At 41.5% G+C, this 115,343-nt stretch carries 96 protein-coding genes (1 of these 96 cut by a window edge); 49 read left to right on the forward strand and 47 right to left on the reverse strand.

Features of this window, described 5'->3' with window-relative positions; genetic code table 11:
* Positions 1 to 632, reverse strand: the 5' portion of a protein-coding gene (locus P2G54_RS07675; RefSeq protein WP_275869839.1) for a membrane dipeptidase. The gene continues 991 nt to the left of window position 1, outside the view; the window shows 632 of its 1,623 coding nt (coding positions 1–632); the start codon lies at positions 630 to 632; its stop codon lies off the left edge, out of view.
* A 3-nt stretch (positions 633 to 635) separates the two neighbouring features.
* Positions 636 to 1,697: an alpha/beta hydrolase gene (locus P2G54_RS07680; RefSeq protein WP_275869840.1), complete on the reverse strand. Its 1,062-nt coding sequence runs from the start codon at positions 1,695 to 1,697 to the stop codon at positions 636 to 638.
* A gap of 238 nt (positions 1,698 to 1,935) precedes the next feature.
* Here P2G54_RS07680 and P2G54_RS07685 point away from each other — a divergent pair, with 238 nt between their 5' ends.
* Positions 1,936 to 2,955: an alkaline phosphatase D family protein gene (locus P2G54_RS07685; RefSeq protein ID WP_275869841.1), complete on the forward strand. Its 1,020-nt coding sequence runs from the start codon at positions 1,936 to 1,938 to the stop codon at positions 2,953 to 2,955.
* 41 nt (positions 2,956 to 2,996) lie between these two features.
* Here the strand turns inward: P2G54_RS07685 and ggt are convergent, their stop codons facing one another.
* The 3 genes from ggt to P2G54_RS07700 are packed head-to-tail and all read right to left on the reverse strand — an operon-like array spanning position 2,997 to position 7,437.
* Positions 2,997 to 4,706, reverse strand: coding sequence for a gamma-glutamyltransferase (gene ggt, locus P2G54_RS07690; RefSeq protein WP_275869842.1), 1,710 nt, complete (start codon positions 4,704 to 4,706; stop codon positions 2,997 to 2,999).
* A gap of 1 nt (position 4,707) precedes the next feature.
* The gene (locus P2G54_RS07695) at positions 4,708 to 7,074 is read right to left on the reverse strand and encodes a prolyl oligopeptidase family serine peptidase (protein ID WP_275869843.1); all 2,367 of its coding nucleotides are present in this window, start codon (positions 7,072 to 7,074) and stop codon (positions 4,708 to 4,710) included.
* 27 nt (positions 7,075 to 7,101) lie between these two features.
* Complete coding sequence (locus P2G54_RS07700) at positions 7,102 to 7,437, reverse strand: Hpt domain-containing protein (RefSeq protein WP_275869844.1); 336 nt, start codon at positions 7,435 to 7,437, stop codon at positions 7,102 to 7,104.
* A gap of 331 nt (positions 7,438 to 7,768) precedes the next feature.
* Between P2G54_RS07700 and P2G54_RS07705 the strand changes: the two genes are divergently transcribed.
* Both P2G54_RS07705 and P2G54_RS07710 read left to right on the forward strand, forming a co-directional pair.
* A complete protein-coding gene (locus P2G54_RS07705; RefSeq protein WP_275869845.1) occupies positions 7,769 to 8,227 on the forward strand; it encodes a DUF2452 domain-containing protein in 459 nt (152 codons plus the stop codon).
* Between the two features lie 2 nt (positions 8,228 to 8,229).
* The gene (locus P2G54_RS07710) at positions 8,230 to 8,877 is read left to right on the forward strand and encodes a hypothetical protein (RefSeq protein ID WP_275869847.1); all 648 of its coding nucleotides are present in this window, start codon (positions 8,230 to 8,232) and stop codon (positions 8,875 to 8,877) included.
* Positions 8,878 to 8,912: 35 nt separating this feature from the next.
* Here the strand turns inward: P2G54_RS07710 and P2G54_RS07715 are convergent, their stop codons facing one another.
* Positions 8,913 to 9,530 (reverse strand): deoxynucleoside kinase, encoded by a 618-nt coding sequence (locus tag P2G54_RS07715; protein ID WP_275869849.1) that lies wholly within the window; start codon positions 9,528 to 9,530, stop codon positions 8,913 to 8,915.
* Positions 9,531 to 9,547: 17 nt separating this feature from the next.
* The gene (locus P2G54_RS07720; protein WP_275869851.1) at positions 9,548 to 10,438 is read right to left on the reverse strand and encodes a 3-hydroxybutyryl-CoA dehydrogenase; all 891 of its coding nucleotides are present in this window, start codon (positions 10,436 to 10,438) and stop codon (positions 9,548 to 9,550) included.
* Between the two features lie 179 nt (positions 10,439 to 10,617).
* Here P2G54_RS07720 and P2G54_RS07725 point away from each other — a divergent pair, with 179 nt between their 5' ends.
* Positions 10,618 to 11,451: a S1-like domain-containing RNA-binding protein gene (locus P2G54_RS07725; RefSeq protein ID WP_275870683.1), complete on the forward strand. Its 834-nt coding sequence runs from the start codon at positions 10,618 to 10,620 to the stop codon at positions 11,449 to 11,451.
* Here P2G54_RS07725 and P2G54_RS07730 read toward each other — a convergent pair.
* Complete coding sequence (locus tag P2G54_RS07730) at positions 11,448 to 11,807, reverse strand: ArsC/Spx/MgsR family protein (RefSeq protein ID WP_275869854.1); 360 nt, start codon at positions 11,805 to 11,807, stop codon at positions 11,448 to 11,450. The genes P2G54_RS07725 and P2G54_RS07730 overlap by 4 nt on opposite strands.
* A 255-nt stretch (positions 11,808 to 12,062) precedes the next feature.
* Here P2G54_RS07730 and P2G54_RS07735 point away from each other — a divergent pair, with 255 nt between their 5' ends.
* Both P2G54_RS07735 and P2G54_RS07740 read left to right on the forward strand, forming a co-directional pair.
* Positions 12,063 to 12,404 carry a YkgJ family cysteine cluster protein gene (locus tag P2G54_RS07735; protein WP_345795470.1) on the forward strand — a complete coding sequence of 114 codons (342 nt, stop codon included), beginning with the start codon at positions 12,063 to 12,065 and terminating at the stop codon, positions 12,402 to 12,404.
* A gap of 45 nt (positions 12,405 to 12,449) precedes the next feature.
* Positions 12,450 to 13,382 (forward strand): ROK family protein, encoded by a 933-nt coding sequence (locus P2G54_RS07740; RefSeq protein WP_275870687.1) that lies wholly within the window; start codon positions 12,450 to 12,452, stop codon positions 13,380 to 13,382.
* Here the strand turns inward: P2G54_RS07740 and P2G54_RS07745 are convergent.
* Positions 13,363 to 13,749 (reverse strand): hypothetical protein, encoded by a 387-nt coding sequence (locus P2G54_RS07745; protein WP_275869856.1) that lies wholly within the window; start codon positions 13,747 to 13,749, stop codon positions 13,363 to 13,365. The genes P2G54_RS07740 and P2G54_RS07745 overlap by 20 nt on opposite strands.
* Before the next feature lie 275 nt (positions 13,750 to 14,024).
* On the opposite strand from P2G54_RS07745, the gene P2G54_RS07750 reads away from it, so the two are divergent.
* The 4 genes from P2G54_RS07750 to P2G54_RS07765 are packed head-to-tail and all read left to right on the forward strand — an operon-like array spanning position 14,025 to position 19,827.
* On the forward strand, positions 14,025 to 14,519 hold the full coding sequence (locus P2G54_RS07750) for a DNA topoisomerase IV (protein ID WP_275869858.1): 495 nt from the start codon (positions 14,025 to 14,027) through the stop codon (positions 14,517 to 14,519).
* A 12-nt stretch (positions 14,520 to 14,531) separates the two neighbouring features.
* Positions 14,532 to 16,427 (forward strand): DNA topoisomerase IV subunit B, encoded by a 1,896-nt coding sequence (locus P2G54_RS07755; protein WP_275869859.1) that lies wholly within the window; start codon positions 14,532 to 14,534, stop codon positions 16,425 to 16,427.
* A 59-nt stretch (positions 16,428 to 16,486) separates the two neighbouring features.
* Entirely contained in the window at positions 16,487 to 19,108 is a 2,622-nt protein-coding gene (locus P2G54_RS07760) for a DNA gyrase/topoisomerase IV subunit A (RefSeq protein WP_275869861.1), read from the forward strand.
* Positions 19,109 to 19,125: 17 nt separating this feature from the next.
* Positions 19,126 to 19,827: an RNA methyltransferase gene (locus P2G54_RS07765; protein WP_275869863.1), complete on the forward strand. Its 702-nt coding sequence runs from the start codon at positions 19,126 to 19,128 to the stop codon at positions 19,825 to 19,827.
* A gap of 41 nt (positions 19,828 to 19,868) precedes the next feature.
* On the opposite strand, the gene P2G54_RS07770 is transcribed toward P2G54_RS07765, so the two are convergent.
* Together P2G54_RS07770 and pckA are read right to left on the reverse strand one after the other, a co-directional pair.
* Positions 19,869 to 20,306, reverse strand: a complete 438-nt coding sequence (locus tag P2G54_RS07770; RefSeq protein WP_275869865.1) for a peptidylprolyl isomerase — start codon at positions 20,304 to 20,306, stop codon at positions 19,869 to 19,871.
* A 243-nt stretch (positions 20,307 to 20,549) separates the two neighbouring features.
* Positions 20,550 to 22,151 carry a phosphoenolpyruvate carboxykinase (ATP) gene (gene pckA / locus P2G54_RS07775; RefSeq protein WP_275869866.1) on the reverse strand — a complete coding sequence of 534 codons (1,602 nt, stop codon included), beginning with the start codon at positions 22,149 to 22,151 and terminating at the stop codon, positions 20,550 to 20,552.
* A 281-nt stretch (positions 22,152 to 22,432) separates the two neighbouring features.
* Between pckA and P2G54_RS07780 the strand changes: the two genes are divergently transcribed.
* Complete coding sequence (locus tag P2G54_RS07780) at positions 22,433 to 23,992, forward strand: peptide MFS transporter (RefSeq protein WP_275869867.1); 1,560 nt, start codon at positions 22,433 to 22,435, stop codon at positions 23,990 to 23,992.
* A gap of 41 nt (positions 23,993 to 24,033) precedes the next feature.
* On the opposite strand, the gene P2G54_RS07785 is transcribed toward P2G54_RS07780, so the two are convergent.
* Entirely contained in the window at positions 24,034 to 24,729 is a 696-nt protein-coding gene (locus P2G54_RS07785) for a TetR/AcrR family transcriptional regulator (protein ID WP_275869868.1), read from the reverse strand.
* 142 nt (positions 24,730 to 24,871) lie between these two features.
* Positions 24,872 to 26,164 (reverse strand): tyrosine--tRNA ligase, encoded by a 1,293-nt coding sequence (tyrS, locus tag P2G54_RS07790; RefSeq protein ID WP_275869869.1) that lies wholly within the window; start codon positions 26,162 to 26,164, stop codon positions 24,872 to 24,874.
* A 173-nt stretch (positions 26,165 to 26,337) separates the two neighbouring features.
* Here tyrS and P2G54_RS07795 point away from each other — a divergent pair, with 173 nt between their 5' ends.
* Positions 26,338 to 29,568 (forward strand): S41 family peptidase, encoded by a 3,231-nt coding sequence (locus P2G54_RS07795; RefSeq protein WP_275869870.1) that lies wholly within the window; start codon positions 26,338 to 26,340, stop codon positions 29,566 to 29,568.
* Positions 29,569 to 29,631: 63 nt separating this feature from the next.
* Here P2G54_RS07795 and P2G54_RS07800 read toward each other — a convergent pair whose 3' ends face one another.
* Together P2G54_RS07800 and P2G54_RS07805 are read right to left on the reverse strand one after the other, a co-directional pair.
* Complete coding sequence (locus P2G54_RS07800; RefSeq protein ID WP_275869871.1) at positions 29,632 to 29,961, reverse strand: BlaI/MecI/CopY family transcriptional regulator; 330 nt, start codon at positions 29,959 to 29,961, stop codon at positions 29,632 to 29,634.
* Positions 29,962 to 30,126: 165 nt separating this feature from the next.
* Positions 30,127 to 30,876, reverse strand: coding sequence for an acyl-CoA desaturase (locus tag P2G54_RS07805; RefSeq protein WP_275869872.1), 750 nt, complete (start codon positions 30,874 to 30,876; stop codon positions 30,127 to 30,129).
* Positions 30,877 to 31,021: 145 nt separating this feature from the next.
* Here P2G54_RS07805 and P2G54_RS07810 point away from each other — a divergent pair, with 145 nt between their 5' ends.
* The gene (locus P2G54_RS07810; RefSeq protein WP_275869874.1) at positions 31,022 to 31,387 is read left to right on the forward strand and encodes a phage holin family protein; all 366 of its coding nucleotides are present in this window, start codon (positions 31,022 to 31,024) and stop codon (positions 31,385 to 31,387) included.
* On the opposite strand, the gene P2G54_RS07815 is transcribed toward P2G54_RS07810, so the two are convergent.
* A complete protein-coding gene (locus P2G54_RS07815; protein WP_275869876.1) occupies positions 31,376 to 31,810 on the reverse strand; it encodes an ATP-binding protein in 435 nt (144 codons plus the stop codon). The genes P2G54_RS07810 and P2G54_RS07815 overlap by 12 nt on opposite strands.
* 98 nt (positions 31,811 to 31,908) lie before the next feature.
* On the opposite strand from P2G54_RS07815, the gene P2G54_RS07820 reads away from it, so the two are divergent.
* From P2G54_RS07820 to P2G54_RS07840, 5 genes are all read left to right on the forward strand, one after another.
* The gene (locus P2G54_RS07820) at positions 31,909 to 32,466 is read left to right on the forward strand and encodes a hypothetical protein (protein ID WP_275869878.1); all 558 of its coding nucleotides are present in this window, start codon (positions 31,909 to 31,911) and stop codon (positions 32,464 to 32,466) included.
* Between the two features lie 57 nt (positions 32,467 to 32,523).
* Complete coding sequence (locus tag P2G54_RS07825) at positions 32,524 to 33,426, forward strand: histone deacetylase (protein ID WP_275869880.1); 903 nt, start codon at positions 32,524 to 32,526, stop codon at positions 33,424 to 33,426.
* Positions 33,427 to 33,521: 95 nt separating this feature from the next.
* Positions 33,522 to 34,121: an OmpH family outer membrane protein gene (locus P2G54_RS07830; protein ID WP_275869882.1), complete on the forward strand. Its 600-nt coding sequence runs from the start codon at positions 33,522 to 33,524 to the stop codon at positions 34,119 to 34,121.
* A gap of 95 nt (positions 34,122 to 34,216) precedes the next feature.
* A complete protein-coding gene (locus P2G54_RS07835) occupies positions 34,217 to 35,188 on the forward strand; it encodes a deoxyhypusine synthase family protein (protein ID WP_275869884.1) in 972 nt (323 codons plus the stop codon).
* 2 nt (positions 35,189 to 35,190) lie between these two features.
* On the forward strand, positions 35,191 to 36,786 hold the full coding sequence (locus P2G54_RS07840; RefSeq protein WP_275869886.1) for an OmpA family protein: 1,596 nt from the start codon (positions 35,191 to 35,193) through the stop codon (positions 36,784 to 36,786).
* A 94-nt stretch (positions 36,787 to 36,880) separates the two neighbouring features.
* Here P2G54_RS07840 and P2G54_RS07845 read toward each other — a convergent pair whose 3' ends face one another.
* Positions 36,881 to 38,341 carry a Gfo/Idh/MocA family oxidoreductase gene (locus P2G54_RS07845; RefSeq protein WP_275869888.1) on the reverse strand — a complete coding sequence of 487 codons (1,461 nt, stop codon included), beginning with the start codon at positions 38,339 to 38,341 and terminating at the stop codon, positions 36,881 to 36,883.
* A 220-nt stretch (positions 38,342 to 38,561) separates the two neighbouring features.
* On the opposite strand from P2G54_RS07845, the gene P2G54_RS07850 reads away from it, so the two are divergent.
* From P2G54_RS07850 to P2G54_RS07860, 3 genes are all read left to right on the forward strand, one after another.
* Positions 38,562 to 40,160: a beta-N-acetylhexosaminidase gene (locus tag P2G54_RS07850; protein WP_275869890.1), complete on the forward strand. Its 1,599-nt coding sequence runs from the start codon at positions 38,562 to 38,564 to the stop codon at positions 40,158 to 40,160.
* 172 nt (positions 40,161 to 40,332) lie between these two features.
* Entirely contained in the window at positions 40,333 to 41,688 is a 1,356-nt protein-coding gene (locus P2G54_RS07855) for an alanine/glycine:cation symporter family protein (RefSeq protein WP_275869892.1), read from the forward strand.
* Positions 41,685 to 42,800, forward strand: coding sequence for a glycerate kinase (locus P2G54_RS07860; RefSeq protein WP_275869894.1), 1,116 nt, complete (start codon positions 41,685 to 41,687; stop codon positions 42,798 to 42,800). Before P2G54_RS07855 ends, P2G54_RS07860 begins: the two co-directional genes overlap by 4 nt.
* On the opposite strand, the gene P2G54_RS07865 is transcribed toward P2G54_RS07860, so the two are convergent.
* From P2G54_RS07865 to P2G54_RS07890, 6 genes are all read right to left on the reverse strand, one after another.
* Entirely contained in the window at positions 42,797 to 43,228 is a 432-nt protein-coding gene (locus P2G54_RS07865; protein ID WP_275869896.1) for a DUF6526 family protein, read from the reverse strand. The two genes, P2G54_RS07860 and P2G54_RS07865, sit on opposite strands and share 4 nt — an antisense overlap.
* Positions 43,229 to 43,283: 55 nt before the next feature.
* Positions 43,284 to 43,433 carry a hypothetical protein gene (locus tag P2G54_RS07870; protein WP_275870694.1) on the reverse strand — a complete coding sequence of 50 codons (150 nt, stop codon included), beginning with the start codon at positions 43,431 to 43,433 and terminating at the stop codon, positions 43,284 to 43,286.
* A gap of 82 nt (positions 43,434 to 43,515) precedes the next feature.
* Positions 43,516 to 43,707 (reverse strand): hypothetical protein, encoded by a 192-nt coding sequence (locus tag P2G54_RS07875; protein ID WP_275869898.1) that lies wholly within the window; start codon positions 43,705 to 43,707, stop codon positions 43,516 to 43,518.
* Between the two features lie 292 nt (positions 43,708 to 43,999).
* Positions 44,000 to 44,356 (reverse strand): response regulator, encoded by a 357-nt coding sequence (locus tag P2G54_RS07880; RefSeq protein ID WP_275869900.1) that lies wholly within the window; start codon positions 44,354 to 44,356, stop codon positions 44,000 to 44,002.
* A gap of 106 nt (positions 44,357 to 44,462) precedes the next feature.
* A complete protein-coding gene (locus tag P2G54_RS07885) occupies positions 44,463 to 44,786 on the reverse strand; it encodes a DUF962 domain-containing protein (protein WP_345795466.1) in 324 nt (107 codons plus the stop codon).
* Positions 44,783 to 45,358, reverse strand: coding sequence for a DUF4136 domain-containing protein (locus P2G54_RS07890; RefSeq protein ID WP_275869905.1), 576 nt, complete (start codon positions 45,356 to 45,358; stop codon positions 44,783 to 44,785). Before P2G54_RS07890 ends, P2G54_RS07885 begins: the two co-directional genes overlap by 4 nt.
* Before the next feature lie 136 nt (positions 45,359 to 45,494).
* Between P2G54_RS07890 and P2G54_RS07895 the strand changes: the two genes are divergently transcribed.
* Positions 45,495 to 45,977: a dCMP deaminase family protein gene (locus P2G54_RS07895; protein WP_275869907.1), complete on the forward strand. Its 483-nt coding sequence runs from the start codon at positions 45,495 to 45,497 to the stop codon at positions 45,975 to 45,977.
* Here the strand turns inward: P2G54_RS07895 and murB are convergent.
* Positions 45,974 to 46,987 carry a UDP-N-acetylmuramate dehydrogenase gene (gene murB / locus P2G54_RS07900; protein WP_275869909.1) on the reverse strand — a complete coding sequence of 338 codons (1,014 nt, stop codon included), beginning with the start codon at positions 46,985 to 46,987 and terminating at the stop codon, positions 45,974 to 45,976. The genes P2G54_RS07895 and murB overlap by 4 nt on opposite strands.
* Before the next feature lie 73 nt (positions 46,988 to 47,060).
* Here murB and P2G54_RS07905 point away from each other — a divergent pair, with 73 nt between their 5' ends.
* Positions 47,061 to 48,005, forward strand: a complete 945-nt coding sequence (locus P2G54_RS07905; RefSeq protein ID WP_275869911.1) for a succinylglutamate desuccinylase/aspartoacylase family protein — start codon at positions 47,061 to 47,063, stop codon at positions 48,003 to 48,005.
* 44 nt (positions 48,006 to 48,049) lie between these two features.
* Here the strand turns inward: P2G54_RS07905 and P2G54_RS07910 are convergent, their stop codons facing one another.
* Positions 48,050 to 49,780, reverse strand: coding sequence for a phospho-sugar mutase (locus P2G54_RS07910; protein ID WP_275869913.1), 1,731 nt, complete (start codon positions 49,778 to 49,780; stop codon positions 48,050 to 48,052).
* 174 nt (positions 49,781 to 49,954) lie between these two features.
* Between P2G54_RS07910 and P2G54_RS07915 the strand changes: the two genes are divergently transcribed.
* Positions 49,955 to 52,756, forward strand: coding sequence for a glycoside hydrolase family 2 TIM barrel-domain containing protein (locus P2G54_RS07915; protein ID WP_275869915.1), 2,802 nt, complete (start codon positions 49,955 to 49,957; stop codon positions 52,754 to 52,756).
* A 23-nt stretch (positions 52,757 to 52,779) separates the two neighbouring features.
* Complete coding sequence (locus tag P2G54_RS07920) at positions 52,780 to 54,603, forward strand: sugar-binding domain-containing protein (protein WP_275869917.1); 1,824 nt, start codon at positions 52,780 to 52,782, stop codon at positions 54,601 to 54,603.
* Positions 54,604 to 54,702: 99 nt separating this feature from the next.
* Here the strand turns inward: P2G54_RS07920 and P2G54_RS07925 are convergent, their stop codons facing one another.
* From P2G54_RS07925 to P2G54_RS07940, 4 genes are all read right to left on the reverse strand, one after another.
* On the reverse strand, positions 54,703 to 56,445 hold the full coding sequence (locus P2G54_RS07925; protein ID WP_275869919.1) for a hypothetical protein: 1,743 nt from the start codon (positions 56,443 to 56,445) through the stop codon (positions 54,703 to 54,705).
* Between the two features lie 341 nt (positions 56,446 to 56,786).
* Positions 56,787 to 57,881, reverse strand: coding sequence for a 4-hydroxyphenylpyruvate dioxygenase (gene hppD / locus P2G54_RS07930; protein ID WP_275869921.1), 1,095 nt, complete (start codon positions 57,879 to 57,881; stop codon positions 56,787 to 56,789).
* A gap of 76 nt (positions 57,882 to 57,957) precedes the next feature.
* The gene (locus P2G54_RS07935) at positions 57,958 to 58,965 is read right to left on the reverse strand and encodes a 1-acyl-sn-glycerol-3-phosphate acyltransferase (protein ID WP_275869923.1); all 1,008 of its coding nucleotides are present in this window, start codon (positions 58,963 to 58,965) and stop codon (positions 57,958 to 57,960) included.
* Positions 58,962 to 59,864 (reverse strand): bile acid:sodium symporter family protein, encoded by a 903-nt coding sequence (locus tag P2G54_RS07940; RefSeq protein ID WP_275869925.1) that lies wholly within the window; start codon positions 59,862 to 59,864, stop codon positions 58,962 to 58,964. Before P2G54_RS07940 ends, P2G54_RS07935 begins: the two co-directional genes overlap by 4 nt.
* Before the next feature lie 277 nt (positions 59,865 to 60,141).
* Between P2G54_RS07940 and P2G54_RS07945 the strand changes: the two genes are divergently transcribed.
* Positions 60,142 to 60,894 carry a glucose 1-dehydrogenase gene (locus tag P2G54_RS07945; RefSeq protein WP_275869927.1) on the forward strand — a complete coding sequence of 251 codons (753 nt, stop codon included), beginning with the start codon at positions 60,142 to 60,144 and terminating at the stop codon, positions 60,892 to 60,894.
* A gap of 47 nt (positions 60,895 to 60,941) precedes the next feature.
* Here the strand turns inward: P2G54_RS07945 and P2G54_RS07950 are convergent, their stop codons facing one another.
* The 7 genes from P2G54_RS07950 to P2G54_RS07980 form a co-directional block, all read right to left on the reverse strand.
* A complete protein-coding gene (locus tag P2G54_RS07950; protein WP_275869929.1) occupies positions 60,942 to 61,961 on the reverse strand; it encodes an amidohydrolase family protein in 1,020 nt (339 codons plus the stop codon).
* 211 nt (positions 61,962 to 62,172) lie between these two features.
* Positions 62,173 to 63,612, reverse strand: coding sequence for a TolC family protein (locus P2G54_RS07955; protein WP_275869931.1), 1,440 nt, complete (start codon positions 63,610 to 63,612; stop codon positions 62,173 to 62,175).
* Complete coding sequence (locus tag P2G54_RS07960) at positions 63,609 to 66,776, reverse strand: efflux RND transporter permease subunit (RefSeq protein WP_275869933.1); 3,168 nt, start codon at positions 66,774 to 66,776, stop codon at positions 63,609 to 63,611. The genes P2G54_RS07955 and P2G54_RS07960 overlap by 4 nt, the downstream gene beginning before the upstream one ends.
* Positions 66,777 to 66,803: 27 nt before the next feature.
* The gene (locus P2G54_RS07965; RefSeq protein WP_275869934.1) at positions 66,804 to 67,991 is read right to left on the reverse strand and encodes an efflux RND transporter periplasmic adaptor subunit; all 1,188 of its coding nucleotides are present in this window, start codon (positions 67,989 to 67,991) and stop codon (positions 66,804 to 66,806) included.
* Between the two features lie 56 nt (positions 67,992 to 68,047).
* A complete protein-coding gene (locus P2G54_RS07970) occupies positions 68,048 to 68,386 on the reverse strand; it encodes a hypothetical protein (protein ID WP_275869936.1) in 339 nt (112 codons plus the stop codon).
* 307 nt (positions 68,387 to 68,693) lie between these two features.
* Complete coding sequence (locus tag P2G54_RS07975) at positions 68,694 to 69,683, reverse strand: alpha/beta fold hydrolase (RefSeq protein ID WP_275869938.1); 990 nt, start codon at positions 69,681 to 69,683, stop codon at positions 68,694 to 68,696.
* Positions 69,680 to 70,231, reverse strand: coding sequence for a hypothetical protein (locus P2G54_RS07980; protein ID WP_275869939.1), 552 nt, complete (start codon positions 70,229 to 70,231; stop codon positions 69,680 to 69,682). Before P2G54_RS07980 ends, P2G54_RS07975 begins: the two co-directional genes overlap by 4 nt.
* A 416-nt stretch (positions 70,232 to 70,647) precedes the next feature.
* Between P2G54_RS07980 and P2G54_RS07985 the strand changes: the two genes are divergently transcribed.
* The 4 genes from P2G54_RS07985 (at position 70,648) to P2G54_RS08000 (ending at position 73,311) form a co-directional block, all read left to right on the forward strand.
* The gene (locus P2G54_RS07985; protein ID WP_275869940.1) at positions 70,648 to 71,088 is read left to right on the forward strand and encodes a hypothetical protein; all 441 of its coding nucleotides are present in this window, start codon (positions 70,648 to 70,650) and stop codon (positions 71,086 to 71,088) included.
* Positions 71,089 to 71,171: 83 nt separating this feature from the next.
* Positions 71,172 to 71,597, forward strand: a complete 426-nt coding sequence (locus tag P2G54_RS07990; protein ID WP_275869942.1) for a hypothetical protein — start codon at positions 71,172 to 71,174, stop codon at positions 71,595 to 71,597.
* A gap of 87 nt (positions 71,598 to 71,684) precedes the next feature.
* Positions 71,685 to 72,080 carry a hypothetical protein gene (locus tag P2G54_RS07995; protein WP_275869944.1) on the forward strand — a complete coding sequence of 132 codons (396 nt, stop codon included), beginning with the start codon at positions 71,685 to 71,687 and terminating at the stop codon, positions 72,078 to 72,080.
* A gap of 247 nt (positions 72,081 to 72,327) precedes the next feature.
* Entirely contained in the window at positions 72,328 to 73,311 is a 984-nt protein-coding gene (locus tag P2G54_RS08000) for a fasciclin domain-containing protein (RefSeq protein WP_275869945.1), read from the forward strand.
* Between the two features lie 288 nt (positions 73,312 to 73,599).
* Here the strand turns inward: P2G54_RS08000 and P2G54_RS08005 are convergent, their stop codons facing one another.
* Together P2G54_RS08005 and P2G54_RS08010 are read right to left on the reverse strand one after the other, a co-directional pair.
* Positions 73,600 to 74,787: a histidinol-phosphatase gene (locus tag P2G54_RS08005; protein WP_275869947.1), complete on the reverse strand. Its 1,188-nt coding sequence runs from the start codon at positions 74,785 to 74,787 to the stop codon at positions 73,600 to 73,602.
* A gap of 524 nt (positions 74,788 to 75,311) precedes the next feature.
* A complete protein-coding gene (locus tag P2G54_RS08010) occupies positions 75,312 to 75,599 on the reverse strand; it encodes a hypothetical protein (RefSeq protein ID WP_275869948.1) in 288 nt (95 codons plus the stop codon).
* A gap of 922 nt (positions 75,600 to 76,521) precedes the next feature.
* Between P2G54_RS08010 and P2G54_RS08015 the strand changes: the two genes are divergently transcribed.
* The 3 genes from P2G54_RS08015 to P2G54_RS08025 all read left to right on the forward strand — a co-directional run bounded on the left by P2G54_RS08015 (position 76,522) and on the right by P2G54_RS08025 (position 78,230).
* Complete coding sequence (locus P2G54_RS08015) at positions 76,522 to 76,971, forward strand: GNAT family N-acetyltransferase (protein WP_275869950.1); 450 nt, start codon at positions 76,522 to 76,524, stop codon at positions 76,969 to 76,971.
* A gap of 288 nt (positions 76,972 to 77,259) precedes the next feature.
* Positions 77,260 to 77,532 (forward strand): hypothetical protein, encoded by a 273-nt coding sequence (locus P2G54_RS08020; protein ID WP_275869952.1) that lies wholly within the window; start codon positions 77,260 to 77,262, stop codon positions 77,530 to 77,532.
* Positions 77,533 to 77,780: 248 nt separating this feature from the next.
* Positions 77,781 to 78,230, forward strand: coding sequence for a GNAT family N-acetyltransferase (locus tag P2G54_RS08025; protein ID WP_275869954.1), 450 nt, complete (start codon positions 77,781 to 77,783; stop codon positions 78,228 to 78,230).
* 1,350 nt (positions 78,231 to 79,580) lie between these two features.
* On the opposite strand, the gene P2G54_RS08030 is transcribed toward P2G54_RS08025, so the two are convergent.
* The gene (locus P2G54_RS08030; RefSeq protein ID WP_275869955.1) at positions 79,581 to 80,366 is read right to left on the reverse strand and encodes a DUF2490 domain-containing protein; all 786 of its coding nucleotides are present in this window, start codon (positions 80,364 to 80,366) and stop codon (positions 79,581 to 79,583) included.
* A 783-nt stretch (positions 80,367 to 81,149) separates the two neighbouring features.
* Between P2G54_RS08030 and P2G54_RS08035 the strand changes: the two genes are divergently transcribed.
* The 4 genes from P2G54_RS08035 (at position 81,150) to P2G54_RS08050 (ending at position 85,141) form a co-directional block, all read left to right on the forward strand.
* Complete coding sequence (locus tag P2G54_RS08035; protein ID WP_275869957.1) at positions 81,150 to 81,620, forward strand: hypothetical protein; 471 nt, start codon at positions 81,150 to 81,152, stop codon at positions 81,618 to 81,620.
* Between the two features lie 531 nt (positions 81,621 to 82,151).
* Positions 82,152 to 82,616, forward strand: a complete 465-nt coding sequence (locus P2G54_RS08040) for a very short patch repair endonuclease (RefSeq protein WP_275869959.1) — start codon at positions 82,152 to 82,154, stop codon at positions 82,614 to 82,616.
* Between the two features lie 118 nt (positions 82,617 to 82,734).
* The gene (dcm, locus tag P2G54_RS08045) at positions 82,735 to 83,955 is read left to right on the forward strand and encodes a DNA (cytosine-5-)-methyltransferase (RefSeq protein WP_275869960.1); all 1,221 of its coding nucleotides are present in this window, start codon (positions 82,735 to 82,737) and stop codon (positions 83,953 to 83,955) included.
* A complete protein-coding gene (locus P2G54_RS08050) occupies positions 83,936 to 85,141 on the forward strand; it encodes a type II restriction endonuclease (protein ID WP_275869962.1) in 1,206 nt (401 codons plus the stop codon). The genes dcm and P2G54_RS08050 overlap by 20 nt, the downstream gene beginning before the upstream one ends.
* A gap of 12 nt (positions 85,142 to 85,153) precedes the next feature.
* On the opposite strand, the gene smc is transcribed toward P2G54_RS08050, so the two are convergent.
* The gene (gene smc, locus P2G54_RS08055; protein WP_275869964.1) at positions 85,154 to 88,693 is read right to left on the reverse strand and encodes a chromosome segregation protein SMC; all 3,540 of its coding nucleotides are present in this window, start codon (positions 88,691 to 88,693) and stop codon (positions 85,154 to 85,156) included.
* A gap of 139 nt (positions 88,694 to 88,832) precedes the next feature.
* Between smc and P2G54_RS08060 the strand changes: the two genes are divergently transcribed.
* Complete coding sequence (locus P2G54_RS08060) at positions 88,833 to 89,336, forward strand: hypothetical protein (protein WP_275869965.1); 504 nt, start codon at positions 88,833 to 88,835, stop codon at positions 89,334 to 89,336.
* A gap of 305 nt (positions 89,337 to 89,641) precedes the next feature.
* Positions 89,642 to 90,553: a WYL domain-containing protein gene (locus tag P2G54_RS08065; RefSeq protein WP_275869967.1), complete on the forward strand. Its 912-nt coding sequence runs from the start codon at positions 89,642 to 89,644 to the stop codon at positions 90,551 to 90,553.
* A 48-nt stretch (positions 90,554 to 90,601) separates the two neighbouring features.
* Here the strand turns inward: P2G54_RS08065 and P2G54_RS08070 are convergent, their stop codons facing one another.
* The 5 genes from P2G54_RS08070 to P2G54_RS08090 form a co-directional block, all read right to left on the reverse strand.
* Positions 90,602 to 92,698 carry a M28 family peptidase gene (locus P2G54_RS08070; protein WP_275869969.1) on the reverse strand — a complete coding sequence of 699 codons (2,097 nt, stop codon included), beginning with the start codon at positions 92,696 to 92,698 and terminating at the stop codon, positions 90,602 to 90,604.
* A gap of 3 nt (positions 92,699 to 92,701) precedes the next feature.
* Positions 92,702 to 93,865: a C40 family peptidase gene (locus tag P2G54_RS08075; protein WP_275869971.1), complete on the reverse strand. Its 1,164-nt coding sequence runs from the start codon at positions 93,863 to 93,865 to the stop codon at positions 92,702 to 92,704.
* Between the two features lie 85 nt (positions 93,866 to 93,950).
* On the reverse strand, positions 93,951 to 95,252 hold the full coding sequence (locus tag P2G54_RS08080; protein ID WP_275869972.1) for an amidohydrolase family protein: 1,302 nt from the start codon (positions 95,250 to 95,252) through the stop codon (positions 93,951 to 93,953).
* A 21-nt stretch (positions 95,253 to 95,273) separates the two neighbouring features.
* The gene (locus P2G54_RS08085; RefSeq protein WP_275869974.1) at positions 95,274 to 96,656 is read right to left on the reverse strand and encodes an amidohydrolase family protein; all 1,383 of its coding nucleotides are present in this window, start codon (positions 96,654 to 96,656) and stop codon (positions 95,274 to 95,276) included.
* 4 nt (positions 96,657 to 96,660) lie between these two features.
* A complete protein-coding gene (locus P2G54_RS08090; RefSeq protein ID WP_275869976.1) occupies positions 96,661 to 98,352 on the reverse strand; it encodes an amidohydrolase family protein in 1,692 nt (563 codons plus the stop codon).
* A 251-nt stretch (positions 98,353 to 98,603) separates the two neighbouring features.
* On the opposite strand from P2G54_RS08090, the gene P2G54_RS08095 reads away from it, so the two are divergent.
* From P2G54_RS08095 to P2G54_RS08115, 5 genes are read left to right on the forward strand one after another with little or no spacing between them, the layout of a single operon-like run.
* Complete coding sequence (locus tag P2G54_RS08095; protein ID WP_275869977.1) at positions 98,604 to 98,963, forward strand: response regulator transcription factor; 360 nt, start codon at positions 98,604 to 98,606, stop codon at positions 98,961 to 98,963.
* A gap of 4 nt (positions 98,964 to 98,967) precedes the next feature.
* A complete protein-coding gene (locus tag P2G54_RS08100; RefSeq protein WP_275869979.1) occupies positions 98,968 to 100,536 on the forward strand; it encodes a hypothetical protein in 1,569 nt (522 codons plus the stop codon).
* Positions 100,529 to 101,992 carry a glycosyltransferase gene (locus P2G54_RS08105; protein WP_275869980.1) on the forward strand — a complete coding sequence of 488 codons (1,464 nt, stop codon included), beginning with the start codon at positions 100,529 to 100,531 and terminating at the stop codon, positions 101,990 to 101,992. The genes P2G54_RS08100 and P2G54_RS08105 overlap by 8 nt, the downstream gene beginning before the upstream one ends.
* Positions 101,989 to 103,221: a YaiO family outer membrane beta-barrel protein gene (locus tag P2G54_RS08110; RefSeq protein ID WP_275869982.1), complete on the forward strand. Its 1,233-nt coding sequence runs from the start codon at positions 101,989 to 101,991 to the stop codon at positions 103,219 to 103,221. The genes P2G54_RS08105 and P2G54_RS08110 overlap by 4 nt, the downstream gene beginning before the upstream one ends.
* A 9-nt stretch (positions 103,222 to 103,230) precedes the next feature.
* Positions 103,231 to 104,391: a hypothetical protein gene (locus tag P2G54_RS08115; RefSeq protein WP_275869983.1), complete on the forward strand. Its 1,161-nt coding sequence runs from the start codon at positions 103,231 to 103,233 to the stop codon at positions 104,389 to 104,391.
* Positions 104,392 to 104,395: 4 nt separating this feature from the next.
* On the opposite strand, the gene P2G54_RS08120 is transcribed toward P2G54_RS08115, so the two are convergent.
* Complete coding sequence (locus P2G54_RS08120) at positions 104,396 to 106,336, reverse strand: sulfatase-like hydrolase/transferase (protein ID WP_275869985.1); 1,941 nt, start codon at positions 106,334 to 106,336, stop codon at positions 104,396 to 104,398.
* Between the two features lie 150 nt (positions 106,337 to 106,486).
* Here P2G54_RS08120 and P2G54_RS08125 point away from each other — a divergent pair, with 150 nt between their 5' ends.
* The 4 genes from P2G54_RS08125 (at position 106,487) to rfbB (ending at position 110,471) form a co-directional block, all read left to right on the forward strand.
* On the forward strand, positions 106,487 to 107,035 hold the full coding sequence (locus P2G54_RS08125) for a methyltransferase (protein ID WP_275869987.1): 549 nt from the start codon (positions 106,487 to 106,489) through the stop codon (positions 107,033 to 107,035).
* 132 nt (positions 107,036 to 107,167) lie between these two features.
* Positions 107,168 to 108,334 carry a glycosyltransferase family 4 protein gene (locus P2G54_RS08130; protein ID WP_275869988.1) on the forward strand — a complete coding sequence of 389 codons (1,167 nt, stop codon included), beginning with the start codon at positions 107,168 to 107,170 and terminating at the stop codon, positions 108,332 to 108,334.
* 30 nt (positions 108,335 to 108,364) lie between these two features.
* On the forward strand, positions 108,365 to 109,417 hold the full coding sequence (locus P2G54_RS08135) for an NAD-dependent epimerase (RefSeq protein WP_275869990.1): 1,053 nt from the start codon (positions 108,365 to 108,367) through the stop codon (positions 109,415 to 109,417).
* A gap of 1 nt (position 109,418) precedes the next feature.
* On the forward strand, positions 109,419 to 110,471 hold the full coding sequence (gene rfbB / locus P2G54_RS08140) for a dTDP-glucose 4,6-dehydratase (RefSeq protein ID WP_275869991.1): 1,053 nt from the start codon (positions 109,419 to 109,421) through the stop codon (positions 110,469 to 110,471).
* A 34-nt stretch (positions 110,472 to 110,505) separates the two neighbouring features.
* On the opposite strand, the gene P2G54_RS08145 is transcribed toward rfbB, so the two are convergent.
* Complete coding sequence (locus P2G54_RS08145; RefSeq protein WP_275869993.1) at positions 110,506 to 114,384, reverse strand: two-component regulator propeller domain-containing protein; 3,879 nt, start codon at positions 114,382 to 114,384, stop codon at positions 110,506 to 110,508.
* 307 nt (positions 114,385 to 114,691) lie between these two features.
* Here P2G54_RS08145 and P2G54_RS08150 point away from each other — a divergent pair, with 307 nt between their 5' ends.
* Positions 114,692 to 115,270: a hypothetical protein gene (locus tag P2G54_RS08150; RefSeq protein ID WP_275869995.1), complete on the forward strand. Its 579-nt coding sequence runs from the start codon at positions 114,692 to 114,694 to the stop codon at positions 115,268 to 115,270.
* The last annotated feature ends 73 nt before the right edge of the window (positions 115,271 to 115,343 follow it).

Raw genomic sequence — 115,343 nt, forward strand, 5'->3', positions numbered from 1 at the left:
GTGATTTCATTTGGGTTTGTCAGGGAATTTTCTAGCTCCTGTTTTGTTTTTGGAATTCGATAGGAAGAGTTGGTAGCCAAGTATTCCTTTGGATATTGGCGGGCTCTTTTCAGTTCAGCCCGTTTTCTCCCAAGTAAATTTCCGGGAAGATAGATTTCATTTTTTGGAATGACTTTTCCCGAATCCATGGAAACAAACTCAAATTCCCTGTTCAAGGATTCCCAATAATCATAATCGGAAGACTGGACATAATCCACCATCCGATCCGGAATTTTCATATAGGCTACCTGAATAAAGTCCCGTAGTGGCAATTTGTGGGAGGTTGCGAATGCTATCAGGAATTTGTACCATTTGTCCTCGCCAATTTGTGGTTTCATTCCCTTCACAAAATCCCGTTCGAGTGGATACATGGAATTGAAAGTCAGTCTTAGATTTGAATTCCAGCATTTTACCAGATCGATTTGGGAATAGGAAGCCCCCATTTTTCCAGCCTCATGGTTCTTTTTGTTAGAAGCAATGACAGTCCAAGGACTAAACTCCCCCTTTCGCTCGAATTTTTTCCTTTTTTCCTGCATCTGGAAATGCGCACGCATATGGTTGTGGCAATGAAGATCTGAGAATTTCCTAGCCATGACCTAAATAGAAAAAATGGAACTGTTGCCTTTGCAAACCTGGATAATGTCTTCCACAACCGAAGGGGAGTTGGTATAATACCAATGGTGGACGGTGTCATGCAAAAGTCCGTCATCGTCCTCAATGTAGGTGACATCACATTGGTAAATGTCATCCGCAAGATTGACGGAGTTTTTGGCTCCCCATCTTCCCAGTCTGTTAAAGGCATTTTTGGTTAATTCGGAAATACCCAGAGCTTGATCCTTGTTGTTGTAATAAATATGGACCCGCTCCCCAAAATCGATCAGTTTGTAAAGGGGGTTGGGTTTTTCCATGGCATAATAATCGATGTCTGCCCCCACTAAAAGAATCTCCCCAAAAATTGAACTGACTTCTATCCCGATATCATTCACACCTTTGACCATGTTTTCCAAAACGCGGTTGCCCATACTATGGCACATAAGATGAATCTTCTGGTTGCACATGGGTTTTCTTTCCTGTACGAATTTCTTTTTGAAAAATTCCCGAAGGGATGCCATGGATCGAGCCAGGGCAAAGCCAGACTGCATGGCATCATAAGCATCTGATCTGTATTTCAAGAGTTTTTTCTTGGCTGGCCAGGTAAACAGGACGATGTGCTTAATCGTGGAATGTTCAGGTTCTACATATTTTTTATTCAACTCTGCCAAAGTCTGGAGGGCTGTTTCAAGATCAGATTTAAACCCGTGGACAAAAACCAGTATGTCTTCCTGAATAATAACTCCTTCTTTGTTTTTTCTTTGTTTTACCCCTGAATTATAGAGTTCCTCAAAAACCTTTGTGGAGGGGAAGACAGACTTGTTTACCTCTTTGTCATCGGCATATTTCTCCAGAGTAGCCTCGGCGACTTCAGAAAAAATATTGATTTTAAAGTCCTTCAGTTTCCTTGCCTTTTTGGGGTCAAATGAAACCGTACCATATCGTAGGTTGTGACGAGCCTCTTCATCTCCGTCTTTTCGCATGAATTCTTTTTCATTTACTGAAATGTAATTGCTGCTTTTACGGGACGTGACCTCTCTGTTTGTGATGATGAAATGTGTTACCATAAAATGTAAGTTTAAAATGTAAACAGGTACTGTTGAGTTGCACCTTTTAAAATTTAAAGAGTACTAAAATCCGGTGCATCAATAATGAAAACTCCTTTAATATTGGAAATTATCTTGTCTAAATCAATTATAAATATTTGAAATTGAAGCTTTTGTATATTTTTTAGGGATAGTTTTCATTATTGAATTAGAATGATTGAATTTTGAACTCAATATTGAATAACGATTAATGACACCTATGAAAAGACAACTTTCTATTTTTCTCTTTGCCTCCATTTTGGCTTTTGCAAGCTCTTGCCAAAAGAAGGAAGCGGAAGTTTTCTCAACTCCCATCGAGACTATTGCATTCGGATCCTGCAACAGACAAAATCTCCCTCAGCCCTTATGGAGACCTATCATTGAAGACCATCCTGATTTATGGGTTTGGATGGGTGATAATATTTATGGGGATTCACCGATAATGGATACCCTGAAAGCAAAGTATGACTTACAAAACCAAGTGCTTGATTATCAGGAACTGAAAAAATCCACTCCCATAATAGGTATATGGGATGATCACGATTATGGCATAAATGACGGGGGAAAACAATTTGCCCAGAAAGAAGCATCGAAGCAACTCATGTTAGATTTTTTAGGTGTTCCAGAGGATGCTCCAGAGCGGAAGAGGGAAGGAGCTTATTCTTCCCATTTGTTTGGTCAGGGTGAAAATCTAGTCAAAGTCCTGCTCTTGGATGCGCGTTATTTTAGGGATACTCTTGAGCGGATCGACCGAGTTTATCAAACCAATGAAACTGGGCAAGTTTTAGGAGAGACTCAGTGGAAATGGCTGGAGGAAGAGTTAAAAAACAGTCCGGCAAAGGTGCACCTTATTGTCTCCGGAATTCAGATGCTTCCTGTAGAGCATGCTTATGAGAAATGGGCTAATTTTCCCAAAGAGAGGGAACGCTTGTTGAACCTAATTTCTAAATCAGGTGCAGGAACTCCAATTTTGCTTAGTGGAGACCGACATATAGCGGAAATCATGAAGTTACAAGATGAGCGATTCCCCCAGGGTTTGTTTGAAATTACCTCAAGTGGCTTGACCCATACTTGGGGTTCGATTTCAGAGGAACCCAATCAATTTAGAATTGGGGAGTTAATTGCCAAGCTTAATTATGGATTGGCCAAATTCGATTGGGAAAAGGAAGAAGTTCTCTTTGAGATCAAGGGAGAAAATGGAAATGTTTACGCGACACAGAAAATCCCATTTACCAAATAAAAAAAGAAAGGACTCTGAATTTCTCAGAGTCCTTTCTTTTTTTAGAAACCGACTGCAGCATCATCTCCGCGGGGGTCAGCTCCGCCTTCAAGTTTGCCATCAGGTAGTACCAAAATGGCATCCACTTTTCCAATGATAGGATTATTGTTCTCCAGAATGATATATCCTTTTGCTTTTAGGTTTTCAATCAAAGTGCTGTCAAAAGAATCCGGTTCGAAACTTACCAGATCAGGTAGCCACTGATGGTGGAATCGGGCAGCTTCTACGGCCTCTTGCATGCTCATGCCAAATTCGTGAACATTGAGAATAGTCTGAACAACTGAAGTAATAATTGTCGACCCACCCGGGGTGCCCACTACCATCCAAAGTTTCCCCTCTTTTTCCACCAAAGTTGGAGTCATTGAGCTCAGCATTCGTTTACCGGGTGCAATGCTGTTTGCTTCTGCTCCAACCAATCCGAACATATTGGGTTCTCCAGGTTTGGAACTGAAATCATCCATTTCATTATTCATGAAAAAGCCTAATTCATCGATAAACACTTTGGATCCATACCCTCCATTCAAGGTTGTGGTAATGGAAATAGCATTGCCATCAGCGTCCACAATGGAATAATGGGTGGTCTCCATACTTTCCGAAAAAGCGATTTCTCCTTTTGCGATGTCTTCGGATTTGGTGGCTTTTTCAAAACTGAAATTTTCCATCCTCGATCTCAGGTAATCAGAATCGAGTAAGTCTGCCACAGGAATTTTTACAAAGTCAGGATCGCCCAGATAATAATTTCGATCCGCATAGGCTCTGCGCTCTGCTTCAGCTAGGATTTGAATATGTTCCGGAGAATGATGGCCGTAGCCCTTTAAATCAAATGGCTCGATCATTTTAAAAATCTGCCCGATGGTAATTCCTCCTGAACTTGGAGGTGACATGGAAATGATTTTCAGGTCCTTATAATCAAAGACAATCGGGTCTCTCCAAACAGCATCATAGGAAGCTAAGTCTTCTTCAGTAATGATCCCTCCAATTTTCTGCATATGGGCTGCCATTATTTTGGCAGTTTCTCCCTTGTAAAATTCGTCCCTTCCATTTTTTGCTATTCTTTCAAGGGTTTGTGCCAAAACAGGGATTTTTAAAGTGTCGCCTGCTTTGATTTCCTGGGCAAAGAAGGTTTCCTCTCCATTGACTTCAATAAATGTCTCCCGAAGTCTTTGTAGTCTTTCTGCCTGTCTTTCTGTTATGACAAACCCTTTTTGGGCAAGTTCGATAACTGGCTGCAGGATTTCTTCCGGTGAAAGCTTTCCGAATTTTTCCTGTGCTTTGAAGATTCCAGCAATGGTTCCCGGTACTCCGGAAGCCAAAGCTCCTTTAGTACTCAATCCGGGGATCACATTTCCGTTTTCATCGAGGTACATGTTCTTTTCTGCGGCAAGAGGTGCCTTTTCTCGGTAATCTATGGAACCGACACTTCCATCCGCTAACCTGTAAACTGCGAATCCTCCGCCTCCCAAATTTCCAGCGAAAGGATAGGTTACGGCCAAAGCCATTTCTGTGGCCATCATTGCATCAAAAGCATTGCCTCCTTTTTGGATGATTTCCAAACCAATTGCTGAGGCTTCCTGCCTAGCGGAAACCACCATTGCTTTTTCCGCAATCAGTCCGGTTTTAGAGGTTGTTGTTTCTGTTTTTTTACAGGAAAAGAAAACAGAAACCAAGGCTAGACTTGCCCAGAGTTTAAGGTTGATTTTACGCGTTTTCATATTATTTATTCAGGAGGGTGGAATTAAACAGTTTTAATATTCGCTTGTATTCATCAGTCCAAGAGCTGGGCTCAACGAAGCCGTGATCTTCTACAGGATAAATGGCCATTTCCCAGTTGTCTTTTTCCAGTTCAATCAGACGTTGAGAAAGTCTCACCACATCCTGAAAGTGAACATTTACATCTACCATACCATGAGCCATTAGGAGATTTCCTTTGAGACCTTCCGCAAAATAAATAGGAGAGGAGCGTCTGTAGGCAATTGGATCTTCTTCGGGTGTATTGAGGATATTTGAGGTGTATCCGTGATTGTAATGGGCCCAATCAGTCACAGATCTTAAAGCTGCGCCTGATTTGAATACATCCGGTTGTGTGAATAAAGCCATTAGAGTAATAAAACCTCCATAGCTTCCTCCATAAATGCCGATCCGTCCTGCATCAATTCCATGTGTATTGACTAGGTATTTGGCTCCATCTACTTGGTCTGACAGATCTTTTCCTCCCATATGGCGATAAATGCCGGTTCTCCAATCTCTTCCATATCCTGCTGAAGCACGATAGTCAATATCCAGAACAGTATAGCCTAAGTCGGTCAACAGATTGTGGAACATGTATTCCCGGAAATAGGTACTCCACCATTTATGCACGTTCTGTAAGTAACCAGCCCCATGTACAAAAATTATTGCAGCACCATTTTTCTTCTCAGGGCTAGGGGCATAAATCCGTGCAGGGACCATGGCTCCATCTTCCGCCTTGAATCTTACTATTTCCGGGTCTCTCCAGGAATATGCCTTAAATTCTTCACTTTGTCCTGAAGTAAGTTGTTTGGCTTCCGCACCTGCTTTATTGGCCTGTAGGTATAATTCTGTTGGTTTGTTGCTGTAGGAATGTAAAATTGCTAGGTGCTTTTCATCTGGAGACAGTTCAACCTGATTATTGCCGGGCATGGAGGTTAATTTCTCCATTTTTCCTCCCATCAAGGGCATTCTGTAAAAATGCCGCTCACCTGGATCTACTTCTGATGTAGTCAGGTACCAATGTTTTTGATCTTTAGAAATAAAGGGGTCGAATACTTCAAAATCACCTGAAGTCAGGGCTTTTTTATCTCCCGTATTTACATCCAAAAGGTATAAATGGGAATACCCGCTTTCCTCCGATTGGAAGTAGATGTGCTGATTGTCGGGAAGCCACCCGAGAGTTCCTCCCGAAAAAGTCCAGCCAATTCCAGGACCTGCGATCCAAGCCTCATCACGTTGGCGGTCCAGGTTTTTTAGATTGCCTGTGGCAAGGTCGACCTGCAATATCCATCGGTCTTTATTGTCAAAAGACCTTGCCTGAATAATGGCTTTACTACCATCCGGAGAAAATACAGGTCCAAATAATGCCAGTTTTCGGTTTACTTCCTCCCAGTTCTTTTCAGGATAATCCTTGGTATAGTCCGGCAAGTCTTTTAACCCGGGGATGTTTTCGGTACTTATAAAATAGACCGTGTCCCGCTGCAAATCATAAATTCCAATTTCGGAGGTTGTTGGTTCGGTTCCTACTTTTGGTCTGGCATTCAAATCCTCAGTATATCCTGATGCCGCCACATAATCTGGAACCTTTGTGTTTTTGTTGGGTGAGGTTTTATAAAAAGAGAATGTGGCATAATGTCCGTCTGGAGAGAGCTGAAGGTTTACTGGATTTTTCCCTTCGGTATAATAAACAAAGTCTTTGTTTTTAGGCTCAGCTATGGATTCTCTATAGGCTTTTCTCTGGCTGGCAGCATCTTCACGCTCCCTGACCACCTGAAGAAGATGAAGATTCTCCTCTTTCAAAAATCCTGCATCTTTCTCGGTTGATTTTTCAGGGTTTTTTGGGGCATTCCCGGTAGAAATTGCCGTGACCCGTTTTACGGCTCCTGATTCCGTATCAAGGATAAAAATATTGTTGTCACTGATAAAAGAGATCAATTTTGGGTCTGCCAAAAAGCTGGGATTACTGATTCGTTGATGCCAGTCCAAGAGTTCGGTTATTTTTCCTGTCCGCAGGTTTTCAAGAAGTATTTTTTGTTGGTTTAGAAATACTCGGAGTGTTTTTTCCGAATTGAAATCTGCTTCGGCTCTTCTGAGTTGTTTTTCCTCAGGCCAACTTACTTTTAGGATTTCTGAAGACCCAAGGATGATCTTATACAGGGAATCGGCAGGATCTCTGTCTTGATTATATTGGAAATAAATAGTTTTGCTGTCCTGACTCCATTGGGTTTGTGAAGGGAAAACTCCCATCCACATAGGATCGCGCATGATATATTCTACAGACAAAGGGGATTGAGCCTGAATCTCCCGAAATGATGCCAATAGGAGAATCAGCAAAAGGGTTTTTTGCTTCATGGGATTTTGAAGTATGAAAGGCGAAATTTAAGAAAGGGACTTGAGAAACTGATGCAGCTCGCTTTCAATAATATTCAGATGCTCTTGAAGTTTTGCATTGAGTTCCTTGGATTGTTCTAGGTTTGCCTCTATGTCTTCCAGGATTTTCCGGGTTTTTAAGGCACCGATATAGCTCATACTTGGCTTTGCCTTATGGCACCTTTTTTTAATGGTTGAATAATCCCCTTGCTCATAAAAGTGATTAAGTTCTTTCAAATCATGGATGTTTGTTGACAAAATGATTTGAATCATTTCAATAATCATCTCCGGGTCATCGTCCCCGAAATATTGATGAATTGCTTGTTCACTGATGATTTTATACATAGAGGTTGGGTGAAAAAAGGATAAGGGACAAAAAATCCATATCCTGATTGTTTTCTTAAAAATAAAAACATTTTTCAAAAAACTATATTTCTCTCATACGAGTTTCCAGAATATAGAAAGAACTGGAAAAGTATTGACTCAATTTCTAATTTTGTTGGAGTTAAAGGAAAAGGACAAAGGCTATGCAAAAGAATAAAAAGATATTTCTGATTCTGTTTGTGATCTTTATGCTGATTATGCTTTGGATTGGTTACGATATATCCCAGCGCACAACTTTTCCGGGTTCCAAAGGAAATTTGAAAGAGCGGATTTCAAATGAAGGGGAAGTACAATGACAGGTAAGAAAATAGATGTAGACCGGCTCGATTTGGAGCGAATGAAAGATAAGACGGCTGAAAACCCCGGAACACTTCCCTATGCCCATCATTCTGGAAGTTCAGTGATCAGGCCGGAAGACAAAGGTAAAATCACCGGCAGGGCCGTGGCTTCCATGCATTCCCAAACCGATATGCAAATGGCCCAGATTTATGAGCAAATGCGTTTGTTGGCAGATCAGGCCAACAAAATCAAAGCACGAGTGGAGGTTTCGGAACGTATCTACCAAGCGTCTATTTCCTTTGAACCTTTGATCAACCATATCTACTACCTGTACCAGAAGAAAGACGGTAGTGATTTTCTTAGTATGATTGCTCCTGAGGAATGGGGCAGAAAACGGGATTTCTCAGCATTTGTGGCTGAAGTAAAATTATTGGCAGACCACACTTGGGAGATTCTCCGTTCAAATAATTGACAATGCATAATTTATTGATTCGAAACCTTCTTGACATCATTAAGGAAGGAGAAGTGTTTTTTGAAGATGATTTTCAATTGGAAATCAACCCCAATTTTCTGGATGAAAAGGGGAAAAGCTGGCTAAAGGAAATATTTGAGGACTTAGGTGGAGTAGGTGATTTACCCCTTTTGGAAAGGCTGAAGTTTGATTTTAAAATAAACAGGCATCTTTTTATTTATGACTCTGAACTTCATTTCAATCGGTACAGATTGATCACATTGCGATCTGAATTGTATGAAAATCTATCCTTTCCTTTTTTTGAAAGCCACAAACGACTTTGTCGTAATTACGAAAAAGACTGCTTGAAATCAGGGCTACAACAAAGAATCTGGGATGGACCGCCAGTTGCAAAAAGTTGGTTTGGGCAGGCGTCTGAGCCTGGGGATTTTTCCGGTTTTGGGGCCTCTGGATGGAAACTGACTGCTTACAATGATGCTCAAATTGATCTTCAAAGCAGGATTCACGGATACAAATTGGTTCGTTTATCCCCCTATGAAACTTTGATGACAGGAGGTTCGCTGAAGCGATTGGATCAACTTTTAATCAATCCTAAGGAGGACATGCGAAAGGTGATTCTAAGTTGGTTTATCAGGAAATTAGGACAATAAAAAAAGAGGAAGCTAAATGCTTCCTCTTTTGAGTTTTAGGCAAAAAGGCCAAACATTTCCCGTTCGATCTTTTCAACAATGAAGGAAAAATCCTCAGGCCTTTCCACAAAGTCAAGCTCATTCACATCAATGATCAAGAGCTTTCCCTCCTTATAATTACCAATCCATTCCTCATAATGCGAATTGAGGTTTTTCAGGTAATCGATTCGCATGGCTGTTTCATAGGTTCTGCCTCTTTTTTCGATTTGTCCGACCAATTTGGGGATATCCGCTTTGAGATAAATCAGTAAGTCAGGGGCCTTTACGTGGGCAATCATGCTCTCAAAGAGATTCCTATAATTGTAATAATCCCGTTCAGTCAAAAGCTTACTTTTGTAGAGGTTGGCGGCGAAAATATACGCGTCTTCGTAGATCGTTCGGTCCTGAATCGTTGGATTCTTACTTTCCTGGATCTTCTTTATTTGATTGAAACGTGAATTGAGAAAATATACCTGCAGGTGAAATGCCCAGCGTTTCATATCCTCATAGAAATCTGGTAAGTAGGGGTTGTTGTCTACAGATTCAAACTCCGCCTTCCAGCCATAGTGTTTTGCAAGTTTCTCGGTGAGCGTAGTTTTCCCGCTACCGATATTTCCGGATACTGCTAAATGCATAGTGTACTGTTGTTCTCTTATTTTTTAAATCTTGGAGCGAGGACCAATTCCTTGCTTCCGGGAGTATAGTGATAAAAGCCTTCACCGGTTTTCACTCCTTTATGGCCGGCCTCAACCATGTTTACCAATAGGGGACAGGGTGCATACTTTGGATTTCCAAATCCGTCATGTAATACCCTCAAGATGGAAAGACATACGTCCAATCCAATGAAGTCTGCCAATTGCAGGGGTCCCATGGGATGGGCCATTCCCAATTTCATGACCGTATCAATCTCTTCAACTCCAGCCACACCTTCATATAGGCTGAATATGGCTTCATTGATCATTGGCATCAATATCCTGTTAGCAACAAAGCCAGGGTAATCATTGACTTCTACTGGTACTTTGTTCAGTTTTTTGGAAAGTTCCATGATCAGATTTGTCACTTCATCTGAAGTAGCATATCCACGGATCACTTCTACCAATTTCATAACAGGAACTGGGTTCATAAAGTGCATTCCTATGACTTGAGTTGGTCTTTGGGTGGCTGATGCGATCTTGGTAATGGAAATCGAAGAAGTATTAGAAGCCAGAATTGCAGATTTTGGAGTAAACTCATCCAACTGTCTGAACAGATCCAGTTTGATGTTCATATTTTCAGTAGCAGCTTCGACTACAAGGTCCGCATTTTCAACACCCGACTTCAGGTCCGTAAAACCCGCAATATTAGAAATCGCGGCTTCTTTCTCTTCCTCTGTTATCAGGCCTTTACTTACCTGGCGGTCCAGGTTTTTCTGAATGGTCGCAAAGGCTTTGTCCAGAAATTCCTGTTTAATATCGATTAGGGAAACTTTGTAGCCATGTTGGGCAAAAACATGGGCAATGCCGTTTCCCATGGTGCCGGAACCTATTACTGAGATGTTTTTCATAAGAGTCTGGTTTTTAAAAGCGTAGTATTTGGGTTTATGAGCCTACAAGAAAGACTGTTTTTTTATGGACCTAAAACTAATTCCAAGGTAAAGGAATTCCAATTTTTCAGGCTTCCATTCCTGAATTGTATGTAATGAAAGCTTTCCTAAGATTCTGGATTAATGCCTACCTTTACCTCATGAAAGAATTAGGGCTAATCAGCAAACTTCCAATTAGAAGGTTTACAGAATACGGTGCATACTTGGGATTGGAATCCGGCGAAGAGGTATTGATGCCAAAAGCTTATTTGAATGGGGATGAGGAGGAAGGAAGCGAAGTTGAAGTTTTCGTTTATACCGACAGTGAGGACAGACCTGTAGCTGTTACCCAAAGACCTTTAATTCTCTTGGATGAATTTGCGGTTTTGGAAGCCAAGGAAGTGACCCCATTTGGTGCATTTATGGATTGGGGGCTACCTAAAGATCTTTTTGTGCCAAATGCTGAAATGGCAAAGCCCATGGAGGCCGGACAAAAATACCTGATCAGATTATGCGTGGACTATAGATCCAACCGCCTAATTGGTGTCAGTAAGTACAAGGATTTCATTTATCCAGCTCCAAAGGATTATGAAAGGGGAAATGAAGTGGAGGGATTGGTTTTTGAAAAGACTGACTTGGGTTATAAGGTATTATTAGAGGATAGATACGAAGGTCTGATATATGCAAATGAGGTCTTTCAGCCTCTTTCAATTGGGGAACGGAAAAAACTCTTTGTCAAGAAGAGGAGAGATGATGGCAAAATAGATTTACAGCTTTTGCCTATAGGAAGAGCTAAATATGATGAGGGTTCGGAAAAAATACTGTCCATTCTGAAAGAAAAGTCTTTTTTGCCCCTTCATGACAAATCTGATCCAGAAGAGATCCAGAGGGTGCTGGGAATGAGCAAAAAGCACTTCAAACAGTGCATTGGGCAACTGTACAAGGCCAGGGAGATCCTGATTTTACCAGATGGGATAAGCCTGATTACTGACTAATCGAACTTAAGTACATCGGAAGGAGTGTTGCATAAAATAGCCTTATCATGGTAGATCACGATGGGTGCTTTTACCAGATAAGGATATTTGACAAGAATCTCCAACCAACCTGCATCATCAAAATCCTTTCCCGCTATGAATTCCTGATAATCAGGATGGGCGCGGTTCAAAAGATCTTTAGCATGCATATCAAGTTTGAGCAGTATTGATTCCCATTGGGTTTCGGTGATATCCTCTTTGCAAATATCAATCTGATTGACGTAATCAGCGATTGAACTTGCATAGGCCAGTGCTTTTTTATCCACAGGCTGAGCTGCGCAGTGGTAAAAGAAAAGTTCGGAAGGATGCGTCTTCATTATTCCAGTTGTTTAGTATCATTTAAATTACGAAAAATCCCAGCTTAGGTAAAGCGGAATTACCTGATTTAAGTCAGTTTCGAAAATATCATTTTACGTATATTGGAAATAAATTTAGAAAATTTCATAAAGGAGAGTAAATCGGAATATTCTTCTAATAAAAAACTAAAAGAACGTCTGAGAAAGGTCAAGCCAAAGGTCCTTGACGAACAGTTCGAGACACTTCATGATTCTGTTTTTCAGGAATTGGATTGTTTGTCCTGTGCCAATTGCTGCAAAACCACCAGTCCGATTTTTTTGCAGACGGATATAGATCGTTTAGCTAAGGTTTTTCGAATGAAATCAAGTGAATTCATGGACGAATATCTCTACAGGGATGAAGAGGGGGACTTTGTATTAAAGGAGGCGCCTTGTCCTTTTTTGGGTACGGACAATAAATGTCTGGTATATGAAAGTCGACCTAAAGCCTGTCGGGAATATCCCCATACAAACAGAAAAAATATCCACGGCATTTTGGGGTTAACCCTTAAAAACAGCCTAGTTTGCCCTGCAGTTTTCAAAATTTTCCAGCAGATTGGAAAAGATTATAGGAAGTAAGGCATTTTTTTGGCTTTTTTGAGTATCAAACCTATGAATAACATGATAGAAAATACTGATACCCACTTTTTGGGCGTCGACGTGGGGGGAACCCACCTTAAAATTGGCCTTATCGATAAGGATGGGACCATGCTTGATTTTGAAAAAGAGGAAACGACGCCTTTTCGTGATCATCCGGAAGGTTTTGGAACAGCCTTTATTGAGGGTTTGGATAAATACCTCAAAAAATACCCGCAAGTCGAAAAGATCGGAATTGGATTGCCGGGCTTGATCAGCAAGGACAGAACAACAACTTTGGAAATTCCAGCGATTCCAAGCCTGAATGGTTTTGATTTAAAAGGTGGTTTGGAAGCTAAATACCCTCACCATGATTTTTTCTTGGAAAATGATGCAGCAGCTGCAGCTATAGGGGAGTTTTACTTTGGTCAAGGGGATCCATCCGAAAATTTCTTGTTTATCACTATGGGAACGGGAATTGGAAGTGCCTTGATTTTAGATGGGCAAGTATTCAAAGGTTCCCGTGGAAATGCCATGGAAATGGGACATATGCTATCTGATGGAAATTCCAGGCTGGAGACCTTGATAGGAAGAAAAGGTATTCTGGATATCATGGACCGGATGATTAAGGCTTATCCTGAAAAGGCCGGGGATTTATTGAAAAATGAGCTGGGTATCCATTTATTGGTAGATACAGCCAGGGCTGGAAATGAGGTTTCTTTGATGGTTTTTGAGGAAGTGGCAACTACCCTAGGAAAGGCGATTGTATCAGCCATCCGAATTCTAGACGTGACAGAAATTTATTTCGGAGGAGGAATTTCGGCAGGTTTGGAGTTTATGTCTCCGGTAATGGAGCGAACCATCAGACAATACCTAACTCAGTACTATAATAAAGATCTTAAGCTTAAAAAAGCCACACTTGAAAACAACGCGGGTACACTAGGTGCAGCTGCGCTTTGTTTTATGGGTTCAGGTCTGTGATCGTCACTTCTGAAACCCGGCTTAAAGCATTCATTCGAAAAAGAACCTTGAGGGGTTCTTTTTCTATTTTTACTCCTTCACAATCCTTGCTCGGTTCCAAAAAGTAAAAGAAGAAACTCTGGCTTTTGTCTACTAATTCGACCCGGTCCGGTCTTCCAAAAGTTTTGATCAGGGCCTGATTGTCTGCACCAAGGAAATTATTCTTGATCCTCTCGAACTCATCTTTATCCTGCAATCTCAAACCTTTGCAACCGTACCTGTCATTTTTCCAGTTTTCAATATTGATGGTTCCGGTCTCCAGTTTTCCGGAGCAAGAAGAAAGAAAAGCAAGTAGAGTCAGGGAAACAATTAATGCTATTTTCTGCATGTCAGTTTTTTCAGATTGGGATATTTTTTAATTCCGTTCGGCAATTGGAAACAGCCTGCACAGGTAATTGGTTTGCTGTGCAAAGTAAGTACAGATATACGAATGCGGCTTCATCAAGTGATTGAAATTTCAAAGATTTATAAGTTCTCTGATTCTCATCATTTTGGATGTAAATCCACAATTGGAGACAGTTTTTGTCAAAGATTGAACTTGGAATTGCCCGGTTCTGTTTGCTTAAATCCTTTATATTAGCGCAATTAATTACCCCCTTCGATATGTATTATAGATTTGGAAAAGCCTTTTATTTTCTCAGTGTCGCATTCTTCGTTTTTTTATTGCTTTATTTCTACTCTGCGTTGCCGGATTCGGTAGCGTATCAGTTTGATGAAGAAGGCTTTGCAGTCTCCAGTTTGAGCCGAAGTGGCTTTTTTTATGGGATGGTCCTTGTGTTTTTGTTAATCAATGCTGTGGTACTTTTCCCGCCTAAAATGCTGGAAACCAAATCCCACAGAAGGTTGCATAGGATTTTTCCACTTGGTGACATTTTCAGAGATTATTTTCTGACATGGTTTTATTCATTTGGAGGCGTGGTAAATTTGAGTTTGTCCCTTTTGGTTTTTTATATTCATTCCATCAATAATCAGGAAGAAATCAGATCCTACGATCTGGATTTTGTTTTCTATTTGGTACCATTTTTCCTGATTGTCTGGATTGTAGTACTTTTCTTGCTCTTTGCAGGAAAAGCCAGACAGTTGAAAAGTCAGGGATAAGAAATAAGAATTATGGCAGAAGCAGTAAAATATACAGAAGACAGTATCAAGTCCCTTGATTGGAGGGAACATATCCGATTGCGTCCCGGTATGTATATCGGCAAACTCGGGGATGGAAGTGCACAGGATGATGGGATATATGTATTGGTAAAAGAAGTTCTGGATAATTCCATAGATGAGCACATGATGGGATTTGGCAGAACCATCGATGTGAAGATTTCCGAACATAGAGTGGAGGTTCGTGACTACGGTAGAGGGATTCCTCTGGGTAAAGTCATAGACTGCGTTTCCAAAATTAATACAGGAGGGAAGTATGATTCCGGGGCATTTCAGAAGTCTGTGGGATTGAACGGGGTAGGTACAAAGGCAGTAAACGCTCTTTCGGATTACTTCAAAGTTCAGTCTTTTAGAGATGGGGAATCTAAAACGGCAGAATTCGAAAAAGGAATTCTTTTGTCAGATAATAAAATTGAAAAAAGTACCGAACGTAACGGTACCAAGGTGACTTTTTCTCCAGATGCCAGTATTTTCAAGAATTACCATTTTATTCCCGAATACCTTGAAAACCAAATCTGGAATTATGCCTATTTGAATGCAGGGCTTACTATAAATTACAACGGCAAGAAATATTTTTCTGACAAAGGGCTCTATGATTTGCTTGCTAATAAGGTTGATGAGGAAAGTATTCGCTATCCAATTATACACTTAAAAGGTAACGATATAGAAATAGCATTAACTCATAGCAACCAATATGGCGAGGAATATTACTCCTTTGTCAATGGGCAATATACCACTCAAGGTGGAACTCACCTGGCTGCATTCCGAGAAGCTTTAGTAAAGACCGTCCGGGAGTTTTTCAAAAAAGATTACGATGCTTCAGATATCCGTCAAAGTGTTGTTGCGGCTATAGCAGTAAGAGTTCAAGAACCTGTTTTTGAATCCCAAACCAAAACCAAACTTGGATCCCAGTCCGTGGGTCCAGACGGTCCAACGCTAAGGACTTTTGTCAATGATTTCATCAAAACCGAACTGGATAATTATCTCCATAAGAATCCGGCTGTAGCAGATGCTTTGTTGAAGCGGATTCTTCAGTCTGAGCGGGAAAGAAAGGAAATTTCAGGAATCAAAAAGCTGGCTAATGAGCGAGCGAAAAAAGCCAATCTTCATAACAAGAAATTGAGGGATTGTAGAATTCATTACGATGATTCAAAGGCTAATGAAGACGCAAAAAACAACACCATGCTGTTCATCACAGAAGGAGATTCGGCTTCTGGTTCCATCACCAAATCCAGGGATGTGCAAACGCAAGCAGTATTTTCACTTCGTGGTAAGCCGTTGAACTGCTTTGGTATGACCAAAAAAGTGGTCTATGAGAACGAAGAATTTAACCTTCTCCAACATGCCCTGAATATTGAGGATGGAATTGAAAACTTGAGATATAGGAAAATTGTCATTGCAACCGATGCGGATGTGGATGGGATGCATATCCGTCTTTTGATTATGACTTATTTCTTGCAGTTTTTTCCAGATTTGGTAAAAAATGGGCATCTGTTTATTCTGGACACACCTCTGTTTCGGGTAAGGAATAAAAAGGAGACAATTTATTGCTATACCGATGAAGAACGGCAGCGTGCAATTCACAAACTGGGAAATAAACCTGAAATCACTCGATTCAAAGGTTTAGGAGAAATCTCCCCTGAGGAATTTGGGAATTTCATCGGGGAGGATATCCGATTGGATCCCATTATTCTCAACAAGGAAACCAAAATTTCCGATCTGTTGAACTTCTATATGGGTAAGAATACTCCAGATCGCCAAAGTTTCATCATTGATAACCTAAGGATTGAAAAGGATTTGGCCCTGGATGATCCTAAAAGCGTGAAGGAAGAGGAAAGCGAGGCGGCTTAATAGATTGAACCCATTCATTAATTTTTGGCCTTTTTGTAGCCAAAATTCTGAGTTTTAAAATGAGCGATATTACGAATACTAATTTGGGAGGTCAGGACGAAAGTCTTCATGATTCGGTGCCTGTAACCGGAATGTATAAAGATTGGTTCTTGGATTATGCCTCCTATGTGATTTTGGAGCGTGCTGTTCCTGCCATAGAAGACGGGTTGAAGCCGGTTCAGAGGCGAATCCTTCACGCCATGAAGGAAATGGATGATGGACGCTTCAATAAAGTTGCGAATATCATAGGGCAATCCATGCAATATCACCCCCACGGTGATGCTTCAATCGGTGATGCCATTGTAAATCTTGGACAAAAAGACCTTTTGATTGAAACCCAGGGAAACTGGGGTGATGTACGTACCGGAGATAGGGCTGCAGCTTCCAGATACATTGAGGCGCGTTTGTCCAAGTTTGCACTTGAAGTTGTATTTAATCCTCAGACTACTGAATGGCAGCTTTCTTATGATGGGAGAAAGCGTGAACCAGTAACCCTTCCTGTCAAATTCCCACTTTTGCTAGCTCAGGGGGTAGAAGGAATCGCGGTGGGACTTTCTACCAAGATTCTTCCGCACAACTTCATCGAATTACTGGAAGGCTCCATTGAAATCCTAAAAGGCAATAAAACGAACATTCTCCCTGATTTTAACTTGGGTGGATTGGCAGACTTTTCAGAGTACAATGAAGGACTTCGAGGTGGGAAAGTAAAGGTTCGCGCAAAAATTGAAGAAGAGGATAGTAAGACTTTATTAATCAAGGAAATACCGTATGGTACTACGACGGATTCTTTAATCGATTCCATTCTAAAAGCGAATGACAAAGGAAAGATTAAAATCAAAAAAGTTGTAGATAATACCGCCAAGGATGTAGAAATTCAGGTGCATCTGGCTGCTGGAGTTTCTCCGGATGTGACCATTGATGCGCTCTATGCTTTTACGGACTGTGAGGTTTCCATCTCGCCAAATGCCTGTGTGATTGTGGATGAAAAGCCGGTCTTTATGTCGGTGAATCAGATCCTGGAATACAACACCAAGCAAACCAAAGCCCTTCTGAAAAGAGAACTCGAAATCCGAAAGGCTGAGTTGATGGAGAAGTTGTTGTTCTCATCCCTGGAAAAAATCTTTATAGAAAATAAGATCTACCGGGATATAGAAGAATGTACCACTTGGGAAGGTGTATTGGAAGCGATAGATAAGGGCTTGGACCCCTATAAGCCTGATTTTTATAGAGAAATCACCCAAGAGGATTTGGTCAGACTGACAGAGATCAGAATTAAGCGGATTTCAAAATTCGATGCCTTCAAAGCAGATGAGTTGATGAAGCGCTTGCAAGAGGAGCTTAAAGAGGTCAATTACAATCTCAAGCACCTGACCGAATTTGCAATCAAGTATTTTGAGAATCTTTTGAACAAGTATGGCAAGGGACGCGAGCGAAAGACAGAAATTCGTGCCTTTGATACCATTCAGGCCACTGTGGTTGCTGCCAATAATGCCAAGTTGTATGTAAACCGTACGGATGGATTTGTTGGCTACGGGCTAAAGAAAGATGAATTTGTCTGTGACTGTTCTGACTTGGATGACATCATCGTAATCCGTAAAGACGGGGTATGCATGGTGTCCAAAATCCAGGAGAAAAACTTCATGGGTAAGGACATCCTTTACGTTGGAGTGTTCCGGAAAGGGGATGAAAGGATGGTTTACAACCTGATATACCTTGACGGGACTTCAGGGAGAGCGATGGTGAAGCGTTTCCAGGTGTTGGGAGTCACCAGAGATAAAGAATACGACTTAACAAAAGGAACAAAGGGTTCTAAAGTGTTGTATTTGACTGCAAATTCGAACGGGGAAGCCGAAATAGTGACAGTCTATTTGACCCAGGGAGCAAAGGCAAGAGTTAAGGTTTTTGATTTTGACTTTGCTACCATTGAAATCAAGGGCAGAGGCGCCGGAGGAAATATTCTGACCAAATATCCAATTCGAAAAATCCAGCTTAAAATGGAAGGTGCATCCACTTTGGGAGGACTTGACATTTACTACGACCCGGTTGTAGGGAGACTCAATACGGATCAAAGAGGCAAGCTGATCGGGAATTTCTTTGGAGAAGATAGAATTTTGGTGTGCTATAAATCTGGTGATTATGAGTTGACCAATTTTGAATTAACCAATCGATATGAGCCGAGTGATGTGCTTTTTATTGAGAAGTTTGATCCTGAAAAAGTTATCTCTGCGGTCTATTACGATGGTGTAGGCAAAAACTTCATAGTGAAGCGTTTCCTGATAGAGACTACTACGATGAATAAGAAGTTCAACTTTATCACCGATCATAGACAATCTTATTTGAAGCTTATATCTACGGAAAAACAACCACAGGTGATCGCGACAGTGTTGAAAGGAAAGACAGAGGAAGAGGTTGAGTATGATCTGGATATGTTGGTGGATGTGAAAGGATGGAAAGCCATTGGCAACAAATTGAGCACTCATCCAATCAAAGAACTGAAATTGATTGAGCCGGTATTGAAAAAAGAGGAAGCCAAAAATGAGGAGTCTGAATCAACTTCCGGCAATGAGGATGAACTCGAAATAGGCAGTACTATAGACCTCTCACCCAAAAATGAGGATGATGAGCAATTGGGACTGTTTTGATTCAAAAGTTCATATCAATGGATAAAGGGGAGGAAAATCTCAACCAAGGGTTATTGGATTATTTGGGACAGTACATCACCGACCATAAAAAAAACGTGATGGAGGAGGTACTGAAGAATAGAACCCGATTTCTGACCGTGGTCTTGGAGGATATTTTCAAACCCCATAATGCCAGTGCTGTGCTTCGAACCTGCGATTGTTTTGGCCTGCAGGATGTCCATGTAATCGAGAAAACCAATACTTATAAAATCAATCCTTACGTAACTCGAGGAGCATCCCAATGGGTTGATTTGCATAAGTTTTACAACGAGGAAGGTTCGGCGGTTCAGGATTGTTTCAATACTTTGAGGGAAAAGGGTTATAAGATCATGGCGACAAGTCCTGATCCGAGTTCAATTTCAATTTACGATTTGGAGCCCGATCAGAAGTTGGCTTTGGTTTTTGGAAATGAACATGAGGGAGTAAGCGATGAAGTAAAGCAGAATGCAGATGGGCTAGTTCATATTCCCATGTTGGGTTTTACCGAGAGTTTCAATATTTCTGTCTCAGCCTCTATTTTCCTGTATGATTTGATCCATAAGGCCCAGGCATATAAGCATTTGGATTTTTATTTAAGCGACGAAGAAAAACAAGAGCTTCGACTACAATGGTATAGGAGTGTGGTGAAAAATTCGGACATCCATGAAAAAGCCTATTTACAATCCATCAGGAAATTGTAGTACGTATATAAATGAAAAATCCCCTCAAGGAGGGGATTTTTTTATGATTCATGGATTACAATTTTTTCTATTTTGTCACCTTGTCTTATGGCGTCAATTACATCCAAGCCTTCGGTTACTTTTCCAAAACAGGTGTGTCTTCTGTCCAAATGTGCGGTATTATCCCTACTATGGCAGATGAAAAACTGGGAACCTCCGGTATTTCTTCCTGCATGGGCCATGGATAAAACCCCGCGGTCATGGTACTGAAATTCCCCATCCAGTTCACAGTCAATTTTGTAACCTGGTCCTCCGGTGCCATTTCCGATTGGACATCCGCCTTGGATCACGAAATTTGGAATAACCCGATGGAAAGTGAGTCCATCATAAAATCCTTTTTCTGCAAGGTCAATAAAATTCTGGACTGTCTTTGGAGCATCTTTTTCATAAAACTCCACTTTCATGGTTCCTTTTTCAGTGATGATTTCTGCGCTTTTCATGCGAATCTATTGGTATATTTTCCTTCTATTCTTTAAACTCGGACAAAAATAAGAGTTGGGGTGGATTTCCCATCCTTTAATTCAAATTGTTTTTATTGAAATTTATTTATAAAATTTTAAACTAATAAAAGGCATTTCATTAGTTTATTAATTTAAAACCGGAAAAATTAAGACTTTAAAGTAAAGGAGTGCAAAAAAGCCTGCTTAAAAACAGGCTTTTCAATTTAGTTAATAAGCTCCAAATCAAATCCTTGGGGCTCCTGCCAATAAGTCATCGGAAGCAAATTCCTTAAACTGTTCGAAGTTTTCAATAAAGGCTTGGGCAAGTTCTTTTGCCTTTTTATCATAAGCATCAGGATCCGCCCATGTATTCCTTGCGTTGAGAATCTCGGAGGGAACAATTGGGCAGCTTTGTGGAACCTTGAATCCGAAAACGGGATGTTCTTGATATTCTACATCATCCAGAGCACCTTCTAGGGCAGCGGAAATCATCGCGCGGGTATATACCAGTTTCATCCTTGAACCTCTTCCAAAAGGACCGCCTGTCCATCCAGTGTTGATGAGCCACACATTGGTGTCGTATTTCTCCATTTTCTCCCCAAATAAAGTGGCGTAGGCCGTAGGGTGTAAGGGAAGAAATGCTGCCCCAAAACATGCTGAAAAGGTAAGCTTAGGTTCAGTAACCCCCATTTCTGTTCCTGCAACTTTTGCAGTATATCCGGAAATAAAATGGTACATGGCTTGGCTCTTGTCCAGTTTTGATATCGGAGGCATCACTCCGAATGCATCCGCAGTCAAAAAGAAAATATTTCTAGGAATGCCTCCTGTTGAAGGCTCCATTACATTTGGGATGAAATGGATCGGGTAGGCCGTTCGGGTGTTTTCGGTTACTGATTTGTTCGAAAAGTCCACCTCCCTGCTTTCAGGTTTGAATCGAGTATTTTCAACTATGGACCCAAATCGGATGGCATCCCAGATTTCTGGTTCTTTTTCTCTGCTTAGATCAATTACCTTGGCGTAACAGCCCCCTTCGAAATTGAAAACCCCTTTTTCAGTCCAGGCATGTTCGTCATCTCCGATCAGCCTTCTTTTAGGATCTGCTGAAAGAGTGGTTTTCCCAGTGCCGGAAAGCCCGAAAAATATGGCCGTATCCTCATCTTTACCCACATTGGCAGAGCAGTGCATGGAAAGGATATTTTTCTCATGAGGAAGGATGAAATTCAAAACCGAAAAGATTCCTTTTTTCATTTCTCCGGCATAACCGGTTCCACCAATCAGGATCATTCGTTTGCTGAGATTTAGGATAGCAAAATTTGAATTTTTGGTACCATCTATTTCTGGGTCAGCTTGAAATTCAGGAGCGCAAATAATAGTGAAATCATGCTGGAAACTTTCTAATTCCTTGGAGTCAGGTCTTAGAAACATGTTGTTGCAGAATAAATTATGCCAAGCCCAGGTATTAATGATCCGAAGGTTCAGGCGGTGATCGGAGTCGGCACCGGCATAAGCATCTCTAATAAAAAGGTCTTTATCAGACAGGAAATGCTTCATTTTTTCGAGCAAGCCGTCAAACTTGTCTTCATCAAAAGGAATGTTAATGTCTCCCCACCAGACACTTTTTGCGGTTTTTTCATCTCGCACGATGTAACGGTCTTTAGGGGATCTTCCGGTAAATTTTCCTGTATCGGCCATCAAAGCCCCAGTTGAAGTAAGAACTGCTTCATTTCTAGCTAAAGCATGTTCGACTAATTCGGCTGGGGCTAGATTGCGATAGACTTTTCCACTTGTCTGCAAGTCAGAAAAAGCCATAGGAGAGGTCTGGTTGTCCAGAACAAAATCCTGCATAAATATTGGGTTTACAAACTGAAAATTGTCTGATCAAAATTAAGTAAAAGCACCAAATTGAAAATGAAAAATCTTTAAAATTTCTTCATTCAATCGATTACGAAGAAAAAACAGGGTATTATTTGGAATTTGAGTTCTAGGTTCAGATTTTACCAAAATTGGTGATTTAAAAAAGAGCCATCTCCAAGGAAGTAAAGCAGTTTCATCATAAAGCTCTTTGGAAAGAAACAGGAAATTGGTTTATCATTGTAAAATCGTATTAACCCAAATCAAACTATCTATTGGAAACTCCAAATAACCCTGAATTTGAAGGGCCAACCATTTTCGGCCATCCGAAAGGCTTGATGACATTGTTTTTCACAGAGATGTGGGAACGTTTCAGCTATTACGGAATGCGAGCTTTGCTCATCTTATTTATGACCACAGCAATCACCGATGGTGGTCTCGGCTTTGACGACCAGACCTCCGGAGCAATTTATGGTTTATATACCATGGGGGTGTATCTATTGGCGTTGCCGGGAGGCTGGCTTGCTGACAGACTCTTTGGTTTAAAAAAATCTGTCTGGTATGGAGGAATAATAATTGCCTTGGGTCATTTTACCATGGCATTACCAGGGATCTTTAATTACGGTTCAGATTATGCTTCTAAGGCTTCTCTAACTCCTTTGGATACCAATTCCTTTTTTCTTGGCTTGATCCTGATTGTTTTAGGGACTGGTCTCCTAAAGCCAAATATTAGTTCGATTGTCGGCCAGCTTTATCCTGCGGGTAGTTCAAAAAGGGATGCAGGCTTTTCTATTTTCTATATGGGGATCAACTTGGGTGCTTTGATTGCTCCCATAGCTTGTTCTACACTTGCTGCATATGACTGGCATCTTGGCTTTGGATTGGCAGGATTGGGGATGGTTTTTGGCCTAATCCAATACAAATTGAGTGGTAGTACGCTAGATGGTTATGGTGATGCTCCTGAAGCAGTTGGTGATAAAGAAATATCCCAGCGGAAAAAGCTCAAGTCTACGGTTGCCTGGATTGGAATCCTATTAGCTGTATTTGTTGCTATTCTATTTACTGGTATTGTTCCTTTTAATGTGTTTGCTATTGCAGGGGCATCCGGTTCAATTATAGCCTTGGTAGCATTTGGCTACTTAGGGTATGTGATCCTGTTTGGAGGACTTAATAAATCCGACAAAAACAAGGTAGGAGTAATTGCTATTCTCTTCTTTTTCTCGGCCATGTTCTGGTCTGGCTTTGAGCAAGCAGGCTCGACTTTGAATTTGTTTGCAGAAAGATTTACTGACCGAAGCGTTCTTGGATTTGAAATCCCTACTGGTTATTTCCAGTCCATCAATTCCATGTTCATTATCATATTTGCTCCAATTTTTGGAGGATTGTGGGTTTGGTTGGGTAGAAGAAATCTCGAACCAAGCTCTCCTTTGAAATTTACCTTTGGTTTGCTTCTTCTGGGACTTGGGTTTTTCGTAATGTATTTCGCCGCCAAGATCGCCGCATCTGGAGATTTGGCCGCCCCAACATGGCTGATTTTAACCTATATGTTCCATACATTCGGTGAGCTGAGCCTTTCGCCTGTTGGATTGAGTTTGGTGACCAAATTGGCTCCTAAAGGATATGGTGGACAAATGATGGGGATCTGGTTCCTTTCTGTGTCTCTCGGTAATCTTCTTGCCGGTTTGATTGCCGGTGAAGCCAGTGGGGGAACAGAGGAAGCTCTGGCCCAAATGCCGGATCAGTATATGATGATCGTCTACACAGTTATCGGTTCTGCTGTGGTACTCTTCCTGCTCCGGCCAATGATCCGAAGGATGATGGGGAATGTCCACTAAAAAAAAGAGGCTCGAATCATTTTCGAGCCTCTTTTTTCTTTTTAGAATAAGCTTGTCTGAACGGTTGTCGGGCGACTTGCCTGAATGGTTCCTTTGAGCATTTCCTGCATGAGTTTTAGGAAACCTGGCTGCCAGTTATCTTGATGGATTTTAATTTCCTTGCCTTCATAGCCAATAGGTCCTCTCATTTTTTCATAGCCTATAATCATTGACCAAATGGTATAAAAGGTAATCTCAGGCTGTAATTCTGGTCGGATACTTCCGTCTTTAATTCCTTGGCTGACCATCATTATTCCGATTTTGGCAGGTTCGTGATGGATCTCCAGCAGTTTAAGAAAATGATTACTTTCCAGGATCAGGGGATTGATGTAGTTCCGGGTTTCTGGATCATTGTACTTTTTCATCAGATCCAAAAAATTGATAATGGAATCGTAAAGGACCTGATTGTTTCTCGCAAATTCAGTAATCCTGACAACCAATTCAGAAAGCATTTCCAAACCGGACTTTCCTTTGGATCGGTATATATCCCTGAACTCTTCTTTGAATTGATCAAAGGCCTTTTTGGTTAATGCCATGAATAGGTCTTCCTTATTCTTGAAATAAAAATAACTGAGACCTTTACTGATTCCAGCTTGTTTGGCCACATCCTCCATTCTTGTCGCTTGAAAGCCTTTTGATGTGAAAAGAGAAATCGCCGAATCCAGTATGAGCTTTTCCTTATTTTTTTCTCCTGCCATGGTATTTGGGTAATTTTTTAAAAGTCCTTCAAAGATATTAAACTCGGGTCAAAAACAGACTCAAGTCTATTTTAAAATCACTGTTTTGTAAAAAAAAAGGCTTCAAATTACTCTGAAGCCTCTTTTTCGAATTTCATTCTACTTAAACCACTTCAACGATGAAGTAATTTTTCTTTCCTTTTTGAACCAGTAGATACTTGTCTTGAAGCAGGGAGAAATTCAATTCTGAATTCGGGTCAGAAATCTTCTCTTTGTTGATACTGACTCCTCCACCTTGGATCATTTTTCTTGCTTCTCCTTTTGAGGAAAAGACAACACCTTGGGTCGCTTCTCCGAAAAGATCCAGCACATTGCTGATATTGGAGAATTCACCTTTGGAGATTTTCACCTGAGGAACTCCCTCAAATACTTGTAGAAAGGTGCGTTCGTCTAGAGTAGCCAAATCTTCGGTTGAAGATTTTCCAAATAAAATTTCGGAAGCCTTCAAGGCCATTTCATAATCTGACAGACTATGAACCATGATGGTCACTTCTTTTGCTAATTCTCTCTGCAGCTTTCTAAGATGCGGAGCTTCTGCATGTTCTTTTTCCAAACCTTCTATGGTTTCTTTATCCAAAACAGTGAAGATTCGGATGTACTTAGAAGCATCTTCATCTGAGACATTCAGCCAAAACTGATAAAAAGCATAAGGGGAAGTTTTTTCCGGATCCAACCAAACCGATCCACTTTCGGTTTTACCGAATTTGCTTCCATCAGCTTTGGTTATCAAAGGTACAGTCAATGCATAGGCACTGCCTCCACCCATTCGACGGATCAGTTCAGTACCTGTTACAATGTTTCCCCATTGGTCGGAGCCTCCCAACTGAACAGTACAGTTTTTATTTTTCCAGAGGTAGTAGAAATCATAGCCTTGGATCAATTGGTATGAAAACTCCGTAAAAGAAAGTCCATTGCCTTCTTCAAGTCGTCGCTTCACACTATCCTTTGCCATCATGTAATTGACGGTAATGTGCTTTCCTACTTCCCGAATAAAATCCAAGAAGCCAAATTTTGACATCCAGTCATAGTTATTGACCAATTCGGCTTTATTGGTTGTACTCCCTGAGAAATCCAGGAATTTTGAAAGCTGGTTTTTAATGCATTGGATGTTGTGATCCAGGGTAGCCTTATCCAATAGATTACGTTCGGCAGACTTGAAAGAAGGATCTCCGATCATTCCTGTAGCTCCACCCACCAAAGCAAATGGTTTATGGCCTGCACGCTGGAAGTGCAGCAAAGTCATCACGCCAACCAAATGTCCAATATGTAGGGAATCGGCTGTTGGATCAAATCCAAGATATGCCGAAGCCATTCCTTTGTTAAGGTGTTCTTCTATTTCGGGTGTCATATCCTGGAGCATTCCTCTCCAGCGTAATTCTGCTATAAATGAATTCATGGTTTTATTAATAATTCGAGGCGCAAATATAGCCTAGCAAAGTACAGGAATGAAGAAATCAGACAAGCGATTCCTTATTAATTTACCATTTACCAACTATGGAAACCTTCTGTTTATTGCTTTCCAATGGACTTTGGGAATATATTTACCTTTCAGCAACAAACAGGAATAGTATGAAATTAAAAATGCGAGTAATCCCCCTGATTCTGTTTTTATTGATTTCAGGGCATGGATTTGGTCAAAGTGCCCCCAATTGGATGCGGTACCCGTCAATTTCTCCGGACGGAAAAACCATAGTTTTTACTTATAAAGGGGACCTTTATACCGTGCCTAGTACAGGGGGGGATGCTAAACAAATCACTTTTCATGAAGCGCATGACTACAAGGCCATTTGGAGTCCGGATGGAAGTAAAATTGCCTTTGCATCAGACAGGTATGGAAACTTCGATATTTTCATCATGGAAGCTGAGGGAGGCCCGGCTACCCGCCTGACATATCACAGCAATGATGAGTCTCCCTATGAATTTTCCAATGATGGAAATAAAGTCATATTTGGTGCTGTAAGAATGGATATTGCTGCTCATAGGCAATATCCGACAGGATACCAGCCAGAGCTGTACAGTGTTCCTGCAAATGGTGGGAGAGTAGATCAGGTGTGGACCATACCGGCAGAAAATGTCTTCTCGAATTCGGATGGGAGTAAAATGCTCTATCACGATAAAAAAGGCGGAGAAAATGAATGGAGGAAACACCATGAATCAGGGGTAGCGAGAGATATCTGGATTTTTGACAGAGCCAGCAATAGCCATAAGATGTTGACTTCTTTTTATGGGGAAGACAGGAATCCTGTTTTTTCTCCTGATGAATCTGAGGTGTTTTACCTGAGTGAAGCGAGTGGAAGTTTTAATGTGTTTTCTCTTTCATTGGCTGATCCGAGTCAAACCACTGCCTTGACTCATTATGACAAATTTCCGGTACGTTTTTTAAGTATTTCTAAAGACGGCCTGTTGTCTTTTGGCTATGATGGCGAACTCTATACCTTAAGAAAAGGAGAGGACCCTAAAAAATTGGATATAAGTTTAAGAACCCAGTCTATTGCCAATTCTGATAACTTCATAGAAATCAACGGTGGGGTAAGGGAAATGTCCATTTCCCCAAATGGAAAGGAAATAGCTTTTATTGCTAGGGGAGAGGTATTCGTCACTTCAGTTGATGGTTCTCTTACCAAAAGAATCACCAACACACCAGAGCAAGAACGATTCGTTGAATTTGCTCCGGATGGTAAATCTGTGATTTATTCCAGTGAAAGGGAGGGTAAATGGAAGATTTTCCAGGCCAAAAAACTCAGAGATGAAGAGCCCTTTTTCTTTGCCTCTACATTGCTGGAAGAAACACCTCTGTTGAGTCTTGAGACTGATGTGTACCTTCCCAAGTTTTCTCCGGATGGTAAAAAACTTGCTTATATAGAAGGTAGGAGAACTTTAAAGGTTTTAAATCTTGCGGACCAGAGTACCGTTACACTTATGACTCCAGAGGAATTGTTTCATATGAGTGATGGTGACCAATATTTTACCTGGAGTCCTGATAGCAAATGGCTATTGGCAACTTACCGACCCACCATGGTCAATTCCGAAGTGGTGTTGTTGGATGCCAGTGGTAAGGAGAAAATGAGAAAGATCACTCAAAGTGGCTATAGTGATGATAGACCTGTTTGGGTAAACCAAGGCAAACAGATGCTTTGGTTTTCCAATAGGGACGGACTAAAAAGTTATGCTACAAGTGGAAGGAGTGAAGACGATGTCTATATGTTGTTTTTTGAAAAGGCTGCTTGGGATAAGTTCAGGTTAACTAAGGAGGAGTTTGATCTTCTAAAGGAAATAGAGGAGTCCGGCAAAAAAGAAGAGGGCAAAAAAGATGAAAAGAAGGAGGATAAGGACAAAGTAATCGAGCCTATCAAGTTTGATTGGGATGGAATAGAAGATAGAAAAGCCAGATTGACCATTCATTCTAGTTTACTTGGTGATGCGGTATTGAGCAAGGATGGTGAAAAATTGTATTACCTGGCTCGCTTTGAAAAAGGCCTGAACCTTTGGAGTACCAATCTTCGAACCAAAGAAACCAAACAAGAGATAAGCTTAAATGCAAATTCTGGAAGATTGGCTTGGGATAAGGATCAGAAAAATCTGTTTCTGCTAAGTGATGGAAATATCTCTAAAATCAATCCAGAATCCATGAAGCGTGAGTCGATTAAAATTGCCGGAGAAATGAGTTTTGATCGAGAGGCGGAAGTGGCTCATTTATTTGAACATGTTTGGCTGCGGACTAAAGGTATTTTCTACACTCCAACTATGCACGGAATTGATTGGGATCGGATAAAGGTCGATTATGCCAAATACCTGCCACATATTGGAAATAACTATGAGTTTTCTGAACTGCTTTCCGAAATGATCGGGGAGTTGAATGTTTCTCATGCCGGAGCACGCTATTCCCGAAGTATTCCATTGGCTGATGCTACTGCTTCCCTTGGGATTTTTTGGGACTATGGATATCAGGGGAATGGATTGAAAATAGATGAGATTATATCTGGCGGTCCTTTGGACAAAGCCGATTTGGATATAAAAAGTGGGATGATCATAGAAAAGATTGATGGAGAGCTAATTGACCCATCCCTGGATTTTGCAAAACTATTGAACCGAAAGGAAGGAAAGTTCACCCTACTTGAGGTTATGGACCCCAAAACCAATACCAGAAAACAAGTCACCATAAAGCCTATATCCTTGACTGAAGAAAATAGACTTCTCTATAAAAGATGGGTAAAGCAAAACCAAGCTGAAGTAGAAAAGCTCAGTGGGGGAAAATTGGGCTATGTTCATATTCCGGGTATGAGTGATGGTCCATACAGAAATGTCTTTGAGGAAATGATGGGGAAATATCATGACATGGAAGGAGTGATCGTGGATACAAGATTCAATGGAGGAGGAGATCTGGTTGCGGATTTGGCTATGTTTTTTACTGGAGAGCGTTTTTTGACCTATGCAACTGAGGCAAAAGAGGTAGGCTATGAACCAACAGCTAGATGGACTAAACCTACCTTAGCTATGTTCAATGAAGCCAATTACTCAGATGGGCATTGTTTCGCTTGTGGATATACTGACTTGAAAATTGGAAAAACTGTAGGCATGCCAACTCCGGGGACCTGTTCTTATGCCGGTTGGGAAGGGCTACCTAATGGAATCCGATGGGGAGCCGTACCTATTTCTGCGAAAAATATGGCTGGAGAATGGTTGGAAAACAATGAGACCCGACCGCAATTCGAAGTGAAGAATATGCCTGGAATGATTGATAAAGGCAGGGATCAGCAACTTGAAAAGGCAGTAGAAGAATTGATGAAAGAGTTGAACTAGCATAAAAAGAAAAAGACCGGGTCAAATCCCGGTCTTTTTCTTTCTTGATTATCCAACTAGTGGTTATTGATAATCTTTGGTATTCAAAGACTCATCATTCTTGAAAAACTGAGTAAGCTTCGCAAATGAATTGTCAAAATATCCCTCAAGCATTTTTTTGATGATGAATGTTCTGTATTCATCCTTTGAAACGATTGGGAAATACTCATGGCTTTTACCATAAGACTTGTGACTAACAAAACCTTTTCTTTCCAAAATTCTCACAATGGTGGAAACGGTGTTGTATGCAGGCTTGGGCTCCGTCATGGGTGAAAGGATATCTTTGACGAAGCCTCTTTCGATATCCCAGAGGATTTGCATAATTTCCTCTTCTGCTCTGGTTAATGGTTTCATAATGTGTTAAGTTTTAAACTGATAGAAAATTATCATGTTAGTTCTTTAAATCCAAAAAAAAATTAGAATTCTTTTAGAATTTAGTTGGAGTATAAATTTCAATGTTGTTTAATCTTCTGTAATTCAATGAAATAAAAAAAGAGCCTTTTCGAGGCTCTTTTTTATTTAACTGGTTTTCAGTTTGATGATTTTTGTTGCATGCAACAACTTGACAATGGGGTAGGTCGGATCAAATTCATACCACTTCACCGCGAAATTAGGTCTGTTGGGTAATTTGTGGTGGTTATTTTGAAAGAGTTCGCCCAGCATCAGGACATCCAACAACAAGCTGTTTTTAGATTTGTCATTGTTGTCAAAATTGGCATATCCGTACTTATGTCCACTCCAATTTACGATAGCACCGTGAACGGGGCCCATCAAAAAGTGTATAGGCAGTAAGAAGTACATCCACCAATGAGTTCCTGGCAATTCAAATACGGAAATACACAACACATATATCAAAATATAAATTAATCCCCAGGAGACTCTAACCAACATATTGTCGGCCATTTTATCAAATTTTCCCCAGTCTGGAATGTCTTTGGAGAATCTCTCTTCAGGCTTTAATTTGAAGGAAAAGTAGTCATTATAGATGTTTTTTGTTTTCCACATCATAGTGAAAAGATTTTCGGTATGATGTGGGCTATGGGGATCTTTTGGAGTATCACTGTATGCGTGATGCATTCTATGTAAAATAGCATATGCTCGTGGGGAAAGATAAGAGCTACCTTGCCAGATCCAAGTAAAGATGTAGAAGAAGCGTTCCCAGAATTTTGACATCACAAACATCTGGTGGGCTGAATATCTATGAAGGAAGAAGCTTTGGCAAAACAGGGAGAAATACCAATGCAGTAGAAAGAAGATAATTATAATCACTCGTAATTTTGTTTATTAATAATGAATACAAAGATAAGGCGTATCTTGAGATACTGAAACAACGAATTTGAAGACCGGTAATTGTAGGGGATGATTTATGTCATGAAACAATTGTCCTCAACCAAAATTTAGACTTTAAAAATTTATGAAAACTACTAATACAGGGTCCTCTTTTTTGGTCAAAATTATATTGGGTGGAATTTCTGTATTGATCGCAGAGTTTTTTCTTCCGGGAGTTCATGTTTCAGGTTGGTTGACAGGTTTTCTGCTGGCTGGACTGCTGATTCTGATCAATCTGACCATTAAACCCATTATGATTATTCTCACTTTTCCACTCACTATTTTGACTTTGGGGCTTTTCTTATTGGTGATCAATGCTCTGGCAATCATGCTTGCAGACGAAATCATTCCTGGATTTGAAGTGGATGGTTTTTGGTGGGCCTTATTGTTTTCAGTGGTACTGAGTATAGTTAACGGTCTTTTTGGAAATAAGCTCAATTCAGACAATTAAAATAGTTTTATCTCCTTTGCGGATATATGTCTGAGGGGTTCCGTTTCTGTCTAGGGCTTTTACTGGTCCGGGAGTCTTTTTAAATATAAAGACCAAAAGAATATATTTCTCTTCGGCTTCATTAGGGGAGGGATATGGGTCTATCCATTTAATTTCATCGAATTTTAGTTCTGCATGGGGATTGCAGTAATTTTCATTGGCACTTTCAATCATATATCGTTCTTCTGCAGGGTCAATTCCAGTTATTCTTTTTTTATCCGAAACTCCTATAATTAACATACCGCCTTTGGTGTTGGCCAAAGAAGCAATAGTCCGTGCTATTTTTTGTTTAGAAGTTATTTTCTGCTTGAAATCCAGACTGATACCTTCTTTGGATTGAAGAATTTTCCTTATAAAATCTTCTTCATTTTTTGCTGAATTCATTTTTATCGTTTAGATTTTAAAATATATTTCATTTCAAATTCGGGAGGATGATCTATATTCCCGAAATATTAACGAAGAAATCTAAAATTTTTAAATAGATGCCATTTATAAATCCTGGTTTCGACCCAAAAGAAATCGAAAAACTAAAAGATGAATTGTCAAGAATTGGCAAGCCTTTCAAGGTGATCCCTGATGAAGAGAACTCAGATGAGTTTGTCAATTTTTACTTTCTGGGTATGTATGAAGGAAAGGAAGTGATCTATGATGCAGCTCTTTATACTTTGAGGCTCCATCATTCCAGTGAAGTATACGAACTAGCGGAACATGAAGCGGCAAAGAAGTTCCCGAATTTCAACGGAATTCATTACGAAGAAGATGAAAACGGTAATTTGCTTCCATTAACAAGTGAGCAGGAGGAAGTTGGTTGGTTTATTACCGAAATTATAATGGAAATTGAGGAGGAGGAAACCGTAAAAGTTCAGGAGTTTGTGGATATAGATACGCACCACGATTTTGGAATCGGTGTGGATGCAGCTTTAAATGTAGACTCCATAGATGAAAAGGTCATTGTAAAGTTTATTAAGGAATTCAATGATGATACCTTAGTTCTGGATGAGACTATGTATTCCTTCCAGTCTGAGGAAGAAGACGTTTGAAAAACAAAATATTGAAGTTTACCTTTAGGCGCTTGTTAGTAGACAAGCGTTTTTTTTATGCTCAAAATTGCCTGGTCACCTCTATATGCCCATTCCCTGCCAAAAGGACATAGATTCCCAATGGAAAAATACGAGTTACTCCCTGTGCAATTGATGCACGAAGGAACAGTGGATCATTCAAATTTTTTCACTCCTACGAAGGTTCCAGAAGAGTTGGTTACTAAAACCCATGATCCGGTATACTGGGAAAAACTAAAAAACCTAACACTAAGTAAATCTGAAATCCGTGCGACTGGTTTTCCTCTTAGTAGAGAGTTAGTGGAGCGGGAATTGATTATTGCTGGTGGTTCTATCCAAGCCGCAGAGTTTGCTTTGGACCATGGGATTGCCATGAACATAGCAGGGGGGACTCATCATGCTTTTGCCAATCGAGGAGAGGGTTTTTGTCTGTTAAATGATATTGCTTTGACTGCAAATTACCTTCAGGCAAAAGGTTTGGCCCAGAATATTTTAGTAGTGGATCTTGATGTCCATCAAGGCAACGGAACTGCCGCTATTTTTCAAGGGCGTCATGATGTGTTCACGTTTAGCATGCATGGAGAAAAGAATTATCCCTACAGAAAGGAGTTTTCAAGCTTGGATGTAGCCTTGCCTGATGGGATTAGGGATAAGGAGTATCTGTATTTGCTCAAAAAATATCTAGATGAAATACTGGAAGGATTTGACCCAGATTTTATTATTTATCAAAGCGGAGTTGACGTGCTAGAGTCTGATCAACTGGGGAGATTGAGCTTAACGATGGAAGGTGTGCGGCAGAGGGATAAGACGGTTTTGGATTTGGGAGCTGAGCTTAATGTACCTATAATGTGTTGTATGGGTGGAGGATACAGTAAAAAAATCAGCCAAATAATAGAAGCCCATGCCCAGGTTTATAGACTAGCCCAGGAGTTGTTTTTCTAGTGATTTTTCTGAAATTATCTTAACAAAGGCTCTGGCATCTTGCGAAATCAATTCTTTCTTTATATTTGCGCCCTTGTCATTAAAACCAAATTCAAGTGAAAAAAGCATTTAAGTTTATTGGAGTACTGGGAATGGCCACTGTACTTTTCTATGCCTGTCAGCCTAAGGAAAATTCTAATGCCAACGCTTCATCCTCTGAATCTTCTGTGAGTGAAGGAGAAATGAGTGTTGCTTTTGTTTACACAGATAGTGTGATTAACAAATACGATTTTTACAAGAAGAAATCTGAAGAACTTGCCGAGAAAGGGAAGAAGTTTGAAGGTGACCTTCAAAGCAGAGCCAGAGGTTTTGAGCAAGAAGTGGCTAATTTTCAGCAAACAGGTGGTAATATGACTGTAAATCAGCAACGTGCCAAGCAGGAAGAGCTGATTAAAAAGGAGCAAAACTTGGTTACCTACAGAGACAACCTTATGCAGGAACTTTCTGTAGATGAGGCAAACTTGTACAATGAAGTATATGAAAAAGTACAGGCCTATATGAAGAAATATGCGGCTGAAAATGATTTGAAAGTCATTTTGAGTTATACTCGTGGTGGAGCTGTTTGGTTTGCATCTGATGCTTTGGATGTGACTCAGTCAGTGATTGATGGACTGAACAAGGAATATAGCCAAACACCTGCTGATACAGCAAAATAAGGGGGATAATTTCATCCTAAAAGAGACCCGGCTAGTCCGGGTTTTTTTGTAGGTGAAAATTGGGTATTTTTGAACTCTAATTTGAAAATCTAAGAATGAAAATCACTGAATTTTTAAAGCACAATTACAGACATTTCAATGCTGCAGCCCTGATTGATGCGGCTGAAGGCTATAAAGCTCATTTGGATAATGGGGGCAAAATGATGGTTACCCTGGCAGGAGCCATGTCCACTGCCGAACTGGGAATTTCACTAGCCGAAATGATCCGCCAAGATAAGGTTCAGATCATTACCTGTACCGGGGCAAACCTAGAAGAAGATGTTTTCAATCTTGTAGCTCATGATTATTATGAAAGGATTCCTCATTACAGAGACCTTTCTCCAGAGCAAGAGCAGGATTTGTTGGATAGACACATGAACCGTGTGACAGATACTTGTATCCCGGAAATGGAGGCTATGAGAAGAATTGAAGATGTGATTTTGGAGGAGTGGGTAAAAGCCGATCAGGCTGGAGAGGCTTATTTCCCTCATGAGTTCTTCTACAAAATTCTGCTTTCCGGAAAACTGGATGGTTCTTTCCAAATCGATCCTAAAAACAGCTGGTTGCTTGAAGCCGCAAAGAAAAACCTGCCGATTATTGTTCCGGGCTGGGAAGATTCTACTTTGGGAAATATGTTTGCTGGGCATGTGATTTCAGGAGATGTGAAGAATGTGCATACCGTCCGAAGCGGTATTGAGTATATGATGTTTCTTGCTGAATGGTATACCAACAATGCAACTGAAGAAAGTACTGTTGGATTTTTCCAAATTGGCGGGGGAATTGCAGGGGATTTCCCAATCTGTGTGGTTCCGATGTTGCATCAGGACTTACAGCGTGATAATGTGCCGCTTTGGGGATATTTCTGCCAGATATCTGATTCTACCACTTCTTATGGTTCATATTCTGGGGCAGTTCCTAACGAGAAAATCACCTGGGGTAAACTGGGTATAAACACGCCAAAATACATAATTGAATCTGATGCAACAATCGTGGCTCCATTGGTATTCGCCATTGTATTGGATCAGTAATTATGACAAATTCATTGAGTTTTATTTCCAAGGCAAGCAGGATTACACTGCTTGCTTTTTGTTTTTCTGCAGGTGCCATCGGTCAAGAGATCAAATCTCTTTCTGAGGCCAACAGTAGCCAGGATGACAGAAATCCGGTTTGGGTTGGTGGAAATTCGCTTTTATTTACCCGTGCTTTTCATCCTCTAAATAAGGGTGGAGTCAATGATCCCGGGGATATCTGGATGAGTAGGAAAACTCCCGATGGAAATTGGTCTGAAGCTATTCACATTGCTGAACTGAGTAGCTCGGGATATGATCTTGTGTTGGGAATGCAAGATGCTTTGACGCTTTTGGTGTATCAAAAGAACCAAAACGGCCAGGGAATTTATCAGTATTCTAAATTTGGAGCTGATTGGAATTTTTTAAGTAAAGTTGATTTTCCAGGTTTGGATCAATTGCAGGGAACAATTACAGGAGGACTTTCATCTGATGGGAAAATATTGTTTCTATCTGGAATTGGAGAGGATAGTAGAGGGAATGAGGATATTTACCTTTCCGTTAATGAGGAAGAATTAGGCTGGTCCACTCCTAAAAATCTTGGATCGTTGATAAATACAATTGGACAGGAGACAAGTCCTTATTTTGACGGTGAAAAAATGCTTTTTTTCTTTTGTTCCAACATGCACGAAGGCGCGGAAGGGAAAGATGTTTTTGTTTCAAAAGCCTTGGATCAAGATCTAACAGCTTGGTCAAAACCTATAAAATGGGAGAAAATCAGCTCACCAGGCTCGGAAGGATCCGTTACTTTTATTGGACAGAACGAAATCGTTTGGTCCAGTACCCAAAATAGCGATGGTTTTGCAGATCTGTTGACTTTTTCAATACCAGTTCCGCTTGAAATTCCAACGGAATTTGAAGAAACTGAAATCCAAGGAGTTCCTGAAAAAGAGAAGGAAAACAAGTCTATTATTCCAATATATCCATCCACTTCAATTGGATTTCCTGAGATAATGGTACAAGTTGAGAAAGCTGAAGTACCCTTAAGTGTTGTGGTTTTGGATCAAAAAACCAAAGAGAGAATCCCCTTTCGACTCCAATCCCTTAATCTTCAAAAGGAATACTCACAAGATAGTTTATTCCTCTCCAAGCTTCGTGAAGATGGGGTAGTGGAACTAGTGGTCAAGTCTGGAGGCTATTTTCCGCAAGCTATCAAGGTGGATCAGTTCAAGGCTGGGGAGCCCTTGGTGGTTTTGTTGATCAAAGCAGAGGCTGGAAACAGTTTTCTTTTGGAAAAGGTGGAGTTCAAAAGAGGGACAGCAGTACTCGAAGGTCTGGATTCCGAAGCATTTTTAGATAAACTTGTTCAGTTTTTGATAGAAAACCCTGATGTAAAAATCCGAATCAACGGACATACAGACAGCGCAGGGGATCCTAGCTTGAATAAGGCCTTATCTTTGGAGAGAGCAGCTTCAGTCCGGGATTATTTGATTCAGCAAGGCGTGGATTTTGAACGCTTGAGGATCTCAGGATGGGGAGGCACTAGACCCATCGCCTCCAATTCCACTGAAGTAGGAAGGGAAAAAAACCGAAGGGTGGAAATCACAGTGGAGCAATAAAAATTTATTCGAAAATGGGGTGCCTAGGTACCACCAAATTATAAAGTAGAAATAAGTATAAAAAAGGTCCGGAATTGCACCGGACCTTTTTGTTTTAGAGGGTGTAATTACCTCTGTATTCTCTTTTTACAAATTGATTGGCGGGCTCGAAATTTGTAACCTTCATATTGGGGCCGTCCCAAACTAGTTTGATTCCTCTACCAGGATAATCAAACTGGTTTGCATTACCGCCTTCTCTTGGAACTCTGTAGTCGTAGCTTCGAATGGCAAGATTTCCCATCAAGACAGACTCGGTCAAAGGGCCTGCAATACTAAATGGAGAGCTCAAATTCTTATATTCTTGAGAACCGTAACCAGCGATACAAGCTTCTACCCAGTTATTATAATGCCCTCTATCTCCATCTGGAACCCTGTACAGTGTTTCTGGAACATTGATGTCCTTGGTCTTGGAAGTAGGAAGAAGTTGTGGATTGACTCCATATGTGGAGCACATCATTTTTCCTTTGGTCCCTTCAATGATTACTCCATTTCCACCATCACCCATTTGCTCATTTGGTTCCAATTCTTCTGGTCTGGTTGGCTGTATTCCTCCATCCATCCAGTGGAACTCAAGGTCTTCTTTTCCAGGTCGATCAAATCGTAGTGTGATATGTGAAGAAGGAGGGCAGCTTTCTGGAAAATACCCCCTGGTAAATTCTCCAACATAAACGGATCCTACAGAGCACTCAGCGGACTTTGGGTAACCCAAGCCAAGCACTCTGAAAGGAGGCTCCATAATATGGCATGCCATGTCTCCCAAAGCACCGGTTCCATAATCCCACCAGCCCCTCCAATTGAAAGGAACGAGATTATCCACATAATCTTTGTAGGGAGCTGTGCCTAGCCAAAGATCCCAGTCCAGGTCCGAAGGTGGGGTTTTGGGAGTGTTTGGCCATTGAATTCCCTGTGGCCAAACCGGTCTATTGGTCCAGGTATAAACTTTGGTTGCCTCGCCGATCAATCCGGCCTGGTACCATTCTACCATTTTTCTGACCCCATCTCCTGAAGAGCCCTGATTTCCCATTTGGGTTACCACTTTATATTTTTCAGCTGCCTCTGTCAGCATTCTTGCTTCATAGATGTCATGGGAAAGCGGTTTTTGTACATAAACATGTTTTCCCATCTTCATGGCCATCATGGCTGCCACGGCGTGCATATGGTCGGGAGTAGAAACGGTAACTGCGTCAATATTATTTGCTTCTTTTTCAAGCATTACCCTGAAATCCTTATAATAAGCAGCTTTTGGATGATCTTCACGGCTACGTTTTGCCCGGGTGTCATCCACATCACAAAGAGCAACAATATCTGCTTTTCCACTCCTAAAAACTCCACTGACATCTCCATATCCCATTCCGCCAACGCCTATGCCTGCTACCCGTAATTTGTCGCTAGGGGCCACAAACCCAGGCCCCCCAAGTACATGACGGGGAACAATATAAAAACCGGCCATTGCTAGGGCAGAGCCCTTAATAAAATTCCTCCGGGAGTTGCCCGGGTTTGGTTCATGTTTCTTCATGGTTATTCAGTTGTTGTTAACAGAGATCTTAAATTATTAAAAAGCCTTTAGATTTCATCTCCAGAATATATTTATAATTATCCAACAGGCCTTTCTTGAAAAAAATAAACTTTCATTGAAGAACTCCCGTAATAGGCTCTTATGTCTTTTTTGATATTATGTCTTATATGAAAGGAGATTTTTAAAAATTTTACTTAAGTTTAATGCAAAATCATTGGTTATGAAAAGATTTATCACCCCTTTAATTGGGCTTGTTATTCTTGGTTTTCAGGCCTGTCAGGAGAAAGTAAGCCCACTGACCGAATCTGGATTGATTCCAGTTCCTGTTACCATCACAAATTCAAATGGAGTTTTTGAATTGGTAGAAAATTCTTCTATCCAAGTAATTGGGGAAGGATCCGGTCTGAGTTTCACAGCTCAGTATTTAGCAGAGAAGTTACAGCCTTCTACCGGCTATTCGATTCCTGTAGGGAGTGAATCAGGAAATATTGTCCTAGAACTAACTGGCTCTTCAAGTTCAGATGAAAGTTATGAGTTGGAGATAACTGATAATCAGGTAAAAATATCTTCTCCTTCTGAGGCAGGAGTGTTTTACGGAGTACAGACTTTGCTTCAGGCTTTCCCGGCTGAGATTTTCAGCAAAACGAAGGTGGATACAAAATGGGTTTTGCCCACTGGAACTATATCGGATAAGCCTGAATATGGCTATAGAGGTTCTATGCTTGATGTTACCAGACATTTTCTTTCTGTAGAAGATGTGAAACATTATATCGATGAGATGGCTACCCTTAAATTGAACTATCTCCATTTACACCTTACTGATGATCAGGGATGGAGAATTGAAATCAAGTCATGGCCTAAATTGACTGAAATTGGTGCTCAGACTGAAGTTGGAGGTGGAGAAGGTGGTTTCTATACACAGGAAGAATACAAAGACATTGTTAAGTATGCTAGTGATCGTTTTATCACTGTTGTTCCTGAAGTGGATATGCCAGGTCATACCAATGCAGCATTGGCTTCTTATGCTGAATTGAATCCCGGAGTCAATCTTCCTGACGGGGACTATTCAACTGTTAATGAACAAGAGTTGGATTATTCCATGCCGTTGAAAAATCCTCAAGCTGCTGAACTTTACACCGGAACCAAAGTTGGTTTCAGTACCTTTTCTTCAAAATTAGAACTGACCTATCAGTTCATTGATGATGTGGTAAGAGAGATTACTGAAATGACTCCAGGACCATATTTTCATATTGGAGGGGATGAATCACATGTAACTGAAAAGGATGATTATGTGTATTTCATCGAACGTGTTCAGGGCATTGTTGAGAAATATGGAAAAACCAGTATTGGATGGGATGAAGTGGCAACTTCCAACCTCCTGCCAGGCAATGTTGCTCAATTCTGGGCAATGGCAGACAATGCCCAGTTGGCTAAAGAGCAAGGAAACCAGGTGTTGATGTCCCCTTCAACCAAGGCATATTTAGATATGCAATATGATTCTCTTTCCCGAATCGGTTATAATTGGGCTGCCTATATTGAATTGGACTCGGCTTATCTTTGGGATCCGGCAACTTTTGTTGAAGGGCTTGGAAAGGCGGACATTTTCGGAGTTGAAGCTCCGCTTTGGACAGAGACGGTAACAAACAGGGAGGACATGGAATATCTTATTTTCCCTAGAATCGCAGCAATCGCTGAAGTTGCGTGGGCTCCTGCCAGTTCCAGAGACTGGGTAAGCTTCCAGAAAAGAATTGCTCTTATGGGTAAAAAATGGGATGTGAGAGGAATTGGTTATTACAAATCACCAAAAGTGAATTGGTAAACTTATTGCCTTATTAAACCTGTTGAGGCCCAAATCGAAGTGATTCGATTTGGGCTTTTTTATTTGTAAAAAAGTCTAATTTCTTTGATAATTGGACAAATTGAGGCTATTATGCTTCCTTATTTATTTAATCAATTGAACCGGAAATGATATCCGGAGAAAAGCTGTGTTAATGGGCGACTTCATAATTTCTTTTGCAAACTGGATCTGGGGAACACCAATGTTATTGTTATTAATGGGAGGGGGGATGATTTTATTGATACATTCAGGATTTGTCCCATTTCGAAAAATAGGTCATGCGATAAGTCTTTTTAAAGGAAAATATGATGACGATCTTGCTCCGGGTCAGATTACCTCATTTCAGGCCCTTTCCTCAGCTATTGCGGCGACAGTTGGATTGGGGAATATCAGTGGAGTTGCAATAGCGATAAGTATGGGAGGCCCTGGGGCTATTTTTTGGATGTGGGTTTCTGCCTTTGTTGGTATGGCAACCAAATTTTACAGCTGTAGTCTGGCCATTATGTTTAGAGGAAAAGATTCGGCTGGAGTGGTACAAGGTGGTCCGATGTATGTAATCGAAGAAGGAATGGGCAAGAAATGGAAATTTCTATCCATAATCTTTTCTTTAGCAGGGATCGTAGGCTTGTTGGCAATCTTTCAAGCCAATCAATTGTCAGCTGTATTTAGGGCAGTAATATTGGAACCTTCTGGAATCAGTTCAAGTGAAACCACCCGATGGATTATTGGGATTTCCATGATGATTTTGGTGGCTACTGTCATCCTGGGAGGAATTCAAAGGATTGCCTCGGTCGCCTCAAAATTGGTACCCTTTATGGTGGGCCTATATTTTGTTACTGTATTGATTATTGTAGCTAAATATGTAGGGGATGTTCCGGATATGCTTTTGAAAATTGTAACAGATGCATTTACAGGTGAAGCAGCAGCCGGGGGAGTGGTCGGTGCAGTGATTGTAACTGGTGCGAGAAGAGCTGCATTTTCAAATGAAGCTGGTATTGGTACTGCTCCTATGGTTCACGGAGCTTCTAAAAACAGGGAGCCTATCCGAGAGGGGCTCATTGCCATGTTGGGCCCATTCATTGATACCATTGTAGTTTGTACTCTTACTGCCCTTGTGATTATGCTGACAGGAGTATGGCAAAGTACCGAAGCAGATGGTGTTCGGTTGACCTTGGAAGCATTTGAGACGGCCTTGCCAGGTATTGGGAAATATTTACTGATGACGGCGGTTTTGATTTTTGCACTCTCCACTATGTTTACCTATTCGTATTATGGGCATAAGTGCTTTAATTATTTGTTTGGAGCGAAAAGGGCAGACTTTTACAATTACTTCTATCTCATTACAATTGTAGCTGGAGCAGTTGCTTCCTTGGAAGTAGTTGTGAGTTTGGTAGACGGTATGTATGCGATTATGGCGATTCCTACAATGATTTCTACCATTTATTTGGCTCCGAAAGTTAGGGCAGCATACAAGGACTATTTTCGAAGAATGAAGAACCAGGAATTATGAGAATACTGATTTCTCCAAATGCCTTCAAAGGAACAATCAGTGCCGGAGAGGCAGGAGAAATTATAGACCAGTTTTTTAAGGAAAATCACCCTCATTTTGAAACTAAAGTAATTCCACTTGCTGATGGTGGAGACGGAACCTGTGCGTTATTAAGTGAGTTTTTGGGTTTGGAAAAAATCAAGGTTTGGTCTCTGGATCCTTTTGGAAAACCCACAATGGGGTTTTACGGCTGGTCCCCAAAAAATCGAAAAGCGTATTTGGATGTCTCCACTGCCTCTGGTTTGGGACTTTTGGGCAATCAGAGTAAAAATCCTTGGGTTGCATCAACCTATGGAACTGGCTTGTTAATCAAGGATGCCGTACAAAGAGGGGCTGAAGAAATTGTACTTGGCTTAGGAGGTAGTGCTACAGTAGATTTAGGGCTTGGGATTTTGTCGGCACTAGGTATCCATTTTTTAGATCAAAATGGGAGGGAGTTAGTTCCATTTACAGATAGCTTCCTTTCTTCAGTTTCTCATATTCAATTAAGCCCTTCTGTTCCGAAAATTAAATTTTCATGCCTTTGTGATGTCAGGAATCAGTTTTTTGGTGATGCAGGAGCTATTCCGGTTTTTGGACCTCAAAAAGGATTGAAGAAAGAAGAATTTTTACCATATGAATCAAAATGTAGGAAAGTAGTTGAAATGATGTTTTCCAAAGCAAAGAAGGAGTTTATAGATCTTCAAGGCTTTGGAGCAGCTGGTGGAATTGCCTTGGGACTGAGTGCTTTTTTTCCTACAGAAATGAAGTTCGGTGCCCCATACTTTTTTGAAATGGTCCATCTCAGTGAAGAGCTTGAACTTGCAGATTGCATCATAACAGGAGAGGGTAGATATGATTCTCAGTCTGAGGAAGGGAAAGCCTGTTTTGAATTGCTGCGTCTTGCAAAAAAGAAAAACAAAAAAGTGATTCTGATCACCGCTGGAGATGAGGCTTTTGGAGTAGGTTTTAACCAAATACTAAAATTGCCTGACCTGGATTTTTCCAAAGTGGATTATCCAGACCAGGCAAAATTGAATTTGAAATCCGTAATTAGGACCAATCTTGACTTTGATTTTTTTCAAAATCTTTAGACTCGGTGAAAATCCCCTTTCCAGTTTTTGATTCTTGATTTTATTTCTTTGCTACTCAACTCTTCTGCTTGAGCTTGTTTAATCAAGTCTAACAACTCTTCATCTGGAGCAAATCTTAATGCGATGATTTGTCCAAGTTTGAGTTTGGATTCTATCTCTGAAAATGATTTTCCGCTGAGTTCGAAATATCTTTGCCGCATTTCCAATCTGATGATTCTGTTTTGGTTTTTTAATGCATAGATTCTAGCCAAAAAGGGGAATAGTATTAACAAGACAGCTAAAATTATGGAAAGTAAGTTTTCGGACAGGGATTCTGAAAAGTCCAATTTTGATAAAGTCAAAATGAAATAACTCAGCGAAAGAGGAAAGATGATATAATGATGAAGCACGTAATAACGTGCATGATTCTTGAAATTTTGTGTTTTCATAAAATGATGGGTAAAAAAAAAGAGGCCTAAGCCTCTTTTTTAGAATTAGTAAATATCAATGATCGTGTTTCTTGCCTTTAGAAAATGTACTTCTAGCATCAATTGCTGAAAGACCTGCTCCAAATCCAATCAGGATGCATACAATCAAAAGAAATAATTGAGCTCCTGATGCCAGGGGTGAAGAGAAAATATCCAGTAAGATCATGTCGATTGTTTTGCTTTAATAATAGCCCGAAGATAAACTCTTGATATTAAATTACCAAAATAGCTTGTGCCCACTTGATAATTTAATCGAAATCTTCTTCGTTGTCTTCGTCAAAATCTTCTTGGAAATCCTCTTCCTCATCGAAATCCATGATATTATCATCGATGAATTCATTATCCTCGTCTAGATCGTACTCGTCTTCGAAATCTCCCGAGAAATCATCCTCTTCTTCGAACTCATCAAATTCGTCGAAATCGTCTTCAAAATCCTCCATAGCAAATAGTAAAAGGGGTTTTTAATGAATTTACGTTACGAAGTAAAATAAAAAATCAATTTGGTCAATGTAAGATTGGCTAATTTTTTTTCAACTTTTTTCAATTTAATCTGAGAAAATGGAACTGCCGTTTTTTACCCTATTCAATTTAACAATTCTGGAAGCAAAATGGTATGTAGAGTTTTAAGTTTTTCGAATAGCTTAACCCTCAATTTACGCTGAAGGTCACTTGTTCCGGCTTGACCATCTTTCGCATTTGAATTAAAAAAAAAGACCTTGAAGTTTGTCAAGGTCAGTTGAATATGCTTTTGATTGATTTTTTAATCAAGGGTTTTGATAGGTAGTCCTTTACGATTTGATAAGTACTTGCCTTTTTGATATCCCTTTCATCTACTGAACTGCTTAGGATATACACCTCTGCTTCGTTTTTTTGGGTGTCAAACTTATCCAAAAAGTCCCACCCATTCATTTCAGGCATGTTTAAATCCAAAAACAGATAGTTCGGTTTCAAATCATAGATTTCATCCAAAGCGGTTTTAGCACTAAGGTACTTATAGAACTGACAGGGCTGATTTATATTTTTTGAAATCAACTTCTCAGTTACGAAAGTACTGATTGGATCATCATCTATGAGGACTATTGTTAGCATTAAATGCAAATATTTAAGCTCGAACTACATTAAAGCTATTACAAAAGTAATACACTCTAAAAAAAAACCAAATTAATTACCAAATAAGTTTTTGGGTTTGAGTGTCTTAATTCTCCGGATTAAACTTCTCGTTTCTTGTGAGGAGATCAAAAAATAGACGAAAGTCTGATATGAGGCTGAATAGGGGGTATTTGAAGGTTGCAGGTTTGTTTTTTTCAAAGAAAAAATGTCCCACCCAAGCGAAACCATACCCTACAAGAGGAATGGAGGCCAACCAAATTAAATTTCCTGTGATAATACTTGCCCCCAAGATGAAAAATACCAAACCAGTGCCTGTAAAATGAAGTTTTCTGCAGGTTGGATCTTGATGTTCTTTGAGGTAATATGGGTAAAATTCATTGAAGGTTTGAATTCTCTTGTTCATTGTCATTTTCTGTATGGGGTTGTTCTGGTTTCTAAAACAAACCGTTCAATTATTTTCTCTGTGGTTTTAAGTACCTTTTTTTCTTTGTATTTGGGACTGGATACTTCGGTAACTCCAGTAAGTGTCATTAGGAATTTATCCTTCGCAGGGTCAATAAAATCTACGATTACCTGAAGTAATTCATATTCACTTGTCCTTCTGTTGTAAAAGGAATTTCTCGAATAGGGGTTAAACATCCATGGATCATAAATCCTATAGCCCCAAAATGGGTATGGCGTGGAATAGCTGGAGATTTCCCGCTTTCTAGGATCCTCATTAGATGTATATCTGATTACCAAATCAGGTTTGGTCTTATCATAGACCATCCCCTGAGTTTCTAGGGAATAACGAATATATTCTTGAATTTTTTCATCCAGCATAGGGGATGAAAATCCTCTCATTCCGATTTCCTCATTGATAATTACAAAGGACTGATAGTTTCTTGTTAGGGGGATTTCAGAGTTTTCTTTGAAGATATCAATGGAACTGCATGAGAAAAGCACCCAAATGGACAAAAGGGGAACTAACCGGTTTTTCATTAAATGTTTTTTTCTAAACAACGATGTCAAACGTCTTATGTTGAATTTCTGAATTAAATTCTAAATTTTTGAATGATTCTGAATTGTTTTTGTCACCACATCGATCCAAATACTATTTTTGGTCAAAAATTAGAAAATGAGCAAACCGGACTTTGATGATATTTTTATGGAGCTGGCAGTAAATCTGGCCAAACGTTCACATTGTATCAAGAAGCACGTAGGAGCTGTTTTGACAAAAGAAACCCGCATTATTTCCATCGGTTATAATGGACCTCCTGCAGGCACCCACAATTGCGATGTGGAATTTCCAGAGACTGGATGTGCCCGGGATAGCAAGGGGAGTTGCTCTCTCGCCCTTCATGCAGAGCAAAATGCGATTTTATACGCTGTAAAGAATAATACTTCCGTGGATGGGTCTACACTATATGTAACATTGGCTCCTTGCCTTGCTTGTGCTAGAATTATCTTTTCAATGGGGATTTCCAAGGTGGTCTACCTCTTTTCCTATGCTGAATACAAAGGAATTGGGAGCGACGAAGGAGTTGATTTTTTAAGAAAATTCGGCGTAACTGTAGATCGTTATAGAAAAGAAATAGAAGTAAATGATCAACTGATTTAAAGAAAATTTACTTCAGGAGTTAGTTGGATTCCAAATTTCTCAAGAACTGACTTTTGGATTTTTTCAGAAAGGGATTTGACTTCTTTTCCTTCTCCTTTTCCATAATTCACTAAAACCAAAGGTTGCTTTTCGTGGACTCCGATCTCACCAAAACGTTTTCCTTTCCATCCTGCCTGTTCAATTAGCCAAGCTGCAGGGATTTTTATTCCTTCCTCGGTTGGGTATCCAGGTATTTGAGGGTATTCCGATCGGATTCTTTCATACTGTTTATTGGAAATGGTAGGGTTTTTAAAAAAAGAGCCTGCGTTTCCGATTTCTTTTGGGTTTGGCAGCTTGGATTTTCGGATTGCTATGACTGCATCGCTAATGGATTTAATGGATATCTTTTGGCTTTTGTTTTTCTCTAAGATCTCCTGAATTGCTCCGTATTCGGTTTTAAAAATCGGGTTTTTCCGAAGTCTAAAAGTCACTGAACAAATTATGTATTGGTCCTTCAATTCATTCTTAAAAACACTTTCCCTGTAACCAAATTGGCAAGCTTCGGCATCAAATTTTTCAATTTCCAGGGTTTTACGATTGAGGGCCTTTAGCTCCTCAAATACTTCCTTGATCTCTACTCCATATGCCCCGATGTTTTGCATAGGTGAGGCTCCAACAGTTCCCGGGATTAGAGATAGATTTTCAATTCCTGCCCAGTTGTTTTCAATTGCTGTCATGACCCAATCATGCCAGATTTCACCTGCTCCTACTTCTACCCAAACATATTCTTTGTCTTCTTTGATTTTATGGATTCCCTTGAGTTCATTTTTCATGACCAATGCCTCCAGGTCTTTGGTAAGTAATATATTGCTGCCTCCTCCGAGAATTAAAACCGGAAGATTTTTTTTGGCAGCAAAACTCAGAGAATCTTTTAAATCATCTATGCTCTTACAAACCGTAAAAAATCTGGCATTTTTATTTATTCCAAAGGTGTTAAAGGCTTGGAGAGATATGTTTTCTTGTATATTCATGGATTCAGCTTGTCTTGCGAAATAAAGAAGATTTTGCTCGAATAAGAAATCAAATTTGTATCACCTAAAATCTATGCGTGAACTTCAAATCAATGGAGTAAAAATACGTCCAGGGCAATCCGTGAATATAGAAATTCCCATTGCCAAACTTCCAACTCATACGTTGATCGATCTCCCGGTATTTATTCGAGCAGCCAAAGAGGAGGGGCCGGTTGTTTTGGTTAGTGGGGGAATCCACGGGGATGAAATCAATGGAATCGTCACTGCAAGACGACTTTTGGAAGAAATGGACAGTGGGCTAGAACTTTTGAAGGGTACACTGATCATTATTCCTTTGGTTAATATTTACGGCTTTTTATCCAATAGCCGCGCCTTTCCTGATGGTAGAGATCTAAACAGAAGTTTTCCTGGAAGTAAAAAGGGATCATTGGCAGGAAGGATAGCCTATATTGTGAACGAGGAGATTATTCCCTTGATTGATTACGGGATTGACTTTCATACAGGAGGAAGAATGCTCTCTAATCAACCTCAAATCCGGGTTGACTTCAAAGACAAAGTGGGAGTGGAGCTGGCAAAATCTTTTGGAACCCACTTCGTGGTAAATTCCAGATTGATCGAGAAATCATTCCGAAAGGCCGCCTTTAAGCAAAAAAAGCATATTCTGGTTTTTGAAGGAGGCGAATCCATGCGTTTGGATGACTTGTCGATTGAGGAGGGACTCGCTGGGACCAAACGGATGCTGGCTAAATTGGGAATGATGGCGGATAGCCCAGAACCAAAGGGAACAGTTATCATCAAAGAGAGTGATTGGGTAAGAGCCAAGGCTTCCGGTGTGTTCAATTCTTCGGTAAAGTTGGGTGATCAGGTGAAAAAAGGCCAGATTTTGGCCCGAATTTCAGATCCTTATGGGCAAGTGAAAATACCAGTTAAATCTCCAACAAATGGCTATGTAATAGGGATTAATAACCTTCCTGTAATCAATGTGGGGGAAGCTTTGATTCACTTGGGTAAAGAATAGGACAATCAAAAAAGAAAAAGCACCGATTTCCGGTGCTTTTGTTGTTAGGAGAAATATCTCTTTAATGCTTCAAGCCTTTGGTTTAGTTCTTCTTCTACCTTTCGGTAGTCTGAAACATTAGGAAGAGGTGCATGGACGGAGAAATAATATTTGATTTTTGGTTCGGTTCCTGATGGCCTCGCAGAAATCTTGCTTCCATCCTCCAGATAAAACTGCATTACATTAGACTTATCCATGTCCAGTTTTTCAACCTTACCGGATTTTGCATCGATTATTTTACTTTCCTTGACATCAATGATTTTTTCTACTGGAATTCCATTCATGGACTTTGGAGGATTTAATCTAAAGTCCATCATCAAGGCCTGAATTTGTTCCGCTCCGTCTTTCCCTTTCTTTGTGACGGAAATCAAAGATTCTTTATAGAATTCGAATTGATTGTATATCTCTGCTAATACATCGAAAACCGTTTTTCCTTGTGATTTATAATAAGCCACCAGTTCGGCTACCATTGCACAGGCACTGACTCCATCCTTGTCCCGGACAAAATCTCCCACCAAATAGCCATAGGATTCCTCACCTCCTCCGATAAAGGTTTCTTTCCCCTCAAGTTCCCGGATAATGGCGGCAATGTTTTTGAATCCGGTCAAAACATTGAAACATTTGACGCCAAATCCTTTGGCCATTTCATTGATCAACTCGGTGGTCACAATGGTGTTGACCATAAACTGTTTACCGTCCAGTTTTCCAGCCTCTTTCCATTTGCTCAGGAGGTAGTAGGTTAGTAAAGTCCCGGTTTGATTTCCGTTCAATAACTCATATTCTCCTTTTTCATTGGGTACGACAGCAGCATATCTATCTCCATCAGGATCGCAGGCCAATACCAATTCAGCCCCCACTTTTTTACCAAGTTCAATTGAAAGGGTCAGCGCTTCAGCCTCTTCAGGGTTGGGATAAACCACCGTTGGGAAAGTGCCATCTGGCTCAGCTTGTTCCTTGACAACATGGACATTTTCGAATCCAAAAGCCTTCAAGGCTGCCGGAACCATTTTCCCAGAAGCTCCATGAATTGGAGAAAAGACAATAGGCATGGACTTTTGCTGGGTTATTGCCTCTGGAGAAAGGCTCAATGCCTTGACTTTGTCCATATAGATTTGGTCAAAGTCTTCTTCAATATATTGGATTAGGGAGTCGTCTTTGTCCCAGTTTACAAGGTCAAATGAGGTAATTTTCTGAACTTCCTTAATGATGTTGGTGTCATGGGGGGCCACTACCTGGGCACCATCTTCCCAATAAGCCTTGTAGCCATTGTATTCTTTTGGATTGTGGGAAGCTGTGATCATTACACCGCTTTTACACCCGAAATGACGAACTGCAAAAGAAAGCATCGGAGTTGGACGCATTTCCCGGAAATAGTAAACTTTGATGCCATTGGCTGTGAATACATCCGCCGTGGTCTTGGCGAAAAGGGTGTTGTTGATTCGGCTATCGTGAGTGATTGCAACACTGATTTCTTCTCCGGGAAAAGATTGTAAAAGGTAATTTGCCAATCCCTGAGTAGCCATCCCGACTGTGTAAACGTTCATTCGGTTGGTCCCGACTCCCATCAAACCGCGAAGTCCTCCTGTACCAAACTCCAAGTCTTGATAAAAGGAATCAATTAACTCGGTGGGATTGGTATCAATTAGCTTTTGAATAGTTGACTTGGTTTCTTGGTCAATATTACCATTTAGCCACGCTTGGGCTTTTACTTGAATTGAAGGGTCTATAGAATTCATGGTTTCTTAAAAATTTCTTTTGCTTCTAATTTATAGAAAATGTGAAATAATCTCAGAATAGGGGGCATTTTCATCTGATAAATTTTCAATTCAAGTCCTTTTCAATCCTATTTGAAATTATTCCTTTTCACTCTGCACATGCTTGGTTATATTCAATTTTACTTTCAAATAGTTATGCGAGTTATTTTTCTGAAATCATTTATCCTTTTAGGTTTTGTTTTTCTGTTTGATTTTTCTGCAAAGGGCCAGGACAGTTCGGCTTACAGGCGTCATTATTTAAGCGGGGTAGATGCAGGTTCTCCCGTGCGCTGGGAGTTTGAGATTTCCGATGGAAGGAATAAAGGAATTCACTTTAAAATACCTGTCCCCTCGAATTGGGAGTCATTTGGTTTTGGTACAGTCAACTATGGTCATGATTTCAGAGATCCCAATAAGAAATTGGGAAAAGAAACGGGTACCTATCGCCACAAATTCGATATTCCAGAGGAATGGAAAGGAAAGGTCATCAAACTGGTTTTCGATGGGGCAATGACCGATACGGATGTTTGGATAAATGGGAAAAGTGCAGGAGAAACCCATCAGGGTGGCTTTTATAGGTTTTCCTATGATATCACTGATCTGGTGAAATTTGGTAAAGAAAACCAACTTCTGGTAAAAGTGGCCAAGCATTCCTCCAATGCTTCAGTCAATGCTGCCGAGAGACAGGCTGATTTTTGGATTTTCGGAGGAATTTATCGCCCGGTGTTTTTGGAAGTACTTCCGGCAAATCATTTCACCCGTGTGGCAATTGATGCAAAAGCAGATGGAAAGTTCAAAAGCCTGATTACTCTTAATGAACCTATAGAAAACTCGGAAATTCAAGTTGAACTTTTTGAGTTGGGAAATGGGAGTTTGGTGGGAAGCTTCAGCAGCCCTGTTCTATCAGACTCTGTTTGGCTGGAGTATCAGTTTGACAAAATCAAGCCCTGGAACCCCGAGAAGCCGGTCCTATATGAAGCCAAGTTCTCCTTGAAAAACCAACTTGGGATTATTTATTCCAAGGTGGAACGGGTAGGTTTTCGCACAGTGGAACTAAAAGAACAAGATGGGCTCTACATCAATGGAACAAAAGTTTTTCTAAAAGGAGTCAATAGGCATTCCTTTTATCCTACTACCGGTAGGGCCTTAAGTGAAGCCAATCATCTGGAGGATATCCTTCTGATGAAAGAGATGAATATGAATGCCGTCCGGATGTCTCATTATATTCCGGATGAACGCTTTTTGGAGCTCACCGATTCCCTGGGACTTTTCGTATTGGATGAGGTGACCGGTTGGCAAGATGCCTATGATACCGTAATTGGACCCAAACTGATCCAGGAAGCTATTCTTAAGGATGCTAATCACCCTTCCATCATTGCCTGGAATCACGGGAATGAAGGGGGATGGAACTTTGCCAATGAGAAAGGATTCCACCAGTTGGATATACAAAAAAGACCTATTCTGTATCCTTGGTTGAATCGCAATGGGATAGATACATACCATTATCCGGCCTATGATCCCGGAAAGCGACTCTTCAACAGCCCATATGTGTTTATGCCCACTGAGATTCTTCACGGCTTGTATGATGGAGGCTTGGGAGCAGGTCTTGAGGACTTCACGAATCTTTACAGGTCTCATTCTACAAGCGCAGGGATGTTTCTTTGGGCCTTTTCTGATGAGGCTTTTTTAAGGTGGGATTTGGGAGGAATCTATGATTCTGATGGAAATCATGCCCCTGACGGTATATTGGGCCCTCATAGGGAAAAGGAGGGGAGCTTCTATACCATCAAAGAAATTTGGTCCCCAGTGCAGTTGAAGTCCTTTGAACTCGATTCAAATTTTAACGGAATCATCACTTTAAGCAATGAATACCTGTATTCCAATTTGTCTGAGTGCAGTCTTACATGGGAAATCGTCAATTTCAAGGGCTGGGAAAACCAAACCTTGATGGCGAGCAAGACCCTAAGTCTACCTTCAGCAGGACCAGGGGAAAACAGGGATATCTCTTTGGATTTGCCGATTAATTGGAAAGAAGGTGATGAGTTGAGAATTAAAGTCAATGGACTGAATAATGAAGAACTATTTACCTGGACTTTCCCAATTCTCCAACCCAGGGATTTGAATTATAGAATTTTTGCCGAAAAATTCTACTTCCCCATGAAAAAGCTTGTGGTTAGGGAATCCACCATTGATTTTCAGGTAAATGTGGGGGATAAGGTATTTGTATTCTCCAAAGAAAGAGGAAACCTGGAGCTTGTCCGAGTTGGTCAACGTTATATAAATTTTGCTCAGGGAAGTTCGGAAGGCCAGAAAACTACCTTTAAAAATTTCACTTGGAAATTGTTGAAAGACGGGGCTGTTGAATTTAAGTCATTTTATGAGCCCTATCCAAAATCTATTACCTGGACCATATTCCCAACCGGAAGAGTGAAATTTGAAGCATCTGAAGGAGAAATTGTTTCTCCTGAATCCCAGGTGTTAGGCTTTGGCTTTTCTTACCCTGCAGAAAAAGTCCAGCATGTTCAATGGTTTGGAAATGGTCCGTACAGAGTTTGGCAAAATCGCTTAAAAGGAGCAAAGTTTGGGCTTTGGGAAAAAGCTAATAACAATACTATTACAGGATACAGTTTCGATAATCTCATATATCCCGAATTCAAGGGGTATCATGCTGATTTTTATGCGATGAAACTCCAAACGGAAGAAGGGACCATAGAAATCAGTACAGAAACCCCAGACCTATACCTAAGCTTATTCAAACCTGAGTTTCCGGATGATTCCACCCCCGGGGTTTTGCCTGTCTTGCCTCGATATGATCTGAGTTTTTTGTTCAAAATTCCCCCAATTGGAACCAAGTTTCATTTGGCGAGTGAAATGGGGCCGTCCTCCCAAATTAAATCCGGGACGGACCATGATGGGAATACCCTTCGCCCAATTACCTTATGGTTTGATTTTCAATAAAACCTAATCTATAACCTATCACTATGAAACAAATCTGTTTATCAATTACCCTTCTTTTACTGTTTTTCACCGCCGGATTTACCCAACAAAAATCTCTAAAAACTCCATGGGCCGATCAGGTGGATCAATCCAATCCTCTTCCTGAATACCCTAGACCACAACTCGTTAGACCGGATTGGCAAAATCTGAATGGCAAATGGAACTATGCTATTTTGCCCAAAGGCGGAAATCCTTCTGAGTTTGATGGGGAAATTCTGGTTCCTTTTGCAGTTGAATCACTAATCTCTGGGGTGCAAAAGAAAGTAGGAGAAGAAAATGAATTATGGTATGAGCGAGAGTTTGACTTGGATTTAACCCGTTCGAAAAGGAGGATTTTACTTCACTTTGGAGCTGTGGATTGGGAAGCGGAATTTTGGGTAAATGGTAAATCTGTAGGTTCCCACAAGGGTGGATTTGATAGTTTTAGTTTTGATATCACAGAATTTCTTCAAAAAGGAAGCAAACAGAGTATCAGGGTCAGAGTTTGGGATCCCAGTGATGCAGGTCCACAACCCAGAGGAAAACAAGTCAAAAAACCTCGAGGCATTTGGTATACCCCAGTGACTGGTATTTGGCAGACCGTTTGGTTGGAGTCCGTTCCCGAAAGTTATTTGAGCAGCATCTATTCTGTAACGGATTGGGAAAATTCCTCACAAATCTTTTATCCGGAGATCCATTCTTCAAGTGAAGATTTAGATCTGGAAATAAGTTTGTTAGATAAAGGTACTGTAATTTCTACTTCAAGAGGAAAAGCCAATTCTCCAATTAAGATTCAACTTTCAGATCCAAAGCCTTGGTCTCCCGACCAACCCTTTTTGTACGATGTAAAAGTCCGTGTCCTCAATGGAAAAAAATTGGTGGATGAAGCCAATTCCTATTTTGCATTTCGGGATGTGAAAATGGCAAAGGATGATACAGGGCATCAGCGTATTTTCCTGAATGGTAAAGCTCTTTTCCAGTACGGTCCTTTGGATCAGGGATGGTGGCCTGATGGTTTGTATACGGCACCTACAGAGGAGGCCTTGGTATTTGATATAGAGAAAACCAAGGAAATGGGATTCAATATGATCCGAAAGCATGTGAAAGTTGAACCTGCCCGTTGGTATTACCATACGGACCGTCTGGGGATGTTGGTTTGGCAGGATATGCCAAGTGGAGACATGGGAAATAGATGGGAAGTGCGACCTGGAATTATCCGGGAGGGTGTAAATAAGGAAAGAACTGCAGAGTCGGAATCCATATTCAAAACCGAATGGACTGAGATCATGCAAGAATTTAAGTTTTTTCCTTCCATTGTTGTTTGGGTGCCTTTCAATGAAGCATGGGGACAGTTTAAGACTTCAGAAATTGTGGATTTAACAAGAAAACTGGATCCCAGCCGTCTAATCAACAGTGCCAGTGGAGGAAATTTTGAAATGAATGGAGCCACAGTAGTAGGGGATATCTTGGACTTACATAATTACCCAGACCCAGTGATGCCTGATCCGGGGATCTTTGGAAAACATAGCATTATGGTTTTGGGAGAATATGGTGGTTTGGGACTTCCATTGGAGGGACACACCTGGCAGGACAAGGACAATTGGGGCTATCAGAGTTTTCAGTCTGCTGAGGAACTGAAGGCCAGGTATGAAGGATTTATTGAGGACCTGCTCAAGTATATTCCCAAAGGCCTAGCTGCTGCTATTTACACCCAGACTACCGATGTGGAAGTAGAAACCAACGGTCTGATTACCTATGACAGAAAAGTGATCAAACTCCCCGTAACTGAATTAAAGAAATTGCATCAAAAGTTGTACTTCACTCGGTGAAAAATTCTGGACTGACTAAACCAAGTTGGTAAAGAGATCAAAAAGGAAGGATATTTTAGCTTCCTTTTTGATCTCTTTTTTTCTTTTTTATCGACGCTGTTAGCGAGCGCTAAATCGGTAAAAAAGGTTTACTCCGAAATTATTGTATTTATAGTTTTCGTTTAGGTTTTCATAGAGTTGATACTCTAAACCCCTGCTATTCGCACGACTTGAATCAGTGCCGGTATATTGCATATTGTATTGAACGACTGAATCCAGTTTTTCTCCTCCTGACAACGTACTTAGATTATATGATAGACCTAAACCTAGGGATGTATTAGGAATCTGGAAATTAACTCCCACAATATATCTGGTTAATGTTTTATCGTTTCCTGGGTATCCAGCACCGTCATATTCAAAATTGGGCGCGCTTATATCATATTTATCTGGAAATAGAACATCCTTACCAAACGTTGCATAAGGTTGGACATATTTAAATGGCAGATTCAACCCAGCTGAAAATCCTAAACCGAAAGCTGTGGTAGAAATAGTGGCAGTCTCCGGCATAACCAAATTCCACCCTTCACGATAAATTGAATAAGTTTGTACAGGAAGAACATGATAGCTTGCTCTCAAGTCTAAACTTATTGCTAAGAAATTCATCGCCATTACCAAACTAGTTGAAGAGGGCTCCTGAGCGTATAAGTCACCAATACTTGAAAAGTTTCCTACATGATAAATTCCTAAATGGCTCCAGCTTGATTTTCTTTCCGGATCTAAAACTGTGATCACTTCTTCTAATTCTTGATCAATGATATCCCCCATAGCCGAAAGCCCCTGTGCTAATTGAACATATCCACCAATTTCATTCATTTTAAGCTTTACATCATTCGAAAAATAAATTTTTTGAGCTTCCTCATATTTTTTATATGCCTGGAATGCATACATACTTCCCATTTCCCAAAGCTGATCTCCTTCTGCTTCTAATGCTTTAGCCTGCAGCATTTTAGCTCTTAAGTCAATTGATTCTTTACTGTTGTAAATTTTATCCATCTCCTTCAGATGCTCTTTATGTTTTTGCAAGGCTTCAGCTCTTCTTTTCTCAGCCGCCTCTAATTCTTGAGCCTGTATTGATTCAGTATCCGATTGTTGCTGATCTAGCAATTCTTTATTCGCTTGATCTATTTTTAATTTTTCAAGTTTTTTTAGCTCTTCTAATTGCAGGTTTTCTTTTTGAATTTTTTCCAATCGTTCAAGCTCTTCCTTTTCTTCTTGCTCTTTTTTAAGTCGTTCTTCCTCCTTTTTTTCAAGCTCCTGTGCCTCCCGTTCCAGTTCATCAATTCTTCTCTGTAACGCAGCTACTCCGTCTAAATAAACCTTTGTAATTATGACTTTGTCAATCCAAATTTGATTACCGTCATCTTTACAAAACCGTGAAACTTTGCTTCCAGGTGCGGCATTGGTGTCAGATATGTTTTGACAAGTCGACTCTTTTAATCCATGAACTTTAATTTGATAATTTATTGCCCTGACCTTCAAAGCAGAAAAATATTCTTTTAGTGAACCATCAAAAGAGTAATCATGGTATACTTTGCCCTTATATTCAATACCATAGAGCGTGTTTACTCCTCCAACAAATGATACAAATTCCAGGTTAAACCCTTTACTTCCGAATAATCCGCTGTCATTATTATTCCAAGTTAAATCAAACCGTCCAAGAATACTGACGCTTAACCCTTGTTCGTATATCGGTGCTGGATCACTATATCCTGTAGAGTAGGATTGTCCGAAAAGAACTGTAGGGGTAAAGCAATATGCTAGTATGGCTACCCATAATCTCTTAAGCTTATTTGTTTTTTGCATACATTATAAAATCATCAATTGATAAGGTTCAATCAAAACCTCCAATTATACAAAAAGTTGAATCTATTATTATATAAAATAAATTAATATATAGATAAATTTAAATTATTGAATTTTTGGGTTAAAAATGAACTTAAAGAATAAGAATTTGATGGTCAGCTCTTTTCTATTAGACCTCATTCAAAAGAAAAACAACAAGATAAATTCCGTGGATTATAAATTTTGAAATTAAGTTTTCTAAATGGGATAAATAAAAAAGCTGAGATTTTCTCAGCTTTTTTAATGGATTGCCAGTTTTCTGGTTTTAATTATCTGATTTCCAGATATTGAGTAGTTATTTTTTAAAGATTGCCTCTCAATTCTTGCTCTCGCTCAATTGCCTCAAAAAGAGCCTTGAAATTTCCTTTTCCAAAAGAAGTGGCTCCTTTTCTCTGGATAATCTCAATAAAGAGGGTTGGTCTATCCTGAAGTGGTTTGGTGAAAATCTGAAGCAAGTATCCCTCATCATCTCTATCCACCAAGATATTCAAATCCTTCAAAGGCTGGATATCCTCATCGATTTCCCCAACACGTTCCAATAGGTCATCGTAATAGGTCCCTGGTACTTCAAGGAATTCCACGCCTCTTCTTCTCAACTCTCCTACTGTATGGATAATGTCATTGGTGGCAATAGCCATATGCTGAACTCCCGGCCCATTGTAAAAATCCAGATATTCCTCAATCTGGGATTTCTTTTTCCCTTCCGCCGGCTCATTGATTGGGAATTTGATGTACCCGTTTCCATTGGAAACCACTTTGGACATCAATGCTGAGTATTCTGTGGAAATATCCTGGTCATCAAAGGTAATCAGGAGTTTAAAACCCATTACATTTTCGTAAAACTCCACCCAATGATTCATTTCACCCAGTTCCACATTGCCTACACAGTGGTCAATGTATTCCAAACCTATTGGCTCAGCTTGGTAGGTACTTGTTTTTGGGATATATCCTGGTAAAAATACACCCTTGTAATTCTTCCGCTCGACGAAAGTATGAATGGTATCTCCGTAGGTTTTGATGGAGGAAACCTTCACTTCACCAAACTCATCCTTCAGGATTTTAGGTTCGGACACAGACTCCGCGCCTCTAGAGGTAGTTTCCCACCAGGATTTTTCAGCATCATCCACCCAAAGTGCCAACACTTTTACACCGTCACCATGCTTTTGGATATGCTCTGCAATTGGATGATCGGATTGTAAAGGAGATGTTAATACCAAACGGATTTTGCCTTGCTTGAGCACATAGGAAGCCCGATCTCTAACTCCGGTCTCAGGCCCTGAATAGGCGATGAGTTCAAAACCAAAGGCATATTGATAAAATAAAGCGGACTGCTTGGCATTACCAACGTACAGTTCGACATGATCTGTTCCGTTGATTGGAAGGAAATCTTGTGTCATGTTAAAGTTATTTTTTGGGTTTTGGTCTAAGACAAAGGTACAGATTCTCCCAAATATTATTTGGTGAATTCCAAACTTATTCCTGAGGGTTCCTATTGATGTAGAGTGTGAGCCAAGCCATTATCAGGATAGAAAAGGTTTCCGGACCTATGTTGGAATTAAAGCTTAGCCAAAGCAACAGCCCATACCACAAAGGGGCAAAGACAAAACCTATCAGAAACTTAAATGTCGATACGAAGACCGGGTCTTTGATTTTGCTTTTGATCCCTAGCCAAAAAAGGAACAGAGGAAAATGAAAAATCTTCATCATCTTGTTAATGACTGTGCTCTGAGACTCCTTAGAACCCTTTTCAGGTTTTTTGTCTTCAAAAAGAAAAGCATCAACTTCATTTTTATTGCTTACGTCAATTCCATTTTCGATTAGCTTCTTTAAGGTTTCCTTGTACCCTTCAAGAGGAATTTCGACGATGAGTTCTTTCAAGGCTCGCTCTACGGATTTGGTTAATTTGCCTGACTGAGCTGAACTCATCTTTACAGGTATGCATTTTCCAAATCTCAACCGGACAATACTCCCTGATTTTTGGTGGGCACTGTAATCTATACCCACAGGAAGAATCACCGGTTCTTTTTCCGGAAATCGTTCTTTTAAGCCAAATGCCATTCGGGTAAAGCCTTTGCTTAAGGGAAAGAGGTTTCTTTCCAGATGGTGGGTTCCCTCTGCAAAAATGATGACCGTTCCGTTATCCTTCAGCACCTCGTAGGTTTGATCGAAGGTTTGCTGATTTTGTGTAATGGTTGAAAAACCATCCCGGACGCGGAATACAGGGAGCATCCTGATAAAGTTCAGCAACTTTGCCACAAAAGGTTTTTTAAATGCCGAAGCCCTAGTCAAAAACCATGGCTTTAACTTTGATTGGGTGGCGATCAGAAGTGGGTCAATTAAGGCATTTTGGTGGTTAGCGACGAGGATGATAGGGACGTTTTTAGGAATATTCTCTTTTCCTTGAACAATGATTTTCCGAAAATATCCATGCAGGGCAATATTTACTAAACCCGTTAGGAATGCATTAATCAGATTTTTCATTCGAGTTTTTTGAATAATAAGGTTATTCCCATTCCTGCGATTAGGTGCCAAATTCCCCAAAAAGCGGTAATGATGGCCATCCCTCCAAGGCCCGCAAAATAAGTGAAAATCAATACTAGCCCCAAACCTGAATTTTGGATTCCGGTTTCTATGGTTAATGTTTTAATATCAGCAAAGGGCAGTTTCCCCATTTTCCCGGTTAAATATCCCGTGCTCAAGGCAAGTAGATTGTGTGCAAAAACCCAAAGAAAAATCACCGAAATGTACTTTAGAAAAAGATCGAAATTTCCGGCGAAAGCTAGGATTACAAATGCCGAGAAGATCAAAATGCTGAGGGGTTTCAGAATCTTGGAAACTCTGAAGGCAAGAACTGGGGCATAAGTATTCGTCAGTATTCCCAATACCAATGGAATACCCAGTATTAAGGAGACAGTCAGTAAAACTTCCTGAATATCTAAATGAATCTCGGTCAAAAGGAGAGAAGTGGGAGGGTATAGTCCAGCCCAAAGGGCAAAGTTCAATGGAGTGGCGACTACCGACAATAAACTTGAAAAGGCTGTCAGACTGACTGATAATGCGGTATTTCCCTTGGCTAGGTTACTGAGAAAATTGGAGACATTTCCGCCTGGACAGGCTGCAACTAGGAACATCCCCAATGCCACACTCGGCGGTGGTTGAATAAATATGATCAGGCACCAAGTCAAGAAAGGCAAGAATGCGAATTGTGAAAGAACCCCTAAAACGAAGGATTTTGGATTTTTCACCAAATATTTAAAGTCTTCGAAACGAAGATCCAGTGCTACTCCATACATGATCAAGGCTAAGGCCAGATTAAGGGCAAGAAGGTCATTAGGAGAAAAATTGAGGCGGATTGAATCAAGTTCGTGGATCGGGTTCATTGTAGCCTAAAAATCCATGGAATTGGGAATATATCAAAACCTCTTGGTAAGATTTGAAAGTTTTGAAGAGTGAATGTCTTTGTTGTGTGTTGTTTAGATCTTCTGGTTTTTTCAAGAAAGTTTTTGACGGATATATTACTTCTCATCTACATGATTTATGTCAGTTGGAGGCTAGAAACTATGTTTTTTCATGCCTGTTTATCCCGCTTTTTCGTAAAATAAACATTAGTAAGGAATTAAAATTCAGTGGTTTGAATCATTTAAATATTATATAGTTATGAAAACTCTAAAGAATAAAGTAGCCATTATCACAGGATCTGGTTCCGGTATTGGAAAGGCAGCAGCAGTCCTTTTTGCAAGGGAAGGGGCAAAGGTGGTTGTATCTGATATCAATGAGGAACATGGGCAATTGGTGGTGGCAGAAATCCAGAAAAATGGTGGGGATGCATTCTTTGTAAAAGCGGATACATCCAAGCCTGAGGACAATGAGGCTTTGGTAAAAGCTACTGTCCATAAATATGGCAAATTGGACATTGCTGTCAACAATGCAGGTGTAGCAGGTCCAATTGCTCCGACAGGAGAATACCCAATTGATGGCTGGCTAAAAGTGATCGGAGTGAACTTATCAGGGGTATTTTATGGAATGCATTACCAGCTTCAGGCCATGGAAAAAAATGGAGGAGGAAGCATAGTCAATATCGCTTCCATTTTGGGTGCAGTCGCCGCCCAAGGTTCCCCAGCTTATACCGCTTCCAAGCATGGGGTAGTGGGGCTTTCCAAAGCTGTGGCATTGGAATATGCTTCCAAAAATATTCGGGTCAATTCCATTGGGCCCGGGTATATCATGACCCCGATGTTGGCTGGCGCCCTGGATGATGAGGCGATTAAAATGGTGTCATCCCTTCATCCTTTGGGAAGGTTGGGCAAAGCCGAAGAAGTGGCGGAATTGATCCTCTGGTTAGGTTCTGATAAATCTTCCTTTGCTACAGGTGCATACTATCCAGTTGACGGAGGGTATTTGGCCCAATAAACAAAGAACCCGCATCGAATTCGGTGCGGGTTTCTAATTTTTGAAATTTAGTCTTCTATTCCTTCAAACTGACTTGGGTCTAAATTGAAGAATCGGACTGCATTGTTAAAGAAAATGTCCCTTTTTTGATCTTCGGAAAGGTAGTTGGCATTTTCGATTACACCAATGGATGTTTCCAAAAGCTCCGGCCATACCATCAGGTCTGTTCCGTATAGGATTCTTTTTCCAAATCCTGCCTGAACCAATCTTTCTAGATACATGTGGATTTCTTCCAGTGGATAACTCCAGATGAATCCGGCCAAATCCACATAAACATAAGCATTGGCTCCCATCAAGGCGATCATTTCATCTATCATAGGATAGCCTGCATGCATTACCCAGATTTTCAATTTAGGATGACGTGCCAGCATGTCTTCCAATAAGAAAGGGTTGCCCATGGATGCACGGTATTTAGGAGAGGTAATGTTAGCCATACCATTTCCACCTGTTCCCATGTGAATCCCTACTGGGATTCCAAGTTTCTCAGCTACTCCAAAATACTCATCCAATGACATATCACTTGGAGACATACCTTGGTACTGAGGTGCCACCTCACCCATGACTTGGTAAAATCCATTGGAGAGGGAATCCTCAAAAGCTTCTACTGTCATTTGTTCGGCATTACTTATTCCCAAGGATGGAATTACCCGCTTTGGAGCAGCTGCTTTCCAGCGATGAAGGATTTCTGCATCTCCACTTGCTACAAATGTGATATTCAGTCTTTCGGCAGTTTCCATCAATTTCTGCTGAAATTCTTCCGTACTTTTTGCCGCCTTCAAGGGACGTGCACAGTCTGTATTGATAAATGATGGGGGAGTCTGCTTGGGGCCACTTCCCGGCATATTGGAAAGGAACCAAGGACAAAGATCATTTGCAAAATTCGGGTTGATCTGGGAAGCATGCACGTGTACATCGATGATAGGAGCGTGCTTTTTTGCTTCTTGGGCTTGACTGACTTCAGACAGACCCATTATTCCTAATCCAAAAAGAAGGAATCTTCCATAGGTTGAGAAAAGGTTATTTTTCATTGGTTTTGAATTGATTTGGCCTAATCTAATCAATTGTGTCATTATGAAAAAATAAAGAATGACAAAGTGCTTTAACTAGATATAAACAGTTTGGGAGTTAAGATTTTGGAAAAGATTGATCCATGTATTTACCTAGCCGAATTGCTCCAGCTAAATAAAAAGGGGTAGATGATTTCATCTACCCCTTTTTATTTTATTGATGGATTTAAGCTCAATTCCATCCGCCTCCCAGGGCCTTGTACAGCTGTACATTGGCTTGTAATCGTGAAGCTTTCAAATCAGCCAGTTCTATGGCGGATTCCAAAGTTCTGCTTTGGGCATTAATGACCTCCAGATAATTGGCGTAGCCTACAGAAAAGAGGGTATTGGAATGCTCAATGGATCTCTCCAAGACCGAAACTTCGTATTGTTTCATCTTCAGCTGTTGATCATAGGTCTCCATCTGGTTGACCAAATCCAATACTTCCAGATAGGCATTCAGCGTTTTTTTCTCGTATTCCAATAAGGCAATCTGCTGGTCTGCCTTGGCGATTTCGTACAATGAGCGAATTTCTCTCCTGTTGAATATCGGTGCAGTGATACCGGCACCCATTTGGTAAACGCCGGAGGCTGGGTTTAGAAATAGTTTTCCAAAATCAAAAGCATTAAACCCTGCCAGACCAAATAGATTAAAGGAAGGGTAGAAGGCTGCTTTTGCTCTGTTTACATCTGCATTGCTGGCTCTCAACTGGAACTCAGCTTCTTTGAGATCAGGCCTGTTTTGGATCAGATCGGAAGGTAATCCAGCTTGTATTTTCTCCTGAATAGTGATGGCACTGTCAAGATCCATTCGCTCCATGGAAAAGTCCAGGGAACCAATCAAGCGGGCAAGGTTGTATTCAGCACTTTTCAATTCCCGGTTTTTGGCCTGCAATTGCGCACGGGTATTCAATACCAAGGCTTCAAACTGATCAATTGCCAACTGATTGGCTTTACCTCCTTCCTTCAGTTCTATGATCAATTGAAGGGCCAACTCCTGGAGCCGGATGTTTTCTTCCAATACCTCAAGCTCTTTATCTAAAGCTAATAGGCGGTAATAATTTGTCGCCACTTCAGCTACCAAATAGGTGCGAACATGCTTACTCATTTCCTCTGAGGCCAGCATCCTGGATACTGCCGCTCTTTTTTGGTTTCTGAGTTTTCCCCATACATCTAACTCCCAGGCAAATTGAGCCCCAAGCATAAAGTCCCGATAGGGGTCTGGGAGTTTTTTATCCTCACCAATATTTTCCGAGAAGTTAGTGTCAAAATTCCCCACACCATCCATAGTGTATTCTCCAAATTTCCTTTTGGAAGCACCGGCATTTAGGGAAATTGAAGGAAATACCCCCATTCTTGCCCTTGACATCGCAGCCACGGAAGCTTGGATTTTTTGAAGAGCGATCTGATTATCCTGATTATTGTCCAAGGCAGTGCGAATGAGGTTTTTCAAGTACTCATCCTTAAAATAACTTTCCCATTGGACCTGGGAACTGTTCACTAAGGAATCACTCTCCAAGCCTTGGTATTGGTTTGGTAAATAAATTCTGTTTTCAGGTTTGTCAACTTGCTGAATCTTGCATCCGGCAAGAATCAGGAAGGACAGCAGACTGATTAGGACTTGTCTTTTCATAGATCTATCACCGGGCTATGTTTCAATTGATTTTGTCTTTTTTCTTTTTTGGCTCTCAGATGGCTGTCTATGGTTTCAAATACTACATACAAGCCGGGGATTAGGAATACTCCAATGAGTGTTCCGATGAGCATTCCCCCTGCGGCGGCAGTTCCGATGGTCCGGTTTCCAATCGCTCCAGCACCGCTGGCTATAGTAAGCGGGATCAAACCACAGATAAAGGCAAAGGAGGTCATCAAAATAGGTCTCAAGCGTTCTACTCCTCCTTTGATTGCACTTTGTAAAATTGACATGCCTTTTTGCCTGTTTTGGATGGCGATTTCAATGATGAGGATTGCATTTTTCCCCAATAACCCGATCAGCATCACCAGGGAAACCTGGGCATAGATATCATTTTGCAATCCAACCAAGTAGAGAAAGAAATAGGATCCGAATATCCCGGCAGGAAGCGATAAAATCACCGGAAGTGGCAGCATATAACTTTCATATTGTGCTGCGAGCAGCAGGTATACGAACACCAAACAGATCAGGAAAATATACACTGCCTGATTGCCAGAGGCGATTTGCTCTCTCGTGATCCCGGACCAGTCAATGGAAAATCCTCTTGGTAATATTTGAAGAGAGACTTCTTCCACAGCTTTGATCGCATCCCCGGAGGAATAGCCTGGGGCAGCTTCACCGGAAACCAAAGCCGAACTGAACATATTGTATCGGGTCAATTGCTCTGGGCCATATACCCGTTCCAAACTGATGAAGTTGGAGTATGGAACCATTTCCCCTTCCTTGTTTTTGGCATACATATTCAGAAGAGACTCCGGAGAGGTCCTGTATTCAGGGGAGGCCTGGATCATCACCTTATACATTTGTCCATATCGGATAAAATTTGAAGCATAAAAACTACCGATATAACTCTGCAGGGTTTCCATGGACTCCTGAACAGACACACCCAGTTTAGCGGCTTTGTCATGATCCACACTGATCAAAAACTGAGGGAAAGTTGGGTCAAAATTGGTGAATACCTCTTCCAACTCAGGTCTTTCATTGAGAGCCTTGACAAATTCCTCGGTCACCTGGGCCATATTGTCCAAATCCCCTCCGGAACGATCCTGAAGTCTTAATTCAAAACCGGATGCATTTCCAAATCCCGGAACTGGCGGAGGTGCGAAAAACTGAATATCAGCACCCTTTATATGGCTGGTGCGTTCCGTGTAGTCCCTGATCAGCTCATTGACGTCTTTATCCCGCTCATCCCAGGTCTTCAGGTTGATCATCCCCATACCGTAGGAAGCACCGGCTGTTTCTGTAAGCAAACTGTAACCCGCCAAGGTAGATACAGTTTCTACTTCATTGAGCGGAAGCAAAGCAGCCTGTACCTGATCCATGATTTCTGTAGTCCGATCAACGGTGGCTCCGGGAGGAGCCGTTACATTCACGTAAATCATGCCTTGGTCCTCATTGGGGATAAAGCCAGTTGGCACAATTGAAATCATCCCATAGGTCAGAATAAAGAATACGACCAAAATTCCAAAGGTCAGGCCTCTTCTCCCGGCGATTCTGTTGATTACCTGGGAGTATTTTCCTGCCAGGGAATCATATCGTGCATTGAAGCCATTAAAGAAGCGCTGCATCAAGCCTTTCTTTTGATTGGGCTCATGGGAAACCGGCTTTAGCATCATGGCACATAGGGCAGGAGAGAGGGTCAGTGCATTGATTCCAGAAATCACAATGGCTATGGCCAAGGTCAGGGAAAACTGCCTATAAAATATCCCTACAGGTCCGGAAAGGAAGCTCACAGGTACAAATACTGCAGACATCACCAAGGTAATGGCCACGATCGCTCCACCGATTTCCTTCATGGCCTCAATAGTGGCATCAAAAGCATTCAGGTGCAAATCATGCATTTTCACGTGTACTGCTTCTACCACTACAATGGCGTTATCCACCACAATACCAATCGCCAAAACCAAGGCAAAGAGGGTCAGCAGATTGATGGAGAAACCGAAGAGCTGCATAAAAAACAGGGTCCCCACCAAAGAAACCGGAACCGCTATAGCCGGAATCAAAGTTGATCTGAAATCCTGAAGGAAAAGGAATACAACAATAAATACCAACAGGAAGGCCTCAATCAGGGTCTTGATCACCTCATAAATAGAAGCATCCAGAAATCTGCTCACGTCATAGGAAACATTGTATGACATACCTGGAGGGAAGGAAGTCCCTTCCAGTTCATCCATTTTCTCTTTGATATTGGCGATTACTTCCCGGGCATTGGAACCCGGTCTTTGCTTGAGCATGATGGATGCAGATGGACGGCCATCCGTCATCGACATCATATTGTAGTCCAATGCATCAAATTCAATATCGGCCACATCCTTCAGCTTCAGCAAGGAGCCATCCGGAAGGGCTTTGAGTGTAATGTTTCTATATTCCTCTTCCTCATTGAATTTACCTGTGTACTTCAATACATATTGAAGTGCCTGAGGATCCCGGTCTGAGGATATTCCGGATTTTCCCGGAGCAGCTTCCACGTTTTGGTTCTGTATGGCTTCGGTGACATCCTGAGGGGAAATATCATAGGCAGCCAATCGATCGGGTTTCAACCACACCCGCATGGCATAATCCTTCATACCCATGATTTCGGCAAAACCCACACCGTCAATTCGCTTCAGTTCGGGTAGGATATTGATGTCAGCGAAATTGTATACAAATTTTTCATCCTGAGCCGGATCGGAAGTGATAAGATTCAGGTACAAAAGCATGGAATTAACTTCCTTTTCAGTCATTACCCCTGCACGGATTACTTCTTCCGGAAGTTCATCGACTACTGTGGCTACTCGGTTTTGTACGTTTACCGCTGCCTGATCGGGATCGGTACCCACCTGGAAAACAATGGTGATCAAAGTAATCCCTTCGTTGGTATTTACTGAATACATATACTCCATCCCGGGTACTCCATTAATCGCACGCTCAAGAGGTGTAGCGACTGCCTTTGCCAAAACTTCCGCATTGGCTCCGGTATACTTGGCCGTCACCGTCACAGAAGGAGGAACGATATCCGGAAACTGGGTAATAGGCAATGAAGTCAATGCCAACAATCCCAAAAGGGTAATAAAAACCGAGATGACCGTCGAAAGAATCGGTCTCCTGATAAATAACTCAAACATAAGTGCTGGTCTAAGAAATGAGCTTACTTAGCGAATAGTGATAAAATCCTGATACACATCGGCGGCCGCAATGGCCTTGGGTTCTACCTGACTTCCGTCCTGAACCTGCTGAATGCCTTCATAGACGATTTTGTCTCCTGGCATAAAGCCTTCAGCCAAATAATAATTGCCATAGCGCTGTATAGGCTTGAAGCTTCGGACTTTGACGGTGTTGTTTTGATCCACCATGTAGACATAGGTGAAGTCCTGAATCTCAAAAGTGGATTTCTGAGGGATCAAAAACACATGCTCCATCTTGGAGAGCATCTGGATTTTTCCTGATGCTCCATGCTTGATCAGTTGGTTGGGATTAGGGAAGCGTACCCGGAAACCAATTGAACCTGTACCGGATTCAATATCTCCTTCAGTGGTTTCCAAAATGCCCTTGTTGGGATATTCCTGTCCATCAGAAAGAATCAGGGTCAATTGCTCATTCAGTTCGGAAGCGTCCCCGTTTTCAATCTTACTCCTCATAAAATGGAGATATTCACTCTCATTGACTTTGTAGTAGGCAAATACAGAGGAGATATCCGTGATAGAAGTCAGGAGGTCGTTTTCAGTAACCAAACTTCCAATCTTATGGGGAATTCGGTCTACAATTCCATCGAAAGGAGCTCTCACCGTGGTATAGGAAAGTCCAGTCATAGCTGCCTTGAGCTGGGATTCGGCTTGAACAATTTGGGAGTCTGTCACTGCCTTTTTGGATTTAGCGAGTTCGAGCTCGGAAGGGGAAATGATCTTTTTGTCCACCAAAATCTGCAGACGCTCCATTTCCACCTTGGCTGCCTGCTGTTCGGCTTTGGCACGCATGAGATTGGCTCGGGCAGAGTTGACCAGTTCATTGAACTCCTCGCTGGAAAGCTGGAAAAGCTTTTGGCCTTTTTTGACAAACTGGCCCTCATCCACAAAAATCTGGTCCACAAATCCCTCCACCTTGGAACGTATGTCCACAAACTGAATGGCTTGAATATCACAGATATAGGTTTGTGGAACTTCCACATCCCTAGGCAGGAGTTCCAAAACTGGGATTTCCAGAGCCTGGTTGTTTTTTTTGGCCTTGTTGGGATTGGACTGGCAGGAAGGCAGACCCAAAACTATCGTCAAAACAAAGAAGAATGCAAATAGAGGATAATAGGTTTTCCATGCAGAAAAACCCACTGTTTTTTCAGTATTCATGTGGCAGAAATTTTACTTAGGAATTTTTGAGAATAAGGGCGGGTTAACCCTTTGGATCAAGGCGCGTTGCCCTGAATGGCCGATTTAAAATACCGGCTAAATGCGTCTGGGCTACTTGCTTGGGAATAGCGAAGGGACAGCTTGCAGGAAAAAAAAGTCCTGCCCAATTCATGAGTTGCTTCTGCTGCTTCTTTGAAACGCTGTGAGCTAAAATTTTTTAAGGTGGTCCGAAGTAATCGGACATTTAGCTCTATGGGATCTAAATCAACATCCAGGGAGGCAGAGCTTTTTTCTAGGTAATCTACCCGGACAGGGAAATCCATCTTGGTTTCCGCTGCGCTCAGGCTGGTCGCCCCAACGAACAGTAGAAAAGAAAGAAAGAATAACCTGATCATAATTGGCTTAGAATTAAGGTCCTTTTCAAATGGACCTAATACACAGTGACTAATTAGCGACTCAAATAAAGCTTCAAATTAGAAATGGAGTACAAAACTGTTAAAGAATCTTTAATGATTGTCCAATAATTCTGTTGAGTGGTTTTTTTTCAGGGTAAGCATTTTGAAGTTTTTAATGAAATGGGTGTTTGCTTAAACTCATTGTGAAGAAGGATTTCAAAATTAAGAGAATGATAATATGGGACTCATCCATCCAAAAACCAGTCTTTTTAAACGGTTGAAAATGAAGCTGTTTTAGCTTTTCTTTTTATCTACTCAAGGCAATCTCCACCATTTCCTCAAAGGTTTGTTCCTGATTTAGCCAGTCCTGAGCACTAACAGGGTCTTCTCTGTACTTGAGCCTAGTAAACACATGAAGAGAGGAATTGACCATATGGATATTCATTTGACTCTTAGGGGAAACTCCTTGGTAGATTAAGACGGCACTGGCAGGGTCAGCACTTGGGTCCTGTGTGGATTTATAGACTGTCAAGTATGTTCCCGCGGGAAGTTCTATTCCTTTTTGAAGATCTAGACGGACTTTTTTGATGACCTCCTGGAGTTCCTGCAAGGTTTTATACGGCCTAAAGGTGTACCAATAATTTTTTTCACCTTCTGTATTTTCGGATTCAGTGTATCCCACCAGGGGACCTAGCACGCCGATCAAAGGAAGAATCTTGTCAGAGGGTAGCACGATGGGATCTACCATGAATACACTTTTGGGAGGGATTTTATCCCTGAAATAGCCGGCGGCAATGGCTTCCAGAATCAATGCTCCTCCTGTTGAGGAACCCACCAAATGCAAATTGGTATAGCCTGCATCCAAAAGAGCCTCATACTCATCAAAAATCGCCTGCTGCCAATCTTCCCATTTTGCAGACTTAAAATCCGAATAGCTGCGACCATGTCCTCCGAGTAGTACTCTGGAAGTGAAATAGGCATCTGTATCTTCTGACCAATCTATAAATTCCGACCATTCGAAAGTGCTGGCGCTATAGCCATGGCATAGGATAAATACCGGACGGGAGGCTTCCTCTGCAGTAGGATTGGGATGGCGTAGGGAAGTCAAATAGCTTTCTGGATTTAAAAGGGAAGGATCAAAAATCACTTTGCCGTCTAAAAGTTCATCTGAGATCTCAGAAGGATCACCACAGGACCCAAGGAAAAGTCCCAAAAACAGGATCATGCTCATTCCAATGCTATTTCTCAAAAAGCCAAAGGAAATCATTTTCAGATAGGGGAGTAGGTTGGTTTTCATCTCAAAGGGTAGAAAAAGTTGAGCTGTGCAAAGGTGGGATATAGGGTGCCCGGACCCTTCTCACCATTTCCGGAAATGATATTGTAGCCTAAGGCAAGATTGACTTTCACTTGATAGGGCGATGCCCATTCCAGTCCTGCCGTGACGGATAGTAATGGGGAACGCTGGTCCAAGACCTTAAAATCCGGAGATTCATAATCTGCCTTAAAATATCCGGTCCCCAAGCTGAAGAATGGGCGAAGTTGGTGGTCCTTCTTTAGGTAATAAGCCAGCCAAATCTGGTAATTGTCCTGCTTGATGGCATTCGAACCTAGGGCAGAACCCAGGCGACTACTGATAAAGCCAATTCCCAAGTAGAGTCTTTTTGGGGCGATGCTATCCGAGGAGAACTGGGCCACAATCCCATTTTCGAAGTAAAGGCCAAAAGCTTTTTGACTTCGAAGTCCCAAGTCTACATGATACTGCTGGGCATAGGATTCTTCTGGGTGCAAGAAAAGAAGCAAACCCAGGCAGAGCGCAAGATATTTGAGGGTGGTTCGTATCATCATTCCAAAAAGACTAGAAATAAGGTGCTATTCCCAGCAAAGGAATAGCGTTCTGATTTATAGAAATTTACACTTTTCTTTTCGAAAGTCCTTTCGCTGAGGAAAGGATTTTTTACTTGTCAAAACTGTCTGTTTTTTATGATGAAAATCACTTGGGATACTGCGTTTTACTAATTTCAAAATGTCTGTAAGCATCTAAATTTCAGAGGGTAATGAATGATTATTGGTTGATTTGAACTTCGTTTAATTGGAGGAGTAGAGTGGAATAAAAGCGAAACTTTTTGGCAGAGTTTGTACCGGGATTTTCTTATCAAACAATTACCAAATTATATGGCTACAGGGGCTGGGATTTCCATGATCCCAGAATTTTGAGTGTCTCTTTCTAATGCATTCTTAAAACACGATTATCCCAATTCATTATGAAACGATTTCTGATTTTGATTTCCCTGTTTGTACTGATGCTCATGGGAATTCCATTCAAACTCACTGCTCAGCAGATGACCAAGCAAGATTATTTAGAAAAAAGCCGCGACCAAAAAAAATCCGCTTGGGTGCTGCTGGGTGGAGGAGCTGTTTTACTAGGTGCCGGATTTATCGTTTCGATGTCAAATACCGGAGATGCTTTGGTGGGCATGTTAAGCGGTAAGGATTATAATGGTTCCAATACCAACGGTAATATCCTAACCGTGGTAGGGGGCGCTGCAATGCTCGGCAGTATTCCGCTCTTTATAAGTTCAAAAAGTAACTCTGAAAAAGCGATTTTACTGAGCCTTCAAAATAAACCTTTAACAATGCCTAGGCCATATGCTCGATTGCCAAAGTCCTATCCGTCACTTTCTCTAAAAATTCCTTTGAATTGATGCAGAAGGTGCCAAGAAAAATAGGCTTGGTTCTCAATTAGTTTGGTCAATATTAATCTTGAAAAGTTTTAAAGGAGGTATTTATGAAACGAGTGGGATTTTGGCTTTTGCTCACATTAATGTTACAGTCAGCAGTTTTCAGCAAGTTATTCGCTCAGGAACTGAGTAAGGAGGATTACCTTGAAATGAGTCAGAAACAAAAAAAGTCCGGCATCACTCTTTTGCTTTTCGGATCCGCAATGGTTACAACAGGACTTATTATGATTGATGGCGACTTTATATGCATGGGAAATTGCAGTTCTAATGGCGTATCAGAAACAGGGGGAGTGTTATTGTTACTTGGTTCTGTCGGCATAATCAGCGGAATTCCAACACTGATCAAATCCTCTTCAAATTCCAAAAAGGCTGCTAGGCTTAGCCTTAAACATCAACCCATCAATTTTCCAAGAATTCCAAATCAGATTCCAAAGAGTTACCCATCTATTTCAGTGGGTATTCCTTTGGATTAAAGGCGATCGGGACTGGAGTTTTCATTATTCCAGGATTCAAAGTTTTTCTTTCATTAATTCTTAAAACATGATTTAACCGTATTCATCATGAAACGCTTAGCGATCCTGATTTTCCTGATTTCTACATTTTGCTCAGGAATAATCTATCAAACCATGGCCCAGGAAATGACCAAGCAAGATTATCTTGAATTGAGTAGACAACAAAAGAATGTAGGGCTCATACTCTTAGGAGGAGGTGCAGCACTGGTGACGACCGGACTTCTAATTGTTTCCGGAGATTTAGATTCAACAATTGGAGGAGTCTGTTTTTATACAGGGAGTATTGCTGTAGTCTCTGGTTTGGTGACCTTGATACATGCCAATAATACCAAGATGAAGGCAAATAAATTGACTCTTTCAAATCACCCCCTTTATATTCTAGGTGCCACTAATGGAATCCAAAAATCGTATCCGGCACTTACCTTTAAAATTTCCTTGAATTGACAGAAAGGATGCCGGAAAAAATTGCCTTGGGTCTCCTATGGGAAACCTGAGATCTTTTAGGTTTTGTTTTACCGGCATTCAACTTTCTGTTACCAAAAATCCGATCTATCGTTGATGTAGATCTATAAATTTTTTTTAAAAAGGTTATTAAAATATTTTAATTTTTTCTCAATAAAACTTAAAACTATTTCAAAATCAAGTGGTTAAAAGTGCATTAATTCTTTATTTAACACTAAACCTACTTAATATGAAAAAGAGAATAAACCGATTACTGCCAGGAAGCTTTTTGATTGGTTTCCTGATTTTTTTTGGTTCCTGCACAGACATGGAACAGAGTCAGGTAACCCAGGATATGACCCTGAAGTCCATTCCTGAAGTTCTCAAAACCATGGAAAAAGGGGATGAGGGAGATTTGAATGCCAGAAAAAGTGCAGGAAATACTTATGCGACTTTTAATGCTGCTCTTGGAAGTTCGGGTCTGGCCTCAGTTTTTGCACAAAATGAACTCACTGTTTTTGCACCCAATGATGCTGCATTTGCAGAATTAGGATTGAATCCCGGAAATATCAGATCTCTGCCGAATTTGACGGAAATTCTCCTTTACCATGTAGTAGGAGGTACCGTACTTTCTACGGACCTGATGTCGGGATTTGTGCCAACCTTAAATGGTGCTGCCGTGCAAATTGATGTGATGACGGATCCTATGGTCAATGATGCAAGTATCATCTTGGTAGATAAAATGGCCAGAAATGGAGTTATCCATGGAATTGATGCAGTATTGATGCCGCCGACTAAGAATATTCTGGAATTAGTGGAAAGCAATGCGGATTTTTCGATTCTCAAAACAGCCATTGAAGCAGCAGGTGTAGGGGATATTTTGGCTAACACCGATGGATTGACTGTTTTTGCACCAGATAATGATGCTTTTGTAGCGCTTCTAGGGGAATATGGATTCGCAGATTTGAATGAAGTTGTGGCTGCACTCGGGCAGGAAGGTCTTGTTCGAGTTTTGGCTTACCATGTTTTTGATGGAGGCAGGGTGTTTTCATCTGACCTATCAGATACCTCTATCGAGATGTTCTCTGGAGATCAATTGACCATCGATACCTCTGGACCAAAATTGATTGATTTCTATGGACGGGAATCCATGATTTTGGATACAGACATTCAAGCAACTAATGGAGTGGTACACGTGATCAACCAAGTGGTACTTCCGGAAGTTTTGCCATAAACAAAACCAACTTGTTCAAAGCCTTCCTGTAATGAGGAAGGCTTTTTTTTATACCAAAAATCAAAAAGCTTTTTTATCTCGGATCGGAATCCAAATCTCCTCCTGCAAATCAGGACCATTGTTCCTTTATTTTTCTCCCAAAACTTCAAAGCACGGCCCATGATCCAATTCATATTCGGATCGGGGAAGCCAGGTGGGATCATTGATGAATTTTATTTGATTGTAAAATTGACAAAAAAGGGACCTGACATCGAACTTAAAATCTTCAACATACAAGCGACTACCTTCTTATCTTTTCATCACCGGCTGAATCCAAGCTTCCTCCATATCTCCCGGACGGTAGGGATTTTCCTTGGATTTAGAGGAAGTAACCTTGGCTCTGACATAGAGATCATCTTCCTCCAAGGTATAGGAGCCTTCAGTTCCCTGAATTTCACTGAGCAATATTCCCGCCTGCTCCGGATTGGATTTTTTCGTTCCAAAAAAGCGTATGGTATAAGTCACCCCTTCCTCAGGCTTTACGGTTATCCTCAGACTCTTTCCGTTGAATTTCACCTGATGGATAAGAACGCCTGTACTGGAATAAAATTCCCCGGCTTCCATCGCCTCAATCAGGTCTTTAGGGCTGAGGGATTTGGACCAAACCTCCACCCAGCCTCTGCCCGGATTGCTTTGTTTTCCTCCAAACACATGGTAATGATGTGCATCGTCCACGGCCAATCCATAGAGTAGGGGCTTCCCGGCTTGGAGATAAGATACCTGAACCCGATCCCATAGGGCTTCCATACTTGGGCGAAGGCTGTCTCCGTAATTGTGGACGTCGGGATGACCGTTGTAAACCTCAAAGAAACGTTCTCCATTCAAGCTCATCATATCTTCCGGAGTAATGGCCCAGACAAAATTCGGGTGATTGATATGCAAAAACATGGGGTGTCCTGTGGCTTCTCGTTGCTGTTTTACCAGGTCAAGATTTCTCTGCAAAACCTCAGAAACGGAATTTCCCGTTGCCGGCTCAATGTATTCCTGAATATTGGTCACATTCATATGTAGGGGTTTCTGCTCAAACTTGGCCGTGACTTCCTCTGAGGGGATTATGAGAAACTTCTCCTTTTCCTCAAAAAGGGAGCGGTATTCTTCCAGGGTTTTCAATCGCACATGAAGCCTTCCTGCTGAGTCGGTTTTAGACTCCACCCATTCTTTTCCATACTTGTTGAGGTAATTTTCATAGGCTTGTTCATGCATGGGTGACTTGGGAATGAGTTTCCACTTTTCTCCTTCCTGCAGGGTATTATGATCGGAAAGCACGGCAAAATCGTAGCCTTGGGTCTTGTACCAATCCATAATCATTTCCGGGTAATCGTCCCCGTCGCTCCAATAGGAATGAGTGTGGAGATTTCCTTTGTACCATTCCTTATGGGTGGAGCAGGAGAGAAGGCCAAGAAGAAGAAAGCTAAGGATGGAGAGAGCGTATTTCATTGGATCAGGTTTTTTGGGGTGAATTAGGTTTTTAAACCTTTGAATTCAAGTGCTTGGTCTTATAGGTCCTTTCCTGAAAGTAAGAAAAATTTATAGGTTAAATCGAGTCTTTATCATTTTCCTAAAGTTCAATCAAAAGGTTTCTTTATATGATCTTTTGGCTTGACCACCCGCGGCCAATTCAGCCCACCGCGCAGGCAAAGACGATGATATTGGGAAAATATTCAAGTGAAATTTTTGTTTTCCAGACAGGTTGCTAAGGAAATTAAGGTTTGATTTTTATTTAACGTTCTTTTGGCTTGACCCAAAAGAACCAAAAGGTCAAGACGCAGCCAAGCTTCCACGCGCAAACCCTACCCACACCCCGCTGCTGCGTCCACCCACCGCACCTGTCTATACTTTAGGGGGAGAATGATTTAGAATTGTGTAGAGTTGGCCCTTCGCGGTCAATTTCTGGGACTGGGTGTAGTTTGCAACTACACCCAACTATTCTGACCAATTTGTAATTGGAAAACCAACCTAAATCACCAGTAATCCACGTCTATCAGGCCTCGAAGTCCAAAATAATTTCTGGCACTGGAATATAAATAATCTTCTTCCTTTTCCACCAACCCTGCTCTTACGGGGTTTTCATGAATATATTTCATCCGGCCTTCAATCATTTCAGGCCTGTATAGTTCAATTGCATGATTTTCATGCGTCCAAAACTGTAAATCACCTGAGCGTTTATTGAATTCGGCATGGTATTCAAAAATCATCTTCAGCCATTCCCTGCGGCTTTCCTGTGGGATAAGCTTCTCCCATAAAATCATGTTTTCCGAAAGCAGCAAATTACAAATTTGTTCGAATAGAAAGGTGTAGTTGAAAACTACACCTAGTCCTAACCATATTCCTTCTATTCCCAGAGGAGTAGAATGATTTAGAATTGTGTAGAGTTGGCCCTTCGCGGTTAATTTCCACTGGAAATTGTCTGATCGCTCAGTCCCTATTTGGCTTCAAAAAGGGACAAGTCATATTAGGACTGATGTTTTCCAGAAAGGTTGCTAAGGAAATTAAGGTTTGATTTTTATTTAACGTTCTTTTGGCTTGACCCAAAAGAACCAAAAGGTCAAGACGCAGCCAAGCTTCCACGCGCAAACCCTACCCACACCCCGCTGCTGCGTCCTCCCACCGCACCCCTCCGAACCATGCTTTGGGTGGTTAAGTAGGAAATTGTGTAGAGTAGAGCTTGTTGTAATTGTAGGGAAGGCCCTTCGGGATTTTCGGTTTTTTCGAGCTTCGGAAAGCCGTTAAGAAAATGGCTTAGCGCCGAGCTTGTCTCGGTGATCCAGCCATTTTTAGGTTTGGAGAAGGAGAAAAAATCCATCCTAAACGAAAGTCTGTGAACATCTAAAATCAATCAGGATGGAAGAAAAGACCGGGGCCGAAAGCTTTTCCTACGCGCATCCCGGCCCTTCGCGGTCAATTTCCACTGGAAATTGTCTGATCGCTCAGTCCCTATTTGGCTTCAAAAAGGGACAAGTCATATAAGGACTGATGTTTTCCAGATAGGTTACTAAGGAAATTAAGGTTTGATTTTTATTTAACGTTCTTTTGGCTTGACCTAGGACCGAGCGTAAAAAAATGTCCACTGGACATTTTTAGCGAGGAGCCCGGAGCAGGGAAGGCCGGGCAATGGCAAAAGGCAACATGTACTATATTTGGAGTTAAATCTAAACACCCATTCCCAATTCCATGAATATCACCCATACAGTCAAAGGCTTTTATGAACTCTCCCAGGATGAATTGTACGACTTGCTTCGATTAAGAAGTGAAGTGTTTGTGGTGGAGCAAAACTGTGTCTTTCTGGATCAGGACAACAAGGATCAAAAATGCCACCATCTGCTTTTGTATCAGGAGGGGCAGTTGGTTGGCTATTGCCGGATCGTTCCTGCGGGAATATCCTATGAGGAAGTAGCCATTGGACGGGTGGTAACTGCCCCTAGTGCCAGAGGAAAAGGGTTTGGAAGAAAAGTCATGGAACTAGGGATTGAAGCCTGTCAGAATCTTTATGGACCCTGTGACATCCGTTTAGGCGCTCAAACCTACGCCTTGGGTTTTTATGAATCCCTGGGTTTCCAGACCGAAGGGGAGGTGTATGATGAAGATGGGATTGAGCATATTGAGATGGTGAGGAAGGGTTGAAGGTTCTAAATGTGGGTGAGGGGTCAATGGCCTCTATTTTTTTCACCAATCGGGACGGTTCCTATTTGGCTTCAAAAAGGGACAAGTCATATTAGGACTGATGTTTTCCAGAAAGGTTGCTAAGGAAATTAAGGTTTGATTTTTATTTAACGTTCTTTTGGCTTGACCCAAAAGAACCAAAAGGTCAAGACGCAGCCAAGCTTCCACGCGCAAACCCTACCCACACCCCGCTGCTGCGTCCTCTCACCGCACCCCTCCGAACCATGCTTTGGGTGGTTAAGTAGGAAATTGTGTAGAGTAGAGCTTGTTGTAATTGTAGGGAAGGCCCTTCGGGATTTTCGGTTTTTTCGATTTCGAAAAGCCGTAAGAAAATGGCTTAGCGCCGAGCTTGCCTCGGTGATCCAGCCATTTTTAGGCTTGGAGAAGGAGAAAAAATCCATCCTCAACGAAAAACAGGGATTTAGGATTATCCTTGCAGGATGGAAGAAAAGACCGGGGCCGAAAGCTTTTCCTACGCGCATCCCGGCCCTTCGCGGTCAATTTCCACCGGAAATTGTCTGATCGCTCAGTCCCTATTTGGCTTCAAAAAGGGACAAGTCATATAAGGACTGATGTTTTCCAGATAGGTTACTAAGGAAATTAAGGTTTGATTTTTATTTCCTGTTCTTTTGGCTTGACCTAGGACCGAGCGTAAAAAAATGTCCACTGGACATTTTTAGCGAGGAGCCCGGAGCAGGGAAGGCCGGGCAATGGCAAAAGGCAACATGTACTATATTTGGAGTTAAATCTAAACACCCATTCCCAATTCCATGAATATCACCCATACAGTCAAAGGCTTTTATGAACTCTCCCAGGATGAATTGTACGACTTGCTTCGATTAAGAAGCGAAGTGTTTGTGGTGGAACAAAACTGTGTCTTCCTGGATCAGGACAACAAGGATCAAAAATGCCATCATCTGCTTTTGTATCAGGAGGGGCAGTTGGTTGGTTATTGCCGGATCGTTCCTGCGGGAGTATCCTATGAGGAAGTAGCCATTGGACGGGTGGTAACTGCCCCAAGTGCCAGAGGAAAAGGGTACGGAAGAAAAGTCATGGAATTAGGGATTGAAGCTTGTCAGAATCTCTATGGATCCTGCGACATCCGTTTAGGTGCTCAAACCTACGCCTTGGGCTTTTACGAATCCCTGGGTTTCAAGACCGAAGGGGAGGTGTATGATGAAGATGGGATTGAGCATATTGAGATGGTTAGGAAGGGTTGAAGGTTCTAAATGTGGGTGAGGGGTCAATGGTCTCTATTTTTTTCACCAATCGGGACGGTTCCTATTTGGCTTCAAAAAGGAAAAGTCAAATAAGGACTGTTGGTTTCCTGATAGGTTGCTAAGGAAATTAAGGTTTGATTTTTATTTAACGTTCTTTTGGCTTGACCCAAAAGAACCAAAAGGTCAAGACGCAGCCAAGCTTCCACGCGCAAACCCTACCCACACCCCGCTGCTGCGTCCACCCACCGCACCTGTCTTTACTATAGGGGTAGAATGATTTAGAATTGTGTAGAGTTGGCCCTTCGCGGTCAATTTCCACTGGAAATTGTCTGATCGCTCAGTCCCTATTTGGCTTCAAAAAGGAACAAGTCAAATAAGGACTGATGTTTTCCTGATAGGTTGCTAAGGAAATTAAGGTTTGATTTTTATTTAACGTTCTTTTGGCTTGACCCAAAAGAACCAAAAGGTCAAGACGCAGCCAAGCTTCCACGCGCAAACCCTACCCACACCCCGCTGCTGCGTCAGCCCACCGCGCAGGCAAAGACGATGATATTGGGAAAATATTCAAGTGAAATTTTTGTTTTCCGTTTAAAGAAGGCCCTTCGGGATTTTCGGTTTTTTCGATTTCGAAAAGCCGTTAAGAAAATGGCTTAGCGCCGAGCTTGCCTCGGTGATCCAGCCATTTTTAGGCATTGAGAAGGAGAAAAAATCCATCCTCAACGAAAAACAGGGATTTAGGATTATCCTTGCAGGATGGAAGAAAAGACCGGGGCCAAAAGCTTTTCCTATGCGCATCCCTGCCCTTCGCGGTCAATTTCCACTGGAAATTGTCTGATCGCTCAGTCCCTATTTGGCTTCAAAAAGGAACAAGTCAAATAAGGACTGATGTTTTCCAGATAGGTTGCTAAGGAAATTAAGGTTTGATTTTTATTTAACGTTCTTTTGGCTTGACCCAAAAGAACCAAAAGGTCAAGACGCAGCCAAGCTTCCACGCGCAAACCCTACCCACACCCCGCTGCTGCGTCCTCCCACCGCACCTGTCTTTACTATAGGGGTAGAATGATTTAGAATTGTGTAGAGTTGGCCCTTCGCGGTCAATTTCCACTGGAAATTGTCTGATCGCTCAGTCCCTATTTGACAGCAAAAAGTAAATAATCCAAAAGCGATTGAAGACTTCCAGACAGGTTACTAGTTAGAGATGGGATCATTCTTTAATAAAACCATGAATTGGTCGAATAAAGGAAATGAGGAAAAAGGAAAAAGGCCAAAGGGTAAAGAAAACCCAGAATTCAGGACTCAGAACCCACAACCCACAACTCACAACCTACAACCCCCAACTTAAAACCTCCTTCAACTTCCTCCTCCTCTAAAATCCAATTGATGCTTGACTTGGAGCCAAAAAACATCACTCAACTTGTATTCAGAAGGCAGGGAGGTGGAGCCAAACTGCCGGTTCCAGGTAAAGGAAAAGGTCAGATTCTTGCTGTATTGCAGTCCCGGACTGAGGATAAAGCGGTTTTGGTCAAAGACATTGTGGGTAACTTCCTGTCCTGCATTCAGAAAAATCTCATCCCCAAAAGCCAGAACGAGTTTGCGGTCCGGATGGGTTGGGGACAACTGAAAGAGGGGAATCCTCGCCATCAGAGCGTAGCGAAAGCGGTAATTGAAGGCCGTGGGATCCTGTACTTCCCCGTCCAATACCTCCTTGAAGAAGCGTTCTTCCGCCCGGATCCGCTGACTGATCCCCAGACGCTGCCATTTGTTTTTGATCAGGATTTCCTGATAGGGGCGGTATTCGATTTTGTTTTTCTTGTTCCCCGAGTAGAAACCCAAATGCGCAAAGCCTGCCGAAACCCGGATCATGGGAGAGAGGTAATAGCCCGCGCCTGTACGGATGATGTATTGGGAAGGGTCGTTAATGGCATTTTTCCATCTAAATCCACCGTCAATAAGAAATGACCAGGAATCGCTGAGCTTGCTTTCATGGTAGTACTGCATCCATTGCTGACTGTCCTTGGAGACATTTTTTTCCTGTGCCAAAAGAGGAGCCGAGCCAAGCAATAGCAAAAGAAGAATTCCAGGGAGTTTGGAAGAAAAAGAAAACCATAGACTGGAGGAAGCAGGGAAACTGGGCATAAAGGAAAACGGCTTTGCATCCGACAAGGGCCTGATGCTGGGATGGGTGATTGAGGTGATTGATATGAAAGCTAACAGGAGATTTTTCCTGCTTGTTCCTGAATGCAAAAGTTCTTTTAAAATTTTCAGAAAGTCTACTGATTTTTTTCCGAGCCGGTCTTCTCTCAGCACCTCCAAAGTTCCAAGTATAGGCTGGGTGGAATGACAAAAATCCCTAAAATAATCGGGCTTAGTCTGGAAACTTCGCTCAGATACACTCCTATTTAATAATCAATCATATATTACTCCCAGCTGTGGATTGGAGGTTTTCAGACGGGTAGCTAAGGAAATCAAGGTTTGATTTTTATTTAACGTTCTTTTGGCTTGACCCAAAAGAACCAAAAGGTCAAGAATTGGCTAAGCTCCTTCCGCACAAATCAACCGCACCCCCGCGGCCAATTCAGCCCACCGCGCCAATAAAGTCGATGATATTAGAAAAATATTTAAGTGAAATCTTTGTTTTCGGGTTAAGGTAGGCCTTAAGGGACCTTTTTTGCTTCAAAAAGGGACAAGTCCAAAAGGGATTGGAGACTTCCAGACGGGTAGCTAATTACCACAAGATTAGACTTTTATGTTCACCACGAATTGGTCGAATTAGAGAAAAAAAAAGGGAAAAGGGAAAGAAATCCTGGAATTCAGGACTCAGAACCTAGGCCCTTTCGACCATGCTTTGCTTTTTTAGTTTTGAATTACTAACTTCTTCGACATTTTCAAATTTATTGTTTTACTAAACTCATTTTTACCATGGAAAACAAGATTTCCATTGAGATCCCAGCGGCGGATCTCCAAGCTGCCAAAGCAGCCCTTGAGCAGGTGCAAAGTATTTTAGCACCTTTTGTGATTGCCCTCACTCCGGATCAGCGGAAGACCATTCCGAAGATGAGTGATGGCACGGAACCTTTCGTCGGAAAGGTAGCAGAGTATGCAGTGAGCGATCCCCAATTTATGCCTCCTTTTGTGCCTCAGGAGGAATTTAAAAAGGATTGGGAGGCCGTCAGTGGTCTACTACCCCTGCTAAGACTCTGCATGCAGATCGAGGACACCCTCAGTGATACCACCATGCTGGCAGGCTCGGAAGCTTATGTCAGTGCGCTGAGCTATTACAATTCAGTCAAGCAGGCCGCGAAGATCAATGTCCCGGATGCCAAAGCCATCTACGAGGACCTACGCAAGCGCTTCGAGGGACAGGGAAAAAGGACCAACTCCAATCCCTGAGGACTGAGGATTTTGCCTGAGTGAACTTAATACAGGGACCGGATGCGAAAGCATCCGGTTTTTTTGTGAATTGACTAGTAAAAAGTAAACCAACAACCGCCTCAAAAGGAACAGCAGTCCCCAAAAAAGCGAACCGGAATACCTCCGAAAACAACTAGTTCGCCTCGGAAGCGAAAAAGTTCATCAAATCGGTGAACAAATTCGTCAAATCGGCAAACTTTTTCGTCCATCCGGCGAACTGGTTTGTAAAAAAGGCGAACTAGTTTAGCAAAGTGGCGAAACTTTTCATCAAATCGGCGAACCACTTCATCGATCAGGCGAACTAGTTTCTCTCCAAGGCGAACTGGTTTGTAAAAAAGGCGAAGTTGAGGGCTTCTGAAGTGGGAGGGGGTACTTGGGAAGTGGGGAGGGGTACTTCCGAAGTACCCTATTGATTGAATTTAATGAGCTGTAAAGAAATGGAATTTGTTAGGGACACTTTTTGACCTCATTAGTAGTTGATAAAATAATCCCATTGATTATTTTGAATAAGTGAGTTCCAAACCTTACATAAAACCAAAAGTAGCAGTCCCGAAGTTTTCGGAAGAAAATGGATTCTATACTACGGAGAAGAGGTCTTATAACATGTCCCAGATCCGCTCCAAAGGGACCAAGCCTGAAATACTTCTAAAGAAAGCTTTGTGGGATGCTGGAATCCGATATAAAACCCCTAAAAAGAAACTTTTTGGCAACCCGGATATCAGCTTAAAAAAATACAAGCTGGTGATTTTTGTAGATGGCTCATTCTGGCATGGTTATGATTGGGAAAACAGAAAGGATTCCATCAAATCCAACCGGGAATTTTGGATAGCCAAGATCGAACGGAATATGCAACGGGATCAGGAAATTAATGCCTACTACCAATCAAAAGACTGGACAGTTTTGCGGTTTTGGGATTTTGAGCTTAAGAGGGAGTTAGGTACTTGCCTCAAGCTAATCTTTGATCATTTAGGTTAAATTCTTTGACAATACCTGAGAATGTCTTTGCATTCAAATGTCGACTATAGTCGACAATTTTTTACATTTGGAATATCCAAAAGAAAATTTTTGGAAAGCATTCTCAAATGATTAAAAAATGTCAATAAAGTACTCTGAGCTAAAAAGAAAGCTTAAAATCGATATTAAGAAACCTGAGCAAACTGAATTAGCTAACCTTACTCATTTTTTCCAATCTACTACTGCCGAACAACGAGACCATTTTGAAAATGCTGCATTAGATTATTTAGAAAAATTCGATGATGTTGTTGAGGAGCCTTGGTACCAAGGAATTCTGCCTATAAAATGGGATGTTCCTTTCCCTCCGCCAGAAAGGCCTAAATTTACTTTTATAGATTTATTCGCAGGAATAGGTGGTTTTAGAATGGCTTTTCAAAATTTGGGAGGAAAGTGTGTTTTTACCAGTGAATGGAATCATTATGCACAAAAAACCTATGAGGCAAATTTTGGTGAAGTTCCTTTTGGTGATATTACAAAGGTGCCAGAAACTGAAATCCCAGAACATGATATTTTGATTGGAGGCTTTCCTTGTCAACCATTTTCAATTGCGGGGGTTTCCAAAAAGAATGCACTTGGTAGAAACCATGGATTTTTAGATGAGACACAAGGGACTTTGTTTTTTGATATAGCAAGAATTATCCGTGAAAAAAGACCAAAAGCTTTTTTATTGGAAAATGTAAAGAATTTGGTTTCCCATGATAAGGGCAAAACATTCAAGGTAATTTCGGAGACTTTAAAGGAATTGGGTTATTCCATTCATTATAAAGTTTTGGATGGGAAGTACTTTGTTCCACAGCATAGAGAGAGAATCCTAATTGTAGGATTCAATAACGATGATTTTGGACAAAATGAAATCTTTGAATTTCCAGAAATGCCTGAAAAACCTCCTATGGTTATTGAAGATATTCTTGAGAAAGAAGTCGAAGATAAATACACGCTCACAGATAAATTATGGGATTATCTTCAGCGATATGCCCAAAAACATAAAGCTGCCGGTAATGGATTTGGGTTTGGGTTGGTTGATTTTGATGGGATATCACGTACTTTAAGTGCGAGGTACTATAAAGATGGGTCTGAAATTTTAATTCCTCAGCATGGTAAAAATCCAAGAAGGTTGACGCCTAGAGAATGTGCAAGGCTTCAAGGATACCCTGAAAATTTCGTGATTCCTGTATCTGATACCCAAGCTTACAAGCAATTTGGAAATTCGGTAGTAATGCCCCTAATGCAAGAGGTGGGAAAATCGATTTTGAATACAATTAAGAATTTTAAATCAAATAATGTCAAATCCACTATCTAAGTTTTTTGTCGCAGCTGGAGCAAAAAGATTAAGTGCTGTTGAAACGCGGCCAGACACATCAAATCAGCATGAATTCAATGGGGTAGTTGGGTTTAAAAATTTTTTTGGTTCTGAAAGAATTACTTTTGATACTGATTTTCTGTATTTAGCTGACGAAGAGGAGAAAGAAATTCTAGAAAAAGGCCATCTTACTTGGTATGATGCTAGGGAAAATCATCCGACAAGGACTGAATTCCGACTGTATTACAGTACCAATAATCCTATGAAAGAAGCCCAAGAAGAGGATATGGTGATTATAGCCAAGACTGCTGAGGACAAATTATTGGTGGTGATTTGTCCTAAAGGCTCAACGCATGAAAGCCAACTTTTGTGGTTATTTGGGCTTGAAGAATCAGAGAATAGGTTTATTGTAAAGGATTATTCAGAACAAAGGGCTGAGTTGGGATATGCTGGAAAAACGATAATATCTTCTTTGGGTCTGGAGATAGAAGAGGAGGAGCCGGATTATTTGGAGGATATGCTGAAAAGGTTCGGTAATAAACTTCCCTCAACATTCATTTTTTCTGAATATGCTAGGGAAACATTAAAAAATGAGGTTTCGCCAATTGAAAACCCAGATGATACACTAATCGCATGGATGGAATGGGAGGAAAGGCTTTTCCGAACATTTGAAAAATATCAAGTTCAAATTAAACTAAAGGAAGGTTTTGGAAAGGATGGTTTGGATGTCGATGATTTCATAAGTTTTTCTCTAAGTGTTCAAAACAAAAGAAAATCAAGAGCAGGATATGCCTTTGAGAATCATTTAGCAGAAATTTTCAATGTTAACTCTATTTTATATACTAGAGGTGCAAAGACTGAACGAAATAATAAACCAGATTTTTTATTTCCTGGAATAAAAGAATATTTCGACAAAGATTTTCCGACTGAACTTTTAACTATGCTTGGTTTAAAAACGACAGCAAAAGACCGTTGGAGACAAATTATTCCTGAGGCTGATAGAATATCTTTAAAACATTTGATTACCCTTGAGCCTGCAATAAGTAAGAATCAAACCAATGAGATGAAGGAACAATCAGTTCAGTTAGTAATTCCTGCTAATATTTTTCCAACATATTCAAAGGAACAACAGGTTGAGTTTCTATCTCTTTCAGATTTTATTCAATTGGTCAGAAATAGGCGATAAAATTAAATTAACCTACGCCAACTCCCTTAAATCCACCGGCACCACTCTTGAAACCCCTGCTTCGATCATCGTAATCCCATAGATAATATCCGTGCTGGCCATGGTGCGCTTGTTGTGCGTCACGATGATAAACTGGCTCTCGGAGCTGAACTGCTGGATGATCTGGTTGAACTTGTCAATATTGGCATCGTCCAAAGGTGCATCCACTTCGTCAAAAATACAGAAGGGCGCAGGCTTCAGCAGGTAGATGGAGAAGAGTAGGGAAGTGGCCGTAAGAGTCTTCTCCCCACCGCTCAGCTGATTGATGGTAAGGGGACGCTTGCCCTTGGGCTTGGCCATGATCTCGATGCTGCTCTCCAGAGGATTGTCCGGATCGGTGAGTTTGAGGTCACAGTCATCCTGCTCGGTAAAGAGGGAGCGGAATACCCGGATGAAGTTTTCCTTGATCTTTTCGAAGGCCTCCAAAAAGGTCTCCTTGGCTACCTGATCGATCTCGGAAATGGTGGTCAGCAGGGATTCTTTGGCCTTGATCAGGTCTTCCTTTTGGGTAGTGATGAAATCATAGCGGATTTTGATCTCGTCATAGGCCTCCATGGCCATGGGGTTGATCGGTCCGATTTTTTCCAGTTTGTCCTTTTGCTTCTGCACCAAAGCCCGCAGGTCTTCCTCGGAGAAGTCCAAGAATTCGGGATCCAGGTCTGGGTTTTCCTCCATCAGCTGATCCAGGTCCAATTCAAACTCCACGCTGAGTCGTTCCTTCATGGAAGCCATTTTCAGCTTGACTTCATTGATCTTGTTTTGGAGTTCCTGTACGAGTTCGTCATGGCTTTCCTTGGCCTTTTGCAGGCTTCGGATCTTCTGGTCGGTCTCATCGATCAGGCCGCGACTGCCGTAATAGTCCTTTTCGGCCTCGGTGACGCCCTGTTCTATGCCTTCTTTCTCGGCGTAAAGTTCGATCAGTTCATCATCCTTGATCTCGTTGTTTTCCAGCAAAGACTTGATTTCCGCATCCAGCTGGCTGAGTTCGGTCTGGGACTTTTCTATGCGTTCCTTGGAACTGTCATATGCGTTCTGCTTGAACTCGATCTCCTGCTCCAGGCTTTTCAGGCGGTTGAGCTGCTGGTGGTAGGAGATGTTTTCCTGGTTGAAGGCCTGGGACTTTTCACTCAGCAGGGCGGATTCTTTTTCCAGCGCCTCATTGAGTTCTTCCAGGTCGATGTGTGCGGCTTCGTATTCGGCCCGTTCCTCGATGAGTTGGGGCTGGATTTCCGCCAGACTTTCTTCCAGCGTGGCGATGCGCTCCAGAATATCCTCCCGCTTGTTGGCATTGGAGCTGAGGAGTTCGGCAAGTTGTTCCTTTTTGGTGCTGATGGACACGTAGGCCTGATTGGTCTCGTTGATGCGGGCCTGTCCTTCCTCCATGGCTTTTTTGTAGCTGACCTCCTTGAGTTTCATGAGATCCGAAAGCTTCTGGTCCAGGTTGGATCGGGTGGAGCTGACCTTTTTGTTGAGCTCCTTGATTTCCTTGTCCAGCTTTTCCAGGTTTTTGGCCCGGCCTATTCTTTTTCCTTCGAAAAGCCCCACAGAGCCTCCGGAAAGGGAGAATTTACGCTTGGTGTATTTGCCGTTTTCGGAGATGAAAATTGCCTCTTTGTCTTCCGGGAATTCCTTGTAATCCCCCTGCACGATGTAGACATTGTCCAGGATAAAATTGATCAGGCGGCTGTATTTGACATCAAATTCTATGATCTCCGTGGCTGCAAGGGCATTGGAGAAAAGCTTGGTTTGGGAAGGTTTGAAGCGCTCAAAATGCTCCAAAACAAAGAAATTGGCCTTGCCCCGTGCGGCATCACTGAGGAGCTGGATGGCGGCAATTGCCTGAGCCTCGGTGTCCACCACATAGTAGTTCATATAGCCCTCCAGGTAATTCTCTATGGTCACGCGGTATTTTTCATCCGTGGTGAGCAAATCGGAGAGGAGGGGGATGTCTTTGCCCCAGGAACTGTTTTTCTTCAGGAACTTGATGGCCTCGGGGAAGCCTTCCAGGTTTTCCACCAAAGATTTGGTGAGGTTGTATTCGTTGGTTTTGGAATCCAGCTTTCGGGAGGACTGGGTGAGTTCTTCCCGGATCATTTCGATCACCCGGTTGCTTTCCTCGATCTTCTGGTCCAGATCTTCCTGCTTGGCCTTGGCCTCCAGAAAATAGCGGTTGGCCTCATCCAGTTCGGCCTTGAGCTCGATGATTTTTTCTTCAAAATCCACCAAACTGGCTTCCTGATGGGAGTCGTCGCTGGAGGTGCGCTCCAGTTCCTGCTTGAGGGTGGAAAGCTGAATCTGCTTGATCTCCAGTTCCTTGCTCATCTGATAGACTTTCTCCTTCAGTTGCTCGAAACTCTGGGCCAGTTGCTTTTGCTGCTGTTGCTTTTCGGACTGGATCAGCTTTTGGCTTTCATAAGCTTCCTTCAATTCGGAAATGATGAGTTCCTTTTCGGCAAAGATCTTTGTCGCGGACTCCATTTCCTGCTGTAGGGAACGGATGCTGAATCCTGCCCGGTCATTGGATTTCCGGTCCGCATCGATTTGCTCACGCAGTTTTTGGGAACGGTCCTCCAGAAAGCGCAGTCTCTCGTTTTTGATCTTTTTCTCCGATTCAAAAGCCCGGATTTTGTTGACGTGCTCGTTGAGGGTTCTCTGACGGCTGGAAAGTAACTTTTCCTTGTTGATCAGTTCCGTTTTCAACTGGGTAAGTTGGGCTTCCTGATCGGCGATTTGGGTTTGGAAACCCAGTTTCCGGTCGGATTCCTCCTGGATTTTCTGGCTGGTTTCCAAAAGAGACTGAGTGTATTTCTCGATGCTCTTTTTGGCCAGATTGATGCTTGCCGTCTTGTATTCGGCTTTGATTTCAAAGTATTTGGAAGCCTGTTTGGCCTGTTTTTCCAGGCTTTTCAGGTTCTTTTCAATTTCATAGAGCAGGTCTTCCACCCGGTCCAGATCCGCATCGGTGTCCTCCAGTTTGCGCAGGGTTTCTTTCTTGCGGTTTTTGAATTTGGAGATCCCTGCAGCTTCTTCGAAAAGCTCCCTTCTGCTGTTGTTTTTGTCATTGAGGAGTTCGTCGATCATCTTGAGTTCGATGATGGCGTAGGAGTTGGAATTGATCCCTGTGTCCATGAAGAGGTTGGTGATGTCCTTCAGGCGGCAGGTCACTCCATTGATCTGGTATTCGCTTTCCCCGCTGCGGTAGTAGCGTCGGGTGATGGTGACGTGGGTGTATTCGGTAGGCAGGAGGTTTTTGGTGTTTTCAAAAGTCAGGGAAACCTCCGCCATATTGGTAGGCTTGCGGTTTTTGGTTCCGTTGAAAATCACGTTTTCCATCTTGTCGGAGCGCAGGGCCCGGGTCTTTTGTTCTCCCAATACCCATCGGATGGCATCCACTACATTGGATTTTCCACAGCCATTTGGGCCGACTACTCCGGTAATTCCCTTGTCAAAATTGATGACCATTTTGTCACCAAAACTCTTGAACCCTTTGATCTCCAGCTTACTGAGTAACATTCAATTTTTGCTTCTTCCTAAAAGCAAACAAAATAGTATCATTTGGAGGATTTGGCAAGGAATAAATTTGAAGTAGGGGAAAGGGGAACGGGAAAAGGAGAAAGGGAAGGAAATTTTCGGTATTGGGATTTTCCAATCCTTGAATTTACCCTATCTTAAGCCCATGGATTTGGGAAATGTCATATATATCCTGGCGGTCATCGCCTATTTTGTCTACCAGGCGACCAAGAAAAAGCGGGCAGAAGGAGAGGAGGAATATCCTGAATCCCAGCCCCCACAACAGCCTCAAGCGCCTAGTTTTGAGGATTTGCTGCGGGAGATCCGGGAAGCCCAAAAGCCCAAACCTGCACCTAAACCCAAGCCGGTGGTAGTTCAGGAAAAAGCGCCAGAACCTAAGAAGACCATTTACAAATCCCTGGAGGACTACGATGATGAAATCAGCTATTACAAGGGGGCCTTTGAAAGTAGTCAGGTAAAGGCTGCCAAAACTTCAGAGGGAATCCCGACCATACCCACCGTGGTGCCGGAGGCCTATGAAAGCAAGCCCAAGCCTAAAAGCCGCTATGCGGATCTCCTGAAAAATCCAGCCACGGTCAAGGATGCTGTGGTCATGAAGGAAATCCTGGACAGAAAGTATTTTTAATTGCGGGGTTAGTACCCAATTTTTTCATATTCCCGGATGCAGACATTCCCTGATTTTCCCTCTGAAATCAGCCGGTAATTTTCCCCCAACCAAACTTCCAGCCTTTCTACATCTTCCCCTTCTTTGGGATAGGCATGAAGGTAGAGATATGCCTTTCCAGATAGGAGTCATTCTGGTTTTGAACATAGGGCTTTGAGTCTTTAGGAAAGATTGGAACTGAGATTTATTTTTTGGCAATATGTGTCAAAGAGAACATGTTTCTGGATCTCTTTCCTATTTTTAAACTCATTTTAAAATTCAGGGTAATGGCACAGGCAGGTAAAATCGAACAGCAAAAAATTCTCCGGGTTTTCAAACTCATCAATCTACTTCAGAGCAATATCGGAAAGCCGGTACACCGATTGGCCGAACTGTTGGAAACCGATGAGCGGACGATTTACCGTTATTTCAAGCTCTTGGAGGCGCTGGGCTTCGATATTATAAAGGAATTCAGCAAGTATAAGATACAGGAACGTCCCGGTCAGGAGTCCACGCTCAACTATGGGGTGTTTTCTACCGAGGAAAGCCAATGGCTCAAAAAGCTGATTGATTCCGAAGGAAAAGGGAATTTGCTCAAGGATTCTGTTTTGCAGAAGCTCCAGCTCAGATCTGAATTGAAGCAGGGAACCGATCAGCTTTTTAAGGCGAACCTGGGTCGTATTGTGGATGAAATCGGAAAGGCTGTGCAGGATAAAAAACAAATTTGGCTTAAGGATTATTATTCACTGTCCAGTGATACAACGAGTGACCGACTCGTAGAGCCTGTGGCTTTTACCTCCAACTACGAAGCCATTCATGCCTTTGAACCGGAAAGCAAGAGTATGAAGGTCTTTAAGATTGAGCGGATCGGGGAGGTGGTGATCAGCCAAAGCGGATGGAAGTTTGAAGCCAAACACAAATTGCCCGAGCAACAGCTCTTTGGTTTTACAGGCAGAAAGCGCTTCCATGTGAAATTGAAGCTGAGCAAAAAGGCCTATCAACTCATGTTGGAAGAGCATCCCAATGCCCGTCCTTTTATGGTGATTAAGAACAGAAACCATTACTATTTCGAAGGTGAAATTCCTCAGTTACCGGGTTTGGGGAGGTTTATTTTGGGACTTCCCGGAGAGGTGAAAATAGAAGAGGGAGAGGAGATGAAGGCCTATATTCAGGATCAGTTAAGCCGAGTGGATTTTTAAAGTTAAGGACATAAAAAAAGCCCCTAAAATCAATTAGGGGCTTATTTTTTACAGTTTTTGGGAAAGCTGATCAATCTTTTGACTGAGGTTTAATATGGCAGCTGCATAGCGTGTGTCCCATTCTTCCAGTCGCTCGGTGGAACGAATGGCCACTTCATATTGGATTCCCGGTAAGATCCAGGAAGCATAGCCTGAGAAGGGATCATTGCAGACATAAAGGGATTTGTACCATTCTCCGTAGTACATGCCTTTGGGGTCAATCCAGCTTTTTTCCAGTCCAATCAAGCCCTTGTTGATGTACTTCAGCTTTTTCTTGGAGATTTTCTTTCCTTCAAGGGCTGCGTCCAGTTTTTGCTGATAGGCTGCAGAGCTTGCTTCCAGTTTCGCCAAGGCAGCATTCACCTGATCAAATTCTTTAAAGTTAGGATCGAGAGCCTGAACATTTTTCACGGCCTGTTCGAAATGTCCCTTTAGGTCCTGGGCATAGCGGGGTACATCGTAAGGAATGACATCACCATTGGCCAACCGGAGAGCTACCAAACCGAAGAGCTGGGCAACTGCTCCACCCATTTTGAAACTTGGATCTACGAATTTGCTGTAGTAATGGAAATTGTCATAGTTGGAATGGTAAGGAGTCAAGCCTCCTGTTCCTCCACTCATACTGGGTACACCTACGTGCATGTAGAAGGCAATATGGTCGGATCCTCCACCCAGGTTTCCGATTCTTGGTTCCGCTTGCTTGCCAGCCCAGATTTCATAAACGGTCTTGGCGGAGTCTGGATAGCTCACCTCTTTGGAAGCATCAATGATAAGTTTTTTGAGGGTAGGGGCTGCAGAAGCACCGAAGTTTCTTCCGTTTACTCCTCCGTCAAAATTCATGTAAGTGATGGCTTTTGCTCCCAGTTCATCCCGGAAATGCTCTACCCACTCTGTGGAACCAATTACACCTTGCTCTTCAGCATCCCAGTGGCCGATCAAAATGGATCGATCCGGTCGGTGACCCTGCTTTATCAATTCGCCCAATGCTTCGGATAAGGTCAATAACATGGCTGTTCCGGAGTTGGGATCTGTGGCGCCAAAACTCCAGGCGTCAAAATGGGCTCCCAAGATGATCCATTCATCGGGATTTTTAGCTCCTTTGAAAGTTCCTATGACATTGTTGGCACGGATAAAATCGCTAGGCTGATCTACCATGACGCGGACTTTGAGATTAGAGCCCCCTTCGATCTTGTAATCGAAAGGCAAGCCGCCCTGCCAAGCCTCAGGCACTGCCTGTCCTTCCATTCTGGAAAGGATTTCCTTCGCAGCTCCGTAACCAATTGGAGTTACCGGGATATGGTGCAAAGCCACATCTTTGGGATCCAATCGATCCACTTTTACAGGGCCATCCAAAGGCAATGCAGGCTCATTGGGGGTTAGTGGATCACCGGTCCATTCCAAGGTCAACATGGATCCTCTTTGAATGGTGGTTTCATTGTAATAAGGTCCCTCTGGATAGACTTTTCCTTTGGTGTAGCCGTTGTCTTTGGGATCTGTGTAGACCACCAAACCAATGGCTCCATATTGCTCAGCATATTTTGCTTTGAAGCCTCTGAAGTTTCCTCCATATCGGGCGATCACTACTTTTCCATTCAGATCAACTCCCATCTCTGCCAACTTCTCAAAATCCTCCCGGGTACCGTAGTTCACATAAACGACTTCCGCGGTCACATCCCCACTGCCGGAGAAGGCATTGAAGCCCAAGTGCAGTCTGGGATCAGAAGAAAAGGGATCTTCTTCCAATATCGCTTCCTGCTGGGAAAGGGTCATTTTCACAGGGGAAACGATTTCCAAATGGGATTCTCCCGGATCATTGGGCAGGTACACATCGTAGGGATAGAGTTTTACATCCATGCCTGCATCCTCCATGATTTTGGCCATGTATTGCTGGACCAGCTCATTTTCCGGTGTTCCGGCGATGTGTGGATTTTTGGTGATTTCTTTTAAATGGACCTTGAATCGGTCAAAATTGACGGATTGAAGAAAGGTGCTTTCAATGCTTTTCTGTTTTTCCTGATTTTTAGTCAGGAATCCGTCCTGGGCCTGAGCGGAAAGTGTCAGGGCCACGGTTCCCAATAATAGGGCATACTTGCTTGTGATTTTCATAAATTACTTGCTGGTCAAAAGTTCGGAGACTGAAAGTACTCCATCGGAATTTTTATTGATGATACGCTTGGTACGCAGGTATCGATTGAGTTCGTATTCGTCGTAATTAGGGCTATTGGGGTCAAAACTGGAAATTCTCACTCTTCCTCTGGAATGGATAAATTCTTGATTTCCTATCCACATGCCCACATGAACCACTTTTTCCTTTTGATCCCCAACCGCTTTCTCTCCAAAGAACAGCAGATCGCCAACCTGGAGGTTTTCCCAGTTTTTGTCTGTATCCACTTCTTCTCCTTCATTGACTTGCTGTGAGGCATCGCGGGGTATGATCTTTCCATTGAGGTAAAAAATGGTTTTCGTGAAACCACTGCAATCCACTCCTTTTATGGAGGTTCCTCCCCAGAGATAAGGGATCCCCATCATTTGTTTGGCAGTAGTAATGAGATTTTCGGCACTGGTTTCCCGACTTTCTATCCAATCTGCCCAAGGCATGGCTTCAGTTTTTTCAATATAGCCAGTTCTTCCATCTGGAAGGGAGGCCTTGACCAGGTTTCCGGATTCTTCAAGCGCAGTCAGAATATTACCGGCTACTAGATCAGAAAGCATTTCTGTTTGTTGGCTGTCTGCCCAAATATGTCCTGAAAGTGGGGTATAGACCAATTTGGGACTTACAAACCATTCTGCCAATTCCTCCTCGGTCATTCGGTGAATCCCCGCTTGATCCACCCAGGAAAGGTAGCCGTCGGGAGTTTGCACCAAATACCAGGTGTTTTCTGCTTTCAGGACTTTCAAAGGTGTTCCCAATAGAGCTTGAGTGGCCAGCTCTGCAGAATGCTTGGGCTGACTTCGGATATTGGCTACGGAAATGGTGACCAATGCCCTTGTCTTTTCTCCCAATTCGGCATCGGGTAGGGTAGTGACTGCATTGGTAAACTTCATTCCCTTGGATTCAAGTTCTTTAAGTAGATTTTCAAGAGCCGGAATTTGGTCTGTTTCTCCTTTTAGAGAGTCCTTATCAAAAGTCAGGTCCCAAAGTGCCACCCGTTTATCCGGAGCCACTTCTTTTCTGTAGCTCTCGATTAATCCTTTGATTTGGTCTTCATTCGGGTTGTTGCAGGAGGCAAAAAGAAGGGAAGTGACTACAGTAATGAGGAGAAGTTTTCTCATGGATCAGCAGATTTAGAAAGACAAAACCACAAGTAAGCCTTTACTGAACTAAAGGCTAGCTTGTGGTCTTGAATCCAATTTAAAATTAATGAGTATTCAGGTTAGGAGATCTTTCCAAGAACTCCTGATACAATCTGATGTGTCTGTTTGAAAGTGGAATTCTGTATCCGTTGATGAATACATGCATGATCTGCGAACGAGTCTCAAACGGATCTTCAGTAGCCACGATGAGGTTGGCCACTTTTCCTTGTTCGATGGAACCATATTGATCAGCTACTCCAAGGATTTCAGCTGGATAGATGGTTACCGCTTTCCAGGCTTCCTCTTTGCCCAAGCCGTAAGCTGCTGCAAATGCTGCATGGAAAGGAAGGTTTCTTACATTTTCAGACTCATTGGTACGGATGGCTACTTTCACGCCAGCTTTTGCCATTTTACCGGCATTGCTGTAAGCAGCATCATAACGGTCGGATTGTCTTGTAGGAAGATCCTGAACCGGTCCGGTAATTACCGGGATGCCAGCTTTGGCGATTTCATCCGCAACTCTCCATCCTTCATCCACACCACTGAAGATTACTTTCACATTTTTGTCAGCAACCCATTTGATCGCGTTTTGGATATCAGAAGCGGCATTCACTTCAATCATAAGAGGAAGCTCTCCGGCAATCACTTTTGCCAACTGGGCCATTTCCGGATAGTACTCCAGTTCAGCACCTTTTTGGCTTAATTCATGATAGCTTTTTGCTCTTTCCCAGATTTCATTCGCTTCTTTTTGTGCCTTTTCGTTGTCTTTTTTGATGTCCTCATCAGAGCGTCGGTCAAAACGGCCTCTTCTCGCAGAGCTAGGGAAGTTCATAACAACGGCCTTTGCACCTGCATACATCTGGTCAGGAGTGTATCCGACCAAATTGATCAAAGCAGCCGTTCCAGGGAACAAACCTCCCTGCGGAACAGTCATGACAGTGGTCACACCGGATACGCGGGTTACAGGAACTGCCTCAGTATTCGGGTTAACAGCAGTCAAAGCCTGCATATTGGGAGTGAAGTTTCCTATTTCTGCATAATCAACTGTTTCCGGTACGGAATTGACCTCGACTAGACCCAATTGTGTGCCCCCGTCAATCATTCCGGGATAGATTACCAAACCGCTGCAGTCAATTACCTCTGCATCCGGGGCAGAGATGGAGGTGCCGATTTGGGCAATTTTTCCATTTTCTACCAAAATGGAAGTGTTTTTTAAGGTTCCTTTGGTGATGGTTTCTACAGTAGCATTTTGAAGCAGAAACTTTCCACTGCGGGGCTTAATGAATTCCCCGTCAATCTGTGCCATAGCCATGATAGGCATAAAGGCCAGCAGGAAGGCGAAAAAGGATTTTACTTGTCTTTTCATGTCTTCGTTTTTTCGGGGTGATTAATGATTGGTATGGAATAAAGCATTGGCAGTCTCGAAAAGGAATTCGGTATCCTGCATACATCTGTGGTTTTCCTCCGTGAGCATCACTTCCTCAACCATTTCAGTTGGGCTAACTCTCTGGCGCTGATCATCTTTGTCAGTTTTGATATCAAAGTACTTGATACCATCCACAAAGGTCATCTGTGGTACTGCATAAGAAGAAAGCGGATGTCCTTCGAAAATCACCATGTCAGCTTGCTTTCCAACTTCAAGAGAACCTACCTTATCGTCGATGCCCAATTGCTTGGCAGGGTTGATCGTGATCATGGCCAAAGCTTCTTCGTCAGTAAGTCCACCATAACGCTGAGTTTTGGCAGCCTCATGGTACAGGTGACGGATCAACTCAGCTGAATCAGAGTTGATAGATGTAATGGCGCCATTTCTCTGAAGAATGGCAGCATTGAAGGCAGTGGAATAATACACTTCAAATTTGTAGGCCCACCAGTCAGCAAATACGGAAGCACCCATGGTGTATTGTGCAATTTCCGGAGCCACTTTGAACCCTTCGTTGGTGTGTTGGAAGACGAGTTTGCTGATTCCAAAATCCTTGGCAACATTGATCAGCATGTAGATTTCATCTGCTCGGTAAGAGTGGCAGTGTATAATGATCTTGCCATCTAAGATGTCTACCAAGGTTTGAAGGCGCTCATCATATTCTGGAGCAACCATGGTATTTCCTTTCTGGCTTTTTGCAGCATTATAAGTTTCCCATGCTTTTTTATACTGAAGAGCCTCATTGAAGCCATTTCTCAAAATAGCTTCCACACCCATACGGCTTCTTGGCTGAATGCCATTTCCTCTTCCGTGTACACGGGTTGGGTTTTCACCCAAAGCGAATTTGATAGTTCGAGGCGCGTCCTGCATGATGATATCAGCTGGATCGCTTGAACCCCACCGGTGTTTTAGGGTTGCATTTTGTCCACCGACTACGTTTGCGGATCCGTGCATGGCATGTGATATCGTCACTCCACCTGCCAAAGCTCTGTATAGTCCGACCTCGTATGGGTTGACCACATCCTTCATACGGACTTCGGCGACAATAGGAGAGGTGGCTTCATTGACTACATCCAGTCCTACATGGGAGTGGGCATCGATGATTCCCGGCATAAGGTATTTTCCGGTAGCGTCAATGGTTTGTACTCCGCTTGGTGCATTTAGATTTTGTCCGATCTGCTTGATGATTCCGTCCTGAACGAGGACGTCAGAGTTTTCCAGGTTTCCGTTTGTAACCGTGATTACTGTTGCGTTTTTTATCAATACACTGCCTTTCGGAGTCTGAGCTTCCGCAACTTGCAAACTCAAACCCAGCAATGCAGCAAGAAAATAATTCAGTTTTTTCATGTCTTTACTTGTTTGCGGTGAAAGTTGGGCTTTGAGTAGCTGTAAGAGTAAAAGAGCCGTATTCGGCAATGGACATACTTCCTTCCAAAGTTCCGTTGGCGATTTCCCCAGAAACCTTCACATTCAGAGACATGCCACCCGCTGCTACATCAAAGCTAAAGCTCAGATTGTTTCCGCTTAGACTAATATCCTTCAATGGAGATGAGGCACTTCCACTTCCTCCAGGGTTATCATAAGTGATGGTTCCGTTGTAGGAGCTTCCGGACTTATTGATCGTGATGGTTCCCCCGGAAGATCCGGCGGGTGTTTCTGATACATATTCCCAGGTTCCTTCGGCTTTCACTTCCCCGTTTCCATTTCCATTGCCCTTCTTCTTTTCTTTGATCTCATAGTCATAGATCAAACCGTCAACAATCACATGTTTGATCTGTGCATCTTCTGAAAATAGTGGTCCGGTAGTGAGGACCATATTGGCAATTTTTCCACTTTCTATTGTACCCGCAATTTTACTGATTCCTAAAATAGAGGCTGGGTTTGAAGTCAGGGCAGCCAAAGCTGCATTTTCACTCAATCCAGCTTCTACCATTTTTCTAAGGGCAGGAAGAATTTCACCGGCCTTTTCGCCAACAGTAGTAAATGCGAAAGGTATTCCTGCTTTTTCAAGCTTGCCGGCCTGGGCAAGAGCCTGATCGTAGGCTTCTTTTACTCGGGCATATTGTGCTTTGGTAGCTTCGTCCACATCTTCTTTCTGAGCTTTGATTGCCTTGTCATTAGGGATGGCCAATTGGATGAGCACTTTTGCCCCTGAACTTTTGATCAAATCCAATACCGCATCATACTCTTCAAGGCCTGTAAGAATGAGTTTGAAACCCAGTTCCTTTTGCAGACTGATGGCTCTTCTCACTTCAAGATCATTTTCAGCAGTAAACAAAACAGGAACCTGTCCATTGACTACATCTGCCATTGCGCTGTAGGTAGGAGTGAGTTCAGGCCGAACAACTCCAGTGTTGGAGGTGAATTGAACGCTTCTTTGTTGAGTCAGTTCGGTGTTTTTGTAAACATCCCTGAATTTGGCCATCACACCTACGGCTGTAGCGGGGTACATTCCTCTGGCCCCTCTGAAATTGGCGGCAAGCGCTGTATTGTTTTTGAGGATATTGGTGGATTTTTCATCTCCCAAGACCACGATAGATGCCTTTCCTGCAATCATTCCTCCTTCAGGTACGATCTGGGCAATTGTAAATCCAGCCTTTCTGAAGTCATTTACCTGAGAAGATGAACCGGAATATTGGTCATCGGCACTTCTCCAAGGAGTGATTCCAGCGATTTCGTCTGGGGGATTGGAGGATACAAAGTTCTCAGGTCTTTTTGGATCTTCTGGTTTGGTGATACCTGCCTGTGAAGCTCCGTCGATGAAGCCAGGGTAGATATAAAGGGAGTCAGCAGAAATGATCTTCGCTTCTTTTGGAAGGCTGATTTTGCTTCCCACCCCTGTGATTACTCCATCCTTGATCAAAACCGTGGCTTTGGTTCCAGGACTCCCAGGTACCGTAAAAACTGTGGCATTGGTAATGGCATAAGTACTGGTAACTGGTTTTTTCCCAGTAGGGTCACTTTGTGCAAACAGTGACTGAACTGAGATTAATCCTGTTATCAGTAAGCCAAGAACACTTGCCTTCAGAAATGTTTTTTTCATATTCATTGAAGGGTTTAAATCTTGTAGCAATCTAGCGAATGCCTATTCAGAATCCATTTAGATTTTATTATCGAAGTTTTTTTTTGGATCAATGGCAATCTGCCGGGTAAAATGGCTCAGTTAATGATTTTAGAATTTCAATTTCATATAGAAAATTGAATTATATCATGTTTGAAAAGTTGGAATTGGTATTACTTAATTCCGATAGGCTAGTATATTTAGATTCGAATAAGTTCCAAATCACCCATTCTATGAAAAAAATCCTAATTATTGAGGATGATTTATTGATTTCCAGTCTAGTCCAATTTCGCCTCAATAAGGATGGCTATCAAACCATTGTCGTCAAAGACGGAAATGAAGGAATCGAGGCAATAAATACAAAAGACCCTGATTTAATTATCACTGATGTGATGATGCCGTTCCGAAGTGGAATTGAAATCATTCATTATGCCAGGAAAAATAAGCCCGATGTTCCGGTAATTGTTTTGAGTTCTTTGGGAGAAGAAGAAGAGGTGGTTTTAGAGGCGTTTAACCTGGGAGTTGTTGATTTTGTCCCCAAGCCATTTAACCCCAATGAATTAGCAATTCGAGTTAGGCGTGTTTTAAAATGACAGCATGATAAAAATCCATATTTTTCTAGTAGGTCTTATCGTATTCGGTTTATCCGCAAACGCCCAAGAATCCAAAAATGCATTTCCAGACTCCCTCAGCTTCCAAAAAGAATTGGTTCGCCAAGGGGAATTGAGTGGACTTGAGTATAGGATATCGATTGATATATCTACGATTCCGGATTCCCTTCAAACCGACAGCGCCTTTCTTTTTTCCAAATCTGGCCAAGTTTGGGTCAGTAAAACCTATTCGGATTGGAGCCAATCTGAAAAATTGATCAGTTCCCTGTCAATTTATACTCCCGAACTTGAATATTTGGTTTTTGGAAAGAAAGCTGATTTCACTGGAGCCGAGACCTATTTCCAAACCTTGATTGCTGCAGGGGATGTGGTTTTGGGGGCTGAGACTGAGAAATCCGGAGATGATTTGGTCTTGATGGCATCGAGGGATTCATATCAACCTATTTCTGAAGGTCAGTTTGGGTTGTTTTTGGATAACAAATTCTTTTGGGTTTTTGTAATCACACTTTTCTTTTTGGTTACAGCTGGAGGGATGATTGTCTTTATGCTGATTTTTAAGAATAAGAGAAACCAGCGGGATGAACAGATCAAGGCTTATGAAGGCATGATCGCTGGTCCTTTGACTTCCCTTCTTTTTGAAAAGGATCTGGAGCAGATCAATGCTATGACAATCGGGGATATGAATGAAATTTTCCCCATTGAATATTTAAAAAAGCCTCTTTTCAATGAAGTAATGATCAATTTGTTGATTGGGCTTAACAAGAAAATGAAGGGGGACTTTAAGGTAAAACTCAAGTCCTTTTATAAAAAAGCCGGATTGGTGGAAGTTACTTTAGCCAATTTGAAAAGCGGAGATTGGGATAAGGTGGCAACAGGCCTTGTTCAAGTGAACGAAATGGATTTGGTAGAACTGCTGCCGGAGGTCAAGAAACATTCCAATTCCTCCAATTTTCCTGTGCGTTCGCAGGCAGGGGCAACCTTATTGAATCTTTCCGAAAAGATGGATCTGGGATTTTTGGTCAATCAGACTTATCCTATTTCTGAATGGCAGCAGATGACCTATTTCAGGATTATTAAATTTGTTCATTCCTCCAAAGAACTTGAAATTGATCAATTGTTTTCTTCTGAAAATCAAAGTGTAAGGGCTTTTGGAATAAAGTTAGTTCGAATGCTTGGTCGCGTTGATTTATTACAAAATATGCGTGATATAATTCCTATTGCCACTGAGGAAGAAAAGCTGGAATTACTCAGGGCTTATCAGGCATTGGGTGTGCATACGGAGGTGGATTTTATCAATCAAAGTATGAAATCCCCCATTTTATCCATTCAGGAGGAAGCCATTCAGGTCGCCGGTGCATTGGGGAATAAGGCTTCCGTTGAAATTATCGAAGAGCTTTTGAAAAAAGACCCTGATTTTAACCTTAAGAAACTGCTTCTGAAAAGTCTGTTTCAGCTTGACAAAGATGAATTTGAAGTTTTTGTTAAAGCCAATGAGGAAGCGGATATCCAAGCAATTAGAGCTCACATTTTAGACCCGATTTTGCAAAATGTATAACTTTCTGTTCTATTTTCTGATTGAGGTATTTGGGGTCTTTTTCATGATCCTCAGTTTTTCAGTGGTGTTGATCTACCTGATCATCATGCTCTTTAGTGCTCTGGAAATGAGGGATTACCTGAAGAAAAACCGCTTTGTAGATTACCAAGATATCATTACTTCTCCGATTGCACCAGGGGTATCCCTGATTGCTCCGGCATACAATGAAGGTTCGAATATTGTCCAGAATGCAAAGAGCCTTTTATCCCTGCACTATGGGAAATTTGAGGTGATTATCGTCAACGATGGTTCCAAGGATGATACTCTGGAAAAATTGATCGAGTTTTTTGAACTGGAAAAAACAGCCTATGCCTATCATGCTGAGATTCAAGTTCAGAAAGTCAAAGGCGTCTATAAATCTACCAATAAATCGTTTAGAAGGCTGACCGTCATAGACAAGGAAAATGGAGGGAAAGCGGATGCCTTGAATGCAGGAATCAACATCGCCCAAATGGAGATCCTGTCTTGTATCGATGTGGATTGTATTCTTTCCAATGATTCTATTACCCGGATGGTGAGGCCGTTTATGGAGGAAACCAGCAGAAAAGTAATAGCTGTGGGAGGGGCGATCGGTATAGCAAATAACTGTGATGTAAAAGATGGTACAGTTACCAAATACAGAGTTCCAAAAACTTTATTGGGAAGGTTTCAGGTAATTGAGTATGTAAGGGCCTTTTTGATGGGAAGGATGGCATGGAGCAGAATCAATGGATTGATGTTGATTTCCGGTGCTTTTGGATTTTTCAGAAAGGATTTGGTTTTGGCTGTTGGTGGATATTTCTCCAAAACGGTTGGAGAGGATATGGAGCTGGTAGTGCGGATGAGGAGATATATGGAGGAGAGGAAAATCCCTTACAAGGTTGGGTTTGTTCCTGATCCTCTTTGTTGGACGGAAGTTCCTGAAAGTGAAGAGATTTTGTCAAAACAAAGGAACAGATGGATGAGAGGAACTATCGAAACCTTGCAGCTTCACCGTAAGATTGGCCTAAGTCCAAAATACCATGTCTTGGGGATGATTTCATTTCCGTTCTGGACGGTATTCGAAAAATTTGCGCCGATTATTGAATTGTTAGGGGTGATTTACACCTTGGTCCTGATTGTTATTGGCGATTTTTCAGCTATTTATTTCATTGCCCTGTTTGCAATGATTTACCTGCTCTCCATGATGGTTTCTGCTTTTAGCATTTTGTATGAACAGTTGGCCTTTAATAATTACAAGGACAAAAAAGACCTAAGAAAACTGATTTGGGTAATCTTGATAGAACCATTTTTCATCCACCCGAAAATTACCTTTTGGGGTTTGAAGGGGCATATAGATTTTATCAGTGGCAAAGGAGGCTGGGGAAAAATGATCCGTACAGGTTTCAAGAGTGCTGAGGACAAAAAGAATATGGAAACACAATCCGGTATGCAATGAGAAAATTTCCGGTACTACTTATACTGCTGATTTCGCTTGTTTTTCAAGTTAAAGCCCAGGATCGAATTGATCCGGACGAGTTGCTGATTCAGGCTAGGGAATTGATTTTTGATGGGAAATACATTGAGGGTAGAACATTGGCTTTTCGGGCTCTGGAAAAATTTCCCACCTATGGGGATATTCTGATTCTAGTAGGCAGGAGCTATGCTTGGGAAGGAAAAAATGATTCTGCCAGCATGTATCTAGAAAGAGCCATAGTAGCGGCTCCCAAGTATGAAGATGCCTATTCTGCCTTTCTCGATAACCTTACCTGGTCTGGTAATTACGAGAAAGCCAATGAAGTATTGACCAGGGCAAAATCTAATTTTGGAGAGAAATTGCCCGATAATTTGAGATATAAGGAATCCAGATTGTTGTACTTTCAAGAAGAATATGACGATGCATTTAAGATTGCAGAGGAGCTTTTTGAGGGTGGATTTAAGCAAGAGGGCATATTGGGCTATATGCAGACTTTGCAGCGTCTGAGAAAAACCAATGCCATTGGCGCAACTTATGATTATGACTCCTTTAGTGGGGACCTTTCATTGAATCCTTGGAATACTTGGTCATTTTACGGAAGGACTAAAACCAAACTCACTGGATCATTGATCGCGAGAGTGACCCAAAGTTCCCGCTTTGATTCTTTTGGTACTCTATATGAATTGGACGCCTATCCTTCTTTGGGAAAGAACTCCTATGCCTATTTAAATGTGGGTGGGTCTTCGGCTTCCTTTTTTCCCGATTTGAGATGGGGAGCATCGGTATATTTCAATCTCTCGAATGCCTGGGAAATAGATGGGGGATATCGTTATCTTAAATTTTCTGAGGTTACTAATATTATCACCGGTTCCCTGGGGAAATATCTAGGTAACTGGTGGATGAATATGCGTGTCAATGTGATTCCTTCTTCTAATGGAACAAGTAGTTCCGCTATCTTTCAGTCCCGCTATTACTTCAAGACCGGGGAGGACTTTTTCAGTATTCAGCTTAGCAGTGGAGTTTCTCCAGATGAGGAAAACCGAGATTTTTCCCAATTGCTTAATTCTTATCGGGTAAGGTTGGGATATCAACAATTGATCAGTCCCCGATTTATGATTTATGGCTATACAGGGTATAGTAGAGATGAGCTTTCTGCAGGTAATTTCAGGAATAACCTCAATATTTCACTTGGTACAGAGTATAGGTTTTAAAGCTTGGTGATGAAAACAGAATTTCGTCTTTTTCTCAAGCAACTTTGGCCCTTTATTTTGGTGATTGTTGTGATTCCTTTTCTGAGTTTCGCTTGGTGGTATTTTACTCCCTCCAAAGTCCTTGGGGTAATAATTCTGGACAAAACTGTAGTTGATGATCAATTCCGTGAACATTCAGGATTAGTATGGACTCTCAATCATGATAAATACACCAAAGCAGATGGATCTTTTTATCAAAAGGAATCCGATTACAATGGTTTTTTCCCTGATCCAAAAACTGATTCTGGCCAGATAAGGGATTTTTCTCAATTTTCTGATCAACAGATAGCCGAATTGATCGAAAAGAATGAACTGTTTTTCCTGACAGATACCTATGGCCAATACGCTATTAGTCAGGATTCCTCAGATGAAAAAGCGGTCTATGGTGGACTGAATGAATCAGATTTAAAGGTTTTAGGAGAAGCAATTAAGCAGGAAAAAACCATAGTGGCTGAATATAATTCAATGGCTTCTCCAACAGAGAAGCTGATAAGGGCTGAATTTGAGAATCTAATGGGGCTCACTTGGACCGGATGGATCGCTCGGTATTTTGAGGAATTGGACCCTTCTCTCAATTCAAAATTGCCTGAATGGTTGGTTACAAACTATGAGAACCAGAAAAATGAAGCATGGGATAAGTCTGGCTCGGGGATGGTTTTTATCAAGGATTCGGGTGAAATGGAGGTGTTTTTGACTGGAGAGGATTTTATGAATCAAACACCGGTGATCAGGTCCCCGAGGATGAATAAGGAAGGGTTTAATCTGCCCCAGGCGATTCCATACCCTGATTGGTTCGATATTGTTTTGATCAAGCGGGAGTACGAGGTGATTTCTTATTATGATATAAACCCAAGTGACCAAGGCCTTCAAAGATTGAGAGGGATGGGGCTACCCAGGTATTTTCCAGCAGCTGTCGTTCGAACCAACGGAAAGGGGAAAATATATTATTTTTCGGGGGATTTTTCTGATTCTCCAGCTGATTTGGGCTCGCCTGAATTTATGGGAACTCCTTACTTATGGAGAGGATTTTTTTTGGAGGCAAACTTTCGGAAAAGGCAAAGCTTTTTCTGGAATTATTACTATCCCTTGGTTTCCCAATTAATTGAAAAGATTTATCAGCCCGAGGAATAGTTTTTTACTTATCCTCTAAAGGAGGAAGAAGTTTTCGGGTCTGGATCATGTATTGGTTTTTGTTTTTAAAATCTTCGAATTCTCCGCTCAGTTTTGTAAACATATCCTTATCCGCGATTGGGTCAATATTTAAGTTGTCGGAAATCTTGTAAAGTTGACCTGCAGAAAGCAAATATTCTCCATTGAGGTAGTCCAGTAATTGGTTTTTGTTCCGCATCAAAGGCATTGCAATTCTGGATTGGAATACCTTCGCCGTGTCCAACACCTGTCCTTGCCATATCACTTCTTCTGGGAGTTTGATTTCAACCTGTTTTTCCAAGAAAGCCAAGAGTGATGGAGTAAGCTCAAAGTGACTACTGAGTCCTTTAAAATAGTCTGGCCTATTGATTAATGGGGAATAAATGATCAAGGGTACATGAAACCTGTCCAAGCTGGAGGCCATTGGGATTTCGGGAAGGCGATGGTCTCCGGTGATGATAAAAATTGTATTTGCGAATTCAGGTCTTTTTTGATATTCCCTGAAAAAATCCCGGATTGCATCGTCCGCATAGAGAATAGTCATATAGATATCCGAATAGGCTAAATAATCCTGGATCTTATCTTGTGAAATGTCAAGATAATCCTTTAGATGCGATTGGAGTTTTGCTTCATAATAGGGCTTCTCTGGCACCAAATATGGATCATGGGATGTTTGGGTTTGAAAAATCCGAATTTGGGGTTTGGAGACATTGTTGGGAAGCTTTTCCAGTGCATTGTTGAAAAGTTCTTTATCTGCATATCCCCAGGAGAAATTCCCAATGGAGGGAGTTCTGGGGAATTTCGGGTCAAATCCTTTTTCATCTACCAATTGAACCGGCTGTTGGTATTCTATAAATGAGCCTACATTATCAAAGTTTTTGTCAGCTCCGATGAAATAGCGGGTTTCATAGTCATTTTCCCTTAAGACACTCAACAGTGTCTGGTGATTTGGAAAATCCTCAAACAGTTCCAAAAATCCTTTTTCCCCAAAAGGAAGTCCCCCCATAATCCCAGGATGTAGTCCAAAAGTTCTGCCGGTAGAAGAAATCGCATTGGTCCAGACCAGGCTGTGTTGCTCCAGAGAATCTAAAAAGGGAGTAAAACTGCCTAAATAGGCATCCTTTCCGGAGTAGGCCTTCCCCAAACTTTCTACTAGGATAAATACGATATCAGGTTTTTGTTGAAGGCTATCAAAATAGGGGCTGAGCACATCGGGGTATTCCGCTCTATGAGCAAAGGGGTAGAGGTCGTTTGTGAATTCTTTTTGTACGATAAGGTCATCATTTCCTGACCTGAGGTAAAAATCAAAATAATACTCGCTGCCATATATCCAGTAATCAAAGGCTTGCTCCATCAGGAAGCGGGACTTGTTGAGTTCTATATTTCTTTGAACCTCATTGGCGGTGAGGTTTTGGCCAATAGGAAAAAAACTGGAGCCAACTATGGAAAGTATTAAGACACCAGTAAGATAGAGGTAGGCTTTAAGTGAGAAACTTAAAAGTCTAATTCCGAGATTTAATAAAATAAAGATAAATGAAGCCAATAATGCTCCCCCTGTCAAAGAAATTAGGTTCAATTGTCCAGAAGCTTTGACCGTCATGAGGAGGTCGTCTGTACTGTAACCAAATAAATCTTTCCCCAAAGGGATCAAAGTTTTGAAGAAGTAGAAAATAAGGGCAATATGAATAAGGATTGCCAGGGTGAAAAATAACTGGATTGCATATCTGGCCAATTTCACAGAAAAAATGCTCAGAAAGAGAAAAACGATGAACAACAAGCCCAAAAGATAGAGATTCCAGCTGATGTCCTGAAAAAGGCTATAAGTCAAGGTATCTTTAATCGAAAAGTTGAGAATGTGATTGGTGAAAATCAATGTCATTTCGCTAACTCGGAGCAGCCCCATTATTCCAATGAAAATCAGAGACATGCCCCAGAAGTATTTTAAAATTCTCCGGATGCGAAAAGGAAGGGTGGATTGGATTGCAGCCTTTTGGGCCATAAATTCTAAGGAAGATTTTTAGATAGAGCTGAAAATATAGGGCAAAATCGGGTATCTTCAAGGACCGTATCGAATAATATGAGCAAATCAAATCTTCTTTTAGAATTATATTCAAATCTCAGCACAACGGGAGCAGTGACTTTTAGCTCCAAGGCCCTAGTCAGCAAAATGGTATCCCATGCGGACCTATCCCATGCCAAACTCATTATTGAAATGGGAGGGGGAGACGGTAGCATCACACAGGGGATCATTGATAAAATGAATCCAGATGCTGAGTTGTTGGTGTTCGAAATCAATTCATCCTTTTGTAAGGTGATGGAGGATCAGTTTGATCTGAAAAATGTGAAGATCATCAATGACTCTGCCGAAAACCTCGAACAATATCTGGATGGAAGAAAAGTGGATTATATATTTTCTTCTCTTCCATTTAGCTTGATGCCTAAAAATTCTACAGATGCCATTCTTAGAATTAGCAATCATTCGCTTAGCAAAGGAGGGGCATTTATCCAGATCTGTTATTCTTACCTTCTAAAAAGCCTGTTTAAAAAGTACTTTAATAAAGTAGAGGTTAGCTTTACCATGAAAAATTTCCCTCCTGCCTTTGTGATGATGTGTAAGGATGAATAGTGCAAGTAGGTGAGAGAAAGGGAATTCCCATCCATAATTTTCTCTCTTTTGTTTTTTGGCTTCAGCTTTGTGGTTTTATGCCCGTTAAAATGTCTGAAACCCCTACCTTTGCACTTTTAGAAGAATTTGCAGATGCCCAAACTGATTAGAATTACCACTGTTCCTATTTCCCTTAAATTATTGCTTGCCGGGCAAATGAGATTTATGAAGGAACATGGTTGGGAAGTCATCATGGTCAGTGCGGATGGAAGAGAAATTCCGCAGATTGAAAAAGCAGAAGGAGTGAAGCATGAGGTAATTCCTTTCACCAGGAGAATCACTCCCCTTCAGGACCTGAAGTGTATTTGGAAACTGATACAGCTTTTTAAAAGAGAACAACCGGATATTGTCCATACCCATACTCCTAAAGCTGGTTTATTGGGGATGATTGCGGCAAATTTGGCCGGGGTAAAAATCAGAATCCACACCTTGGCAGGAATTCCTGCGATGGCTGCAGATAGGCATAAAAAAGGTCTTTTGGAAAATGCAGAAAAATGGACCTATTCAAATGCCACTGAAGTTTGGCCAAATTCTGAGGGGCTTAAAAAGTTCGTGATCAAGGAAGGACTTTCTCCTGAGAGTAAGTTGAAAATCATCGGTAAAGGTTCCTCCAATGGGGTGGATCTTAGCAAGTTCAACAGGGAAAGCCTGAAGGAAAATCATTTGGTAGCTGCAACCATGCGAATTTTACCGGGTGAGGATGATTTTATCATTTTGACAGTTGGAAGGCTGGTGAAGGACAAAGGAATCGAGGAGTTAGTTCGAGCCTTTGTGGATTCTAAAATTGTCAATAAATCCAAATTAGTCTTGTTGGGAAGTTTTGAACAGGATTTAAACCCCCTTTCACAAGAAATCATTCAGACCATACAGGATCATCCCAGAATTGTACAGATCGATTGGACAGACCATGTGGCTCATTACATGGCCTTGTCAGATGTATTGGTTCATCCTTCCCATAGGGAGGGTTTTCCCAATGTACTTTTAGAGGCTGGAGCTATGCAGTTGCCTGTGATCGTTTCTGATATTATCGGGAACAGGGACTTGATTACCCAGAAAAAAACCGGTTTAATTTTTCCTGCAAAGGAAACATCAGTACTCAAAGAAGCTTTGGAATACGCCTACGTAAAGCGGGATAAAATGCACAATCTGGCTTTTGCACTGAACCAGGAAATCAGGGACAATTTCGAGAGGACGAAAATTCATCAGGAAATATTGGCAAATTACAACAGGCTTCTGGCAGAAGTGGGGGAAAACGATTAGTTTTTATTTTTGCCTAGCGAAAGATTCACTATGAAATATCTGGTTACAGGAACTGCGGGTTTTATTGGCTTCCATCTTGCACAGAAGCTTCTTGAAAGAGGAGAGGAAGTTGTTGGACTGGATATCATCAATGAGTATTACGAAGTCAATTTGAAGTATGACAGGCTTGCTTTTATGGGGATACCCAAGGAGCAACTTGTAAGGAATAAGCTGATTCAGTCTCAACTATTGTCTAAGTATCGCTTTGTTCAAATGGATGTGGCTGATAAGGATTCCTTGATGAAGCTTTTCGAAAATGAGCAATTTGATGTAGTGATTCATCTGGCAGCCCAGGCAGGAGTTAGGTACTCTTTATCCAATCCTGCAGCATATATGCATAGCAATATGCTGGGTTTTCTGAATATTCTTGAATGCTGCCGTCATCATCCCGTAAAGCATTTGGTTTATGCCAGTTCTAGTTCAGTTTACGGGGCAAATGAAAAAATGCCATTTTCAACTTCTGATCCAGTGGATCATCCCATTAGCCTGTATGCTGCTTCCAAAAAGTCCAATGAATTGATGGCTCATACTTATAGTCATCTATTCGGAATACCAACGACAGGCCTTCGTTTTTTTACTGTTTATGGACCTTGGGGAAGGCCCGATATGGCGATATATCTGTTTACAGATGCGATTATCAAAGGAGAGCCCATTAAGGTTTTCAATTTTGGGGACATGAAACGGGACTTTACCTATATAGATGATATTGTGGAAGGAGTGATCAAAGTAGCCGACAGGCCTGCCCAACCCAATCCGGACTTTGACCCGAAAAATCCCGATCCGGGAAGTGGGAGAGCTCCTTACAAAGTATATAATATCGGAAACTCATTTCCTGTTTCTTTGATGGATTATATCAAAGCAATTGAAAAAGGGCTAGGGATAAAGGCTAAAATGGAGCTTTTGCCAATGCAACCTGGAGATGTGCAGGAAACGTATGCGGATGTCAGTGACTTGATCAAGGATACAGGTTATAAGCCTGATACTTCTGTAGAAAAGGGAGTGAAGGCTTTTACAGACTGGTTTCAGGAGTATTACAAAGACTAAAATGAAAAAATCAATTTTAATAACCGGTGGAGCTGGATTTATTGGCTGCCATGTAGTGCAGTTGTTTGTTCAGAATTATCCTCATTATAAGATTGTCAATCTGGACGCTTTGACCTATGCGGGGAATCTGGAAAACCTTACATCTATTGAAGGAGCCCAAAATTATTGTTTCGAAAAAGCGGATATACAGGACGCAGAAATATTGGATGAATTGTTCGAAAAGCATGGCATTACCGATGTGATTCATCTGGCAGCAGAGTCCCATGTGGATCGCTCTATTACTGACCCATTGGCATTTGTAAAGACCAATGTTTTGGGAACTGTAAACTTGCTGAATGCAGCCAAAAAAGCCTGGGCCAGTGACTTAGATCAACATCTGTTTTACCATGTTTCCACTGATGAGGTGTATGGTTCTTTGCATGAGGGAGGTTTTTTTGTAGAAAGTACCCCTTACGATCCTCAGTCACCCTATTCAGCTTCCAAGGCTGCCTCTGATCATTTTGTAAGAGCCTATGCCAATACTTATGGGATGAGGACTGTTATTTCCAATTGCTCCAATAATTATGGCCCCAATCATTTTCCTGAGAAATTGATTCCTCTTTGCATTAATAATATCAAAAATATGAAACCTCTTCCGGTTTATGGAAAAGGAGAAAATATACGGGATTGGTTGTTTGTAAAAGACCATGCTCGGGCGATTGATACTGTTTTTCATAAGGGGAAAACAGGTGAGACCTACAATATCGGTGGTTTCAACGAATGGAAAAACATTGACATTGTTCGCTTGCTATGCAAAAAAATGGATGAGAAACTCGGTCGTGAACCAGGTACTTCAGAAAAGCTCATCACCTTTGTAAAAGACCGGGCAGGACACGACCTGAGGTATGCGATTGATTCCAGCAAAATCAAAAATGAGTTGGGATGGGAACCGAGTTTACAGTTTGATGAGGGGATAGATATTACAATTGACTGGTACCTGAATAATCAGGATTGGCTTGAGCATGTGACTTCCGGAGCCTATCAAGATTACTATTCAGAGCATTACGAGAAGTGATAAAGCGAAAGGCCGGATTTTCCGGCCTTTCGCTTTATTTGATTTTACTTTGCTGGTACTCCAATGGTGTCATTTGATAGGTTTCTTTGAAGCATTTGATAAAATAAGATGGAGAGCTAAATCCAACAGAATAGGCAATTTCAGAAACTGTTTCATCTGATTTTTCCAGTTTTTGGAGTGATTTTCTGAGTCTTTGGTCTCTAATAAAGGCTGTTGTGGAAAGCCCGGTTAAGGCAGTGAGCTTTCGGTGAAGTTGCATGCGGCTCATGCCCAGCTTTTTGCAGAATTCATCCACTGTAAAACTTGAATCCATCAAGTCCGAATTGACAATGTTCTGGATTTTTTCCAGGAATTTTTCATCTGTTGAAGTAATCGCAATCTCCTCCGGTTTGATTTCTGTTCTTCCAGAATAACGGATTCTGAGGTTTTTCCTCAATTCAATCAACTTCTCAATCCGGATCAATAATTGCCGGATTGAAAATGGTTTGTGTATATAGTCATCTGCTCCGACCTCCAATCCTTTCAACAGGTTTTCTTCTTCAGTTTTTGCGGTGAGAAGGATTACCGGAATGTGTGAGGTTTTTTCATCGTTCTTGAGCATTTTACACAATTCGATTCCGTCCATTTCGGGCATCATGACGTCTGAGATGACAAGGTCAGGGACTTTTTGCATAGCCAGAAATAAACCTTGCTTTCCGTTTTCTGCCTGGATCACATTGAAATGGGCCTTTAAGTCAGTTATCAGGAACTCTCTAAGCTTGTCATTGTCTTCAACTACCAATACAAGTGGAGCATCTTCTCCTGCAAGCACTGGATAGGCCTCAGTATCTTGACCCAAAATTGAATCAGTTTCTTCATCAACATCGTCTGGAGAGAAGGAGTATTTATCCACTGGTAATTCAATCCAAACCTCAAAAATCTCTTTGTTGCCTAGCCTTAATTGGATTTCTCCTTTGTGAAGTTCTACCAGATCTTTGATCATAGGTAAGCCTATTCCAAATCCTTCAGTACTGCGGTCCGGTTTGAAAAATTTAGTGAAAAGCTGGTCGATCTCTTGCTGGCTATAGTTTTTTATAGAATGGTTTTTCACAGAGATACAGAATCTCCCGTCAGTAATCTTGGTTGTTAATTCAATTTTGGAATTGGGTTTTCCGTACTTAATGGCATTTTGAAGAAGGTTTGACACGATTTTTTCGATCTTGTCCGCATCAAACCAAATCTCCGTCATCAATGGAATGGAGGTGACTAGTTTCATTCCTTTTTCTGATGCCAGATAAAAGAAATTCATGGTAATGGTCTGGATCAGGAGACCCAAATTCCCCTTTTTAATTTGTAGGGAGAGTTTTCCAGACTTGATTTTGGATGCTTCTAACAGTTGGTCTACCAAATTTAGTAAGCGAGTGGAATTCTGTTTGATCAGATTGAGCTGAGACTTGAAAACGGGGTTGTCCGACTGATTCATCAAACGCTGCACAGGTCCCATGATCAGTGTAAGGGGAGTCCTGAATTCATGGGATATATTGGTGAAGAAGTTGGTTTTGAAATCATCAATTTCCCGAAGTCTCCTGGCTTCCTCCTCTTTCATCTGAAGTTCATAGCGAATTTCCCATCTCCAACGCAGATAGGCATAAATTCTCCAAATCCCAAAAATTGCGATCAGGAGATAGGCAATTTCTGCCCATATGCTCAAGTACCAGGGCGGTAAAATGGTGAAATTGAAACTTACCGGTTCATCAGACCAAATCCCATCGTAATTGCTTGATTTGGCCATAAAAGTATAGGTGCCTGCTTCCAAATTGGTATATCTAGCCAAATTGTTGTTTCCGTTACTGATCCAGTTTTCATCATGACCGACCAGTTGATAGAGAAATTCATTTTTTTCAGGGGATGAGAAAACCAAACTGGCAATATTAAATGTGATTGTATTTTGGTCATGGCTTAGGACCAAGCCATCCTGAAGCGGAAGAAATTTATCAAAAGATGATATGGAGGAAATAGCCGTTTTGGGTTTGATTTCATTCATGGAGATATCTTCTGCCCTAAACCAGTAAAACCCCTCCAAACTTCCAAAGTAGAGGGTTCCATCGGGATGTCTAAAATAGGCACCGGTATTGAATTCAGTGGCTAACCCATCGTAATTGCTGTAGTTGGTGATTTTATAGCCTTCACTCTCTGTTTTCTTTATTTCTGATATTCCCCTGTTCGAACTGAGCCATAAATTGCCTTCTTGATCAGGTAATATTCCATATATCACATTATTGGGAAGGCCGTTTTCTGTATTGTAAAATTCGATTTTACCAGTATTCAGGTCCATCCGGTTGAGCCCAGTTCCATTGGTTCCAATCCAAAGATCATTTTCTGGGGATAGGTAAAGGGACTTGATACTGTTTGAACTGATTGAATTTGGGTCAGACTCTTGATGACTGAAGCGTTCAAAGGTTTCTTTTTGCAAGTCTAATTTCGCAATCCCTTGATTTTCAGTTCCTATCCAAAATTCATCAGGTTTTGATTCAATAATTGTCCTAATATTATTATCCGGAATACTTTTATTGTTCCTTGGATCATGGATGAATTGTTTAATAATCCCTTTTTCTGGATCAAACCATATCAATCCCTCGTTTCGGGTACATAACCAAAAGCGGCTTTGGGAATCTTTAAATATTTTCCAAACTGTGTTAATTGGTAATTGTGGGGTAGAGTTGGAGTTAAAATGCTCAAATCTTCCGCTTTCAGTGTTTAGAATACTTAGCCCCTCATCCTGATATCCAATCCAGAGTTCGTTTTCATTTCCCAATAGGCTCATGACTCGGTCACTTTGGATTCCCGAATTAACTCCGGCTTCGGATTTCAAAGTTTTCCAAGTTTCTGAACTACGGTCAAATACTGTGAGTCCCTTTCCTGATGTTCCTAACCAAATTTTATTGGAATTATCCGCATAAATAGCTCTGATTACATCAATGTTTATTTCTTCGGGAACCTGTTGGTTATGGTAGAAGTTGAACTTTTCGAGATAGCTATCATAAAAGCTTAATCCCGCTCCGTCAGAACCAAACCAGATTGTTTTGGAATAATCTTCATACAGGCATAGGATGTCATTGTAATGGATGGATCGGGGATTTTGTTTTCTGTAGGAATAATGATTGAGCTTTTTCTCTTCTAAATCCAATAAGACTGCGCCGTTCCCATAAGTAGCAAGCCAGATGAGATTATTGGAATCAATCAGGATATCCAGAATCATTTCTTCGGGATAAGTTTTTTCTTCAATTCCCAAAAAAGATTCTATTTCTTCCATTTTGTCATTTTTTGAGTCGAGTACCCACAATCCCTTTTTCAGTGTTCCAACTAAAAGTAGGCCTGAGTCTGTGACTTTAGAAACAGAGAAGGGACCAATTTCTTCATCTGTTACTAGTGCTAAAACTTCCTTCCGACTTTTATGGAAGGAATATACTCCAGTAGAAAAAGTTAAGAGTAAATGTTCTGGATCAAGGCTAGATAAATGGACTATTTCTTTTCCTGGGTCAGACCAAACTAATTCGGCATCCTGTACCTTCTCATTCCAAAGGTATAATTGGCCGGAAAGTGTGGAAATCCATATTTGACCGCCTTCATCCTCATAAATTTGTGTGGCAGCTGATATACCAGTTATTGCTTGAAATTTTTCCTCTCCCTGTTTTAATATTTCCGGAACCGTACTTTCAGGAATAATCCAAATTCTATTTTTACTATCTGCAACTACTTTTCCCAGAATCACTTGGGATGCCTGTGTGATATCATTGAATTTTTTTGGATAGATGGTGAATTGCCTTCCATCGAATTTATTGAGCCCTTCTTGGGTTGCTATCCAGAGAAATCCGTCCAAGTCCTGGGTTACAGAAACCGCACTGTTTTGTGATAGACCATCTTTGACAGACAATTGTCTAAAGGAAATATCCTTTTGGCCGAATGAGTTTTCCGCTAAAAAAAAGATTAAAAAAAGAATTAATGTGGAAGAAATTATTAATGGATAACAATAATTGGATTTCATTCTGTTAAAATATAAAATTTAACAATCATAGTTGAATTCCTTGATTTTTAAAATAGTATCCATTACTCAAAACCTAATAAACTCTTCGTCATTTTTTCAAAATCAGTTACAGGATTTTTATCATTAGATACATTCATTTTATCGTGAAAAGGTAAACTGAAATAGTTTTAAAAATTATTTCCAAGCCCCTCACAAAATGAAAAGCTGTATTTTATTGTTCTTTGTCTTATTGGTTGTTTCATGTCAAAGCGATGAAGAGGGAGTTTCGAAAGTTGGTGCCAAAGCAATTTTTACCTCTATAGATTCCCCTATTCAAAATTCAGCTAACCTAAAGAATAGCTTGGAGCAACTGGTCCCACTTTCACTGGATTCCATCAGAAAGTTGGTGCCCGTTAAAATAGGAGACTATAAGGCTGAAAAAATTGTTGCCGGAAGCAGGTTTTCAGGGGAGGTCATTGGATTAGAAATACGCTTTATTAATGAGCATGACCCTGAGAAAAAACTTACTTTGGAATTGATCGACGGAGCAGGAAAGACTGGATTTTTAATTTTGAATGCCTCCAAAGAGCGATTAAAAAATGATTTTGAGGAACTCTTCCTTACAGGGTATAGAAGGGTATATTCCAAAGATGGGTTGAGGGTCCGGGAGGAACTGGATCATATCGAACTGGATCTAGAATTGGAGTTTATCTTAAAGAATAGGTTTCAATATAAAATCAAAAGTAAAAAGCTGGCTATAAATGAATTATGGGATTTAGTTCAAGTTTTGATTTAGATAAGAGAACTGGATTATTTTTGTAATCCTGTAAGATTTTTTTATCTCAATTATCAGTGGTTGTTACAATATT

Source organism: Algoriphagus sp. CAU 1675 (genome assembly GCF_029222925.1).
In the GTDB taxonomy this organism is placed as follows: Bacteria; Bacteroidota; Bacteroidia; order Cytophagales; family Cyclobacteriaceae; genus Algoriphagus.

Bases quoted from the DNA above. Each gene is read 5' to 3' on its own strand.
- P2G54_RS07680 (WP_275869840.1), bottom strand. From the start codon at position 1,697: ATGGTAACACATTTCATCATCACAAACAGAGAGGTCACGTCCCGTAAA.
- P2G54_RS07685 (WP_275869841.1), top strand. From the start codon at position 1,936: ATGAAAAGACAACTTTCTATTTTTCTCTTTGCCTCCATTTTGGCTTTT.
- ggt (WP_275869842.1), bottom strand. From the start codon at position 4,706: ATGAAAACGCGTAAAATCAACCTTAAACTCTGGGCAAGTCTAGCCTTG.
- P2G54_RS07695 (WP_275869843.1), bottom strand. From the start codon at position 7,074: ATGAAGCAAAAAACCCTTTTGCTGATTCTCCTATTGGCATCATTTCGG.
- P2G54_RS07700 (WP_275869844.1), bottom strand. From the start codon at position 7,437: ATGTATAAAATCATCAGTGAACAAGCAATTCATCAATATTTCGGGGAC.
- P2G54_RS07705 (WP_275869845.1), top strand. From the start codon at position 7,769: ATGACAGGTAAGAAAATAGATGTAGACCGGCTCGATTTGGAGCGAATG.
- P2G54_RS07710 (WP_275869847.1), top strand. From the start codon at position 8,230: ATGCATAATTTATTGATTCGAAACCTTCTTGACATCATTAAGGAAGGA.
- P2G54_RS07715 (WP_275869849.1), bottom strand. From the start codon at position 9,530: ATGCATTTAGCAGTATCCGGAAATATCGGTAGCGGGAAAACTACGCTC.
- P2G54_RS07720 (WP_275869851.1), bottom strand. From the start codon at position 10,438: ATGAAAAACATCTCAGTAATAGGTTCCGGCACCATGGGAAACGGCATT.
- P2G54_RS07725 (WP_275870683.1), top strand. From the start codon at position 10,618: ATGAAAGAATTAGGGCTAATCAGCAAACTTCCAATTAGAAGGTTTACA.
- P2G54_RS07730 (WP_275869854.1), bottom strand. From the start codon at position 11,807: ATGAAGACGCATCCTTCCGAACTTTTCTTTTACCACTGCGCAGCTCAG.
- P2G54_RS07745 (WP_275869856.1), bottom strand. From the start codon at position 13,749: ATGCAGAAAATAGCATTAATTGTTTCCCTGACTCTACTTGCTTTTCTT.
- P2G54_RS07750 (WP_275869858.1), top strand. From the start codon at position 14,025: ATGTATTATAGATTTGGAAAAGCCTTTTATTTTCTCAGTGTCGCATTC.
- P2G54_RS07755 (WP_275869859.1), top strand. From the start codon at position 14,532: ATGGCAGAAGCAGTAAAATATACAGAAGACAGTATCAAGTCCCTTGAT.
- P2G54_RS07760 (WP_275869861.1), top strand. From the start codon at position 16,487: ATGAGCGATATTACGAATACTAATTTGGGAGGTCAGGACGAAAGTCTT.
- P2G54_RS07765 (WP_275869863.1), top strand. From the start codon at position 19,126: ATGGATAAAGGGGAGGAAAATCTCAACCAAGGGTTATTGGATTATTTG.
- P2G54_RS07770 (WP_275869865.1), bottom strand. From the start codon at position 20,306: ATGAAAAGCGCAGAAATCATCACTGAAAAAGGAACCATGAAAGTGGAG.
- pckA (WP_275869866.1), bottom strand. From the start codon at position 22,151: ATGCAGGATTTTGTTCTGGACAACCAGACCTCTCCTATGGCTTTTTCT.
- P2G54_RS07785 (WP_275869868.1), bottom strand. From the start codon at position 24,729: ATGGCAGGAGAAAAAAATAAGGAAAAGCTCATACTGGATTCGGCGATT.
- tyrS (WP_275869869.1), bottom strand. From the start codon at position 26,164: ATGAATTCATTTATAGCAGAATTACGCTGGAGAGGAATGCTCCAGGAT.
- P2G54_RS07795 (WP_275869870.1), top strand. From the start codon at position 26,338: ATGAAATTAAAAATGCGAGTAATCCCCCTGATTCTGTTTTTATTGATT.
- P2G54_RS07800 (WP_275869871.1), bottom strand. From the start codon at position 29,961: ATGAAACCATTAACCAGAGCAGAAGAGGAAATTATGCAAATCCTCTGG.
- P2G54_RS07810 (WP_275869874.1), top strand. From the start codon at position 31,022: ATGAAAACTACTAATACAGGGTCCTCTTTTTTGGTCAAAATTATATTG.
- P2G54_RS07815 (WP_275869876.1), bottom strand. From the start codon at position 31,810: ATGAATTCAGCAAAAAATGAAGAAGATTTTATAAGGAAAATTCTTCAA.
- P2G54_RS07820 (WP_275869878.1), top strand. From the start codon at position 31,909: ATGCCATTTATAAATCCTGGTTTCGACCCAAAAGAAATCGAAAAACTA.
- P2G54_RS07825 (WP_275869880.1), top strand. From the start codon at position 32,524: ATGCTCAAAATTGCCTGGTCACCTCTATATGCCCATTCCCTGCCAAAA.
- P2G54_RS07835 (WP_275869884.1), top strand. From the start codon at position 34,217: ATGAAAATCACTGAATTTTTAAAGCACAATTACAGACATTTCAATGCT.
- P2G54_RS07840 (WP_275869886.1), top strand. From the start codon at position 35,191: ATGACAAATTCATTGAGTTTTATTTCCAAGGCAAGCAGGATTACACTG.
- P2G54_RS07845 (WP_275869888.1), bottom strand. From the start codon at position 38,341: ATGAAGAAACATGAACCAAACCCGGGCAACTCCCGGAGGAATTTTATT.
- P2G54_RS07850 (WP_275869890.1), top strand. From the start codon at position 38,562: ATGAAAAGATTTATCACCCCTTTAATTGGGCTTGTTATTCTTGGTTTT.
- P2G54_RS07855 (WP_275869892.1), top strand. From the start codon at position 40,333: ATGGGCGACTTCATAATTTCTTTTGCAAACTGGATCTGGGGAACACCA.
- P2G54_RS07860 (WP_275869894.1), top strand. From the start codon at position 41,685: ATGAGAATACTGATTTCTCCAAATGCCTTCAAAGGAACAATCAGTGCC.
- P2G54_RS07865 (WP_275869896.1), bottom strand. From the start codon at position 43,228: ATGAAAACACAAAATTTCAAGAATCATGCACGTTATTACGTGCTTCAT.
- P2G54_RS07870 (WP_275870694.1), bottom strand. From the start codon at position 43,433: ATGATCTTACTGGATATTTTCTCTTCACCCCTGGCATCAGGAGCTCAA.
- P2G54_RS07875 (WP_275869898.1), bottom strand. From the start codon at position 43,707: ATGGAGGATTTTGAAGACGATTTCGACGAATTTGATGAGTTCGAAGAA.
- P2G54_RS07880 (WP_275869900.1), bottom strand. From the start codon at position 44,356: ATGCTAACAATAGTCCTCATAGATGATGATCCAATCAGTACTTTCGTA.
- P2G54_RS07885 (WP_345795466.1), bottom strand. From the start codon at position 44,786: ATGACAATGAACAAGAGAATTCAAACCTTCAATGAATTTTACCCATAT.
- P2G54_RS07890 (WP_275869905.1), bottom strand. From the start codon at position 45,358: ATGAAAAACCGGTTAGTTCCCCTTTTGTCCATTTGGGTGCTTTTCTCA.
- P2G54_RS07895 (WP_275869907.1), top strand. From the start codon at position 45,495: ATGAGCAAACCGGACTTTGATGATATTTTTATGGAGCTGGCAGTAAAT.
- murB (WP_275869909.1), bottom strand. From the start codon at position 46,987: ATGAATATACAAGAAAACATATCTCTCCAAGCCTTTAACACCTTTGGA.
- P2G54_RS07905 (WP_275869911.1), top strand. From the start codon at position 47,061: ATGCGTGAACTTCAAATCAATGGAGTAAAAATACGTCCAGGGCAATCC.
- P2G54_RS07910 (WP_275869913.1), bottom strand. From the start codon at position 49,780: ATGAATTCTATAGACCCTTCAATTCAAGTAAAAGCCCAAGCGTGGCTA.
- P2G54_RS07915 (WP_275869915.1), top strand. From the start codon at position 49,955: ATGCGAGTTATTTTTCTGAAATCATTTATCCTTTTAGGTTTTGTTTTT.
- P2G54_RS07920 (WP_275869917.1), top strand. From the start codon at position 52,780: ATGAAACAAATCTGTTTATCAATTACCCTTCTTTTACTGTTTTTCACC.
- P2G54_RS07925 (WP_275869919.1), bottom strand. From the start codon at position 56,445: ATGCAAAAAACAAATAAGCTTAAGAGATTATGGGTAGCCATACTAGCA.
- hppD (WP_275869921.1), bottom strand. From the start codon at position 57,881: ATGACACAAGATTTCCTTCCAATCAACGGAACAGATCATGTCGAACTG.
- P2G54_RS07935 (WP_275869923.1), bottom strand. From the start codon at position 58,965: ATGAAAAATCTGATTAATGCATTCCTAACGGGTTTAGTAAATATTGCC.
- P2G54_RS07940 (WP_275869925.1), bottom strand. From the start codon at position 59,864: ATGAACCCGATCCACGAACTTGATTCAATCCGCCTCAATTTTTCTCCT.
- P2G54_RS07945 (WP_275869927.1), top strand. From the start codon at position 60,142: ATGAAAACTCTAAAGAATAAAGTAGCCATTATCACAGGATCTGGTTCC.
- P2G54_RS07950 (WP_275869929.1), bottom strand. From the start codon at position 61,961: ATGAAAAATAACCTTTTCTCAACCTATGGAAGATTCCTTCTTTTTGGA.
- P2G54_RS07955 (WP_275869931.1), bottom strand. From the start codon at position 63,612: ATGAAAAGACAAGTCCTAATCAGTCTGCTGTCCTTCCTGATTCTTGCC.
- P2G54_RS07960 (WP_275869933.1), bottom strand. From the start codon at position 66,776: ATGTTTGAGTTATTTATCAGGAGACCGATTCTTTCGACGGTCATCTCG.
- P2G54_RS07965 (WP_275869934.1), bottom strand. From the start codon at position 67,991: ATGAATACTGAAAAAACAGTGGGTTTTTCTGCATGGAAAACCTATTAT.
- P2G54_RS07970 (WP_275869936.1), bottom strand. From the start codon at position 68,386: ATGATCAGGTTATTCTTTCTTTCTTTTCTACTGTTCGTTGGGGCGACC.
- P2G54_RS07975 (WP_275869938.1), bottom strand. From the start codon at position 69,683: ATGAAAACCAACCTACTCCCCTATCTGAAAATGATTTCCTTTGGCTTT.
- P2G54_RS07980 (WP_275869939.1), bottom strand. From the start codon at position 70,231: ATGATGATACGAACCACCCTCAAATATCTTGCGCTCTGCCTGGGTTTG.
- P2G54_RS07985 (WP_275869940.1), top strand. From the start codon at position 70,648: ATGAAACGATTTCTGATTTTGATTTCCCTGTTTGTACTGATGCTCATG.
- P2G54_RS07990 (WP_275869942.1), top strand. From the start codon at position 71,172: ATGAAACGAGTGGGATTTTGGCTTTTGCTCACATTAATGTTACAGTCA.
- P2G54_RS07995 (WP_275869944.1), top strand. From the start codon at position 71,685: ATGAAACGCTTAGCGATCCTGATTTTCCTGATTTCTACATTTTGCTCA.
- P2G54_RS08000 (WP_275869945.1), top strand. From the start codon at position 72,328: ATGAAAAAGAGAATAAACCGATTACTGCCAGGAAGCTTTTTGATTGGT.
- P2G54_RS08005 (WP_275869947.1), bottom strand. From the start codon at position 74,787: ATGAAATACGCTCTCTCCATCCTTAGCTTTCTTCTTCTTGGCCTTCTC.
- P2G54_RS08010 (WP_275869948.1), bottom strand. From the start codon at position 75,599: ATGATTTTATGGGAGAAGCTTATCCCACAGGAAAGCCGCAGGGAATGG.
- P2G54_RS08015 (WP_275869950.1), top strand. From the start codon at position 76,522: ATGAATATCACCCATACAGTCAAAGGCTTTTATGAACTCTCCCAGGAT.
- P2G54_RS08025 (WP_275869954.1), top strand. From the start codon at position 77,781: ATGAATATCACCCATACAGTCAAAGGCTTTTATGAACTCTCCCAGGAT.
- P2G54_RS08030 (WP_275869955.1), bottom strand. From the start codon at position 80,366: ATGCCCAGTTTCCCTGCTTCCTCCAGTCTATGGTTTTCTTTTTCTTCC.
- P2G54_RS08035 (WP_275869957.1), top strand. From the start codon at position 81,150: ATGGAAAACAAGATTTCCATTGAGATCCCAGCGGCGGATCTCCAAGCT.
- dcm (WP_275869960.1), top strand. From the start codon at position 82,735: ATGTCAATAAAGTACTCTGAGCTAAAAAGAAAGCTTAAAATCGATATT.
- P2G54_RS08050 (WP_275869962.1), top strand. From the start codon at position 83,936: ATGTCAAATCCACTATCTAAGTTTTTTGTCGCAGCTGGAGCAAAAAGA.
- smc (WP_275869964.1), bottom strand. From the start codon at position 88,693: ATGTTACTCAGTAAGCTGGAGATCAAAGGGTTCAAGAGTTTTGGTGAC.
- P2G54_RS08065 (WP_275869967.1), top strand. From the start codon at position 89,642: ATGGCACAGGCAGGTAAAATCGAACAGCAAAAAATTCTCCGGGTTTTC.
- P2G54_RS08070 (WP_275869969.1), bottom strand. From the start codon at position 92,698: ATGAAAATCACAAGCAAGTATGCCCTATTATTGGGAACCGTGGCCCTG.
- P2G54_RS08075 (WP_275869971.1), bottom strand. From the start codon at position 93,865: ATGAGAAAACTTCTCCTCATTACTGTAGTCACTTCCCTTCTTTTTGCC.
- P2G54_RS08080 (WP_275869972.1), bottom strand. From the start codon at position 95,252: ATGAAAAGACAAGTAAAATCCTTTTTCGCCTTCCTGCTGGCCTTTATG.
- P2G54_RS08085 (WP_275869974.1), bottom strand. From the start codon at position 96,656: ATGAAAAAACTGAATTATTTTCTTGCTGCATTGCTGGGTTTGAGTTTG.
- P2G54_RS08090 (WP_275869976.1), bottom strand. From the start codon at position 98,352: ATGAAAAAAACATTTCTGAAGGCAAGTGTTCTTGGCTTACTGATAACA.
- P2G54_RS08095 (WP_275869977.1), top strand. From the start codon at position 98,604: ATGAAAAAAATCCTAATTATTGAGGATGATTTATTGATTTCCAGTCTA.
- P2G54_RS08100 (WP_275869979.1), top strand. From the start codon at position 98,968: ATGATAAAAATCCATATTTTTCTAGTAGGTCTTATCGTATTCGGTTTA.
- P2G54_RS08105 (WP_275869980.1), top strand. From the start codon at position 100,529: ATGTATAACTTTCTGTTCTATTTTCTGATTGAGGTATTTGGGGTCTTT.
- P2G54_RS08110 (WP_275869982.1), top strand. From the start codon at position 101,989: ATGAGAAAATTTCCGGTACTACTTATACTGCTGATTTCGCTTGTTTTT.
- P2G54_RS08115 (WP_275869983.1), top strand. From the start codon at position 103,231: ATGAAAACAGAATTTCGTCTTTTTCTCAAGCAACTTTGGCCCTTTATT.
- P2G54_RS08120 (WP_275869985.1), bottom strand. From the start codon at position 106,336: ATGTCTCTGATTTTCATTGGAATAATGGGGCTGCTCCGAGTTAGCGAA.
- P2G54_RS08125 (WP_275869987.1), top strand. From the start codon at position 106,487: ATGAGCAAATCAAATCTTCTTTTAGAATTATATTCAAATCTCAGCACA.
- P2G54_RS08130 (WP_275869988.1), top strand. From the start codon at position 107,168: ATGCCCAAACTGATTAGAATTACCACTGTTCCTATTTCCCTTAAATTA.
- P2G54_RS08135 (WP_275869990.1), top strand. From the start codon at position 108,365: ATGAAATATCTGGTTACAGGAACTGCGGGTTTTATTGGCTTCCATCTT.
- rfbB (WP_275869991.1), top strand. From the start codon at position 109,419: ATGAAAAAATCAATTTTAATAACCGGTGGAGCTGGATTTATTGGCTGC.
- P2G54_RS08150 (WP_275869995.1), top strand. From the start codon at position 114,692: ATGAAAAGCTGTATTTTATTGTTCTTTGTCTTATTGGTTGTTTCATGT.